We start from the raw sequence: 115,343 nt of genomic DNA, 5'->3' as shown, positions 1-115,343 counted from the left end.
AGCACATCACGGCCACCGACGGTTCACCGGTACCGTTCGGGATCGTGCTGCGCGACAGCGCGAAGTTGCGCCAGGGCGGCTCTCGGGCGCTGAAGCACTCCTCATGGAGTCGACGTACGGCAACCGCCGACACGAGGACGAAGCGGGCGCGCCCGCTTCGCCGGCGTGCCGTCGTACCCGTCTATGTCGACAGCCCCATGGCGTGGCCGCCCTGGACGTCTACCGGGACGCCGTCCCCACCCGGGCCCCGGAACTCCGCCCCGAGCCCTGCCAGGCCGTGCGCTCCGTCCAGGGGGCCATCGACATCAGCCGTGCCGACGGCCCGGCGAGCCTGAGGGGGCTGCCCCGCCCCTTCCGGAGGGCCGTTCAGCCACCGGCACGGACCCATACGGCCCTCCCCACCGGTTCCGCGCCGAGCGATCCTGGGCCTGTCGGTGATCGGCAGGCCGAAGAAGGTGATCGACGTGATGTGGTACGGCGGCTGGGGCGGGGGCGGATGGCTCCTCATGACCGTGATCATGATTCTTTTCTGGGGGCTGCTGATCGCCGGGGGCGTCGCCCTCGTCCACTACTTCAGCGGCGCCCGCAGTCACCAGCCAGGCTGGCCCCCGCCCGGCGAGGGCGGAGGGGCGAGCAGGCGCGCGGAGGATCTGCTCGCAGAGCGATTCGCCCGTGGAGAGATCGACGAGGACGAGTACCAACGCCGCCTCGCGACGCTGCGGGAGCACCGGTGACCACGCGCCGACGCACGCTGTGGCTGGTCGTCGCCGTGGCTGCCGCAGCCGTGGTGCTGGGCATCGCGACGACCGCCTTGCTCGCCACCACTGGCACTTACGGCTCAGCCCCGCCGGGATGGACGGCCCCGGCCGCGCGGTGCGCGGTGCCTGCTCTCCCCGGCCGTACCGTGGACGTGACCGCGGACGACATGGGCCCGGGCATGATGAGCCCCGCTCCTGGCCGGTACCCCTGGTACCCCACGGGCATGATGCGCCTGACCGCTCAGCCGGCGACGGTCCCGGCCGGGACGATCTCACTGCGGGTGAGAAACGTCGGTGCCCTCACCCACGAGGTCCTCGTGCTCCCGCTGCCGACGGGCCAGTTCGCGGGGGAGAGGCTCGTCGGCCCCGACGGACGGATCAGCGAGACGGGCAGCGTGGGCGAAGCCTCCCGCAGCTGCCAAGCGGGCAGCGGCCACGGCATCACCCCGGGCGCGATGGGCTGGACCACACTCACGCTGCAGCCCGGCCGCTACGAACTCCTCTGCAACGTCCCCGGTCACTACGCGGCCGGCATGTACGCCGAGCTCGACGTAACGGGCGGCTGAGAACCGCTCGATGAGGATCACAGCTTGCGCAACCAGTCGTCGGCCTCGCCGCGCGCGGCCGGTCCGGCAGATTGTGGGTGCCGGTCGTCGAAGCGACAGGTGAGGTGGTCGACCACGTCGACCACCCCGTCCAGGCGCCGGGTCAGGGCGACCGCCACCGTGACGTCGCTACGGCGCTCCAACTGCCCGGTGAGGGTGACCACACCGTCGTACACCTCGACCTCGACGACGTGCGGGCCGAGCCACAGCGCGTCGACCAGCACCTCGCTTCGTACTGCCTGCCGGATCTCCTCGTCGGAGCGCAGAAAGACCTGCAGCAGATCGCGCCGGGTGACGATGCCGACGAGCCGGTCCTCCTCGTCGACCACGGGCAGCCGCTCGATGCCGTGCAGCGTCATCAGCCGGGCGGCCTCGCGGAGAGTCGCCTCCGCGGGCACCGTCACGGCGGGCGCCGACATCAGGCACCCGGCCGTACGAGCCCGCGATCTGGCGGCGTCCCGCCGCGCACCGCGCCGCAGCCGTTGTACCCATGCGCCGGGACGGCCGCCCGGCTCCGACGGGCGCGCCTGGCGCCGCATCAGATCGGTCTCGGAGACGACACCCATGACCTTGTCGTCCTCGTCGATCACCGGCAGCCCGCTGATGCGATGTTCGCGCAGGAGGCGGACGACGTCCTTGAACGGAGTGCCGTAGCCGGCCGTGACGACGTCGTCGGTCATGACGGCGCCGATCTTCGTGGGTTGCATGGCGGACCTCCTTCGGGGCTCGGGCTGCGGTCAGCGCAGTCGGCGCAGGTACGGGTCGTGAGCCTGGCGCGGAACGAGCCGGATGCGGGCATCGAGCGTCGTGATCCCGTGCGGCCCGGCCAGCACCGGGTTGAGATCGGCGTCCGCCAGCTGGGGCAGGTCCGAGGCCATCCGGGACAGCCGGTGGAGCAGCTGTTCCAGGGCACCGAGGTCGGCGGCGGGGCTGCCGGCGTACCCGAACAGCAGCGGGGAACAGCGGGGCGAGGTCAGCAGGTCGTGCGCGTCGAGCTCGGTCAGCGGGGCCAGCCGGGCCGCGTGGTCGGCGAGCAGCTCCGTCGCCGTACCGCCGAGCCCGAACACCACCAGCGGTCCGAAGACGTCGTCCTGGACGACGCCGGCGAACAGTTCGGTGCCGCGTTCCGCGAGCGGCTGGACGACCACGCCGGTCATCCGGTCACCGAACCGGGTGACCAGATCCCGGTGAGCGGCTCTGATCTGGGACAGGTTCTGCAGGTCCAGGTGCAGAGCGTGCTGCTCGCTCTTGTGCAGCAACCCTGGCCAGTAGGCCTTCATCACGACCCGCCCGTCAGGTCCCGCGAGCCGCTCCGCCGCGGTGACGGCTTCGTCCTCGTCCCGCGCCCATGCCCAGGGGATCTGCGGGATGGCGTAGCAACCCAGGAGCGTCGCGGTCGCCTGCGGATCGAGCCAGCCACCTTCCGGGTTGCCGTCCAGGTATGCGGCGACGATCTCCCGCGCGCGACCGGTCTCCACGTCCGGCAACTCCGGTACGCGGCTGGGCGGCCGGGAGAGCCAGTGGGCGCGGGCGGTGGCGCGGGCCAGGGCGCGGGCCGCGTCCTCCGCGTCCGAGTAGGCGGGGACGGTGGTCTCGACGGCGGTCGGCAGCAGCTCGACACGGGCCGCCTGAGTGGGAAGGACCGCGAGGACCGGGCGGGGGAGCCGCCCCGGGGGCCGGGTCAGCGCGCGCACCAGGTCCTCGCCGGTGGCCGTGGCGACCGCGGTGGGGACCAGCGTGACCAGGACGGTGTCGACGGCCCCGTGCCGGGCCAGGAGGCCTGTGCACGAACGCAGTTGCTCCTCTCCGACCACCGCGGTCACGTCCACGGGGTTGGTGGCGGTGGCGCCGTCCGGCAACAGGCCGAGAAGCTCGTTCACCAGGTCGGCGCCGAGCGATGGGACGTCGAGTCCGGCTTCCGCGCACGCGTCGGCGGCCAGGACGCCCACTCCGGCCGCGTTGCTGACGACGGCGACCTTGGGGCCCCTGGGGAGAGGTTGTGCGTGGAACAGGGCGGCGGTGTCCAGGAGTTCGCCGATGGTCCGTGTCGCGGTGATGCCGGCCTGGGCGAACAGGACCTGCCGGGTCATGGTCGGTACGGCCGCCGCCGCGGTGTGGGAGGCCGCACCGCGCCGTCCGGCTTCGGACCGGCCCGCGTCGACGGTGAGCACCGGCATCGTGCGGGCCACCCGGCGGGCGGTACGGGAGAAGGCGCGCGGGTTGCCGAACGACTCCAGGTGCAGCAGCGCCAGGTCGGTGTGCCCGTCGCTTTCCCACCACTGGAGCATGTCGTTGCCGCTGACGTCGTACTTGTCGCCGAGTGAGACGAAACTGGACACGCCGATGCCGAGCCGGGCGAGCCCGTCCAGCAGCGCGATGCCGACACCGCCGGACTGTACGGCGACACCGGCGGTGCCGGGCCCGGGACGGTGCGCGGCGAAGGTCGCGTCGAGCCGGACGCCGTCCTCGGTGTTGGCCAGGCCCAGGCAGTTCGGGCCGACGAGCCGCATGCCGTGGCGCCGGCACGCGTCCATGAGGGCACCGGACTGATGCCGGTCCAGGCCCGCGGACACCACCAGCAGAGCGCCCACGCCTGCCTTGCCGCACTGCTCGGCCACTTCGGGAACGGCTGCGGCCGGTACGGCGATCACGGCCAGGTCGGCCACCCGCGGCAGGTCGGCGACGGACCGGTAGGCGTGCACCCCGGCGATCGTGTCGGCCTCCGGGTGTACGGCGAAGACCGGCCCGGTGTAGGCGTCGGCACCGATGTTCCGGAGTATTGCCCGTCCCACCGAACCCGGCCTGCGGCCCGCACCGATCACCACGACGGCCCTCGGCCGCAGCAGCGGCTGCATGCTGACGACGTCGGCGACCCGTCCCCGGGCCTCGACGGCGTTCAAGTAGGCGTCGTCCTCGGTGAGTTCGACCGTGCAGTGCACCTCAGGTCCGTCGAAGTGGCGGGTGACGCGCAGTCCCAGGTCGTGGAAGACCTTCAGCATGTCGTGGTTCTCGGACAGGGCGTCCGCGCTGAACGCCGTCACGCCTGCCGTACGGGCCGCGTCCGCCAGGTGTTCCAGCAGCAGCGTGGCCACACCCCGGTGGTGCCATCCGTCGGCGACGGCCACCGAGATGTCCGCGGTGCCACCGGGCGGCAGGACCTCGTATTCGGCCAGGCCCACCAGATGTCCCTCATACCCGTGTCCCTTGTGCTCGGCGGCCAGCGCCCGATAGCCGGGCCGCTCGCCCGCGGCCACCCGGTCCGCCGCCTCCCGGGCGGAGGCCGGGCTGACGGAGAAGAACCGCAGCCGCAGGTTCTCCGGCGACATCTCCTGGTACAGCCGCAGCACCTCTTCGCGGTCCGCCGGGCCCGCCTGCCGTATCCGCACGGTGGTGCCGTCGCTCAGCAGTGCGTGCACTGGGGCTTCCTGGATGCCGGTCATCGCGAGACCTCCCTCCGGACGCTTCCCCTTCAGCGTCGGGCGCCCGCTCCCTCGGCCACAGGGGCTGAGCGGGTAAGCGGCGGGGCCGAGTGGCCCCGGTGGGCCGCTCACCGGGCCAGCGAGAAGTAGTTCTCCTCCTCCTGCGTGAAGTGAAGACACAGGACGGTGTGCAATCCGTACAGACAGGAGCGCAGATCATCGAGCTGCCCCGCGGCCAGGCCGCCGGCGTCGTGGGCCAGTCGCAGATGCGCGGCGATGCGCCGGGACAGACGCTCGATCTCCACGTGCGCCCGGCTCATGGTGGCCGTGGCCTCAGGGCCGCCGAGCGTGGGGGCGAGGGCAGGGTAGAGCTGGTGCTCCTCGGCGTATTCATGGGGGAGCAGGCGTTCGGTGAGCAGCCGGTACGCCTCCTCGACCGCGGCGAGGGCCCGCGGACCCGGACCGTCGGTGAGGCGGTCGGCGGCACCCCGCACGGCTTCGAGCACCTCCTGCAGGTCGACGTGCTCGGCCGCGAAGCGGCGGACAAGAGCTTCCGCATCGGGGGTGAGGGCCGGCCGCGCGGTCTGGTCGACCCTCAGGGCGCGCAGGGCGTTGAGGATGACCGCGACATCGATGCCCTCCTGGAGCAGGGCTCCGGCCGCGGGAGGGAGCAGACCGGCCGCGGCGACGCCCATCGCGGCGAGGGACAGCACCATCCCGCCCAGGGCGCTCTGCACGGCGATCCGCCGGGCCCGTACGGCGATGGAGACGGCGTCGGCCAGGCGGTCGACGCGGTCGGTGGTCAGGACGATGTCGGCGGCTTCGGAGGACGCGGTGGCGCCTCGGGCACCCATCGCCACGCCGACGTCCGCGGCCGCCAGGGCCGGGGCGTCGTTGACCCCGTCGCCGACCATCACGGTGACCGCGTGGTCGCGTTCCGCGCGTACGGCGGCGACCTTGTCCGCCGGGCCGAGTCCGGCGCGCACCTCGTCGAGGCCGAGAACAGCGCCGACCTCGCGCGCGGGCTCGGCCCGGTCACCCGTGAGCATCACGAGCCGGGAGATACCCGCCGCCCGCAGAAGGCGCAGGGTGCGGTGGGCGTCGTAGCGCAGCGCGTCACGGAGCAGCACGGCACCCGTGACCTGACCGTCCGCGCACACCCAGGCGACGGCCGCGCCGTCGAGGAGCGCCCTGTTGTCCACCGCACGAGCCCAGGACTGCCCGCCGCCGGGCATTTCGAAGCGGCCGACGCGGACTCGGCGTCCCTCCACGGTGCCCGAAACACCCACGCCCGGCTCTTCGGTGACGCTTGCCGGCACCGACAACGTCAGCTTTCTCTCGTGCGCGGCATCGACGATGGCCCGCGCCAGAACGTGGGGCGAGTACTGGTCGAGCGAAGCGGCCAGCCGGAGCACCTCCGCCGGCTGCCAGCCGGGCGCGGCGATCACGTCGACGACACGGGGGCGACCCCGGGTCAGCGTGCCCGTCTTGTCCAGCAGGAGAGTGCGCGCCCGGCCCAGGCTTTCCAGGGCGCCACCGTCCCGGACGACGACACCGACACGGGAGGCACGGGAGAGTCCGGACACCACGGCGACCGGCGCCGCCAGCAGGAGGGGGCACGGGGTGGCGACCACGAGTACGGCGACCGCCCGAATCGCGGAGCCGCTCACCAGCCAGGCAGTCCCGGCCACCGCCAGGGACAGGGGCAGGAACCAGGCCGCGTAGCGGTCGGCCAGCCGTACGACGGGCGCGGACTCGGCGCCGGCCTGCCGGGCCAGCCGTACGATCCCGGCGTACGTACTGTCCTGCTCGGTCGCGGTGGCGCGCAGGTCGAAGGCTCCACCGGCGTTGACCACGCCACTGCGGACCGATTCGCCCCGAGCCCGGCCGACATGCAGCGGTTCCCCCGTGAGCACCGACTCGTCCAGGACCGCGGCGGCGCTTTCCACGCGCCCGTCGACCGGAACCGTCTCGCCCGGCCCCACGACGAGCAGGTCACCGACGGCGACGTCCGCGAGCGGGATCGCGGCCACGCCGGCTTCGGTGCGACGCCGGGCCGATCGCGGCGTGTGTTCCAGCAGGGCCCGCAGGTCGTGGTAGGCACGCCGCCGCGCCGCAGTCTCCAGCGTGCGGCCCGTCGCCAGCATCGACGCGATGAGGGCACCGGCCAGAAACTCGTGGACGGCCAGGGTGCCGCCGAGGGCCAGGACGGCGATCAGATCGACGCCCGCCCGTCCGCGCCGCAGCGCGGCCAGCACCCAGCCCATGGCCGGGAGCACGGCGGACAGGGTTCCCAGGCTCCACAACAGGTCGGCAAGGTCACCGTCGCCGTTGAACCAGGCGCCACCGCCCGCGACCAGCGCAGCCGAGGTGACCGCCAGCAGCACGGGTTCGAGCCGCGGCGGGGCCATCGGCGCCGCTGGGGATGACCGTGCTGGGGATGACCGTGCTGGACGGGAGAATCGATACATGGCACACCTCGTGCCGCCCGCGGCGTTGGCGATCTGCGGGTACTGGCTTCGTCCATCACATCGCCACACCAACGACTGCGGCAGGGGACGCATGGCTCTGCCGGAGGGCCGCAAGGCCTTTGTTGAACCGCTTATTAGGTCCGATCGCCGATTCCGAGGCCGTAAGGCCCCATGACAGGCCGTCGCCGAGGAGTCAGCGTGAAGAGGCACGCGGAGGGGAAACGGGCATCCGGCATGCGGCTTCCCCCGCACGGGCGGAATGCCGGATCAGTTGATCCTGGCTACAGCACAAGGAGGCGGCCGTGATGGAGAACCCGGAGGTGCGGAGTCTGATGAACACCGCGCCGTACTCGGTCGGCGAGGACGAGACGCTGCTGATGGCCTGGGAGGTCCTGGAACGATCGGGACAGCGAGCCCTGCCCGTGGTCCGCGCGGACGGCTGCTGCGCCGGAGTACTGGACCGGGCCGAACTTGCTGTGGCCTGCGCAGGCGATGTGCTGTCCCGGCGAAGGGTGCGCGATCTCGTGCGCTCCCGCCGGACCGCGCGGATCCACCCGGAGGAGTCCGTGTCGCACGCGGCATCCGTCATGACGGAGGAGGACACCGACGCCCTTCCGGTCACAGACCGGCATGGACAGCTGGTGGGGCTGCTCATGTCCCGGGACTATGTGGCCGCCGCCGCAGGACTGCACCATCGCGCGGCCGCGGCCGCGGTCTCGGAGAGGCCCGCACGGGTCACGTTGCCCGGACTACCGCCGCAGCCCGCAGAGCGCGAGCGCGGAATCGTCATTCCCTAGCGGGTGGGTGGTGTTGGCCTGGTCGTGCCCCGGGGCCGGGACGGACGCCCCAGGCTATTGGAATGTTTTCGGGGCATGCTGGTGTCATGAATGCGCGCCCTCCAGTCGTTGTGCTCCCGCCCGCGCAGGACGGCGGACGGCGGGTGACGATCCACGGCGAGGGCGCGGGCACTGCGTACAGCCTGTTCGACGTCCTTGACTTCCTGCACCGCGCGGACCTGCCGACCGCCGGCAAGGCGATCGACGACCCCGAACTGATCGAGTGGCGCGGCGGCGGACCGTACGACTGGCCCAACGGCTAGCGGTTCCGCGCGGAGCACGCTCTCCGAGCTTCGCGGTGCGGTGGCCGCGGACGTACTGGCTGGTGCCGCGGTTGCGGCCGACGATCCCCTTCTCCATCCTCGCCGTGATCACCGCGACGATCGTCGCGCGGGTCGCGGACCGGGACGCGGCCAAGCCGATCGGCGATCTACCGCCCGGGCTGCCCGTTCCCTCGTTGTCCTTCCTCGACCTGGGTTCACTGGGCACCTTGCTCGCCCCGGCGGTGGCCGTCGCGGCCCTCGCGGACTGGAGTCCCTGTTGTCCGCGTCGGTCGCGGACGGCACGACGGTCGGGCAGAAGCACGACCCCGACCGCGAGCTGTTCGGTCAGGACCCGGCCAACATCGCCGCCCCGCTGTTCGGCGACGCCCCGGACCTCGGCGCCATCGCCCACACCGCCGTCCGCGTGCGCACGGGCGCGGGCTGCCGGCCGACCGCGTCCACGCACGCCGTGGTCTTCGCTGTGATCGTCTTCGCTGCGGCACCCCTGGTGGCGAAGATCCCGCTGGCGGCGCTTGCCGGTGTCCTGCCGGCCACCGCGGTCCGCATGGTCGAGGTCGCCCTCGCCCTGCGCGCCGGAGCTGAAGCGGCGTACGCCACCACGCCCGAGGCGATCCGGGGAGCCCGCGACCACCTGGAGGCGCATGGTCGGGTGTTTCGGCGCGGAGGCGCTGTGGCTGCTGGGAGAGTGCTGGGACGGCTGGCGTTCGTACAGCGTGAGGTGATGGTCGTAGCCCGCACGGTATGTGTGGGAGCACGGCCGCCTGATCGTGCGCACCCCTGTCCAGCCGACCTCGCTCCCCGAGGCTGTGACGGTGACTGTCACCGGCCCCGCCGAGGTGATCGCCGATCCCGACGAGGCCGCCCACTATCGCCGCACGCTCGCGGGCTGGACGAACGGCCCGCACGACACGGTCCTGCGTGTGCACCCCAAGACGGTGACCGACCTCCGCCTCGCCCATGGGACGAGGGCCGAAGTGGGCATCGAGCCCGCCCACCTGTCCCTGCAGCTGGCCGTGCTGCGGCGGGCGAACCTGGTCCGGACCCACAAGGAGGGCTCGAACGGTGTACTACTCGCTGACCAGCCCGGACGTGGCGGAACTGCTGCGAGTGGCGCGCACGATCACGGCCCTCGATCGACGGCCGTCTCCCGCGAGCTGGACAGCGCTCTGCGGCAGAGGGAGACGGTCGCCTTCCCCTTCCGCTCCCAGGCTCGTGCCCGTTCGGTCAGGGAGCGCAGTCGAGGCGACAAAAGCTCCTCAAAGTAAGCAAAGTGCCGGAAAAATGCCGTAACTCCAGCCGTAGGAATCCCTGTTTGGCCGCCTGCGGACAGTCCTCACCAGCAATCGGGAGGGTTCATGGGCCTGTTGCGTAAGATCCGGGCCACCGGGCGGGTCGCCGAACCCGCACCGCCAGGCCCGGACGGGGAAGTGCCGGAGAAGGCACGGCAGTTCGGCGGCTCGGTGCAGGTGCGCTGTGTGGACGCGGGCTCGTGCAACGGCTGCGAGATCGAGATCGCCGCGGCCTTCAACCCGGTGTACGACGCCGAGCGGTACGGGGCGCGGCTGGTGGCTTCGCCCCGGCACGCGGACGTGGCGCTGGTGACGGGGCCGGTGACCCGGAACATGGCCGAGCCGCTGCGCCGTACGGTGGCGGCGATGGGCGAGCCGCGGCTGGTGGTGGCGGTGGGGGACTGCGCCCTCGACTGCGGGGAGTTCGCCGGCGGGAACGGCGTCGAGGGCGCGGTCTCCGACGTCGTACCGGTGGATCTGGCGGTGCCGGGGTGCCCGCCGGAGCCGGAGGCGATCGTGGCCGCGCTCAGGACAGTGACCGGGCGGTGAGCGTGATTCCGGTCGCCCTCGCGACGGCCACCGGGCTGGGCGGCGCGGGCGCTTTGGCCGGACTCGGACTGCCGTACCGTGCCCGCATCCCGGTCGTCGGGGTCTTGACGGCCGGGGTGGGGGTGAGCGGTGGCGCGGCGGGTGTGGCCGCGCTGGGCGGAAGCCGGTGGACGGCCGTCTACCCTGGGCTGTTGCCGCTGGCGGGGGCGCATGTGGCGGTGGATGCGCTGGCGGGGCTGTTCATGGCGGTGGCGGGGGCGGTCGTGGCCGCGGTCGCGGTGTACGGCGTCGGCTACGCGGCCGGGCGCGGCGCGCACGGGCTCGGGTCACGGTCGGCGCAGGCGGTGCTGCCGTTGTTCGCGCTCACGCTGCTGCTCGTACCGGTGGCGGCCTCGGTGTCCACGTTCCTGCTGCTGTGGGAGCTGATGGCGCTCGCCTCGCTGCTGCTGGTCCTCGCCGAGCACCGGGAGCGCCCGCCGGTACGGCAGGCCGGTGTCTGGTACACGGTGATGACCCACCTCGGTCTGGTTCTGCTGCTGGTCGGGCTCGCGCTGTTCGCCGCGCAGGCGGGCGGGGAGACCTTCGCCGCGCTCCGCTCGGGCGCGCACGGTATCTCGCCGGCCGTACGCGGGCTGATCTTTGTGCTGGTGGCGCCGGCGTTCACCTCGAAGGCGGGCGCTGTCCCGCTGCACGCCTGGCTGCCGCGGGCCCATCCTGAAGCGCCGAGCCCCGTCTCGGCGCTGATGAGCGCCGCCATGGTCAACCTCGGTGTCTACGGCCTCGTCCGCACCGGGCTCGATCTGCTCGGCGGCGGACCGGCCTGGTGGTGGCTGTGGCTGATCGCGGTCGGCGGGGCCAGCGCCGTGTACGGGATCCTGCAGGCGGCGATGGCCTCCGACCTGAAGCGACTGCTGGCGTACTCGACCAGCGAGAACATGGGTCTGGTCCTCATCGGGGTCGGCGCGTGCGGGCTGTTCGCCGCCTACGGCGACCGTCCGCTGGCCGCGCTGGCGCTCGCGGCGGCCCTGCTGCACGTGGTCAACCATGCCGCGTTCAAGGCCCTGTTGTTCTGCGCGGCCGGATCGGTACTGCGCTCCACCGGTCTGCGGGACCTCGACCGGCTGGGCGGGCTGCGTCCCCGGATGCCGGCCACCGCCGGACTGTTCGCGCTGGCCGCGCTCGGCGCGGTGGCGCTGCCGCCGGGCAACGGTTTCATCAGCGAGTGGCTGCTGCTGCAGTCCCTCATCCATGGGCTCGCGGTGCCCGGAGTCGCGGTCGCCGTCGTCCTGCCCCTTTCGGTGGCGTTGATCGCGCTGTCCGCCGGCATCGCCGCCGCTGTCTTCGTCAAGGCGCTCGGCGTCTGCTTCTTCGCCCGGCCGCGCGACGAACGGGCCGCCTCGGCACGGGAGGCGCCACCGCTCATGCTCGTCGGCATGGCTCTGCTCGCTGTGGGGATCGTGGCGCTGGCGGTGGTGCCCGGCCTGCTGGGCGAGGGCCTCGACCGGGCCGTGGGCGCGGTCGGACTGCCGGGCAGTGGGGCGCTCACGGGCGGCGGGCTGAGAGTGCGGCTCGCGGACATCTCCGCGCAGCTGTCCCCGCTGTGGGTGGTGGCCGCCCTCACTGCCGCGATCCTGCTCGCGACCGTGCTGCCCCGGCTCTACGGCCGCCGCAGGCGCCGCGTGAACGCCCGGCTGTGGGACTGCGGGGGAGGGGCGCCGACGCCGCGCATGACGTACACGGCGACCTCGTTCGCCGAGCCGTTGCAGCGGGTCTTCGACGACGTCCTCGCGCCCGAGCAGGACGTGGACGTCACCCCGGTGCGGGAGTCGGCGTACCTGGTGGAGCGGGTGCGCTTCCAGCACCGGGTGCCCGACCGGATCGAGCACCGGCTGTACGAGCCGGTGCTGCGGGCGCTGGCCGGGACCGGACAGGCGGCGCGGCGGCTGGCGGGCGGCAGCGTCCATCTGTATCTCGGCTACGGCTTCGCCGGCCTGGTCGTCCTTCTGCTGGTACTGGCGGTGGGCTGGTGATGAGCGGGATCGGGTACGTGGCCGTCGCCGGCCAGGTCGTGGTCGTCGCGGCCGGGGCGCCGCTGCTGACCGGGTGGATGCGGCAGGTGCGGGCCCGCCTGGAGGGCCGTGCCGGAGCCGGGGTGTTCCAGCCCTGGCGGGACACGCGCAAACTGCTGCGCAAAGAGCCCATCACGCCGGTGGGTACCGGGCCCGCGTTCCGCGCCGCCCCGGCCCTGCTGGTCGCGACCACCGTGGTGGCCGCCGCGCTGGTGCCGCTGCTGTCCACGGACACTCCGGTGAGCGGGCACGCGGACCTCATCGTGGTGGTCGCGCTGATCGCGCTCGGCACCCTCGCGCTCGCCCTGGCGGGCCTGGACACCGGCACGGCGTTCGGCGGGATGGGCGCCTCCCGGGAGATGACGGTCGCCGCGCTGGTGGAGCCGACTCTGCTGCTGTCGGTGTTCGCCTTGTCGATACCGGCCGGGACCACCAACATCCCGGCGATCGTCTCCGGCGCTGCCCACCAACCGGCCCGCCTCGCCTCCCCGGCCGGGCTGCTGGCCATCGCCGCCCTCGCGGTGGCGGTCCTCGCGGAGACGGGACGGATCCCGGTCGACAACCCCTCCACCCACCTCGAACTGACGATGATCCACGAGGCGATGGTGCTGGAGTACGCCGGACCCGACCTCGCGATGGTCGAACTCGGCGCCCAGATGCGGCTCACCCTGCTGCTCGGTCTGCTGTCCTCGCTGTTCGTGCCCTGGGGCGTGGCCACCGGCATCTCCTGGGCCGCCCTGGCCATGGCCCTGGTGGCGTTCGCGGCGAAGCTCGTGCTCCTGGGCGCGGTGCTCGCGGCGGCCGAGGTGTTCTGGGCCAAGGTCCGGCTGTTCCGCGTGCCCGAACTGCTCGCCGGCTCCTTCCTGCTGGCGCTGCTCGCGGTGACCGTCTCGTACTTCCTGAACGGAGCGTCATGAGCAGCGGCCTGTTCACCCAGCTCCTCGACCTGGCCTGCGGCGCCTTCCTCCTGGCGGCCGTCATCGTGCTGTGGCGGCGCGAACTTGCTGCGATCGTCCGGGACTTCGCTTTTCAGGGCGTAGCCCTCGCCGCCATCGCCGTCCTGCTCGGCGTGCACGAACAACGGTGGGACCTGGTCGCCGTGGGCCTCGGCGTCGGGGTACTGAGGGCGGGCGTCCTGCCCTATCTCATGCGGCGCGCCCTCGCCGCGCTCACCGAGGACCGGCAGCGTTACGGAACCGGAGGCACCGAGACCCGAGAGACCCAGCCGCTGGTCAACGTCGCCGCCTCGCTGCTCACCGCCGCCCTGCTCACCCTGCTCGCCTACGCCGTCGCCCGGCCCCTGACCCAGCTGGACCCCACGCCGGCCACCCGTGCGCTGCCGGTCGGCCTGGCGGTGGTCCTGATCGGCTTCTTCGTGCTGGTGACCCGCAGGCGGGCGCTGGCCCAGGTGGTCGGCTTCCTGCTGCTGGACAACGGCATCACCGCCACCGCCTTCCTGGGCACCTCCGGTGTGCCGCTCATCGTCGAACTCGGCGTCTCCTTCGACGTGTTGCTGGCGGTGCTGGTGCTGCAGATCCTCACCACCCGGATGCGGGCAGCGTTCGGCACCACCGACATCGACGACCTGTGGGAGCTGCACGACTGATGAGCCCGACCGCTTCTGCACTCCTGCTTTGCGCGCCCCCGGCCGTGCCCCTGCTGGCCGCCGGGGCCTATGCGCTGACCGGCCTGCGTACTCGCTCGACCGCCGCAGCGGTGACCACTGCGCTCAGCGAGGCCCAGCAGGCGACGTCCGCGCAGGGCTACGTCGTGGTGGCGGAGACACCTGAGCCTGTCAAGGTGCCCCAGCGGCCTGTGCGGGACTGGGCCGGTCTCGTCTCACCCGCCGCGATCCTTACGTGCGGGAGCCTGCTCGCGACGGACGTGATCGCCGGCGAACCTCGACGGGCGTTCTCGGGCCTCCTGCGCGCGGACGCGCTGACCGCCTGGATGCTGCTGGTCGTCGGAAGCATCGCGTTGATCGCCTGCGGGTCAGCCCCGGCCTATCTGCGAAGCGAACGGGACGCCGGACGGGCCGGTGACCGGAGCGTGTGGCGCTACCACGTCCTCGTCCAGGCGTTCCTGGCCGCGATGTGCCTGGCCGTCGTCACCGCGAACCTCGGCGTGCTGTGGGTGGCTGTCGAGGCCACCACCATCGTCACCGCGTTCCTCGTCGGCCACCGCCACACGCGCGCCTCCGTGGAGGCCGCCTGGAAGTATGTGGTGGTCTGCTCGGCCGGCATCGCGCTCGCCTTCCTCGGCACCGTGCTGCTCTACTACGCGGCCCGGCAGGCCGGCATCGCCGAGGCATGGGCGCTCGACTGGCCCACCCTCGTCGCCCGCGCCGACCGCCTCGACCCGGCGGTGACCCGGCTCGGCATCACCCTGGTCGTGCTCGGCTTCGGCGCCAAGGCCGGTCTGATCCCGCTGCACGCCTGGCTGCCGGACGCCCACAGCCAGGCCCCCGCACCGGTGTCCGCGCTGATGTCCGGTGTCCTGCTGTCCGTCGCCTTCGCCGCGGTCCTGCGCTACCGGGTCATCGCGGACGCAGCGCTCGGTGTTGACTTCACCCGGATCCTGCTGGCCGGGATCGCCCTGCTCACTCTCGCCCTCGCGGCCGGACTGCTGCTCGCCCAGCGCGACTACAAGCGCATGCTCGCCTACTCCAGCATGGAGCACATGAGCCTGATCGCCCTGGCCACGGCGATCGGCAGCCCCCTCGCCCTCTCCGCCGCGCTGCTGCACATCGCCGGCCACGGACTCGCCAAGTCCGTCGCGTTCTGCGCCTCAGGCCGCATCCTCCAACTGACCGGCACCACGAAGATCGGACGGGTGCGCGGGCTCCTCGCCCGCACGCCGGCACCGGCGGGGATGTTCGGGCTCGCGGTGGTGGCGCTGATGGCATTCCCGCCGTCCAGCCTGTTCGCCTCCGAACTCGGCATCGCCCGCGCCGGTTTCCTCGCCGACAGTGGCCTCGCCTGGGCTACGGCGGTCGCCTTCCTGCTCGTGCTCGTCGCCTTCGCCGCGCTCGCCGTGCGCACCGCACGGATACTGCTGGGCCCGGCACCGGCACCGCCCGCGTGCCGGGAGGGTGCCGCCGTCTGGCCCCTCGCTGTGGGCTTGGCCGCCTGTGCCGCCCTGGGTATGTCTCTCGGCCCCCTCACCGACCTGCTGCACGCCGCCGCCAAGGCGATCGGAGGCTGAATCGATGCGTACCACGCACGAGATCGACATCACCGAACTACACAGGCAGGCCCATGAGTTGCTGACCGGCGGGCACCGGCTCGCGCTGGTCGCGGCCCACCTCGACGAGGCCGGGCCGCGCGTGGTGTACCTGTTCGTGGCCGGCCCGCCCGACACCCGTACGGAACTGCACGTCCGCCTCGACCCCGACCGTCCCGAAGTGCCCACGCTGGCTCATCTCTCCTATCCCGCAGGCCGGTTCGAGCGCGAGATGCGTGACCTGTTCGGCATCGTCCCCCTCGACCACCCGCTCCCGCGCCGCCTCGTACGCCACTTCCACTGGCCGCGCGGCTGGTACCCGATGCGCCCTGATGCCGGGCCGCCACCCGCCTTTGGTGAGCAGGAGGGCCCGTACCCCTTCCTGGAGGTGGAAGGCGACGGCGTCTACGAGATCCCGGTCGGGCCGGTGCACGCCGGTCTGATCGAACCCGGCCACTTCCGTTTCTCCGTCGTAGGCGAGACCATCCTGAGGCTCAAGGCCCGCCTCTGGTTCGTCCACAAAGGGGTGGAAAAGCTGTTCCAGGGACGCTCGGTGGCCGCCGGACTCCCGCTCGCCGAACGCGTCAGCGGCGACACGGCCGTCGGCCACGCCCTGGCGTACTGCCTGGCCGTCGAGGAGGCCACCGGCACAGAGGTCCCGGAAGAGGCCCAGCGCGCCCGCGCCTTCCTGCTCGAACTGGAGCGCGTCCACAACCACGTAGCCGACCTCGGCATGCTCTGCAACGACGTCGGCCACGGCATCCTCAACGCCCACGCCCAGCGCGTCCGCGAGAAACTCCTGCGCCTCAACAGGGAAGTCACCGGGCACCGGCTGCTGCGCGGAGGCGTCGTACCTGGCGGGGCGGCCCTGCACGCTGTGCCCGACCCGGCCCGGCTGAGAGCGATGGGCGAGGACATCCGGGAGATCGCCGACCTCGCCCTCGGCCACTCCACTGTCCGCGACCGCTTCACCGGCACCGCCATCCTGCACACCGCCGCGGCCCGGGAGATCGGCTGCCTCGGCTACGTCGCTCGCGCCAGCGGCATCGCCGACGACGCCCGCGTGGCGCACCCGTTCACCGGATACGGTCCGCAACTCGACGTGCCCGTCCACGACAGCGGTGATGTCCTGGCTCGCTTCCTCATCCGCGCCGAGGAGATCGAGACCTCCCTCGCCCTGATCCAGCGGTTCACCGACGGACTGGAGGCTTCCCGGGCGATGCTCGCGCCCCAGCTGCCGCCCGGCTCGGGCCCCGGCACCGGCGTGGGCCTGGTCGAGGGCTGGCGCGGCACCATCGCCACCCGCGTCGAACTCGCCCCCGACGGCACGCTGACCCGGGTCAAGCCGGTCGACCCGTCGTTCTTCAACTGGCCGGCGCTGCCGGTCGCGTTGGCGGACACGATCGTCCCGGACTTCCCGCTGACCAACAAGAGCTTCAACCTGTCGTACGCGGGCAATGATCTCTAACGCGGTTGTCAAGCCACGCAGCTCTCCGGTGGGCAGGGCGCTGGGTTCAGCTCCGGTTCCACGATCGACGACCGTGACGGCCTCCGGGCGACTCCGCCCCGCCCGAACCGTCGCCGCCGGCCTGCGCAGGCCCTGGGAGAAGCCGACCGAGGCGAACAAGCCAACCGATGCCTAGGCGGTCACCCGTCAAGCTGGCGGCCTCAGATGACGTCTCCCCGCACCAGGGCATGCAGGTGCTCGTCATGCCATCCGTCCTCGTGCAGCAGCGCGCTGCGCTGGGTGCCCTCGAAGGAGTAGCCGGCCTTCTCCGCCACGCGGCAGGACGCCGGGTTCGCGGTCGAGTGGCACAGGCGGAGGCGGTGCAGGCCCAGGTCCTGGACGGCCCACCGGCTGAGGCGCTTGGTCGCCTCGACGACGACACCGCCGCCTCGTGCGGCGGGCAGGATCCAGTAGACGATCTCGGCGTTGCCGTCGTCCAGGTCGATGTCCCCCCAGCCGATCAGGCCCAGGGCTTCGCTGCCGTCCGCCCGGGCAATGGCCCATCTCGCGGCCTGCTCGGCCTGCCAGCGCTGGTGCATGCGCTCGATCCTCTGGCGTGCGTGCTCGCGTGACTCCACGACCAGTCGGTTCCACTTCCGGATGGCCGGGTCCTGGCCGGCGGCCACAAGGACATCTGCGTCATCGACGCGCCAAGGCCGCAGCTCCAGACCGCCGGGCAGGCCCAGCACCGGCTGCGGGTGCTCGGCCATCCGGCCTGCGGGAACGACCGGGGGCACGGGCGAGAAAGAGATCATCCACGCATCCTGGCAGGGCGCCGGGAGACGCGAAACCTGTTATCCGGTGCCCAAGCGCGAGCCGGACTCCCATCGCCGGCCGGCCTGCCCACGACCCGCGCGCATCAGGCACGCGCGACTCCGACGAGTCGGGCGGGGTCGGCGCCGCAAGACGCGCGGTGTGGCGTACGGGGTTCTGGCGCGAAGGCGTGTACGAACCGCGATCACGGGATGTTCTCGTGTTGACAGTCCGCGGCTCCGATCCAGGAGTCTGTCCCGGTGGAGTCCGGATGCGGATGCCGCAGGCGGTAGGCACGGCTCAGAGCGCCGGCGCCTCCGCCGAGCTCGATCATGCCGATTTGTCCGAGCCGGCCCACCGCCGATCTTCCCGCAGGCAGGCGCCCCTCTGAACTGCTGCCACCGCCCGTGTACTGCCACTCCTCACCGCAGAGCTCCATGAGCGCGGTGTGTGTCTCGGCTTTCGCGGTCCTGGGACGCCACACCAGCCAGACCGCGCCGATACCCGCGTCGAGGTCGACATCAACCGACACCACGGTCAGCTGGCGGCGAGGCAGCCAACCAGGCTGAGGCGCACGGCCGTTGACCATGCGCCGGACCACGCCCGGCAGGATGATCCCCATCCAGCGGTGAATCCGGCGCATCCGACGCAGCTCCGCGGAAGTGGGCATGCTCAACACGGTACCCAGGACGGGCGAGGCTCATCGCGCCGGCGGAGCCGAAGCGGCGCCGATGACTGTGAGGAACCCCCTGCACGATCCGAGAGCGGGAGACACGACGAGCGGGATCACCGAAAGGCTCTGAGGAACCCCGGTGACCACCTCGTTGATCCATCACGGGCCGCCGAGCTGTGCTAAAGTTTCGGTGTTGCAGTTTTGGTACCCATGAACCTATGTGCGCCTGACGGGAATGTTTCTCCTTCAGGCGCATTATTTGTTTCCGGCGTCTCCGGATGGGGCCTCTGCCTACAGAAGGAGAATGTCATGGCACAGGGAACCGTGAAGTGGTTCAACGCCGAAAAGGGTTTCGGCTTCATCCAGCAGGACGGCGGCGGTCCCGACGTCTTCGCCCACTACTCGAACATCGCGACCCAGGGCTTCCGTGAGCTCCAGGAGGGCCAGCGGGTCTCCTTCGACGTCACGCAGGGCCAGAAGGGCCCGCAGGCGGAGAACATCGTCCCCGCCTGATCCCCGGACGCGTATCCCCTCACCGGGGTCCGCACCGTCACGGTGCGGACCCCGGTTTGTGCTGTTTCCAGGAAGGCAGATAACCGCATGTCCCGCAGGTCCCAGAAGCCGAACCGGCGCGCCTCGTCGTCCCCGCCGTCCGCGTCGTCGCCGAGGGAATTCCGGCTGCCGGAAAGCGCGACACCCGCACTTCCCGCCATCGAGGACTTCGCCGCTCTGGACATGCCCGCGGGGTTGCTGAAGACCCTCGCCACGCAGGGCGTGACCACCCCCTTCCCCATCCAGGCCGCCACCCTGCCCAACTCGCTCGCCGGCCGCGACCTGCTGGGACGGGGACGCACCGGCTCCGGCAAGACCCTCGCGTTCGGGCTGGCGCTCCTGGCTCGCACGGCCGGACTGCGTGCGCAGCCCAAGGCACCCCTCGGCCTCGTGCTGGTGCCCACCCGGGAACTCGCCCAGCAGGTGACGGATGCGCTGACCCCCTACGCGACGGCGGTGAACCTCCGGCTGGCAACCGTGGTCGGCGGGCTGTCCATCACCAAGCAGGCCGCAGTGCTCCGGCGCGGTGCCGAGGTGGTCGTGGCGAGTCCCGGCAGGCTCAACGACCTCGTGGAACGCGGAGACTGCGTGCTCGACCAGGTACGCATCACGGTGCTGGACGAAGCCGACCAGATGACCGACATGGGCTTCCTTCCGCAGATCACCAAGCTGATCCAGCAGGTACGGCCCGACGGACAGCGCATGCTCTTCTCGGCCACCCTGGACCACAACATCGACCGCCTCGTGCAGCGGTTCCTGACCGACCCCGTGGTGCACTCCGTGGACCCGTCCGCGGGAGCGGTGACCACCATGGAGCATCACGTGCTCCACATCCAGGACGAGACCGACAAGAAGGCCGTCACCACGCGCATCGCGGCCCGTGACGGCCGGGTCATCCTCTTCCTCGACACCAAGAGGTCCGCTGACCGGCTCGCCAAGCGGCTCCTGGCCGTCGGGGTCCGCGCGGCGGCACTGCACGGAGGCCGCTCCCAGCCGCAGCGGAACCGCACCCTGGAACAGTTCAAGAACGGCAAGGTCACCGCCCTGGTGGCGACGAACGTCGCAGCCCGGGGCATACACATCGACGACCTCGACCTCGTAGTGAACGTCGATCCCCCCAACGATCACAAGGACTACCTCCACCGGGGCGGCCGCACGGCCCGCGCCGGCGGCTCCGGCAGCGTGGTCACGTTGGTCCTGCCCGAGCAGAAACGGGACGTCACCCGGCTCATGTCGGACGCCGGCATCCGCCCCCGGACGACCCGCGTCACGTCGAGCGACCCCGCGCTGGCCACCATCACCGGCGCCCGCGAGCCTTCCGGCGTGGCCGTCACCATCGAGGTCGCCCAGCCCGCGACGTCGACGGCGTCCCGTCCGGACCGGAAGACCGGCACCCAGCCCGGCAGGCGATCCGGCCGCCGACGCCGAAACGGCGGCGAAGCCAAAGCGGCGACAGGTGCCACCACCAGGACGGGGAGCCGGGGCTCCGACCGCCGGGCCGCGGCCGGGGCGACAGCGTCCGGTGGCACCTCCGCAGCCGGCGGGCGCGGTTCTGCCCGTCGGGCGCGATCCGGCGGAGTCACGGGCGGTGCGGCGGCAGCGGGCGGCCGCAGTTCCGACCGCCCGTACGCGGCTGGTGCGGCGACCGGCACCGCCTCCGGCAAGGCAGCCCGCGGATCCCGCTGACGGGCGGCGGCCGGCGGTGCCACGGGCGGAGCTGACGGGGCCGGCGACCGCACCTCCGGCCGCGGAGGCGGCCGCCGCACCTCTGGCACCTAGGCCGCGCCGGAATCCCTCGCCGGGGTGGTGGCGCACCTGGACATCCGGCGTCGGTGAGGGCTGCGGCGCCCTCACGCGGGCGAACTCCGCGTACGCTTCGTCGAGGAGCATGGTGACGTGTCGGGGGACTTGACGCAGGAACGCCGACAGTGCGTCAACGGTGACGAGGCTTCCGGTGAGGTCGTGCGGATTGCACAGCACCACTACGCGGGTGCGGTGGCCGAGCGCCGCCGTGCCAGCGAACGGCGACGGCACCCGCGAAGTCACCTGCGTGGGCGAATCCCCCGAGCACCATCAGGTCGCCGTCCTCCACCTGCCCGGAGCTGATCGCGCGGTCCAAGGTGATCGGGATCGCCGCCCCGAACAGATTCCCGTATGCGTCGAAGGTGTTCAGGTGCCGTTCGGCCGGCAGTTGCAGCGCCTCCCGCCAGTTCCGCAGGAAGGTGCGGTTGGGCTGGTTGGTGATGAGGACGTCGATGTCGGTGCTCGCCACGCCGAGCCGCCGGCACAGGTCCGTGATCACCTCGGGGACGAGGCGGTTCCCGCGCGCCAGGACCTTGGCGACACTGGCGTCGGTGAACCCGATCCGCAGCTGGGACTCGCCCGGCTCCCAGTACTTGCGACCGTCGTCGACCGCCACGGTCATGTCGCCGGCGTACTCGCCGATGTGCCGGGTCTCCACGTCGAGGACTGGCGACTGCGTCGACGTCGTCACGTACCCCACACCGCACCCGTCGCCCGGGATCGCCGCCTGGGCGAGTTTGCGTACCTCGGACTGGGTGAACCATTGCCCGGCGGCGCTTTGTGCGTTGCATATCAGCGCGGTTTTCGCATCGGTGGACGTGAGGATCTGCCGGGCCAGCTTCAACATGTACACGAAGGACGCGCAGCCCGCGTTGGCCACGTCGACGAGCCACTCCGGGTTCAGGCCCAGCCGACGCGCCACCTCGGTCCCGGCACCCACGAACGGCAGATCCGGCAACTGGCTGTGCACCAACAGCACGTCGACGCCTCGGATCTCCGCTGCGCCGTGCCGTTCGATCAGGGGCTGTACGGCGCGCTCGACCATGTCCGCGTTGGTCTCGTCCCTGGCCACGTGGTGCCGTAACGGCGGGACCTTGAACATGGGGTGGTTGCGGAGCTTGTCCTCGGCTCCGGGGAAGTCCGTGTAGAACTCCGCGGGAACCGGCTCGCCGGGCAGGTAGCTCGCGACGTCGGTGAGGCTGACCGTGGTCACTGCGCCACCGCCCTCGCCGGAGCCGGACTGCCCGGCAGGCCGCCCCGGTGGCGGTGTTCCAGGATGGCCTTGAGGTTGTGCATCTCCACGGTGTGCCCCGCGTAGAACAGGTCCCAGTAGTCGCCCACCCAGGGCCGGTCCGGGCGGGGAGCCAGGTCGGGATGCGGGTTGTCGTCGTAGTAGGGGTGCCGGCAGTTGGTCCAGGTGATCACCGAACCGGGCTTGTCGAGTACCAGCCGGGCCGGAACGACCCGCATCAGGTAGATCATCCACAGCTTCTCGCCCTGGTCCCAGGAGCAGTGGTAGTCGACGGTCATGGCCTCGGGGTTCGCGAGCACCTTGCAGTAGATCCGGGTGTCGTCCTCCAGCCGGTCGTGACCGACCCACAGCCCCGGTGTGCCGGTGGGCGCGAAGTCCCGCAGGCTGCAGGTCCATTCCTCCAGATGGTGTCCTTGGCGCAGGTAGTCGTAGGCCTGCTCCGCGGGGCAGTCGACGTACTCGTGGATGGTGCAGTACTGCCCGTAGACCTGATGGTGGGGGTAGACCGCGTGGGTGAGCTCCATGCAGTGGGCGGTCAGCTCCTCCTTGCCGGCGTTCTCGATCCGGACCAGACCGGGGATGTCAGCCAACGTGGACGACTCCTCGCTCATCTGAACCCTCCTTGCTGTTCGTGGCTTCGGTGAAGGACTGGAAGGGAAGGAACGGAGGGATCTCCCGTGGGTCACAGGCCACGGCGACGAACGACGGGCCCCTGCCCGCGTTGCCGCGCAGCAGTGCCGTGCGCAGTTGTGCCGCGTCGGCCGCTCCCGTGGCCTCCAGGGACGGGAAGGCGGCGGCCACTCCGGCGGCGAGATCGCTCCGGGCGAACAGGTCGTCGCTGCGGACGCCGCCCTGGAGGAACTCCTCCCGCAGCGCGCACATGCCGTGGGCGTTGTTGTTGAAGACCACGAAGGTCACGGGTGCGTCGTACTCCACGGCGGTGTGCACTTCCATCCCGTGCATGAAGAAGGCACCGTCGCCGGCGAGGACGTAGGTGCGTCGGCCGGTGGCGAGCGCGGCGCCGATGCCGGCGCCGAAGGTGTAGCCCATGCCGCCCATGCCGACCGCCACCACGAAGCGGCCGTGGCGCGGCGCCGGCAGGAGATGGATCGCGCTGGCACCTGCGTTGCCGGCGTCCACGAAGACGTGTGCGTCCTGGGGAAGTGCCGCCTCCACCGCGGCGACCGCCTGGGCGTGGGGGACGGTTCGCTCCCGGGTCTGGAAGAGCGGACCCGGCATGGGTGCGGGAAGGGGGCCGGCGTGCGGCGGGCAGGGGCGTGGGTGCGACGGAAGCCGGAGGGTCACCGCGCGCAGCGCGTCCCGTAGGTTCCCACCCAGGGCGGTGGCTGCCACGAACGGTGGTTCGGGGCCGAGGGACACGACTTCGGTGCCGGCGAGGGCCTGGTCGAGGCCGCCGCGTGCCAGGAGCGGCAGCCGGGTACCGACCAGCAGGCACAGGTCGGCCCGTCGCAGACAGTCCTCGACGTTGGCGTGGCCCATCACCCCGGCCACACCCGCGAACCGGGGATCACGGTTGTCGAAGACGTCCTTGGCGTCCGGGGTGACCGCCACCCACGCCCCGAGGCACCGGGCCAGTTCGGCCAGATCCTCACGCGCGTCGGCGGCGGCGACATCCTCACCGGCGATGACGAGGACACGGCCGGCCCGGCGAAGGGCGCCCGACACGGTGCTGACGGCAGCTGTGTCGAGCCGTGCCGCGGACGCCGTCGCGAGGCCGCCCGGTGCCGGGGCCGTGTCGCGGGCGGGCACCTGGATGCGCGCCTGCTGCACGTCCTTGGGCAGCAACAGCACGGCCGGCCCGCGTGGATCGGCCTGTGCCGCCGAGACTGCCCGGGGCAGCAATTCCGTGAGTGAGTCCGCGTCATCGACCCGGGCGCAGAACCGGGAGACGGGTGCGAAGACCTCCCGTGCGTCCAAGGAGCCTGCCTTGCCGCTGGAGTCCTGGAACGCCCCGTGCCCCGCCTGGCCGGTCGGAGGCTGGCCCACCAGGGCCAGTACGGGCACCCGGGAGGCGTACGCCTCCGCCAGACCCGGTACGAGATTCATCGCCCCACCGCCCGAGGTCGCGGCAACGACGCCGAGGCGCCTGGTGGTTCGGGCGTATCCATCGGCCATGGTGACGGCGGAGAACTCGTGTTTGGCGACGACGCCGCGGACGGCGCCGCCGCGGTGCACCGCGTCATACACGTCCTCGATGTTCGCGCCGCCGACGCCGAACACATGGGTGACGCCGGCTCTGGCGAGTTCCCCGGCCAGATAGTCGACCAGGCGTACCGTTTCCGCCGTGCGTAATTCCGAAGTCGTGGTGGTCATGCGGTGCTCCCCTCCCTCTCGTGATGCCTGTCGATGAGGCCGGCCGGCGAGATCACCTGAAAGCGGTGCCGGTATTCCTTGGGGGTGAGACCCAGGGTTCGTCCGAAGGAGCGGAAGAACGTCTCGGTGGCTGCGAATCCGCAGCGGCCTGCTATCTGGCCGATCGTCAGGTCTGTGGTTTCCAGCAGCTCGCGTGCGCGGGCGATACGCGTCCGCTCGACGTACTGGCCGGGTGTCACGCCCACCTCACGCCGGAAGACCCGGGCGAAGTTGCGCTGACTCATGTTGGCCTGCCGCGCGATCTCGGCCACGGGCAGCGGGTTGTCCAGGTTTTTCAGAATCCACTCCTGTGCTGCCCGGATCGGCGGATGGTCGGCCAACTGGGCGTCGAGGACGGCGCTGTACTGGGACTGTCCTCCGTGCCGTTTGAGGAACAGCACCAGAAACCGTGCCGTCTCCAGAGCGAGCGCCGATCCGTGGTCGGCCTCCACCAGAGCCAGCGCCATGTCGATGCCGGTCGATACGCCCGCGGCGGTCACGAAGGGGCCGTCCCAGACGAAGATCGGCTCGGCGTCCACCGTCACCTGCGGATATCGGCACGCCATCGCCTCGCTGTACGCCCAGTGCGTGGTGGCGCGTCTGCCGTCGAGGAGGCCCGCCTCGGCCAGCAGGAAGGATCCGCCGCATACGGAGGCGACTCTGCGTGACCGGGCCGCCGCCCGGCTGATCCAGGACACGAGCGACTGGTCCCCGAGTGCGTCGTTGAGACTCCATCCGCCCGGCACGAGGAGCGTGTCGATCGGGCCTCGCCCCGCCTCCAGTGGCGCGGCCTCCATCACCACCCCCGAACTCATGCGCACCAGTGGTGCGTCGGCGGAGACGAAGTCGGTCCGGTAAGGGGTGCCCGAGGGGCCCAGGAGCCGGTTCGCGGTATCGAACACTTCAATCGGTCCGGTGATGTCCAGGGCCATCGCACCCGCGTACACCACCACAACAACACGTCGCTCCAACACGGTCACAGCCTGTATTGAACGACGTACTGGCTGCAATGACAGATTGCTGACGTATCCGGCCAACAAGCGGCGTCGGACGGGCAGGAGGGGCGCTGTAAAGGCAGTTCATGCGCGGAGCGGGCACCGCTGGGTGAGGCAGCTCACAGGGTGTCGGTGCGGCTGCGCGCTGCGGCGACGATGAACTCATCCAGCAATTCCCGGCCTTGTGACACCTGCAGGTCGTTCGAGAGAGGCGGCACCAGTTGAGTTCCACCCGCATCGCTTGGGGCGAGGAAGCAGGTGAGGTCCGTCCTGCACAAGGTCTGGGATTATTTCGACGCCAACGGGCCGCTGATCGGTGGGTTGCAGTGGCCGATCACCTACCGTTAGCAGGAGGCGGAGCGGGCGGCTCTGCTCCGGCAGTTCGGGGTCCGGGCCTTCACCGCGATGCTCTACCCCACAAGCCCGGCATGACCAGGTGGCTGAACGGGTGGGCCGCCGACTTCGCCCGCCGTACCCCCGATGGGCATGACCGAGTACGAGGAGTTCCTCGACCTCGCCGAAAGATTCATGCCGTTCCCCCGGCAGGCCCTGCCACGGCTCACCGCACTTGGCGACCGCATCCTGCTCGGTTCCGACTTCCCCAATATCCCCTTACCCCTACCCGCACCAGCTCCACGCCGTGGAACGGCTGGGGCTCGGCGATGAGGAGGACGGTGGCGACGACGGTGGCCGTTGCGGCCGAGGCTGTCGGCGGGGAGGCGGCGACCAGTGCGCCGGCCGCGTAGCCCATGTCCGGCCGGCCGTTGAACCGAACCAGGGGCGTGCCGCCTTTCGGTGCCAAGGTGTGAGAGCGGTGCGACGTCATCGAGACGGCGGCTTCGTCCTCAAGGATCAGCCATGCCCCGAGCGTCGCTGCGATGGTTTTGCCCGCGGCCAGGTCTCCGTGCCCCAGCCAGCCACCGCCAGTGCAGGTCGCGGCAAGGGCAGGCGGGCGAGGGCGAGGCGGTGGAGGCCGATTCCGACGAGGACCCCGAGACGGTGGGCGGGCCCATACGGTTGACGCCGTCCGGCCGCTGTGTCGTAGCCCGCGCTCGCCTGTACTGGCCGTAGCACACCAGGCCATGGGCGGCCTCCGGGCAGTCGGCCACCGGGTACGGCAGGACCGCCGCCTCGTGGGAGGCGGCGGCCTCGATGCTGTTTCACCGCTGCGGGTCGGCCTTGTATGAAGCCCGCCCCGAGGTCAGTTCCAGATGCCGGTGATGTCGGAGGCGTTGGCCGCGGCCCCGGCGTGGGTGGTCAGACCGGCCAGGTCCTCAAGGGTGCGCAGCGTGTCGTAGTGGTTGTAGTGCGTCGAGGTGGAGCTGCCCGGCGCGACGTGCGCACCGTAGAACACGGTGGCGATGTGGTTGCCGTGCGAGCTGTCGTCCTCGTCGAAGGTGACGGCCAGGATGCTGTTGTGCGTCTGGGCCCAGGTGGCGTAGGCGCCTAGGTTGTTCTTCAGCCAGTTGTCGCCCGTCGTGATGGAGCAGTCGTGCATGTCGTCGCACAGGTTCGGGACGACGAACGAGACCTTGGGCAGGGTCGTGTAGTCCGTCGGGAACTGCGTGAAGGTGTACGCCGTGTTCAGCGGGACGTTGCTGAAGGCGAACCACGGGTTGTGCTTCTGGGCGTACTTGGTGGCGGAGTTGGTGCACACCGTGGAGCCCTGGGAGGGCAGGCCCTCGTTGTAACTGCCCCACGTCTTGCCGGCGGCGATGAGCTCGGAGCCGAGGTTCGCGGCGCTGCTGAACTGCGGTGTGTAGCAGTTGTCGTTGGTGATGCCTTGGTTGTTGCCGGAGAACAGGTCCAGGTAGTTCGGCTGGCTGGGGTGGGTGATGGCGTACGACTGGGTGAGGTTGCCGCCACCGGCCACCAGGGTGTTGTTGAGGTACGGGGCGCTGGAGCTGCCGATGACCTGCTCGTAGGAGTGGTTCTCGAACACCACCACGATCACGTGGTCGGGGGCGGGAAGAGCGGCGGCCTGAGCGGCCGGGGCGGCGACCCACACCCCGACCAGGGCGGCGGGGAGGGCGGTGACGAGGGAGAGCGCCCGGCGCGAGCGCTTGATGCGGGACAGCAAGGACACGGTGGACCTCCTGTGTGTGCGGAGAGCGGGAGGTTGTCCACTGATCAGGTCCTTTCTGATCAGGCGGTAGGAGACTAGAGCGGCGCAGCCGGGGCCTTCAGGTGACTGGCAATGAAAACCGTTCAAACAGCTATCGGCTGACGGGGGCTCATCCATCTCCCGTATTCACCTTCCGGAGGGTTGCCCCGGACATCCGGGCCCCGCACCGGAGCCCGTCCCCGCGGCGCGGATGGAGCTTGGACCCCCTGCTGGAGCCGGCTGCCACCCAAGAGCAACAAACGGTGTGGCCGGTGGCCTGACTCCAGCACGTTCAGACCGTCGCTGACGCCGCAGGCGACATCGACTGGAACATCAACGTCAACTCGACGTCCATCCGTGCACACCAGCACGTCGCCGGGCCCCCAAGAATCCGCCGCCAGCACTGCGCGGTCCCTCAAAAGGGGCCGCACAAAGATCAGTTCACACGCGCGCATGTGCGCTGGTGCCCGTTCCGGGAGGATCACGTGGAGGGCGGCCTCCTGGTTTCGACCGTCGCACAGCCAAGAAACGGCGTTGCCTCAGCCCGCGCTGATCACTAAGGTCAGTCGGGTGACTGCCGGGTCGGCCATGGGCCATGCACGAGTGAGGTTCCCGGCCTCGGCGTGAGCGCGAGGCGGGCAAGAGGCCCGCCCCCCTTCTCCGCGTCTTTGCTCCCGGCGCCCCCGCGCGGCGCCCCATTCCAGCAGATCGCAAGACCGGAGACACACCACTGATGTCCTATGACCGGCAGTACCCGCACACATCCGAGCTGCCGGCCGCCGCCGTCCAGCTGAACCACACCGCCGTCTACGCCAGCGACCGACACCTGTCTGCCGAGTTCCTCGCCGCGATCCTGGGTCTTGAGGTCGGCGCCCCGTTCGGGCCATTCCTGCCCGTCGACCTCGGCAACGGCGTGACGCTCGACTACTACGAGAAGCGCGACGAGCCGATCCAGTCGCAGCACTACGCCTTCCTCGTACCTGACGAGCAGTTCGACGCCGTGATCGCACGCTTGGAGGCGGTTGGTGTCACGTACTACGCCGACCCCAGCCACACCGAACCCGGCCAGATCAACCGTCTATTCGGCGGTCGGGGCGCCTACTTCGACGATCCGGACGGCCACAACCTGGAGATCATGACCCGGCCCTACGCCCGCCCTTAGCAGACCGCCTGGCAGTGGTCCGTCGGGCCCTCCCGCCGAGCGGCTCTCGAACTTCCTGGCCCAGGCCAGACGAGTGAGCCGCTAGGCGGCGCGGGCGTTGAACGCATGACGATGACGGTCGGCTACCTGATCGAAGAGACACTGCCCAGTCGCCGAAGCGGGTTCGCTCGCGCTAGGGAATGCCGGAGTTGCGCTGCGTGATGGTGCCAACCAAGTGATGGCGCGGGTGGTGAACCACGACTCGTCGGCCGTCTCGGTCAGCTGCCGCCTGGCCTCTCGCTGGGCCCGGCGATGGCGGTGGACGACCGCCGCGACCACGACGAAGGCCGCGGTGGCGGCTCCGATCAGGGCACCGGCGCCGACCGGCCGGTCGGCGCGCGGGGCGGTGGCCACCGCGGTCATCTCCAGCGCCGTCAGCAGCAGGACACCGAGCACGGCGGTGCCCTCGCCGGTGTGCGGGTGGGGCAAGCGCCTCATCGCCGTCTCCCCCTGTTCCGTCTTCCATCGTGGTCGGCGCACGGGCCGCATGCCGTTGGGCCGACCGTCCTCTTACGGGATTCGTATGCGCCCTCGCAGTGTGGGTTCAGGCCAGCACCCGGGGCCGGTCGTGCTCGGTTTCCTCGTCCTCCAGGTGCCAGTGCAGGTCACGCACCCCCGGTTCCAGCGACAGACGGGCGATGACCTGTTCCAGCGCCGGGGCCACCTGACCGCCGATGGCGACGGTGGCACGCAGGCTGGTGGCCTGGCCCTCGTCCTCGCGGCGGGCCCGCAGCCCGGTCGGGGCCAGCGCGCCAGCGGTGAGGGCCTGCAGCAGCTGGGCCCGGACATGGGTCTCGACCTGGCGCTCGCACACCACGTGCACGGTCGCCCGCGCGGTGGAGTCGGGGTCTGAACCCGAGGCCGGTGCGCGGTCCAGCAGCCGTCCGGCCGGCCGCAGGACCAGGTGCACGGCGAGGACCGAGAGGGTGCCGAGCACGGCCAGTTCGAGGCGGCCGGAAGCGGCCAGGACCCCGGCGGCGGCCGAGCACCACAGGGTGGCGGCGGTGTTCAGGCCGCGCACTCCGGCGCCGTCGCGTAGGATCACGCCGCCGCCCAGGAATCCGATCCCGGACACGACGTAGGAGGCGACTCTGGTGGGGCTGCCGGCGTCGCCGACAGTGACGCTGTAGAGAACGAACAGGGTGGCGCCGGTGGCGACCAGGGCGTTGGTGCGCAGCCCGGCCATCCGGGCCCGCCACTGGCGCTCGACGCCGATCAGGGCCCCGCAGGCCACACCGGTGGCGAGCCGGATCAGGAAGTCGAAGGTGGTCAGGGTGTGCACGGGGCACCTCCTTCACGGTCAAGGGGCCGGTAACGGGCTGGCTGCCGGCGGGATCAGGTGAGGGTGAGGGGTTGGAGGAACTCCAGTCGGTTGCCGACCGGGTCGGCGCTGTAGAAGCGGCGGTGGCCGGGCAGGTGGTCGTCCCACACGACCGGCGCGCCGTGCGCGGCGAGACGGCCGGCGAGGGCGTCGATGTCGGTCACGCGCAGTCCGGGGTGGGCCTTTTGCGCGGGTCGGAAGGGGTCTTCGATGCCCAGGTGAAGCTGGACGGTGCCATCGGGGGTGGCGAACCAGCAGCCGCCGCGGGCACCCAGCACGGGCGGTTTGGGGATTTCGGTCATACCGAGCGGGCCGGTGTAGAAGGCGCGCAGCGTCTCCTCGCTGGCAGGTGGGGCGGCGAGCTGGACGTGGTCGAGTGCGGCGAGCACGACGGTGTGGCCCTCCTGTCCGAGTCGTGACAGTGGATGGCGGTGGATGTCTTCGGGTCGTCCGGGGCGCTGAAGGTGAGCACCCCGGACGCCGGTGGGCTCAGCGGCCGAGGGCCACTTCGACGATCTTGATGACGACGAGGATCATCGCGATGAGCAGGTAGGTGCGCAGGGCGCCCATGCCGATCTTGCGGGCGGTGGACATGGTGGGCCTGCTCAGGGTGGCCAGTGCGGGCATGCGCCAGGTGTCGCGGCCGGTGCGGTCGATCGGGTCTTCCTTGGTGCCGGTGCGGCGGCGGGTGAAGGCGTATCCGGCGGCCAGCACGCCGACGATGCCGCAGGCGGCCATGATGTCGAGAATCGCCCCGGAGGAGATGTCCGGGAAGAGCACCGAGGCGGTCAGGATGATCGACAGGGTGACCAGCACGCCGACGACGGCGGAGGTGAACGCGTTGGTCTTGGGGCCGTTCACCCACGGGCCGAGCACGGCCTTGTCGTTGCACAGCAGGAGCAGGAATACGCTGGCCGAGGGCAGCAGGACACCCGCGAGGGTCTGGACGCCCTCAGTGAGCAGGCCCAGCGGGGAGCCGGGGATCAGCACGATGGCGGCGGCGGTGGCGACCAGGCCGGCGTAGACGGCGTAGAAGCCCTTGGCTCCCTTGACGCCCCGGTGGAGCGAGTGCCGGATGCCGAAGACGTCGCCGATCGCGTAGGCGGTGGACAGCGAGACGGCGAAGGCGCCGATGATCGAGGCGTCCAGCAGCGCGATCGCGAACAGCACCCCGGCGAGCCTCCCCGCCTTGGCTTGAAGGCCGGTGGCGATGTCACCGGCGTCGGTGAACTGCCCGAAGCCGTGCGTGCCGGCGAACGCGGCGGCGGTGAAGCCCATCATGGCCGCGGCCCCGATGACGACCACGACGATGCCGATCCACAGGTCGGCCTTCTCGTACTTCATGAAGCGCGGGGTGATCCGCTTGTCGATCACGTAGGACTGCTGGAAGAACAGCTGCCAGGGGGCGACCGTGGTGCCGACGATGCCGATGATCAGCAACATCACCGTGGACAGCTGGCCGGTACCGCCGGGCATGTTCGGCACGACGAAGTCGCGGGCCATCTGCGAGACGTGCGGGTGGACCATGAAGTAGATCGGCACCAGCAGCAGCGAGGCCGCGCACAGGGCGATGGCGACCCGCTCGAAGCGGCGGAAAGATCCGGTGAACGCCGAGGCGATGATGATCGCGGCGGCGAGCACGACGGAGGCGGCCTTGGGCAGGCCCAGGTAGCCGGTGGCCAGCGTGATGCCGATGAACTCCGTCACCAGGGTGAGAGCGTTGAGCAAGAACAAGTCGATGACGGAGAACGCGCCCCAGAACTTGCCGAACCGCTCCAGGATGAGGCGGGCGTGGCCGACGCCGGTGACGGCGCCCAGGCGCAGCACCATCTCCTGGTTGACGTACAGGACGGGGACGAGCAGGAGGAGGGTCCACAGCAGGTGGGTGCCGTAGTTCTGGCCGGCCTGGCCGTAGGTGGCGAAGGCGCCGGCGTCGTTGTCGCCGACCATGACGATCAGGCCGGGCCCGACGATGGCCAGCAGCGTCTTCAGCTTGGCCGACAGGCCGGTGCGGGGCGCGGTGTCGTCGAGCTTGATGGTGCCGAGCGCGCCCTGGATGTCACCGATGTGGGCGTCGTCCAGGACCGCCGCGCGGGGTGCGCCGGCGGTGGTGTCGATGGTGGTGTTGGTCATGAGGTACCTCCCAAATCCCCCCAGTGGGGGAGGTATTGGGGGCACGTGGCCGTCATCCCCCCTGCGCGGGCGCGCAGGACGGCGGCCCGTCACGGCGCATGGCCGTGCGGGGGCGCAGGACGCGGAGAAAATCCGCGCAGGGAAGGTGGTTACCGCGTGCCGGAAGAATGCGAGGACAAGCGGGGGTGGGGCCGACTATGGCCCGGACTACTGCTACTGCAGTCCATGTCTCTCGCCTCCTTCCGGCCGGGGACGCGTACGGTGCGCGTCGTCGTCGACTCGGCAGGGAGCGGACCGGCCCGCAGAATGCGGCCGGTACACCCCAACTCGTCAGAGCTTTGGCACTCCACGGCGTAATCCCCTTACCGGGGAAGCCACTTGGCCTCACCCCTTAGGCCGGGGAGAGGTGTCCTGACCCTGGGCGTCTCTCGACGTCGTGGGGTCAGTGGCCTGTGTCCGTGAAGACGCCTCACCGAACGAGGTGCCTTCTTTCAAACCCTTAAGAGTGTAGACCCATGCTTGCGCAATCCCGCAACTTTTTGAGGGGTCCTTGACTCCGCCGTGATGTGATGTCGGTCATAGTCGGCAGCGGCGTCATGCAGTCCTTGGCGGCCGCAACTGCTGTGCGTCTGCTCAGCCGGGCTGGATCGCCTGGACCAGCAGCAACAGTGCGGCGATGACGAGGTAGCCGCGCAGCAGGCTCATTCCGAGTTTCAGGCCGGGCGACCATACGACCGGTTCCAGCAGGGCGAGGGGCGGCATGCGCCAGCTCTCGCGTCCGGCGCGGGGCACCTCCGGGGCCCGGGGCGCGGTCGGTGGCCGACGGGCGCGGACGATGCGCAGCCATGCTCCGGCGGCCAGAAGTCCGACGACCAGGACCCCGGCGAGCCACACTGTGACCCGGGTGGTGTTCAGCGACGGAAGCAGAGTGGTCGCGACGAGGATCCCGGACAGGATAAGGAGCACCGCGATGATGACCGCGGCCAGGCTGTTGAGCCACCGCGGATTGACCCAGGGGCCGAGCACCGCCCAAGGCCCTCACTGTGGCCGCCAGTTGCTCGGCGAGCTGCGGGCCCTGCTCGCCGAAGGCGTGGACGACCCACTCCCATTCCTTGTCGGCTTGGCTGTCACCGTGCCGGGTCTGGACGTGGAGGAGGTAGGCCAGCGAGGCGTCGCCGAGGATGGCTGGAACGCCTCCTCCAACCCCTCCGTGCGGGCGGCGTCGCCGTTGTCGAAACGGAGCTGAAGCTCACCACCGAGGAGGTCGAGGACCGGCGTGGTGCGGACGTCCTGCCCCTGGTCGCGGACGAACCCGCAGTGCGTGAACTTCTGGGCGTGCAAGGCGTCACCGCCCCGTTCGAAGGCGATGGCCCGCGTGTGGCCGCCGATCTCCAACGGCAGGACCAGGCATACGCCTCGGCGAGCTGTTCGCGCCAAGCCGGGCCGATGTCCCAGGAGTTGTAGGCGATTACGCTTGCGTCGAATCCGCCCGGGGGGCGAGCTGGGCGGGCGCGCCGCAGGCTGCGTCGCCCTGGAAGACGGTGACACTTCCGCTGCCGACCTCCGTGGTGAACCGGTGGGTCCGGCGTACGACATGCGGGCCGATGTCGCCGATGACGACCCGCCCGGTGGGGCCGGTGACCGGGCGATCAGCGCGGCGTTGTAGCCGCCGGATCCCGGAAGCCGACGGGTTCCCGGAATCTCAAGGGGCAACTCGCCGGAGCCCAAGGGACCCCCAGTCCATCATCGCCTCAGACATGCGGGTTCGCTGCTGGATCACGGGACTGTGACGGCACAAGTCGGGACTCGCAGAGACTGCCCGTGCCACGTTTGGCCATCGCCGTTCCGGTTGAGCCCTCAGGGCCGGTTGAGCTTCTCAGGACGGAGAAGTCGGACCCTTTGGCGAACGCGCACCACGGGACCCTGGGCTTTGTCGGCGTACGCGGCCCGCAGGAGGCCCACCGCTCCGACGGTCGACTACCGAGGTCCTGCACTCCCTGCTTCAAGAGGCCCGCTTCCGCAACATCGTCCACTGGACGCGGTGACGAGGCGTACGTCCAGCGGTCGGGCCTCCCATCCACTGGCGCAATCGCTTGTCCCACATGGCCGGATCCTCACCCCGCCCCGACCGCGTCATCCGGCATGAGGACCGGCCGCCACGCCCGCGAAATCTTCGGCGAACACACGTCGGACCACTGCGAACGCACCTGTGCGGCAGCCGGAAAAGAACCCGAGTCCATCCGGACCTCACCCCGCGCCCGTCGGAATCCCCGTTGGCCTGAACATCTCTGCCGACTCAAGCCATGGCGCACTAGACTCAGAACGAATGATCACGGGGAGGCCGCAACGGGGAGGCCGCAGTTGTTGCATGTCGCTTTAGTGAACATGCCATTCGCCGACTGGAATCGTCCGTCATTCGCCCTGGGACAGTTATCGACTCTCGTTCACCGGGAGTTCGACGACCGGGCGCGAGCGCACGTGTGCTACCTCAACCAGGACATGGCCGAGTTCTTCGGGACACGTCTTTACGAGGCCCTCTCCGTGAGTCACGATCATGTGGACACAGGGATCGGGGACTGGCTGTTCCGGCACATCGCCTTTCCCGGCGAGGCCGACACTGCCGCCGAGTACTTTCAGCGCTACTACCGGGGTGCCCGGTGGGCCGACTTCCGTGAGCAGATCCTGTCGGCGCGGGACGGACTGTGGGAGTTCTGCGGGGAACTGATTGACCGCTACCGGCTTGACGAGGCCGACATCGTGGGGTTCAGTTCGATGTTCGCCCAGCATGTGCCGAGTATCGCCCTGGCGCGGCTGATCAAGGAGCGCAGCCCGCAGACGCTCGTCGTGCTCGGTGGGGCGAACTGCGAGGCGCCCATGGGCTCGGTGGTCGCCGAGCATGTGCCGGCCGTCGACTTCGTCTTCTCCGGGCCCGCGCTGAACACCTTCGGCGAGTTCCTGCGGTGTGTCCTCGACGAGGATCTGGAGCGCGCCGATGCCATTCCGGGAATCGTTTCCGAGCGGAACTGCCGAGACCTGCGCTTCCGCAAGGCCATCGGTGCGGAACGCGATATCGACGACTTCTTCCTGCCCGACTACGACAGTTTCTTCGAGGCGCTGGAGAGCCATCCGGAACTGCGGCGCACGGGTACCAGCAAACCCATGCTGTTCTTCGAGACGTCCCGCGGCTGCTGGTGGGGACAGCGTTCGCACTGCACATTCTGCGGGCTGAACGGCGAAAGCATGGCCTTTCGGGCCATGGCTCCGGACCTGGCAGTCCAGCAGTTCGAGTGGCTATTCGGCTTCGCGCCCACCTACACCTCGCTCTTCTGCACGGACAATGTCATGCCACGCAATTACTCGCGTGAGGTATTCCCTCGACTCGACCCGCCGCCGGGGGCCGAGATCTTCTACGAGGTCAAGCTCCCCCTGAGCCGTCAGGACCTGCGCGCCATGACGGACGCGGGCGTCACCGTCGTCCAGCCCGGCATCGAGGCGTTGTCCTCCTCGACGCTCAGACTGATGGGCAAGGGCACGACCGCGTTCCAGAACCTGCAGTTCCTCAAGAACTGTGAGGAGTTCGGGATCAAGCCCGAGTGGAACCTGCTGATCGGCTTCCCCGGCGAGGACCCGACGGTCTACCGCAAGTACGCCGAGGAACTCCGCGACTTCGTCCACCTGGTGCCGCCGCACGGCGTGTACATGGTGCGCTTCGACCGCTTCAGTCCCTACTTCAAGCGGAGCGACCAGTACGGGCTCGTCCTGAAGCCAGTGGACTATTACTCCCTCACGTATCCCTTCGACGAGTCAGTGCTGGCCGATCTCGCGTACTTCTTCGCCGACCAGAACCTGGCGCCGTACATGCTCGACGCGGTCGAGTGGCACGACGAGTTGAGCGGGCTGGTCACCCAGTGGCGTGCAGCCTGGTACGAGGAGGACGGAGCGGCCCGTCGCGAGCTGCGGCTGGTCGCCGATGACGACGGCCGGCTCACGGTCCGTGACTCCCGTTCCGGGACTCTCCGGACGCACCCGGTCGACTCGGTGACCGGCCGGCTGCTGCGTCGACTGTCCTCGCCGGCCAAGCCCGAGCAGCTGGCCCGGGACTGGCCGGAGGGACCGGACGATCTGCGGCAACGCCTGGACACACTCACCGAACAGCGGTTCCTCTTCGCGGAGAACGGCCGGGTGATGAGCCTGGTGCTGACCGGAGCGGACGGCGAGATCGAGGGACCCGCCCGGGAAGAGCCCGCCACGGTCGGCGCCCGGCGGCTGCTGCCGCTGTTGTCGGAAGCACCGCGATGACGGTCGAGACCACCCCGATGCTCCCGCTGGTCGTCGAGGGGCACGGCGAGTCGGCCGTCGAACGGCTGCGCGCCCGGCGGGAGGAACTCCGGGCCGCGCTGCGTGAACGCGGTGCGCTGCTGCTGCGCGGCTTCGACGTCGGGGGCGCCGACGGCTTCGCGGACATCGTCCGCGCGCTCTCCGGCGAGCCGCTGCCGTACACCGAGCGTTCCTCCCCCCGGAGCGTCATCAAGGGGAACGTCTACACGTCCACCGACTACCCGCCCGGTGAAGAGATCTTCCTGCACAACGAGAACTCGTACCAGGCGAGTTGGCCGCTGACCCTGTACTTCCACTGTGTGCGCCCGCCGCTGACCCGGGGCGCCACCCCGCTGGCCGACACCCGGCGGGTGCTGGCCGCCATCGACGACGAGGTGCGCCGGGAGTTCGCCCGGCGCGGCTGGACGGTCGTACGCAACTACGGCGATCTGGTCGGCCTGCCGTGGCAGGAGGTGTTCGCCACCGAGGACCGCGCGGAGGTCGAGCGGTACTGCCGGGAGCGGGACATCGAGGCACGGTGGCTGCCCGGCGGCGGGCTGCGCACCCGGGCGGTACGGGAGGTCGTGCACCGGCATCCGGTGACCGGCGAGCCGGTGTGGTTCAACCACGCGACAGTCTTCCACGTCACCACGCTGCCGGAGTCAGTCCGGCTCGGGTTGCTGGAGATGCTGGGCGAGGAGAACCTCCCCAGCCAGACCTACTACGGCGACGGCGGACCGATCCCGTACGCCGTCATGGACCATCTCCGGGCCTGCTACCGAGCCGCGGCGACCCGCTTCGACTACCGTGCGGACGACGTCCTGGTGATCGACAACATGCTGGTCTCGCACGGCCGAGAGCCGTTCACGGGGCCCCGCCGGATCGCGGTCGCCATGGCGGAGCCGTACAGCCCCGACCGCTAGCCCCAGGACGGAAGACCCTCGTATGTTCGCGCGTTCGCTCTGGTCCAACCGGGACTTCTCCGTCTTCTGGGCGGTCCAGGCGCTGTCTGAGGTCGGCAACGCCTTCTCGCTGGTGGCGCTTCCGCTGCTGGTGCTGCACACCACCGGGTCGGCGGCACAGATGGGGTTGCTCACGGCCGTCGCCGGCGCCACCTCGCTGCTCACCGGTCTGGTCGGCGGCGCCTGGGCCGACCGCTTCGACCGGAGGCGCCTGCTGATGCTGTGCGACGCCGCCCGGCTGGTGCTGTACGGCGCGATCCCGGTCTGCTGGGCCCTGAGCCCGCAGATCTGGCTTCTGTACGTGGTCATGGCGCTGGCCTCGGTGTTCGAGATGCTGTTCAAGATCACATATGTCACCGCCGTGGCGAACCTCGTCGACAAGGAGCAGATCGTCGCGGCGAACGGCCGGCTGGAGGCGACGAACGCGATCGCGTACATCGCCGGCCCGGCCCTGGCCGGTGTGGTGGCCGGGTTCTTCGGGCCGACGGCAGCCGTCGCCATCAATGCGGGCAGCTTCGGGATCTCTCTGGTGGGCCTGGCGTTCATCAGGTTCAGGCCCATCGCGCGGCCGTCGACCGACGAGGCCGAGAGCAAGGAGGCCCGGGCCCAGGACCTGCGCTCCGGCTTCCGGGTCGGCGCCGCGTTTCTGTGGCGCACGCCGGTGCTGCGGGCGCTCACCATGCTGCTGACCGTCACCACCTTCCTCAGCCTGGGCATGACCGACGTGTTCATCTACCACCTGCGGCACGGTCTTGGGCAGGACGAACGCACGGTGGGCTACGTCCTCGGGCTGGCCGGGCTCGGCACCTGTGCGGCCGCCGCCGTGACCGCCAGGCTGCGCCGCTCCTGGGGGTTCGGCCCCTGCTGGCTCGGGGCGATGAGTCTGTGCTCGGTGTCGGTGCTGGTGCTGGGCGGCACCGGGCAGGTGTCCGTGGCGGCCGTGACGATCTGTCTGTACTCCTTTGGCATGGCACTGGCGGGCGTCTGCTCGATGTCCCTGCGGCAGCAGGTCACGCCGGACCATCTGCTCGGCCGGGTCACCTCCGCGTTCTGGACGATCCACGGCAGCCTCGCGCCCCTCGGCGCGGCCCTGCTCACCGCCCTGGTCGGCCGACTGGGGACACGTGGGCCGCTGACCGCGGTGGCGGTCGTCTTCCTGGCCGTAGTGGCGGCCGCCGCCTTCACTCCCATTCGACAGCGCCACCCGGAGCAGACCGCCGTACCGCTCCCGCAGACGCGGCCCACTGACGCGCCGCTACCACGAGAGGAGAGTCACGGGGATGACGCCGAAGCCCGACGATGACGACCGGCTGTACAAGGTCGTGGTCAACCATGAGGAGCAGTACTCCGTCTGGCCCGCCGACCGGGACAATCCGGCCGGATGGTCGGACGCGGGCAGGACCGGCCCGAAGTCCGACTGCCTCGCTCATATCGAGGACGTGTGGACCGACATGCGTCCGCTGAGCCTGCGCCGTCGCCTGCGGGCGGGCGAACAGGACGCACCGGACGGACGGAACGGATAGGACGGACCGGTGGCGGAGGGCGCCGACCGGGCGGGCTGGCTCCCGGTCCGTCACCGCACCCGCCGAACCGCGAACCAGGGAAGGCCATCGTGCACGACGACCTGGAAACACGACCGACGGCCCGCTCGGCAGGGGCGCCCCGGCTGCCGCTCTCCCACGGCCAGAAGAGACTTTGGTACCTGGAGCAGATCGCCGTCGCTGCCCCGGTCCACCACGTGTCCGCCGCCACTCTCATCGAGGGCCCGCTGGACGCCGGTCGACTGGCGTCCGCCCTGCGGGACTGCGTCTCCCGCCATGAGCTGCTCCGCAGTTCCTTCGACGATCGCGGGGACGGACCGCGCCGTACCGTCCGTGCGACGGCCGACGTGCCGCTGCGGCAACTGGACCTCAAGGCGGGATCCGCGCCGGGGACGGACGCCCGGGACGGATCCGTGCCCGAGGCGGAGCTGCGCGGTGTACTCGCCGAGGAGAGCGGTCGGCCCTTCGACCTCGGCAGCGGGCCCGTACTGCGTGCCACCCTGGTGCACACCGGCGAGGAGCGGCACGTGCTGCTGCTCACAGCGCACCGCATCGTCGCCGACCGGGCCTCGCTCACTGTGCTGGAGCATGAACTGGCCTGCCATCACGCGGCATTGAGCGAGGGCCCGGCGCAGCTCCCGTTCTCGTACGCGGACCGGATGCCCGTGGAGCGGGCGGTCCTGGAGCGGGAAATCCGGGACGAGGGGTTGTCGTACTGGAAGCGGCGGCTGGCGGGTCTCCCGCCGCTCGACCTGCCGGTCGACCGGATTCGGCCGAGGACACCGACCTACCGGGCGACGGGTCGCGGCCTGCTCCTCGACGCCCGGCACGCCGAGGCCCTGCGGCGGCTCGCCCGCGAGGAAGGCGTACCGGCGTGGACGGTGCCCGCGGTCGCCTTCGCCGTGCTGCTGGCGCGCTGGACGGGTCGGCACGACGTGGTGTTCGGTACCCCCGTGGACCGTCGTCCGCCGGAGTCCGCGCGGACAGCGTTCGGGCCGTACGAGGATCTGCTCCTGCTGCGGGTCGACCTGACGGGCCGTCCCTCCTTACGAGAAGCGGTGCGTCGCGTCGCACGCACCCGGGACGAGGCGGAGCGGCACGCCGACGTCTCCTTCGGGCGGCTCGTTCAACTCTTCGGCCAGGACCGGGACTTGAGCCGCCACCCGCTCTGCCAGGCGGTCTTCGCCGTGACGGGGGCGCGGCGTACGGGCTTCACCGCGGCGGGGCTCACCACGTCCGCACTCACCCTGGACGACGCGACCGTCCCCTACGACCTGCAGTGCACGGTGACCAATGGCGACGACGCCGGGCGGGGCGACCTCGGGGCCGAGCTGTGTCTCGCGTCCGACCTGTGGCTGCCGGAGTCGGCCGACCGCATGGCGACCGCCTTCCGCGCACTGCTCACCGCCCTCGCCGAGACCCCCGACCGGCGGATCGGGGAGATTCCGGTGCTGTCGCCCGAGGACCGGGCCCGGGTCGACGCCTGGAACGCCACCGACCGTCCCCTGCCCGAACCGGCCACCGTGGACGGCCTGTTCCTCGCGTGGGCGGAGCGCACCCCGCAAGCTCTCGCCCTCACCGACCGCACCGGAACCTGGACGTACGCGCGGTTGCGGGGGCGGGCCGAGCGTGTCGGACGGACCCTGATCGCGGCTGGCGTCACCCCGGACTCCGTCGTCGCCCTGCACATGCGACGCTCCGCCGACCTGGTCACGGGCATGCTCGGCGTGCTCCTGGCCGGCGGCGCCCCCCTCGTCCTCGACCCCGGCCACCCCGAGGAACGACTGCGGTTCATGGCCGACGACGCCGAGATCTCGGCTGTCCTCAGCCGCGCCGAACCCCCCGCCTGGCTGCACGGCCTGGGCGTACCCGTACTGCGACTCACCGACGCGGAGCACGACAGCGCCGATACGTCCGCCCCGCAGCGACAGGGGCCCTTGGCAGCTGGGCCGGCACACGACAAGCCTGTGGCAGCCGGCCCGGAGCACGTCAGGCATTGCCCCGTCGGCTCGCTTCCGCGGTCCCGCTCCCACCCCGTCGGGCTGGCCGCGGTGGTGCACACCTCTGGGTCTACCGGGCGGCCCAAGGCTGTCGGGATACCCCATCGGGCCGTCGTGCGGCTGATCACCGCGACCGACTACATATCCATCGGCCCCGGCGACGTCCTGCTGCATCTCGGCGACCCTGCCTTCGACATCACCGCCTTCGAGGTGTGGGGGGCGCTGTGCAACGGCGCCCGGGTGGACGTGCTGCCCGGCGACGAACCCCTCGGGCCCGACGAGGTGCTGGCCGCGCTGCGTGAGCTGCGGCCGACGATCGCCGCCCTCACCGGCACCCTCTTCAACCGGGTGGCCGACATCGACCCGAGGGCCTTCGGCGGACTGCGCCATCTGTTCGTCGTCGGAGAGGTGATGGACCCCCGTCGCACGCGCGCGGTGCTGCACGGCGGCGCGCCGCCCGGGCACCTGCACAATGGGTACGGCCCGAGCGAGAACGCGACGTTCTCCACGACCCACCTGGTGGACCGGCTGTCCGAGGACACCCTGAGCGTGCCCATCGGCTCCGCCCTCACCAACACCACACTGCACGTGCTGGACCAGGATCTGGGCCCCGTGCCGATCGGGGTGACCGGCGAGTTGTATGTCGGTGGGCTGGGGGTCGCCCGGGGTTATCTGGGCCGCCCGGGCCACACCGCGGAGCGCTTCCTGCCGGATCCGTTCGCCTCCGGGCCAGGGGCGCTGATGTACCGAACCGGAGACCTGGTGCGCAGGCTCCCGGACGGTGCGTTGGACTTCCTCGGCCGGGCCGACCAGCAGGTGAAGATCCGTGGCTACCGCATCGAGCCGGGGGAGGTCGAGGCGGCGCTGCTGGACCGCGACGACGTGCGCGAATGCGTCGTGCGGGCGGTCGACATCGCCGGGGACCGGCGGCTCGTCGCCTACGTCGTCCCCGGACCGGGGCTCCGACCGTCCCCGCCGGAGTTGCTGGGCAGGCTGCGGGACCGGCTGCCGTCGCACATGGTGCCCGGCCATGTCGTCATGCTCGACGAGCTGCCCACGACACCCAGCGGGAAGATCGACGGACGGGCACTGCCCGGCATCGCCGAGGGTGCGGCTGGTCCGTCGGACGCCGACACCGTGCCGCCGAGAACGGCGACGGAGCGCGCTCTGTGGGAGATCTGGGCGGATGCCCTGCGCGTGCGGTCCTTCGGGGTGCACGACAGCTTCTTCCTCGTCGGCGGTCACTCGCTGCTGGCCTCGATGGTGCGCACCTCGGTCCGTGAACGACTCGGGGTGGCTCTGCCGTTGCGCACCCTGTTCGACGTGCCGACCCTGGCCGGCCTCGCCGTCGAGGTCGAGCGGGCCGCCGGCGAGGCGGCGGCCGTACCGGCGTCCGCGCGAGCGGACGACGACTCGGAACAACTCGACGGCCTGGTGGCCGAACTGGAGCGGCTCGCCGAGTCCCGGCGCGCCGAGAAACGAGCGGGGGGAGCCGCATGACGCGCACCACGAACACGGCCGACGCGATCGACGCGGATCTGCGGGGCAGGATCGAACGCCTCCCTGCCGGGCAGCGGGCCCTGCTGCGACAGCGTCTATGGGAGAAGGGCGCCCCGACCGGGCTGCCTGCCCTGGACGACGACGGGGAGGCCCCCGCATCCTTCACCCAGCGACGGATGGCGTTCTTGTCCGGGCTGGATCCGGACAGCCCGGCCTACCACAGCCCCGTCGTGTACCGCCTCACCGGACCACTGGACGACACCGCCCTCGAAGCCGCCCTCAACGACCTGCTGCGCCACCACGCCGTCCTGCGCACCGTCCTTCCGGTCCGGGACGGCCGTACCGTGCAGCGGGTCCTGCCGCACCGGCATCGCGCGCTACCCGTCGTCGATCTGTCCGCGCTGCCCGGGCACGACCGGCAGGCGGAGGCCGAGCGACTCGCGCGGGCGGACGCCGAGGAACGGTTCGACCTGGCCGAGGGACCGCTGATGCGGTTCCGGCTGCTCCGCCTCGCCGCCGACGACGCGGTCCTGGTACTCACCTTCCACCACGCTGTCGTCGACGGCTGGTCGCTGGGTGTCCTCCTGAGCGATCTGGGCACCGCGTACGGGGCGCGCCTGGACGGGCAGACGCCCGAACTGCCCGCCCACACGGTGCAGTACGCCGAGTACGCCCGCTGGCAGCACGAGTGGGCCGAAGGCGCCGAGGCCGCCGGCCAGTTGGACTACTGGGAACGCCGGCTGGCCGGTGCCCCTGACCCGATGCCGCTGCCCGCCGACCGTCCCCGGCCCGAGCGCCCCCAGGGGCGCGCCGAGTCCACGGTGTTCACCGTTCCCGCGCCCGTGACCGACGAGTTGCGGAAGATCTCCGCGCGCACCGGGAGCACCCTGTTCATGGTGCTGCTCGCGGCGTTCCAGATCGTGCTCGCCCGGTACGGTGGCCACGACGATGTGGTGGTCGGCACCCCCGTTGCCAACCGGCGCTACCGCGGCTTCCACGATCTGGTCGGCTTTTTCGCCAACTCGGTCCCGCTGCGCTCGCGGGTCGCACCGGAGGCGTCCTTCGAGGACTTCCTCGCCGAAGTCCGCACGACGTGCCTGGAGGCGTACGAGAACCAGGACGTGCCCCTCGACCTGATCGCCCGGCGGCTGCACCCGGAGCGCAGCCCCGGCCGGAACCCGATCTACCAGGTCAACTTCACCCTGCACAACACGCCGCCGCGTCCCATTCGTACCCTGCCGGGCGGGATCGGTCTCATTCCACTGGACCACCTGGACCACGACGCCGCCCGCTTCGACCTCGACCTGAACATCTGGGAGACCGACGCCGGACTGGAGGGCCGGCTCATCCACGCCACTGACCTGTTCGACACGGCGACCGGTGAGCGGCTCACCCGATCGCTGGGTGTCCTGCTCGACGCCGTGACCGCCACACCCTGCACACGGATCGATGAACTGCCGCTGCTGACGGCCGTGGAGAGCGAGCAGGTCCTGCGCGAGGGCCACGGCGCACCTGCCGACCGCCCTGAGGACACGCGCGTGGACCGGCTCTTCGCCGAGCGGGCGCGCACCGCCCCCGACGCGGTGGCCGTGTCGGCGCCGGGTCGCACCGACCTGACCTTCCGAGACCTCGACCGCCGCGCCAACGGCCTCGCCCACCGGCTGCGTGGCCTCGGCGCCGGTCCCGGCCGCGTGGTCGCGGTGCTGCTGCCCCGCACGCCCGAGGCGCTGGTCGCGCTGCTCGCCGTGCTGAAGAGCGGCGCCGCGTACGTAGCGCTCGACCCGGCTTATCCGAAGGCCCGGCGCGATCACATGCTGCAAGACAGCGGGGCCGTGCTGCTGGTCACCGACGCACGACCGGGGCACCCGGCGGTCCCTGCCGTCCCGGACATCCCGACCGTCGTGGTGGACCCGGACCGGGTGGCCGAGGAGGCGACCGGGGCCCCGCCGGAAGGGGACGGCGGGCCCGACGACCTGATGTACCTGATGTACACCTCCGGCTCGACCGGCGGGCCCAAGGGCGCCATGCTCTCCCACCGTCAGGTCGCCAACTACCTGCTGTGGGCGGTGGAGACGTACCTGCCGCCCGGGGCGGACGGCGCTGTCCCCGTGCACTCCTCGCTTTCCTTCGACCTGACCGTGACGAGCCTCTTCGCCCCGCTGCTGGCCGGTCGGCGCCTGCTGCTCGCCGACGAGTCCGGCAGACCCGGCGAGGCCCTGCGCGCCTCGGCCGAGGCGGACACCGGCCTCGCCTTCGTCAAGCTCACCCCCTCGCACCTGAAGATGCTGGAGGGCTCCACGGCCCCCGCCCGTGCCGGGGCGTGGACCCACACCCTGGTCCTCGGCGGCGAGGAGCTGCACGAGGAGCAGCTCGCGGCCTGGCGCAGGGCGGCCGGAGCGCCCCGGATCATCAACGAGTACGGCCCGACGGAGACCGCCGTGGCCTGCGCCGCGTACGACAGCGCGCACCCGGCAGGCGGCTTCGGCCGCGTGCCGATCGGCAGGCCGGTGCACCATGCGCGGCTGTACGTGCTCGACGAGGCGATGAACCCGGTGCCACCGGGCGCGCCCGGAGAGCTGTACGTCGGCGGGGCGGGCGTCTGCCACGGCTACTGGAACCGCCCCGGCCTGACGGCGGAGCGTTTTGTCCCCGACCCCTTCGGCGGCGAGCCAGGCGGACGTCTGTACCGGACCGGTGACCGGGTGCGCCGGACGGCCGGCGGAGACCTCGAATACCTGGGCCGCCTCGACGACCAGGTGAAGGTACGCGGCCACCGGGTCGAGCCGCAGGAAGTGGCCGCCGAACTGGCCCGGGATCCGGCGGTCCGGGAGGCCGCCGTGATCGCGCACGGCTCCACCCCCGAGTCCCGGCAGCTGATCGCCTTCGTCAGCCCCGACACCAACGCCGGCGCACCGCCGGACGCGGCGGCCGAGACGGACTGGGTGAGCCGCTGGCAGACGCTGTACGAGGACACCTACGGCTGCGCGGAGCGCCCCGCCGACCCGTCATTCGACCTGGTCGGCTGGAACAGCAGCTACACCGGCGACCCGATCAAGGCCGACGCGATGCGCGAGTGGCTCGACACCACGGTCGACCGCATACGCACGCTGCGGCCGAACCGGGCCCTGGAGATCGGCTGCGGCACCGGCCTGATCCTCGCCCGGGTCGCCCCCGACTGCGACTTCTACCAGGGCGTCGACCTGTCAGAGCAGGTCATCGAACGGCTGAGGCATGAGATCGGCACCACCGTCGCCACCGAGCGGATCGGGCTGCGGGCCGGCCCCGCCCATCTCGCGATCCGCCCGGGAGAGACGTACGACACTGTGATCCTGAACTCCGTCGTCCAGTACTTCCCCTCCCTGGACTACCTGTTGGCGGTCCTGGAGCGGGCGATCGACGCGCTGCCCGCCGGTGGTCAGGTGTTCCTCGGCGACCTGCGCAACCTCGCCCTCCTAGATGCCTTCCACGCCTCCGTCGCCGCCCACCGGGCGAAGCCGGGCACGCCCGACGCCGTCCTGCGCGCCGAGACCACCTGGCGCGTGGAGACCGAGAACGAACTCTGCCTCGACCCCCGGTTCTTCGGCGGACTGACCGCACGGTGGCCGCGGGTCGGCTCGGTAAGGGTCCTGCTGAAGCGGGGAACGGCCGACAACGAACTGACCCGGTACCGCTACGACGTCGTCCTGACCGTCACTGGCGAGCACACGGCGGACGAAGGCCCCGGGGCCGGGTCGGCCGGGTCACCGCCGGAGCGGGACTGGCAGGCGGAGGGCCTGGACGCCGACGGCCTGGACACGCTGCTCGGCGCCGAACGCGCCGACCGGCTCGTGCTGCGCGGCATCCCCAACGCCCGGCTGGCGGGGGACCTGCGGCTGCTGGCCCGGCTCTCCGGCGCGGCGCCGGACGCTGTACGGCCGGGCGTCGACCCGGAGGAGCTGTGCCGCCTGGCCGGGCGCCACGGGTACGAAGCCGAACCGAGCTGGGCCGAGGGACGGCCCGACGGCTCCTACGACCTGCTGCTGCACCGCCGAGGAACGCCGCCGACGGCGCTGCCGCCGGTCGTCACCGCCACGGAGCCGCACCGGCTCGCCACCGCACCGCTGTGGCGCCCCGCGGCTCTCGCCGCACTGTCCGGGATCGAGTCCCGGCTCGCCGAACGCCTGCCCGGTCCGCTTCTCCCCGCCCGGTACGTCGTGCTGCGCCGGATCCCGCTCAACGCCAACGGAAAGGTCGACCGCGCCGCGCTCATGGACCTGCCGCTGACAACCTCGGACGACGACACCGGGGACCACGCGGTGCGGCCGGAGGTTGAACTCACGTCCACGCAACGGCGGATGGCCGCCATCTGGAGCGAACTGCTCGGCCGCGACGGTATCCGTGCCGAGGACGACTTCTTCGACCTCGGCGGGCACTCCCTGCTCACCTTCCGCCTCGTGTTCCAACTGCGGGAGGAGTTCGAGGTGGAGGTGCCGATCCGCGGGCCGTTCGACGCCTCGACACTCGGCGCACTGGCCGCTCTCGTCGACGGCCTGGTCGCCGAGAAAAACCGGCCCGTGCTGCCCGCGCTGGCCCCCGCCGAACGGGACGGGACCGTACCGGCCTCCTTCGCCCAGGAACGCCTGTGGTTCCTCCACCAGATGGACCCGGACACCGCCCAGTACAACTTCCCGGTCCTCGTCAGGCTGACAGGCGAACTCGACGTCGGCCTGCTGCGCCGGGCGGTGGCGGAGATCGTACGGCGGCACGAGGTACTCAGGACCGTGATCACCGCCCGCGACGGGCAGCCGTTCCAGACCGTACTGCCCGCCGAGCCTCCCGTGCTCCCGCTCACCGACCTGACCTCCTACCCGCCGGAGCGACGGGAACCGGAGGCGCGGCGGCTGGCCAGGGAGCAGTACGCCGAGCCCTTCGACCTGGCCACCGGGCCCGTACTGCGGGCCGGGCTGCTCCGGCTGGGCGCGGCGGACCATGTTCTGCTGCTGACGGCCCATCATGTGACGGTGGACGGCTGGTCCGCCGCCGTCCTGCTGGACGAGCTGGCCGAGCTGTACACGGCGGGCCGCGAGAACCGAGCGCCCCGCCTGCCCGAACTGCCTGTGCAGTACGCGGACTACGCGGTCTGGCAGCGCCGGCTCGCCGAGGCCGGCCACTTCGACCGTCTGGTGGATCACTGGACGGCACGCCTGAGGGGCATCCTCGACCTGCCGGGGTTGCCCTTGGACCGGCCGCGCCCGGCGCACCCCGAAAACCGGGGCGAGAGCCTGCGCTTCCGGATCCCGGCCGCGACCACGGACGGGATACGCGCGCTGTGCCGGGAGGAGGACATCACCCTGTTCATGGCGCTGCTAGCCGCCTTGTACGCGGTGGTGAACCGGCGGACCGGGGAGACCGATCTCGTGGTGGGCTCGGACGTAGCCGGCCGCTCCGACAGCAGGACCGAACCGCTGATCGGCTTCTTCGTCAACCAGATCGTGCTGCGCGCCGACCTCACCGGCGCCCCGACCTGGCGCGAACTGCTTGGCCGCACCAAGGACGTGGCGCTGGACGCCTACGCGCACCAGGACTTGCCGTTCGAGGAGGTCGTCAAGGCCCTCAGCCCGCCCCGCACCCGCAACCAGAGCCCGCTGTTCCAGATCAAGCTGGTGCTCAACAGCAACCGGCGGGCTGCCGACGCCATGGCCGGCCTGCGGCTGAGCCCGTTCACGGTGGACCTCATCGACACCAGCCGCTTCGATGTCACCCTCGTCCTGGAAGAGGACGACGACGGGGTCGCCGGGTTCCTCAACTACGACCCCGACCTCTTCGACGCGTCGACCATGGAGGAACTGCGCGAGCAGTACGTCGCGCTGGTCGCGGACATGGCCGCCCGACCGGACGCCTCGATCGCCGAAGCACCCCTGCCCACGACGGCTCCCACGGCCCGTTCCGCGTCGGGCCGGGCCAGGCGGCGCGGCCCCGCGGCCCTGCGTGGGATCAAGCCCACCAAGGTCGCCGTGGCCACGGACGACGTGGTCGTACGGGAGCCGCTGCGGGACGGCGCCGACCTGCCGCTCGTGCTGCGCCCGGCCCGCCCGGACGTCGACCTGGTGGTCTGGGCCCGCTCGCACCGCACCCGGCTCGACACCGATCTGGAACGGCACGGCGCCCTGCTGTTCCGGGGCTTCACCGTCACCGACCCGGACGCCCTGGAACGCTTCGCCTCCGTGTTTGTCGACGACCTCTTCGGCGAGAACGGCGAGCACCCGCGCGCCGCACTGAGCGGCAACGTCTACACGCCGGTGTTCTTCCCGCCGGAGGAGAAGCTGCTCTGGCACAACGAGAACTCCTTCAACGACGAGGGCCCGACCCGCATCTGGTTCTGCTGCGCTCGCCCGGCCGACTCCGGCGGCGAGACACCCCTGGTCGACAGCCGCGCCGTCCACCGAAGGCTGGACCCGGCGGTGCGAGAGGAGTTCACCGCCAAGGGGGTCATGTACGTCCGCAACTACGGCACCGGACTCGGCCTCGACTGGCGGGACGTCTTCCGGACCGGGGACCGGGCCGAGGCCGAGGCCCGCTGCGCCCGACAGGGACTGCGCTACGAGTGGCACGGCGACCGGTTGCGCACCACCGCCGTACGGCCCGCCGTGCTGCGCCATCCGCGCACCGGCGAGTGGTCCTGGTTCAACCAAGCACAGCACTGGCACACGGCCTGCCTCTCCGCGGAGGTACGGGAGTCGCTGCTGTCCACCATGGCCCCGGAGGAACTCCCGCGCAGCTGCCGGTTCGGAGACGGCACCGAGATACCCGACGAGGCGATGCACGAGATCCTGCGGGTCTACCAGGAGCTGGAGGTCTCCTTCCCCTGGGAGCGCGGTGACGTGATGCTGCTGGACAACATCCTCACCGCCCATGCCCGTAATCCCTTCCGCGGCGAGCGCGAACTCCTCGTCGCCATGGGCGACATGGTGAGGTACCAGTGACGGCGGAGGCGGAGCAGGTTCGGCAGGTGGAGGGGTTCCGGCTGTCGTTCCGGCAGCGGCGGCTGTGGGAGCTCGCGGAACGCGGCGTGCTGTCCTGGGCGCAGGTGCTCGTCACCGTCGACGGCGAGCTGGACACGGACCGGCTCACGGCCGCGCTGCACGACACGGTGGCCCGGCACGAGATTCTCCGCTCGGTCTACCGGCGGGTGCCGGGCGCCCGCAACGCGCTGCTCGTCGTCCACGACGCGGACCGTACGGGCCCATGCTGGTCCCACGCAGAGCTGGGCCACCTGGACGAGACGACGCGCCGCCGCAGGATCGACGAGGAGGTCCGCGCCCGGCGGAAGCAGCCGCACGGCGGGCTGGAGGACCCGGTGCTGCGGGCCGCCCTCTTCGCCCTCGGCCCCCGTCGGCACGCGCTGCTGCTCACCACCACCGCCTTGGCCGCAGACGGTCACACGCTGCGGCTGCTCGTCGACGAGCTGGCCGAGCGGTACGCGGGCACACCGCCCACCGACGAGGTGCTGCAGTACAGCCAGTTCGCCGAGTGGCAGCACCAGGAGTTCGGCGAGGAACCACCGCACCCGGCACTGGGCGGACCCACCTCACGGCTGTCCTTGCCGCTGCGTCGGCCTCCCGGCTCCGGCCGGCCGGAGCGCCGTACCGTCACCGCGCCCCTGCCGGACGCCGTCACGACGGCCGTCCACGACTACGCGCGGCGGCGCCGCGTGCGGCCGGGGGCTGTGCTGCTCGCCTGCTGGCAGACGCTGCTGGCCAGGACCGGCGGACAGCGCGACATCACCGTCGACGCGCTGCTCAGCGGCCGGGAGTTCGAGGAGACGGCCACCGTCTTCGGCCACTTCGCCCAGTGGGCGGAGATCACCGCGCGGATCGACCCCGGTCTGGTCCTCGACGCCCTCGCCGCCCGCGCGGAACGCGCCCTGTCCGACGCCGAGGAGGCCCAGCAGGACACCCCGTCCTCCGGTGCCGCGGAGCAGGCGGGGCGCGACATCGGCTTCGTCTGCGCGGACACCCCGGAACCGCGGTGCGCGGGCGGCGTCACCTTCGCCGTGGCCTGGGACGACGTCGAGACCGAGTCCCACGCCCTACGGCTGACCTGCGCCCTGGGCACGACGGAAGGCCGCACGACCTGGCACTACGACAGCCAGCAGTTCGACGACGCCTATGTCCGGGTGCTCGCCGACCAGTACGCCATACTGCTCGCCGAGCTGCTGGCCGCGCCCGCCACCCCCGTGCGCGAGGCGAGCCTGCCTCCCGCTGCCGGCGCCGCCCAGCTGCGGGCCCACCTCCCGGAGCAGGCGGATGGCCGGTGTCTGCACGGCCTCGTCGAGCGGCAGGCCCGACGGTCCCCGGACGCCCTCGCCGTCGTGGCCGGAACCGATCGGCTGACCTTCCGGGAACTCGACACGCGGGCGGACCGGTGGAGCGGCGTGCTGCGCGCCCGGGGCGTCCGCGTCGAAACCCCGGTGGCGGTGCGGGCGGCCCCCTCGGCCGCGCTGGTCGTCGCCCTGCTGGCCGTGCTCAAGGCTGGAGGGACGTATGTGCCGCTCGATCCGCTGCTCCCGCCCCTGCGGACCCGGGAACTGCTGGAGCGGGCCGGATGCCGCACGCTGCTCACCGACCGCCCGGACGAGGCGGTGGCGGCCGAGGGCGTCGCGTGCCTCGATCTGCGCAACCTGCCACCCGCCGGTGCGGACGCGGGAGTCGAACCCGGACGGTCGTGCGAGGCAGGCCCGGACCACCTCGCGTACATCATGTTCACTTCCGGCTCCTCCGGGACACCGAAGGGGGTGATGTTGCCGCACCGGGCTGTGTGCGACTACCTGCTGTGGAGCGCTCGAACGTACGTCGCCGCAGGCGCCGTTCGCGACGACGGAGAGGGCGACAACCAGGGCGACGGCGCGGACGGCCGGGGCGGCGAGGGCGGAGCGATGGCGCACTCCTCGATCGGCTTCGACCTCACCGTGACGAGTCTGTTCCTGCCGCTGATCACAGGTCGTCCCGTCCTCCTCGACCCCGCCTGGCGGGACGCCCTCGCCCTCTCCGCGGACCTGGCCGACCGGACCGGCCTGGATCTGCTCAAGCTGACCCCGTCGCACCTGAAGGTCGTCAACCAGTCCGTGGAACCACGGGACTTCACCGGCACCACCGGCTCCCTCGTCCTCGGCGGCGAGGCCCTCGACAGGAGTGCGATCGACACCTGGACGACGTACGCACCGGGGACGAGGATCTTCAACGAGTACGGGCCGACCGAGACCGCCGTCGGCGTGTGCGTGCACGAGGTGGGCGCCCACGACGGCCCCGGCCCCGTCCCTATCGGTCGCCCCATGGACCACGCCGAGGTCCTCGTCCTGAACGAGGACCTCACCCCCGTGCCGGTGGGCGTGCCGGGTGAGATCTACATCGGCGGCACGAGCCTCGCCCGCGGATATCTGGGCGCCCCAGCCGCCACCGCCGAACGGTTCGTACCGCATCCCTTCTCACCGGAACCCGGCCGCCGTCTGTATCGCTCGGGCGACCTCGCCTGCGTCGGCCCGGACGGCCTGATCCGGTACCTGGGGCGGGTGGACGACCAGATCAAGGTCAACGGGGTACGGGCGGAGCCCGAGGAGATCCGGGCCGCGCTGCTGCGGCACCCTGGTGTGCGGGACGCCGCCGTCGTCCTGGTCGCGGACGAGGAGTACGGCGACCACCTGGCCGCCTGTGTCGTCGCCGACGACGTCCACACCACGACGACGCAGGCCCTGCGCGCCCACCTGGCCGAGCGGCTGCCGGCCCAACTGGTGCCGACCACGTATGCCAGGACCGAGGCGATACCCCTCACTTCGAACGGCAAGGTGGACCAGGCCGCGGTGCGATCCCTCGTCCAGGCCGACGGCACCGGGTCCCCGGTCTCGTCGGCGGGCGGTGCCGGCACATCGCCGGCCGACCCGGTGGAGGCCGCCGTGGCCCGGGTCTTCGAGGAGCTGCTCGGCGTCGCCCCCGTCGGCGCGGACGAGGACTTCTTCACGCTCGGCGGTCACTCCCTGCTGGCCGTACGGCTGATCGCACGGCTGAACGGGGAGTTCCACGCCGAGCTCCCGGTCCCCGTGCTCTTCTCAGAACCCGAGGCGGGGCCGGGGCCGGGTCGTGAGGTGCGGCGGCCCGGACGGGCGGCCACGCCGAAGCACCTGGCCCGGCTGCTCAAGGCGCGCGACGCCGTCCCGCACGCCCTTCCGGACGACATCGTGGCACTGAGGCCACAGGGCGAGGGCACTCCGCTGTTCTGCGTCCACCCGGCAGGCGGCGAGGCCACCGGCTTCCGCCATCTCGCCGCCTGCCCCGAGCTGCGCGGCCCGCTGTACGCCCTCCAGACATCGGCGGACGGTGCCGACCACGAGGACCGGAGCGTCAAGGCGCTGGCCGCCCGCTATCTGGCGGCCGTACGCGCGGTGGCGCCGACCGGTCCGTATCTGCTGCTGGGCTGGTCCATGGGCGGGCTGGTGGCCTTCGAAATGGCCCGGCTGCTCGAACTGCGGGGTGAGCGCGCGGAGATGGTCTTCCTCGTCGAGAGCTACCTCTCCGCACAACTCCCGGAGTCCGACGAGGACGACGAGCGGGAGAAGCCGCGCCCCGTAGCGGCGGAGGAGGATGTGAGCGCCGCCGAGCTGCTCCGGCTGGACCTTAGACGGCGCACCAACCGCGCCCATCTGCGGGCCGCCCGAGACTACCGCCCCTCGCTGTACGCCGGCCCGGTCGCACTCGTCCAGGCCGACAAACAGGATGCGGACTTCCGGCGCACCGCGATCCGCTCCTGGTCCTGTGTCTGTGCCCCCGCCCGGATGACCCACCACCTCCTGGAAGGAGACCACCTAACCCTGTTCGAGCCACCGTACGTCACCGAACTCGCCCGCCTGATCGACCGGATGACGCGGTAGTCCACCGGACGCAGGAGCATGGTTCTCATCAGCGCCGACCCAGTGGCCGTCGGCTTCCGGTCCACCGACGTCACACCCCTGGAGTGACTGGCGGCGTTCGGGCCGGCAGCGCTGAGCAGGAGCCATCGTGACCTCGGAAGCCAACTGCCGGGCGGAGCGGACCTACGGTGCGATGGGGTCGGAGGGGAACGTGCGGCGGCAGTCGTGGGCTCGAAAACCATCGCCGGCGACAATGGCTCCGGACGTCGGTTCGTGACGGCTGTCGTGGGCCGCGCTATGCCGGGAGGGGCTCGCCGTGAGCAAGTCCGGCTCGCAGCCGCTGGCTTGATCGAAGCGGGGGCCAGTGTCCGGGAGATGGCCCGGATGTCGGCGAACCGCTGGCGGCGGGCGTTGGCTTCGAGGGGCGGCAGGTCCTGGCCTCCAAGGGTCCAGGCGGCGCCCGCTGCAAGCTCGACGCCTGACAACTCGTTCTTCTGGATGCGGTGTTGGATGCGGGCCCGGCCGCCTCCGGCTGGAGTGACCAGTGCCGGACGCTGGCGCGGATGGCCGACATCGTGCGCCGCCGGTTCGGTGCCGAGTACACCCTGGCCGGGCTGGACCTGCTGCTGCACCGCATCGGCTGGAGTGTGCAGGTCCCCTCCCGCCAGGCCACCGAGCGGGACGAGGCGAAGATCGCCGCTCGGAAGGGCGAGCAGTGGCCCGTCATAAAGAGAGGACGGCGGACTTGGGCGCCTGGCTGTGCTTCGAGGGCGAAGCCGGCCAGGGTCTGAGGCCGTCCAAGGGCCGTACCTGGGGCCGCCGGGGCCATACCCCGGTGGTGCGGGTCACCGCCGCAGCCGTATGCTCCCGAGCTCAACCCCGTCGTGGGCGTGTGGTCGCACCTGAAGAGGTCGCTGGCCAACCTCACCAGGGGCTCGACCTCCAACCCCCGAAGTCCCCAGGGGCGGGCCTCGGGATGAGGGCGACTCAGTTGGGCCTTTGGGCGGTGTCGTGGTGAGCGAGCGCCTCTTCGGCGGTCACCGGGGTGAAGGGTTCCAGGGCGGTGGTGTGGAAGCGCTTCAGGTGCAGGTAGCGCTCGCCGGTGTCGGTGAGGGTCCAGTCGTGGCGGGTGAGGGCGGTCATCGGCTGGCCGGTGCGGGTGATGCCTTCCCGGGCGAAGTCGACGGTGATGCGGTGGTCGCCGTCCTCGCCGGGGGTGATCACGAGGTCGATCAGGTGGTGGGTGCTGAGGTCGACTCGTTCGCCTGTCTGTGCATGCTGGGCGGCGACTTCGTCGAAGGCGTGCAGGACCCGGCCGTCGGGGAGGGGCATGGCCAGCTCGGGGTGATCCTGTTCTGGGGTGGTTCAGCGGACCCAGGTGCGGGTGAGGTCCTGGACGGCGGAGCCGTCGAGGTCGGCGAGCGTGGTGGCGACGAAGTCGCGGGCCCACTGCGAGGTCTGGATGCGGAAGGGCGGGCGGTCGCCGGTCAGGGCGTCGATGATCGGGGCGGCGGCCTCGGCGGGGGTCTGGGCGTTGCCGAAAGAGTCCCGGGTGCGGGCGATGTACGCCTGGAGGGCCGGGGCGTAGGGCCCGGCCGCGGCGAGCAGGGCGGGAACGTCCAGGCTGAGGTTGGCGACGAACTCGCTCGCGACCGCGCCGGGTTCGACCACGGTGACGTCGACGCCGACGGTGGCGGCGACGGGGGCGAGCGACTCCATGAAGCCCTCGACGGCGAACTTGGCCGCGCAGTACGCCTCGTTGAAGGGCTGGCCGACGACGCCGCCGACGCTGGTGACGGTGATCACCCGGCCCTGGGCGGCGCGCAGGTGGGGCAGGGCGGCGCGGGTGGTGGCCACCACGCCGAAGAAGTTGACCTCCATGGCGGCGCGGAACTCATCGAGGCTGCTCTGTTCGATGGTGCCGACCTGGGCGGCGCCGGCATTGTTGACCAGTGCATCGAGGTGGCTGTGCTCGGCGATCACCTCATCCAGACAGGCGGCGATGCTCTCGGGGTCGACCACGTCCAGGCGCTTGACCTGGACACGGTGGGCGACGTCGTTCTCGGTGGCAGCCTTGAGCAGGACCTCGGCCTTGCCCATGTCGCGCATGGTGGCGATGGTCGTCCAGCCGGCCCGGGCGGCGCCGATGGCGGCGGCCAGGCCGATACCGGAGGACGTGCCGGTGATCAGAACCGTCTTTTCGCTGGTCATCAAGGGTTCTCCCTCGTCAGGAGTAGTGGACGTCGACTGTAATCGGGGAACTCCCCGGTTAGCTGTGACGGTAACCGGAGAACTCTCCGGTTGTCCAGTTAGACTGGTCTCATGACGAAGGGAGCAGCCTTGACCACCCAGCCGAGCCCGCTGCGCGCCGATGCCCGCCGCAACCGGGAGCGCATCCTTGAAGCGGCCGTGCGCGCCTTCTCCGAGAAGGGCGCGGACGTCCCGATCGACACGATCGCCAAGACTGCGGGCGTCGGCTCGGCCACGCTCTACCGCCACTTCCCCACGCGCGAGGCGCTGGTCGAGGCGGCCTACCGCAACGAGCTGGCCCGGGTCTGCGACAGCGCCCCTGAATTGCTGGCCGACTTCCCGCCGGACCGGGCAATGCGCCTGTGGATGGACCGGTTCATCGACTACCTGGCCGCCAAGCAGGGCATGGCGGACGCCCTGCGGGCTGCGGTCGCTTCCGGCGCGGACCCCTTCGCCGAGACCCTCGACAAGCTCAGCACCGCGGTCGGCACCCTGCTGCACGCCGGCTCCGAAGCGGGGCTCCTGCGCTCGGACATCGAGCCCATCGACGTCGGCCTCAGCCTCAGTGGCGTCGCACTGATCGCCAGCGCTCCGGCCCAACGTGAACGGGCCGGCCGCCTCCTCGACCTGCTCCTCGACGGGCTCCGCTACGGAGCAGACCGATAGCTCACCCCTTGGGCGCGCGGCACGGGCCCGGCGACGGGCAGCAGCCCCGACACCGTGGAGACCGTCCTGCCGCTGGGGCCCATGCCCGGCCCATAGAGCTCACGCGGCCCGACCGCTCGAAACCAACGCCCGCTGCCGGCAATTCCTCGGCCGTCAGCATCTCGGTGCCTCCGATCGCGACCGACACGGCGGCGACCGCCGCAACACCCTTCCTCGCACATCGCCGATGATCCTCCGCACACCGAACGGCGTCTCCTGCACCGCGAAGAAATGACCGCCGATCCGCGCCTCGGCCTGCGCCGCCTATACCCCGCGGCCACGGCCGGCGGCCCGACCTTCCGCGGCGGCTCCGGGATCAGAGCCGACACGCCGATCAAGCCCTTCTCGTAACGCTTCGAGATGACCTGCAAGACCGGGTTCGCCTCGGCTCGTTCGAGGGGCTGGTGGCCGACCTCACGACACGGACCGCGAGTTCCTCGGACAGCACCAGGTCGAGCAAGTCGAGACAGCCGAGCTTGCCCTCCTCGGCCCGGCGGGCCAACTGGTCCAGCCCGTCGGCGAGATGGGGCAGGCCGAGCTTGGCGGCCGTGGTGCGGATGCGGTTGGCGGTCAGCTCGCTCAAGGCGATTCCTTGCTCTGGGGGCGGGAGTTGAAGGGCCGGGTGCCGCTGCGCATGGCGCGACTTGGGCGCGGACACGGAAGTACGTCCTGACCCGCACAGAGCTTGCCTCCGGCTTGGCCAAGCGGCCCTACGATTTCCGGCACGCTGGGATCTCGTTCTGGTTGTACTCCGGTGTGGACCCAGCCGAATGCGCTCGCCACGCGGGCCAGAGCATCGAGGTCCTCTTCCGTCACTACGCCAAGTTCCTGGACGGCGTCCGGGAGCAGGCGAACCACCTCATCGAGCAGTCCCTGCAGGAGTGGGACCCCGTCAGCCAGGACGCTGCACCTGCTGGGTAAGCCGGGGCTGTGGTCCGGGAATGGTCCGGATCTTAGGGAGGAAGGGGGCACGCCTCGGAGATGCGGGCCGTCTCCTCCCGGCCGAGGACGATGTCGGCCGCGGCGGCGTTCTCGCCGGCCCGGGCGGGCGTGGCGGTCTTCGGGATGGCGAAAGTGCCGCAGGTCCGGGTGAGGAAGGCGAGGGCGATCTGGTGGCGCGTGGCACCGTGGGCGCGGGCGGTCTCGTCCAGGACGGTGGCAGCCCGTGGGGAGGGCGGGAACGATCCCAGCCCGAAGGGGCTGTAGCCGACGACGGCAGTGCCCGCGGCCAGGCACGCGGGGGCCGTGCGGCGCTCGATGGAGCGGTCTCCGAGGTGGTAGATGACCTGGTTGCAAGCCAACTCGCCCGGTTCGGTACGGGTGAACAGCTTGTCCAGGAGCTCGTCGTGGAAGTTGCTGACGCCGTAGTGGCGGATCTTTCCGGCCTGGCGGAGCGTGCGCAGGGCCGCGAGGGTTTCGTCCAGAGGGTGGTCACTGGGCCAGTGCAGGAGGTAGAGGTCCAGGTGGTCGGTGCCCAGGCGGCGGAGGCTGCGTTCACAGGCGGCCACGGTGCCGCGTGCGTCGGCGTGGGCGGGGCGGACCTTGGAGGCGAGGAAGACGTCCTGGCGGCGGTGCCGTACGGCTCGGCCGACGATTTCTTCCACCCTGCCGCCCCCGTACGACTCGGCGGTGTCGATGTGGGTCATTCCGGCGTCGATACCGGCGTTGAGCGTACGGATGGCGGTGCGTTGATCGGCGCGCTCGAGCTGCCAGGTGCCCTGCCCGATGACCGCGACGGCGGCTCCGGTCGGTCCGAAGGGGCGGGTGCGCATGGGGCGGGACCTCCTCACCAGGTCACGGGCAGGGTTCTGGGTGCCCGGGTCTTGAGGCCCGTTTTCCAGACCGGCGAGGCCGCGGCACGCAGGGCCGGGAAGCGGCGGCAGAGCCCGGCCAGGGCTTCCTGGAGCTGGACGCGTGCGAGCTGTGCCCCGACGCAGTGGTGGACGCCGTGTCCGAAGGCGAGGTGGGGGTTGCGGGTGCGGTCGAGGAGCAGCTGGTCGGGGGCGTCGAAGACGGTTTCGTCGTGATTGGCGGAGGAGTTGATCGCCATGACCGCGTCGCCCGCGCGGAGGGTGACTCCGGCGAGCTCCAGGTCCTCGGTGACGACGCGCAGGTTCGCCTGGACGTTGGTCTGGGCGTAGCGCAGGAGTTCCTCGACGGACCTGGGAATGGTGTCCGGGGCATTGCGCAGGCGCTGGTAGCGGGCGGGTTCGTCGAGCAGGAGGTGGAGCATGCCGGCGAGGCGGTCCGCCGTGGTGCCGTAGCCGCCGGCGAGGAGCACCAGGCTGAAGGAGATCAGCTCGTCGTGGGTGAGCCGGTCGGCGTCGTCGCGAGCGGAGATCAGGACGCTCAGCACGTCGTTTCCGGGGTGGCGGCGCTTGGCGGCGATGAGCCCGGCGAGGTAGTCGGTCATCTCCTCGACGGCCTCGGAGACCGCCGCGTCGGGAACCGCCGTGAGATTGCGGAGCGCGTCGCACCACGCGTCCAGTTGATCGCCGTGGTCGCGCGGGGTGCCGAGCAGGTCGCAGATGACGGCCAGGGGCAGAGGCCGGGTGAAGAGGGGCACCAGGTCGGCGGGCTGCTCGGCGGCGGCGAGTCCGTCGAGAAGGCTTTCCACCAGCCGGGCCACATCCTGCCGCAAGGCCTCCGCGCGGCGGACGGTGAAGGCCGGGGCGACGAGCCTGCGGAGTCGGGTGTGGATCGGGGGGTCGGCGGCCAGGATCGAGTCGGGCAGCGTGGTGACGCGGGCCATCCGCGGGCTCTGCTTCCCGCGGGTGGCGCGCTCCCGGCTGAAACGGGGGTCGGCCAGCACGGTACGCACGTCCGCGTACCGGGTCACCAGCCAGGCGGGGTCTCCGCTGGGAAGGCGGATACGGGCGCAGGGCAGCTCCCGGCGCAGGAAGGCGAATTCCGGGAGGGGACCGAGTCCGTCGCGGTGCGGGAAGGGGAATGCCGTCTCGGGGCTGGGCGGGTTCGTGCCTGTCACGATCACTCACTCCGGGAGGGTGTTCGGCCATGGGGCTCGGGAGAGGGGGCAGGCCACGTGCGGTGCTTGACGGCGGAGGCGCCGTGGACCGGAGACGGAAGGGAAGGCGCCGTCAGCGAGGTGTGTAGACGGAGACGTGGTAGGTGCTGTGCCGGGTGTACGGCGCCCCGCTCCAGGATCCGTGACGCCGCATCAGAATGAGTCCGGCGCGTTCGGCCATGTAGTCGAGTTCGCCGGGGGACACGTAGTGGAAGCGCACCCGGAAGTGATGGGTCCGGTCTGCCTCGTGGACGAGGTAGTGGGAGTGGTAGGTCTGGGCCGATGGGTCGATCAGCCGTCGGCAGAGGATGAGGTGGTCGTCGCAGTCCGCGATGGTCTCCGGCACGCCGGAGGCAGCGGCGACGGCGAGCGCTTCGGGAACGTGTGCATCGACGACGAACGTCCCACCGGGGGCCAGGTGGTCGGCGACCGAGGCGAGACAGCGTTCCTTGGCCTTCCGGTCGGGGAGCTCGAAGAACGTGCCGCCGACGGCGTAGACCAAGGAGTAGGTCCCGGAGACCGGTACCTCGGCGAAGTCGCCGAGCGTGACGGGCACCCGGGACCCGCCCGGCTTCGCGTGCAGCCGCCGGACCATGGCCTCGGACGCGTCGACACCGTGGACTTCGAGACCGCGCTCGGCCAGGGGCAGAGCCACCCTGCCGGTGCCTATGCCGAGCTCGAGCACCGGCCCCGGACCGGCGAGCCCGGCGAGCGTGTCGACCGTCGCGCCGGTGACGCCCGGTTTGGCGAACCACCGGTCGTAGTCGGCCGCATACCGGGCCGTGTATCCGGCTTCCGTGACCGCCGGGTCGGGACTGCCGTTCCCGTACGGTGCAGTGCCGCGTTCGGCGGCCGCTGTCGCGGAGGGGAGGTCATGGCGCGGGGGCATGGTCCGGTTCTCCTCGTTCGCGGGCGTGGTCGATCGACGGAGCGTGGCATCAGCCGAAGGGGTGCGGGCCACGGGCGGCCGGCGGGCCGCGCTCGTCGTCCGGGCGCGTCGGCAGGGGCGATGCCGAGGGGGCCACGACCCGTACGACGTTCGTGCCGAGCTCACGGATCGGCGCAGGGGTCGTCTCCACGACGATGACCTGAGCGCCGGTGTGCGCGGACAACGCCTCCTGGCCGCTCCGTGCCGGCGCGACCACCGGGGGAACGGCCCGGCCGGCACACCGCACGGCAGCCGTGCCGGTGCCCGCGTCGGTCCATGCCCGCAGGCTGTCCTGCCGGTGGTACGCCCACAGCGCGTGCCGGACGGCCGAATCCGGCGCGCTGCGGCCCTGCCACCGGGCCCAGGTGTCGCGGCCCACGGGGGAGTGCATGCTCCAGCGCACCATCAGGGCCTCGTAGGCGGCCCTTTCCACCAGCGGGCCGATGTCGCCGGCGGGCCCGCACCGGGCGCCGAACGACTGCCGGGTGCGGTCGGGCGCGTGCAGGCAGACGGCCACGCACCGGGACCCTTCGGGCGCGGGGACGTCGAGGACGGTGACCTCGAGCCCGAGGCCGTCGAGCAGCTCCGCGAGCGGTCGGGGCAGAGCGGGAGAGCGCAGGAGGGCAGGGGCGGGGGACAGCCCGTACCAGCTTCTGCGGATGAGGTCGCGTTCGAGGACTTCCCAGGCCGCGTGTTCGGCAGCGGCCCGGAGATCGGGGTGTGAGGCGACACCGGTGGACCCGGCACCGGGGCGGGGGTCGCAGCCGGGCGGGGGCCGGTGGTGGAGGAACACGGCGCCGGCGGGTACGTGCATCGGGGTGCCGCCCGGGACGACGTGCCCGAGCACCCACAGCCGCCGGGCGCCGCGCGCCGCGTCCGGCGGCCCGTCCCGCTCGTCGCGGGCCAGTTCGGCCGGGTCGAGGGCGGGTACGCCTTTGCGGCGCAGCTCGTCGTGGCTGGCCACGATCGCGCCCCCGGCTTCCGCGGCGCGGCCCGCCAGGATGTTGCCGACCCGTTCGAGGAGTTCGCCGCGCGCGCTCGCGACGACGCGGTCCTTTCGGTGCCCGGCCGCGCTCCCGATGACGACGGGCCGGTCGCCCGCCGCGCACACGGGATCGAACTGCGGTGAGTGGGCGGCGACACGCGCGAAGACGACATCGGGCCAGTCGGGGTAGGGGGCGAACACCTCGGGTTCCCAAGGGCGCGCGGCCATCAGGCCCGGATCCCAGCCACGCGGGCGGCGTCCTCCAGGACGGACACCCCGTGGTCGGTGAGCGCGTCGCGGTGGTCCATCAGCGTCCGCACCCCCGCGAGGGCGTCGGCGGCCAGCTCGTCCCGGCGCAACCGTACGGCCGCCGACGCCGAGGCCTCGGTACCCGAGTCCAGAACCCGTTCGTACAGCATCACGCTCCGGGCCAGCACGACCACCTGCTGGAACAGACCGGTCAGTGGACGCGGGTCGATCCGCAGCGGGGTGGCGACCAGCTGCGCCTCGCCCTGTGCCGGCCGCAGAAAGGGCGCGGCGGCGACGGACGCGGCGTTGCAGCGGGTGTGCGCGCCCTCGTGGACCAGTGCTTCGGCCAGGCGGACCGTGCCCGGCAGGGCACCGGGGCCGGGCCCCAGGCGGTCCCGGTGGATGAACACCGCACCGTGGACCCCGAAGTCGGTGAACCCGTCGATGGCCGACCCGTCCAGCAGGGCTACCTGGAACAGGACCTCCTCCAGCTCCGCCCAGGCCTCGGGCCAGGCCGCCGTCAGCAGCGCGATGGTCTCGCGGAGCCTCTCGCGGTCGTGCTCGCGCCACGCGACAAGGGCGGATTCCCGTGGCTTTCCCGCGCCATCGTCCCGGGCCGGCAGGCTGTTACGGGCGCGGGCGACGCTGCGTTCGAGGTGCGGGGCGGGCGCTGCCGGCTCGACAGGCCGGGTGGCGGCGGGCGGCGGCGGGCCGGTGATGCCGGCGCGCGCCCAGTCGAGCATGCGGCCGAGCCGGCCGATGCGCTCGGGGTCCGCAGTACCGACGTGCACCCCCCGCTGCGCGAGATGCGCGATCTCGACGACGGCAGGGTGTGCGGCCTCGGCCGGGGTCACCGCCAGTCCGGCCCGGGCCAGGGCAGACCGGGTCATGCGGACCAGGACCGTACGTTCCTCAGCGCTCTGCCGTGCGTCGGGTGCGACACGCACCGCGGACACCTCCAGGTCCCTGGACGGACGAGCGGTGGGCCGGACGCGGTGTCCCGGCCTACCGCCCGCAACGACGTGAAGCCGCGTCAGCTGCTCGGTATGTCGACCATCAACGCGAGCTCGGGCAGCTCGTCCTCGGGGATCTGCTCGATGTCTTCCATCCCGATCTCCCTTCGAATTACCGGCTCCACCGGCTGTCGGGGACGTCCGGCAACGTCACGCTAGGCAGGCCGGCAACCCCTCACAAGCGGTAATCGCGACATCACGCACACGCTGCCACCGGCGGGGACGCCCCGATCCGCGGCGTGCCCCGCCTGCCCGGACATGAATGCCGGATCCTGTGGAGCGGTCAGCAAATGCCTTCCGAATCAGACCTCTTGACGCCTCGTCAATTCATGCTGTCGAGTGAGACATGCCGTGAACCGGGCTCCGGGGACCCCGGGCGCCTCGTCCGATCGCGGCCCACGAGGAGGAGAAGCCGGGGAGATGCGCCTCGCCTACCTGCATGCCGGAAGCATCCCTTCCGTCTTCGCCAACGGCGTCCACGTCATGCGCATGTGCGACGCTTTCACCGCCGCCGGCCACGAGGTCACCTTGTACACCCTCCCCGGCTCCCATCCCGCCGAAGACCCGTACGCCTATTACGGTGTGCGCCACCGGTTCCCTATCCGCACGGTCCCCGTTGCGGACTACACGCCCTCCGGCTATTGGAAACGTGCCGAACGCGTACGGGGCCTGCTGGAACGCGACGGAGTGCCGGAGCTCGTCTACGGACGGGACCCGTACGGCCTCTGCGCCGCGGCGGACCTGGCCCCGTTCGTCTACGAGGCCCATCAGCTGCGCAGGGACCTCGAACCGGCCGGAACCGAACGCGATCTGCTGGCCCGACCACGGCTCACGCGCCTCGTCACCATCACCCACGCCCTCGCCCACGACCTGCGGAGCACGTACGCCGACCTGGGTGCCCTGCCCATCCTCGTGGCCCCCGACTGCGCCGATCCGGTCGATCCCACTCCCGACCGGCCGCTCCGACAGCTCCCCGGCCGCCCGGACGTGCCGCGGATCGGCTACGTCGGTCATCTCTACGAAGGGCGCGGCATCGGCCTCATCCTCCGCCTCGCCCGCCGCTTCCCGGGCCTCGACTTCCACCTCGTCGGCGGCACCCCCGAGTACCGCGAACGCTGGGAAACGAGCTGCGACCTGTCCAACGTGCACTTCCACGGGCACCGCCCGCCGACGGAACTCCCCTCCTACTACCGCAACTTCGACCTACTCCTGTCCCCCCATGAGAGCAAGGTCTACACCTGGGGCAAGCTCGACGAGATCGGCCGCTGGACCTCTCCCATGAAGGTGTTCGAGTACATGGCCCACGGACTCCCCATGATCGTCTCGGACCTTCCCGTACTGCGCGAGGTCCTGCAGGACCGGGTCAACTGCCTGCTGCGCCCGCCCGACGACACCGACGCATGGGCTGACGCGCTGACCGAACTGCTCGCGGACGGGCCACTGCGCCGCAGGCTCGGCGACGAGGCACGCCGGCAACTCCTGGAGCGCTACACCTGGCGCCGTCGCGCAGACTCGGTCCTCGCAGGCCTGCCCCCGGCGGCGGCGCCGGCGGTCACCGGGCCCGAGGGTCGCTGATGCGGGCGGTGGTGACCGGCGCGGCCGCCTTCTGCACCGCGATACCGGCCGCCTCGTGCGGGCCAGGGTGCCGCGCGGCGCGCGTCCCCGGTCCAGGGTCCAGCCCTCGACGAGCTCCGTGATCAGGTAGAGCCGACCGTGATCCGAGTCGAAGTCGTACACGCTCACGGGTGACCGAGGGCCTGGTCAGTGGTGCGCCACGCCTCGGCCACGGAGCCGCGACGTAGCGCCTTGCCCAAGCGGTAAAACGAACCGCGGGCACCCCAGCTGCCTGGAACGGAGGGACCCGCCGTCGCATTCTCCGTGGCTTCGATCGGAGTGTGCGGTTGCACGCGGGGCTGCACAGTCGCACGCGCCCTCGTACAGCCTGCGCCGGGCGGCCGTCGTCCCCGGGACCTGGGCGGGACGGCCCGCACGGCTCCGTAGACTGCCGGTGTGGCTGAGCAGAGGATGAGCGGTGCGAAGAGCGGTGGCGATGCGGAGCGCCCGGGCCTCCCGGCGACCAGTTGGGCGGTGCTCGGACTGCTCTCCTTCGGTGAGGAGCTGTCCGGGTACGACCTGAAGAAGTGGGCGGACTGGTCGCTGCGCTTCTTCTACTGGAGCCCTTCGTTCAGCCAGATCTACGGTGAGCTCAAGCGCCTGGAGAACGCCGGCTACGTCACCTCGCGGATGGTCGCGCAGGAGACCGGCAACCGCGACAAACGGGTCTACCGGATCACCGACGAGGGGATGGAGGCGGTCCGCACCTGGGCGCGCGAGGCACCGGTGGAGCCACCGGTGCTCAAGCACGGCGTCATGCTACGACTGTGGCTCGGCCACCTGCTGGAACCGGAGCAGATGCGCGAAGTGCTCGCCCGGCACCGGGAGTACGCCGAGACCATGCGGCAGCGTGCCGAGGCCGACGCCGAGGGCGGCCGTGCCGAGGAGGCGTGGGCCTACCCCGTGCTCACCCTCAAGTGGGCGGAGCGGTACTACGCCTCGGAGCGGGACCTGGCCGACGCGATGCTGGCCGACCTGGAAGAGCTGGAACGCAGGCGCCCGTAGGTCCTGCGGAAGTACAGGAGCGGGTCGGTGTCCCGGATCCCGTCCGCGGACGCCGGCGCGGTGACCCTGCCCAGCGCGATCACGTGGTCGCCGCCGGGAAAGGTCCCCGCCAGGTCGCACTCGATTGTCGCGAGCGCCCCGTCGAGCAGCGGTGCGCCGTTCAGGCCGGGCTGCCAGTCGACCCCGGCGAACTTGTCCCCGCCGGTCACGGCGAACCGCCGGCACAGCTGCTGCTGGTCCGCCGAGAGGATGTTGACGGCGAAGCGCCCGGCCGCGCGGATCTTCGGCCAGGTGGACGAGGTCTGTGCCGGGCAGAAGCACACCAGGGGCGGGTCCAGCGACACCGAGGAGAACGATTGGACGGCCATTCCGGCGGGTCGCCCGCCGGGCTGCGTCGCGGTGATCACCGCGACCCCGGTGCAGAAGCTGCTGAGTACTTCCCGCATCGCCGCTTCGTCGACCTGCGAGGTCCGCAGGGGAACGGCCTTGGGGGTGAGTGTGGACATTACTTCCTCTCTTATTCCTAGTAGGAATATTTCTAATCGGAATATCTTGATTGGATACCGGCCGGGTTCGTGCGTCAAGTGCCCCGTTCGGTCAGGCCGGGGTGAGGCCCAGGCCGGCGGCCAGCCGGCTGCGGTGCCAGGCTGGTGAGCCGAACAGCTGGCCCGATCCGTGGGCGCGTTTGAAGTAGCGGTGGGCGGCGTGCTCCCAGGTGATGGCTATGCCGCCGTGCAGCTGGATCATCTCGCCCGCGACTGCGGAAAACGCCTCCGAACAGGCGGACTTGGCGACGGCCGCATAGCGGGGCAGTGCCGGTGAGTCGTCGGCGGCTGCGAACGCCGCGCCGAGCGCCGCCGAACGCGCCGACTCCACCAGCACGTACGCGTCTGCCAGCCGGTGCTTCACCGCCTGGAAGGAGCCGACGGTGCGGCCGAACTGGACGCGCTCCCGGGCGTAGGCGACCGTCAGCTCGAGGCAGCGCTCGGCCGCGCCTACCTGCTCGGCGGCCAGTGCCGTGCAGGCGACGTCCAGGACGTGTGCCAGCACCCTGCTGCCCTGGCCGTCCGTACCGATCAGCCGTCCCTCGGCGCCGTCGAGGATGACCCGGGCCTGGGCCCGGGTCTGGTCCATCGTCACGGCCGCCTCGCGTCGTACACCCGTGCCGTCCACGGCCACTTCGAAGAGCGAGACGCCGGCAGCCGTACGGGCGGCGACCAGCAGCACATCGGCCTCCGTGCCGTTCAGCACGTGATGCTTCGCTCCGGTGATCCGCCATGTTCCGCCGGGTCCGGGTGTCGCGGCGGCCCGGATCGCCGAGGCGTCCCAGGAACTCTGCTCGGCCCAGGCCAGCCCGCCCACCGTGCGGCCGTCCGCGAGGGACGGGAGCAGTCGTGCGCAGGCCGCCCGGTCACCGGACGCGAGCAGCGCCTGCACCGTGAGCACCGCGGAGCCGAGGTAGGGCGCGGGGATCAGCTCACGCCCCAACTCCTCCATGACCACGTGGACTTCCCGGGCCCCGCAGCCCGCGCCGCCGTAGTCCTCCGGGACGGCGAGTCCCGCCACGCCGATCTGCTCGGTCAGGGGCCGCCAGGCCGCCGCGCCGTCGTGGCGTGCGAGCAGCGACCGCACAGCGGCCCGCAGCTCTTCCTGCTCCTCCGTCAGTCTCACTCAGCTGCTCCTTTCGTATGGCTCCGTGTGGTGTGCCGCAGCTCGGCTCCGGGTTTCTCCTCGTCCTGGGGACGACTCCCGAGGAGGAGAGCGGCCTGTCGGCGAACGGCAGCGGGGGCCCGATCTCAGGGGGCGAGGACGCGGTCGCGGCAGGCAGCGGGGGTGCCCCATGCGTCCCGGAGAGGGCGCGCTTTGCGGATCCACAGGGAGAGGTCCAGCTCCTCGGTGTATCCGACGGCCCCGTGAAGCTGCAGGGCCGTACGGGCCGCCGCGTACGCCGCCTCGCCGGCGGAGACTTTCGCCGCTGCGATCTCCCGGCCTGCGGCCGGATCTGCCGTGGCCAGCGCGAGAGCCGCGGCGTGCAGAAGAGGCTCGGCGAACTCCAGGGCGATGAGCGTGTCGGCGAGCCGGTGCTTGACCGACTGGAAGGAGCCGATGGCGACCCCGAACTGGGTGCGCTGCCCGACGTAGCCGACGGTGCGGGCGAGGAGGGCTCGGCCCAGCCCGAGGGCCTGGGCGGCCGTGGCCAGGGCCGCGACATCGGCGGCGTGCGCGGCCGCCGCGATCACCTGGGGCCCGTGGGCCAGGACGGTTCCGCCGTGTGGCCGGGCCAGTCGCCGGGCCGGGTCGAGGGACGGCTGGACCGGCCCGTGCCCGTCGGCCACCCGCAGCGTGTCGCCGTCGATGACGAACACGGCGTCGGACGCGTCCGCGTCCAGGGCGTAGGGGCTGCTCGCTCCCGGTCCGCACAGCGAGACGACGGCCTTGCCGGAGGCGATCTGCGGCAGCCACGTCCGCGTCACGTCACCGTCGCCCAGGCGGTCGAGGAGGGCGGCCGCGGCCACCGTCTCCACCAGCGGCCCCGGCACCGCGTGGCGGCCCAGCTCGCCGAAGGCGACGGCGAGTTCGACGGGGAGCGGGCCGAGCCCGTCGTGCTGCTCCGGCACGGCGAGGGCGAACACGCCGGCCTCGGCCAGGCGGGCCCACAGGGCGCGGCCGGGTGCGGTGTCCCCGGCCGCCCAGGCCCGTACGACCGCCGGTGTGCCGGCCGCCTCCAGCAGGCCGTCCAGGGTGCGGCCGAACTCCCGCTGCTCGTCGTCGAGGAGGAATCGCATCACCGGCGTCCCTTCGGCAGGCCGAGCAGCCGCTCGGCGATGATGTCGCGCTGGATCTCATTGGTCCCGGCGTAGAGGGGACCGGCGAGGGAGAAGGTGTGACCCTCGGCCCAGCTGCCGTGGGAGGGGGCCTCCTGGGCGCCGTCGGCGAGTTCTCCGTACGGGCCGAGCAGGTCGAGGGCGGTCTCGTGGAGCGCGATGTCCAGCTCCGACCAGAAGACCTTGTTCAGGCTGGACTCCGCGCCGATCCGGCTCCCCGCGGCCAGGCGGGAGGCGCCTGCGTAGGTGAACAGCTGGTAGGCGCGGGCGCCGATCACCGCGTCGGCCACCCGGTCGCGCAGCGCGGTGTCGGAGGGGTCGGCCTGGCCGCGCCACAGGGCGGTGAGGCGGACGGCGGCCGCGGTGAACCGGCCGGGGCTGCGCAGGGTGAGCCCGCGCTCGTTGCCCGCTGTGCTCATCGCCACCCGCCAGCCCTGTCCGGGCTCGCCGATGACGTCCTCGTCGGGCACGAAGACCCCGTCGAGGAACAGCTCGGCGAAGGCGGGCTTGCCGTCCAGCCGCCCGATGGGCCGTACGGTCACTCCTTCGGCGTCCAGCGGGAACATCAGATACGTCAGTCCCTGGTGGGGCTTCGGGGCGTCCGGGTCGCTGCGGAAGAGGCCGAAGGCCCGGTCGGCGAACGCGGCCCGCGACGACCAGGTCTTCTGGCCGCTCAAGCGCCAGCCGCCGTCGGTCCGTACGGCGGTGGAGCGCAGCGAGGCGAGGTCCGAGCCTGCTTCCGGTTCGGACCAGGCCTGGGCCCAGATCGCCTCGCCGCTCGCCATGGGCGGCAGGATCCGGGCGCGCTGCTCGGCCGTGCCGTGCTCGAAGAGGGTGGGGGCGAGGAGGCTGATGCCGTTCTGGCTGACGCGTCCAGGCGCGCCGGCGGCGTAGTACTCCTCCTCGAAGATCAGCCATTGCAGGATCGAGGCGCCCCGGCCGCCGTAGTCCTCGGGCCAGGAGACCACCGACCAGCGGTCGGCGAACAGCGTGCGCTCCCACTGCCGGTGGGCCGCGAAGCCCTCCGCTGTCTCCAGGGAGGGCAGCGGGGTGTCCGGGACGTGGGCGGCGAGCCAGGCGCGGGCCTCGGCCCGGAAGGCGTCCTCCGCGGCGGAGAATTCCAGGTCCATCAGGCCTCCTTCGTTCCGGCCGCCTTCATGGCGCGGATGTCCATGCCGCCGAGGGAGTCCTCGGCGGTCTCGGCGTTGTGGGCGTGGGCGAGGTGGTGCAGTCCGAACACGGAGTCCAGCCCGGCGTGCAGCCCCTGCAGGTCCTCGGCCTGGTTGACCGCGCGCTTGGTCAGCGCCAGGCCCATCCGCGGCATGTCGGCGATCTGCTCCGCCAACTCCATGGTCCGGTCGGCCAGTTCCTCGCGTGGCACCACCCGGTTGACCATGCCGATCTCGTACGCCCGCCGGGCGCTCATCCGGTCACCGGTGTAGAGGAACTCCTTGGCGATCCGCGGGGGCATCACCCACGGGTGGGCGAAGAACTCGACACCGGGGATGCCCATCCGCACCACGGGGTCGGCGAAGAACGCGTCGTCGGAGGCGACGATCAGGTCACAGACCCAGGCGAGCATCAGCCCGCCCGCGACGCATGCGCCCTGCACCGAGGCGATCACGGGCTTGGGCAGCTCGCGCCAGCGGCGGCACATGCCCAGGTAGACCTCGGACTCGCGGGCGAAGCGGCCTTCGGCGCCCGCCTTGTCCGAGTGGTCCCACCACAGTCCGGCCTTGCGGGCGAACGGCAGGTGGGCGTCACGCTCGGGGCTGCCGATGTCGTGCCCGGCGGAGAAGTGCTTTCCCGTGCCGGCGAGGACCATGACCTTGACCTCGTCGTCGTCGGCAGCGCGGTAGAAGGCGCGGTCCAGGGCGTAGGTCATCGCGGAGTTCTGGGCGTTGCGGTAGTCGGGCCGGTTCATGGTGACGGTAGCGACCGGGCCCCGCTTCTCGTAGAGCACCGGGCCGTCGGGCATCGCCCGGGCCTCGTCGTGGGCAGCGGACATCAGCCCCTCCTTCCCTAACAAGTGTTTGGTAGGTTAACGTACCGCCATGAGCAGCGTCGAGGAGTTCCGCACGGAGATCCGCGCCTGGCTGCGGGCCAACCTCACCGGTGAGTTCGCGGACCTGCGCGGGCGCGGCGGGCCGGGACGGGAACACGAGGCCTTCGCCGAACGCCTGGCCTGGGAGCGGCACTTGGCGGCCGCTGGGTGGACCTGCGTCGGATGGCCGAAGGAGTACGGCGGCCGGGGCGCGACCCTGGAGCAACAGGTCGCCTTCCATGAGGAGTACGCGCTCGCGGACGCCCCCGCCCGCGTGAACCACATCGGCGAGCAGCTCCTCGGACCCACCCTGATCGCTTTCGGCACACCCGAGCAGCGCGAGCGGTTCCTCCCGCCGATCGTGGCGGTGGAGGAGCTGTGGTGCCAGGGCTACAGCGAGCCGGACGCCGGGTCGGACCTGGCGAACGTACGGACCCGGGCCGAGCGGCAGGGGACGCAGTGGGTGGTGACCGGGCAGAAGACCTGGACCTCGCTCGCGCACGAGTCCCACTGGTGCTTCGTCCTCGCCCGCACCGAGCCCGGCTCCACCCGGCATCAGGGGCTGTCCTACCTGCTGGTGCCGCTGGACCAGCCGGGTGTCGAGATCCGGCCGATCACCCAGCTGACCGGCACCTCCGAGTTCAACGAGGTGTTCTTCGACGGGGTCCGCGCGGAGGCGTCGCACATCGTCGGGGCGCCGGGAGAGGGGTGGCAGGTCGCCATGGCCACCCTCGGCTTCGAACGCGGGGTGTCCACCCTGGGCCAGCAGGTCGGCTTCCGCCGCGAGCTGGAGGCGGTCATCGAGCTGGCGAAGCGCAACGGCGCGGCCGCGGACCCGCTGATCCGCGACCGTATCGCCCGGGCCTGGACGGGTCTGGAGACGATCCGGTTCAACGCCCTGCGCATGCTGAAGGGCGTCGCGGCCGGGGCCCCCGGCCCCGAAGCCTCGATCGGGAAGATCTTCTGGGCCACCTGGCACCGGGAGCTGGGCGAACTCGCCATGGACGTCTGCGGTGCCGGCGGCATGCTCGCGGCCGGCGAGCCGTACGACCTGACCGACTGGCAGCGGCTGTTCCTCTTCTCCCGCTCCGACACCCTCTACGCCGGGTCGAACGAGATCCAGCGGAACATCATCGCCGAGCGCGTCCTCGGCCTGCCCAAGGAGGCCCGCCCATGACCGCTGCGCACACGCGGCCGCCGTACGTCCCCGGCCACGGTCTGCTCACCGGCCGCACCGCCGTCATCACCGCCGCCGCGGGCGCGGGCATCGGCGGGGCGACGGCACGGCGGCTGCTGGAGGAAGGCGCCACCGTCGTCGTCTCCGACGCCCACGCCCGCAGGCTCAAGGAGTCCGAGGCCGAGCTGGCCGCCGAGTTCGGCACGGACCGGGTGTCGGCGCTGCCCTGCGACGTGACCGACGAGGCACAGGTCGCCGCGCTGTTCGACCTCGCCGAGGAACGCCACGGCCGGCTCGACATCGTGGTGAACAACGCCGGCCTCGGCGGCACCGCCGACCTGGTCGAGATGAGCGACGATCAGTGGGGGAGGGTCCTCGACGTCACCTTGAACGGCACCTTCCGATGTACCCGCGCCGCCCTGCGCCGGATGAGGGCGGTGGGCGGCGGGGGCGTCATCGTCAACAACGCCTCCGTGGTCGGCTGGCGCGCACAGAAGGGCCAGGCGCACTACGCCGCAGCCAAGGCCGGGGTCATGGCCCTGACCCGCTGCGCCGCGCTGGAGGCCGCCGAGTACGGCGTACGCGTCAACGCCGTCTCGCCGAGCCTGGCCATGCACCCGCACCTGGCCAAGGTCACCACCCCCGAGCTGCTGGCGGAGTTGACCGACCGCGAGGCGTTCGGGCGTTACGCCGAGCCGTGGGAGGTGGCCAATGTCATCGTCTTCCTCGCCAGCGGCTACTCCTCGTACCTGACCGGGGAAGTCCTGTCGGTCAGCAGCCAGCACCCGTGAGGCGAGAATGGCTGGGTGCCGAAGAACAGCGAGAAGACCACGGTGAGCCCGTCGCCCGAGCGGCGCGAAGAACTGCTGGCGACCGCCGCCGAGGTGTTCGCCGCGCAGGGATACAACGCCACCACCGTCCGCAAGATCGCCGACGCCGCCGGGATGCTTGCAGGCAGCCTCTACTACCACTTCGACTCCAAGGAGTCGATGCTCGACGAAATCCTCTCCACCTTCCTGGACGAGCTGTGGGCCCGCTACGACGCCGTGCTCGCTTCCGGGCTCGGCCCCCGGGAGACGCTCGAGGCGCTCGTGACGGAATCCTTCCGGGAGATCGACCGGCACCGTGCCGCCGTCGCCATCTACCAGAAGGAGTCCAAGCACCTGCTGGACCAGCCGCGATTCCGCTACCTCACCGACTCGCAAGCCAGGTTCGAGAAGGCGTGGCTGGGCACGCTGGAGCGCGGGGTGGCCGCTCAGGTCTTCCGCGCCGACCTGGACATCCGGCTCACCTACCGCTTCCTGCGCGACACCGTCTGGGTCGCCGCGTCCTGGTACCGGCCGGGCGGACAGCACAGCCCCGAGGAGATCGCCCGCCAGTACCTGTCCATGGTGCTGGAGGGCATCGCCGTCCGCGAATGACACTGGAAACCTCACAGAAGGAGCAGCAGGCATGCCCGAGGCATACATCGTCGAAGCCGTACGCACCCCGGTCGGCAGGCGCAGCGGCGGGCTCGCCGCCGTCCACCCCGCCGACCTCGGCGCCCATGTGCTGAAGGCGCTGATGGAGCGCTCGGGCGTCGACCCGGCCGCCGTCGAGGACGTCGTCCTCGGCTGCCTGGACACCGTCGGTCCGCAGGCCGGCGACATCGCCCGCACCTGCTGGCTCGCCGCGGGACTGCCCGAGGAGGTCCCCGGTGTGACCGTCGACCGCCAGTGCGGCTCCTCCCAGCAGGCCCTGCACTTCGCCGCCCAAGGTGTCCTCTCCGGCACCCAGGATCTGGTGGTCGCGGGCGGTGTGCAGAACATGTCGCAGATCCCCATCGCCTTCGCCAGCCGCCAGGCGGCCGAGCCGCTGGGGCTGACCGAGGGCCCGTACGCCGGCTCCGCGGGCTGGCGCGCCCGCTACGGCGACCAGCCGGTCAACCAGTTCCACGGCGCCGAACTCATCGCCGAGAAGTGGCACATATCCCGCCGCGACATGGAGGAGTTCGCCCTGCGCTCCCACCAGCGGGCCCTCCGCGCCATCGACGAGGGCCGCTTCGACCGCGAACTCGTCCCCTACGGCGACGTCACCACCGACGAAGGCCCCCGCCGCGACACCAGCCTGGAGAAGATGGCGGCCCTGAAGCCGCTGATCGACGGCGGCCGCCTCACCGCCGCCGTCTCCTCCCAGGTCTCCGACGGCGCCTCGGCGATGCTGCTCGCCTCCGAGCGGGCCGTACGCGAGCACGGGCTCACCCCGCGCGCCCGCATCCACCACCTGTCCGTACGCGGCGAGGACCCGATCCGGATGCTGTCCGCGCCGATACCGGCCACGGCCCACGCGCTGAAGAAGGCCGGGATGACGCTCGACGACATCGACCTGGTCGAGATCAACGAGGCCTTCGCGTCTGTGGTGCTGGCATGGCTGAAGGAGACCGGCGCCGACCCGGAGAAGGTCAACGTCAACGGCGGCGCCATAGCCCTCGGACACCCCCTGGGCGCCACCGGCACCAAGCTCATGACCACGCTGCTGCACGAACTGGAGCGCACCGGCGGCCGCTACGGCCTGCAGACCATGTGCGAGGGCGGCGGCCAGGCCAACGTCACCATCATCGAACGCCTCTGACGTACGACCGCCGCACACCTGCTTCCTGATGGCGCTTCAGGAAGACGACGCCGCAGCCACCCCGCAACCTGGTCGCCTGCGAGGACGACGGTGTCGATGACCTGGACCTCGCGAGCCCGTCTGGCCGTCCGCGCCCCGGATACGGGGGATGACGAGGCGGGTCGCACCCGGCTCGGTGAAGCCGCGCACCCAGGACGGGTCGGACTCGCGGGCGCGGTCGAAGGAGCCGGGCCACACCGTGATCTCCACGGCGTTCTCGGTCCGCCCCGCCTCGCGTGCGGCATCGCGCAGCAGGTCGGCCTGACGGGAGAAGTCCTCAGGGCGAAGGAGACGTGCCGCCCCTGGTGCGAGGCGGGGCCGCCGGCCCACAACGCGCGCATCGCGCCCATGCACTCCTCCAGCCGGCGCCCCTGTCCCGGTAGCGCAGGGGCGCCGGCTGCGTACTCCTCCTTCAGCCGGCCGATGCCGAGTCCCAGCAGCCGCCGGCCGCCGCAGTGCCGGAACTCCCGGAACCGCCCGGTATCCGCCCGAGGTGATCAGGCTGTCGCTGAACGGCGTCATCCCGGTTTCAGGATGCGGGGTGATCTCTCATCTCAGCAGTCCGGCGCGGAGCTTCGCCAGGGTCGGGGTGTCGAGGCCGAGGCCTTGCGTCAGATAGCCGTAGAGGCCGCCGTAGTCGTGCTCGGCCTGGTCCAGGGCCGCCGCGAGATAGTCCTCTCGGACTTCCTGGAGCGGGATGAGCAGGTCCGGGTCCTCCATCAGGCCGGCCTTCTTCAGGCCCTCGCGGGTCCTGCGGTCGGTCTCCGCACGGAAGCCGTTGGAGAGCAGGTAGTCCTTTTCAGCGGTCTCGGACGGGACACCGACGGCACGCAGCAGGAGGTAGCTCATCCAGCCGGTGCGGTCCTTGCCCGCGGTGCAGTGGTACAGCAGCGGAGACCGCTTGTGGTCCGCGATGTCCCGCAGGGTCTCGGCGAACTGACGGCGGTCGTCCGCGTCGGTGACGAAGGCGCGGTAGACGGAGCGCATCAGCTGCTCCGCCTTCCCGTCGCCCAGCATCTCCCGCTGCCTGACCGGGTCCTTGGAGCCGATGACCTCCAGGATCCTGGCGGACAATCCGAGGTCGTCCACGGGCCGGGAGGTCACGGTGAGGCCGTCCGGAAGGTGGTCGGCGCCGTCGCGCCGGACCTCGTCCGGGATGCGGAAGTCCACGACGGTGTGCAGGTGCAGCGTGGACAGTTTCGCGATGTCCGCGTCGGTCAGTTTCCCGAGGGCGTCGGCGCGGAAGACCTGACCGTAGCGCACCTCGCGGCCCGTCACCGTACGGTAGCCACCGAGGTCGCGGACGTTGACCGCCCCGTCGAGGACGATGTGGCGGACCGTCTCCACGCCGTTCTCACGAGGCGCGGTGGCGGTGGCCGCGGGCGGTGCCGGAGAAGCACCGGCCGCGGCGTGAGCGGTGAGACAGCCGACGACCACGGCGGAGACCACCGCTCCGGTCGTACGGCGGATGCCTGCAGCACGCATGAGATCAACTCCAGGAGTGGGGATTCAATCCGCCGGCGGCAGGGCGCGGAGGGTGGCCTGGGCCTCGGCCATGATGCGGTCGACGAGGTCGGTGCAGGACGGCAGGTCGTCGATCAGCCCCGCGACCTGGCCGGAGGCCATCACGCCGAGGTCGGTGCGGCCCTTGACCATGGATGCCTTGAGCAGCATGGGGGTGTTGGCGGCCAGCAGCACCTGACTCCAGGTCAGTTCCTTGCCGTGCTTCATGGCCAGGCCGTCGCGCACCATCCGGGACCAGCTCATACCGGTGTGCTTCTTGAACGCCGCCGCGTGGCGGATCGCCCGGAGCAGTGCGGCGGTTTGTCCCGAGTTCTCCAGGGCATCAACCAGTTCGCTGCGCAGCATCCGGTGCGGCAGGCCGTCGACCTTGGTGGTGACGGTGACGTCCTGGACCGACGCGGCCAGGTAACGGGACTTGACCGCGTCGGGGACGGTGCTGTCGGAGGTGAGCAGGAACCGGGTGCCCATGGCGATTCCGGCGGCGCCGTAGGCCAGTGCGGCGACCAGGCCGCGGCCGTCGTGGAAGCCGCCGGCCGCGACGACCGGGATGTCCACGGCGTCCACGATCTGCGGGAGCAGGACGGTGGTGGCGACGTCGCCGGTGTGGCCGCCGCCCTCGCCGCCCTGCACCACCACCGCGTCGGCGCCCCACGCGGCGACCTTCTCGGCGTGCCGCCGGGCGCCGATGGAGGGAACGACGACCACCCCGGCGTCCTTGAGCCGTGCGATCAGCTCCCGGGAGGGCGCGAGTGCGAACGAGGCGACCTTCACGCCCTCCTCGATGATGATGCGTACGCGTTCGGCCGCGTCCCCGGCGTCCGCCCGCAGATTGACTCCGAAGGGCGCGTCCGTGCGGGACTTCACCTCGCGGACGGCGGAGCGGAGCTGTGCGGTGGTCATGGTGGCGGACGCGAGGATACCGAGCGCTCCGGCGCCCGCGGCTGCCGAGACCAGGCGAGGTCCGGCCACCCACCCCATGCCGGTCTGCACGATGGGGTGCCGGATACCGACGAGCTTGGTCAGGGGGGTCTCGATCCTGATCTCCGTCATGCCGGGGGCACCTCGCGCTCGCGCGTCCCCTTGGGGTCGATGACTTCACGGATCAGGCGCAGTTCCGCGTCGGTGGGCTCGCGGGTGTACGGCACCTCGTCGGGGATCGTGAGCGGGAAACCGGTGGCCTCGGCGACCTGCTCGACGGTGACCCCGGGGTGCAGCGAGCGCAGCCGCATCGTCCGGTCCGGGGTCTCGAAGTCGAAGGCGCCCAGGTCGGTGACGACGTGCGCGATGCGGTGGTAGCGGGTTGCGGAGGGCCCGGCCGCGGCGGCACGGTCGTAGCCGACCCCGCAGACCATGTCGACGTGCTCCACGAACACCCGCCGCGAATGCCGCGGCACCCAGTAACTGGTCGGGTTGTTGAGGGTGTTGACCGGAGCGCCGCGCACGCCCAGCAGCTGGCGGACGGGCCGGGTCCAGTCGCCGATGCAGGAGATGTTCTGGTTGCCGTGCCGGTCGAGCTGGCTCGCGCCCATCATCACGTGCCGCCGCCCGGTGGCGACCAGTGCCAGGTGCTGGCGGTACGGCAGCCAGCCCTCGACCACCTCCGCCTTGGCGCCGATGGCAGGGACGTCGCCGATGAGCAGCGCCTCGCCGTCGGTCAGCAGCAGGTCGGGGGAGAAGGTGAGCTTCGCCAGCCGGGCTCCGATCGCCGGGATCGTGCCCATCGGGCTGGCCAGGACCTCGCCCGCGCCCCGCCAGGCCTCGGCGCACGCCAGAACGCACGTCTCGGCCCGCGTCGCCTTCGTCGTGATCACGCTTCCTCCTTGTGGAACGCCGCCACCGCGGCCTGGTAGGCGTCCTCGTCGCCGGACAGGAACCGGTCGGCGAAGGCCCGCCAGGCCTCCGGGTCGCGGGCGGCCTGGGCGTAGGCGCGCTGGAACGCCTCGTCGCGGTCGTAGTCCGGGGCGCAGGAGGTGAAGTGCGCGCCGTTCGGCGTCTCGACGACACCGTCCATGAACGCGCGCTTGACCAACAGCGTCTGTGGGCCGGCCTCCTTGAGGAGGTCGGCGGTGTCCACGATCCGCTCGCAGGAGACGTACGCGGCGTCGGCGGCCTCGCAGAACAGGTCGTCGAAGTACGGGTCGGGGCCGAGGTACTGGCCGTTGCCGTGGACATCGGCCCGGTTGAGGTGGACGAGCGCGGCGTCCAGGCGCAGGGCGGGGACGGCGGCCAGCTCCTCGCCGTCGTCGTACGGTGATCTCACCGTCCGCAGCTGCGGGTTGACCCGCATCACGTCCGAGGCCAGGCCGGCCCGGATCGGCATGAACGGCAGCCGGTGCACGGCGGCCGTCAGTCCCCACATGAACATCGCCTCGTCCAGCTCCACCAGCTCGAACGCGCCCCGCTGCCGGGCAGCGGTGAAGTGCGGTTCCAGCGGGATCGAGTCGAGGGTCGCGAACGCCGAGACCAGCTTGCGGACCTTCCCGGCGGCCGCCAGCAACCCGACGTCCGGGCCGCCGTAGGAGACCACGGTCAGGTCGGTGATGTCCGAGCGGAGAAGCGCCCGTACCAGCGCCATCGGCTTGCGCCGCGCACCCCAGCCGCCGATGCCGATCGTCATGCCGCTGCGAAGACGGCCGACGGCCTCCTCGGGGGTCATCGTCTTGTCCCTCAACTCCGGTCCTCCTTGGCCGATACGAACGCGTCGCGGTGTTTGTCTGCGATGCCGCTGAGGTTGGCTTCGAAGGTGAAGCCCTGCTCGTAGCGGTAGCTGCGGCGGACGTCGACCGGGTCGATGCCGTTGATCGCGGCCTTGGCGAGGCGGATGAGATGTCCGTCCTTCGCTGCGATCTCCCGGGCCAACCCCATGGCCGCGTCCATGAGTTGTGCGCGCGGGACCACCTGCCAGACCGAGCCGTGCCGGTGCAGCTCCCCGGCGGTGACGGTGCGTGAGGTGTAGTACAGCGTGCGCATCAGGTGCTGGGGGACCAGCCGGGCGAGATGGGTGGCGGCTCCCAGCGCGCCGCGGTCCAGCTCGGGCAGCCCGAAGGTGGCGTCCTCGCTCGCCACGATCGCGTCGGCGTTCCCCACCAGGCCGATGCCGCCGCCCAGGCAGAAGCCGTGCACGGCGGCGACCACCGGGACCTCGCAGTCGTAGACCGCGGAGAACGCCTCGAAGCAGCCGCGGTTGGCGCCGATGAGCGCCTCATGACCCGCGGTGCGCTGCATCTCCTTGATGTCGACGCCGGCGTTGAAGCCGCGGCCCGCGGCGGTGAGCACGACGCAGCGCACCTTCGGGTCGCACCCGGCGGTGCGTACCGCGGCGGCCAGGTCGTACCAGCCCTGCACAGGCAGGGCGTTGACCGGCTGGAAGTCCACGGTGACGACGGCGAGGCCCGCTTCCGGGGCGGAGGTGGAGACACCCATGAGCAGATCAGCTACCTTTCCACCAAACATTTGTTAGGTCGCAAGGTAGCAGCGGTTCGCCCGCTGCGGGAGGTGCCCATTGGCGACGATCATTGATCTGTCCGGACGTGTGGCAGTCGTCACCGGCGGAACACGGGGGGTCGGCGCGGGGATCACCCGGGCCCTGCTCGCCGCGGGCGCGGAGGTCGTGACCTGCGCGCGCCGCCCCCCGGACGAACCGGTCGGGGCGGCGGGGCGGATCGCCGAGTTCCACCCCGTCGACCTGCGTGACCCCGAGGCGGTCCACGCCTTCTTCGAGCGAGTGCGGGCGGCCTACGGGCGGTTGGACACCCTCGTCAACAATGCCGGGGGGACCCCCTTCCGGCTGCTCGGCGAGGGCGGAGCCGAACGGCACGCCCGGGTGGTCGAACTGAACCTCCTCGCGCCCCTGAACGCCTCACTCGCCGCGTACGAGCTGATGCGGAGTCAGGAGTCGGGCGGTTCCATCACCATGATCGGCAGCGTCAGCGGTACCCGCCCGTCACCGGGAACCGCCGCGTACGGAGCGGCCAAGGCGGGCCTGGAGAACCTCGCCCGCTCCATGGCCGTGGAGTGGGCGCCGGCGATACGGGTCAACACGGTGGTCCTCGGCATGGTCCGCACCGAGCTGTCCGAGCTGCACTACGGCGACGAGGCGGGCATCGACGCAGTCGGCCGCACCGTGCCGCTCGGCAGGCTCGCGGAGCCCTCGGACGTCGGCGACGCCTGCGTCTTCCTCGCCTCCGACCGTGCCGCGTACGTCAGCGGCGCCGGCCTGCTCGTCCACGGCGGAGGGGAGCGCCCCGCCTTCCTCGATGCCGCCACCGCCAACCACTGACCGTCCTGAAAGGCAGGAAACACCCATGACCACCGGAATCTGCACCGGACGCGTCGCCGTCGTCACCGGCGCCGGGCGCGGGCTCGGCCGCGCGCACGCCCTCGCTCTCGCCGCCGAGGGCGCCAAGGTCGTCGTCAACGACCTCGGCGTCGGCCTCGACGGCACCGGAGGGGCGGCCGGACCCGCTCAGCAGGTCGTCGAGGAGATCCGGGCGCTCGGCGGGGAGGCCGTCGCCCACGGCGGCGACATCGCCACCGGTGACGGCGCGGCCTCGCTCATCGCCACCGCCCTGGACGCCTTCGGCCGCCTCGACACACTCGTCAACAACGCCGGGTTCCTGCGCGACCGCATGCTCGTCAACCTCGACGAGGACGACTGGGACGCCGTCGTACGCGTCCACCTCAAGGGCCACTTCCTGCCGCTGAAGCACGCCGCCGCACACTGGCGCTCCGAGGCGAAGGCCGGCCGTACGCCCGCGGCGCGCGTCGTCAACACCAGCTCGGGAGCCGGGTTGCTGGGCAGCGTCGGCCAGGGCAACTACTCCGCGGCGAAGGCGGGGATCGTCGGCCTGACCCTCGTCGCCGCCGCCGAAATGGCCCGCTACGGCGTCCAGGTCAACGCCATCGCCCCCGCCGCCCGTACCCGGATGACCGAGCAGACCTTCGCCGACACCATGGCGGCCCCCGAGGAGGGCGGCTTCGACGCCATGGCCCCGGAGAACGTCTCACCCCTCGTCGTCTGGCTGGGCTCCGCCGCGTGTGCCGGGGTGACCGGCCGGGTCTTCGAGGCGGAGGCAGGCCGGATCACCGTGATGGAGGGATGGCGCCCGGGCCCCACCGCCGACAAGGGCGCCCGCTGGACCCCGGCCGAAGCCGGCGAGACAGCGCTGAAACTGCTCGCCGACTCCGAGCCCCCGCAGCCGGTGTACGGGGCCCGGTGACCGTGAGGGACTGAGGGCCGGGCGTCCGCAGCGGACGCCCGGCCGTCGCCGAACGCCGTACAGCCGAAGCCGGAAAGGTTTCCCGGTCAGCGGGAATTCCCGCTCCCCGCTCGCAGGGCACCCCGCCTAACCTCCCGGGACAGCCCAACGCCCCGCAGAGGACCCCATGCTCACGGACCCCCAGAGGCAGCGCGCGGCGGAGATCCTGCGCTCCGCCGAGCACAGCCGGACGCCGGTCGCCCCGCTGACCGAGATCTTCCCGGAGATCGACACCGAGGACGCGTACCAGATCCAGCTCGTCAACATCCGGCACCGCGTTGCCGCCGGAGCCGAGGTGCGCGGCCACAAGGTCGGACTGTCGTCCCCCGTCATGCAGCAGATGATGGGGGTGGACGAGCCGGACTATGGCCACCTGCTCGCCGACATGGAGCTGAGCCCGGACCGCCCGGTGCCCGTCTCCCGCTACTGCTGCCCGCGCATCGAGGTCGAGGTCGGCTTCGTCCTCGGCGACGACCTGCCCGGCGAGGGCTGCACCGAGACGGATGTGCTCGCCGCCACCGAACGCGTCGTGCCCGCCCTGGAGCTGATCGACAGCCGGATCCGCGACTGGCGGATCGCCATCGCCGACACCATCGCGGACAACGCCTCCTCCGCCGGATACGTCATCGGCGAGGGCCGCGCCCCCGGCGAACTGGATCTGAAGGCGATCGACGCCCGGCTGACCAGCGGCGGTGAGCTGCTGGCCGAGGGCCGCAGTGACGCCGTGCTCGGTGACCCGGCCGTCTCCGTCGCCTGGCTCGCCCGCACCGTGGCTCGCTTCGGCGTGCCTCTGAAGAAGGGGCACGTGGTGCTGCCCGGCTCCTGCACCCGCGCCGTCGACGTGGCGGCGGGACAGACCTTCACCGCCGAGTTCACCGGGCTGGGCTCGGTCTCCCTCTCGTTCATCCGAGGTGATTCACCGTCATGACTGCCGCCAAGACCAAGGCGACCGCCGCGATCGTCGGATCCGGCAACATCGGCACGGACCTGCTCCACAAGCTGCAGCGCTCCCCACTCGTCGAACCGCGCTGGATGATCGGCGTCGATCCCGGCAGCGAGGGCCTCGCCCGCGCCCGTGATGCAGGTCTGGAGACCAGCCACGAGGGTGTCGACTGGCTGCTCGCCCAGGACGAACTCCCCGACCTCGTCTTCGAGGCCACCTCCGCCTACGTCCACCGGGCCAACGCCCCGCGCTACGCAGAACACGGCATCCGGGCCGTCGACTTGACCCCGGCGGCCGTCGGTCCCGCCGTCGTACCGCCCGCCAATCTGCGCGAGCACCTCGACAAGCCCAACGTCAACATGATCACCTGCGGCGGGCAGGCCACCATCCCCATGGTGTACGCGGTCTCCCGCGTCGTGCCGGTGCCGTACGCGGAGATCGTCGCCTCGGTGGCCTCCGTCTCCGCCGGGCCCGGGACCCGCGCCAACATCGACGAGTTCACCCGCACCACCGCCCGCGGCATCGAGACCATCGGCGGCGCCGAGCGCGGCAAGGCGATCATCATCCTCAACCCCGCCGAGCCACCTGTCATCATGCGCGACACCGTCTTCTGCGCGATCCCCGAGGACGCCGACCGGGCGGCGATCACCCAGTCCGTCAAGGAGATCGCCGAACAGGTCGCCTCCTACGTGCCCGGCTACCGGCTGCGCAGCGAACCGCAGTTCGACGAGCCGCGCCCGGAGAACGGCCGGATGGCGCGCGTCGCGATCTTCCTGGAGGTGGAGGGCGCGGGCGACTACCTGCCGCCCTACGCCGGAAACCTCGACATCATGACCGCCGCCGCCACCAAGGTCGGTGAGGAGCTCGCCAAGGCGCTCCTCGCCCCGGGCGCGTAAGGAGCTCCCCGCATGCCCTACTCGGAAACCCTCGACATCCGGATCACCGACTCCTCGCTGCGCGACGGCTCGCACGCCAAGCGGCACCAGTTCACGGGCGAGGACGTACGGTCCGTCGTCGCGGCCCTCGACGGCGCCGGTGTCCCGGTGATCGAGGTGACGCACGGCGACGGGCTCGGCGGCTCGTCCTTCACCTACGGCTTCTCCAAGACCCCCGAGCAGGAGCTGATCAAGATCGCGGTGGACACCGCGCGGCAGGCGAAGGTCGCCTTCCTGATGCTCCCCGGACTCGGCGTCAAGGACGACATCCGGGCCGCCCACGGGAACGGCGCGAGCGTGTGCCGTATCGCCACTCACTGCACCGAGGCCGACATCTCGATCCAGCACTTCGGGCTCGCCCGCAAGGTGGGTCTGGAGACCGTGGGCTTCCTGATGATGGCCCACGCGACGACACCCGAGAAACTGGCGCAGCAGGGCCGCATCATGGCCGACGCGGGCTGCCAGTGCGTGTATGTGGTCGACTCGGCCGGGGCCATGGTGATGGACGACGTCACCGCCCGGGTCCAGGCCCTGGTGGCCGAGCTCGGCGACGACGCCCAGGTCGGCTTCCACGGACACGAGAACCTGGCGCTGGGCACCGGCAACTCCATCGCGGCTGTCAAGGCCGGCGCCCTGCAGATCGACGGCTCCACCCGCCGCCTAGGCGCGGGTGCGGGCAACACCGCCGTCGAAGCCCTGGTCGCGGTCTGCGCCAAGATGGGCATCCGCACCGGCGTCGACGTCCTGAAGATCATCGATGCGGCGGAGGAGGTGGTCCGCCCGGTGATGGACGACGAGTGCCGACTCGACCGGCTCGCCCTGCTGATGGGCCACGCCGGGGTGTACTCCAGCTTCCTCAAGCACGCCTACCGGCAGGCCGAACGCTACGGCGTCCCGGGCGCCGAGATCCTCCTGCGCGCGGGCGAGCGCCGCCTCGTCGGCGGCCAGGAGGACCAGCTCATCGACATCGCCGTGGAACTCGCCGCCCAGCGGTGAGCCGCACCCGCACACAGCCGCACTGCACAGGAGGTACAGATGACCGCACTCAACGAAGAGGTCCGGGTCATCGAGGCCGGTACGCCGCCCGCCCGCTTCGCCCGGGGCTGGCACTGCCTGGGCCTCGCCGGCAGCTTCAAGGACGGCAATCCGCACGAGGTCGAGGCGTTCGGCACCAAGCTGGTGGTCTTTCAGGGCCAGGACGACGGCGAGCTGCACGTCCTGAACGCCTACTGCCCGCACATGGGCGGCAACCTCGCCCACGGCAGCGTCAAGGGCGACACCGTCGCCTGCCCCTTCCACGACTGGCGCTGGTCGGGTAACGGCCGCTGCGCGGACGTCCCCTACGCGCGCCGCGTGCCGCCGCGCGCCCGCACCCGCGCGTGGACCACCCTCGAGGAGAACAAGCAGCTCTTCGTCTGGCACGACCCGCAGGGCAACCCCCCGCCGGCCGAGGCGACCATCCCGCGGATCGAGGGCGCCTTCAGCGACGAGTGGAGCGACTGGACCTGGAAGACCCTGCGGGTCGAAGGCTCCCACTGCCGCGAGATCGTGGACAACGTCGTGGACATGGCGCACTTCTACTACGTCCACTACGGCTTCCCGACGTATTTCAAGAACGTCTTCGACGGGCACATCGCCACCCAGTACATGGAGAGCACCCCGCGTCAGGACGTGGACCTGGGCACCCTCAGCACCCCGCTGCGCTCCGACGCCTCGTACTACGGCCCCTCGTACATGATCGACTACCTCTTCTCGCCGGTGGCCGAGGGCGTCGAGATGGAGATGGTGCTGATCAACTGCCACTACCCGATCGACGAGAACAGCTTCCTGCTCCAGTACGGGGCGATCGTCAAGAAGCTGCCCGGGATGTCGGACGAGGAGGCCGCGGAGGCGGCCCGACTCGCCGCCGCGGGCCTGGAGACCGGTTTCGAGCAGGACGTGGAGATCTGGAAGAACAAGACCCGGATCGACAACCCGCTGCTGACCGAGGAGGACGGCCCGGTCTACCAACTGCGCCGCTGGTACGAGCAGTTCTACGTGGATGTCGAGGACGTGAAGGACGAGATGACACGCCGCTTCGAGTTCGAGCTCGACACCAGCCGGGCGGGCGAGTCCTGGAAGGCGGAGGTCGCCGCGAACCTCGCCCGGCTCCAGGCGGAACGGACGGCGGCGCCGGAGACCGGAGCCTGACATGCAGCCGGTGGAGTGCGCGACCTGCGGCAACCAGGTCCTGTGCGAGAAGTTCAGCGTGGCCCACACCTCCGTGCAGTGGACCGCAGAAGCGGCGGTCGTCTGCGCGGAGTTCCGCGGCCGGGTGGCCGAGGTCGGGAACACCGCCCGCATCCGGACCTGCCGGGGGCTGCGCGACAGCATCGACCGCGCGGTCGAGAAGGGCACCCTGGAGGTCGCCGATGCCTGAGCCGATATCCGGACCCGCGGCCGGGCCGTCGTCCCGGCCGTCGTCCGGGTCGCGTACGCACCGGCTGCGCGTCACCGAGGTGATCGCCGAGACGGCCGACGCGCACTCGCTGGTACTACAGGCGCCGCCGGAGAGCGCGTACCGCTTCGCCTACCGTCCCGGGCAGTTCCTCACCCTGAAGCTGCCCGGGGCGGACGGAAGGGCGGTCGCCCGCTGCTACTCCCTCGCCAGCTCACCGCACACCGGTGAGCCGATGAAGGTCACCGTCAAGCGGGTGGCCGGCGGGTACGGCTCCAACTGGGTGTGCGACCACCTGGCGGCGGGGGACGAGCTGGAGGTGCTGCCGCCGACCGGCACCTTCACACCGGACTCCCTCGACCGCGACCTGCTGCTCGTCGCTGGGGGAAGCGGCATCACCCCGGTGCTGTCGATCGCCAAGTCGGCCCTGGCGAGGGGGCAGGGCCGACTCGCGCTCCTCTACGCCAACCGCGACGAGTCCTCGGTCATCTTCCGCGACGAACTGAGGGAGCTGGCCGAGGACTTCCCGGACCGGCTGCTGGTGATCCACTGGCTGGAGTCGCTCCAGGGCCTGCCCGTCGCGCACCGGCTGACCGCCGCGCTCGCGCCGTATGCCGACCGTGAGGCCTTCGTCTGCGGCCCGGAGCCGATGATGGACGCGGTCGAGCAGGCGCTGCGCGCGCTCGGCGCGCCCGGCGACCGGATCCACCGGGAGCGGTTCTTCTCCCTGGGCGCAGACGTCTTCGACGCACCGGCCGTGGCGGAGATCGTGTCCGCGGAGGGCGGCAGCACGGCGCGGGTGGAACTCGACGGCGAGACCCACACGGTCGACTGGCCGTCGCGGACACCGCTGCTCGACGTCCTGCTGGCCGCCGGGGTGGACGCCCCGTACTCCTGCCGGGAGGGCGCCTGCAGCGCCTGCACCTGCCGGGTCGTGGCCGGCGAGGTGAAGATGCTCCGCAACGACGTCCTGGACGAGCAGGACACCGCCGAGGGCTACGTCCTGGCGTGCCAGGCCGTGCCGCTCACCGACCAGGTCGAGATCACCTACTCCTGAGGCCGAAGGAGAACTCCCGTCCCGCCGTCACCGAAGGAACAGACCATGTCCCGTACGTACCTGATCACCGGAGCGGCCTCCGGCATCGGCAGGGCCACCGCCGAACTCCTGTGTGCGCAGGGGCACACTGTCATCGGGGCCGACCTCAAGGACAGCGACATCTCGGCCGACCTGGCCACCGCCGAAGGCCGGGCCGAACTCGTCACGCGGGCCCGGGAGTTGGCCGGCGGCCGTCTCGACGCCGTCGTCGCCTGCGCGGGCCTTGCCCATGCCGACCCGCTCACCATCAAGGTCAACCACTTCGGCGCCGTGGCCACGTTCGAAGGCCTGCACCCGCTGCTGGCCTCCGGCACCGACCCGCGAGCCCTGGTCATCGGCTCGGTCGACGCCGTGCACCCGACCGACTCCGCGATCGTGGACGCCGCGCTCGCCGGCGACGAGGAGGCGGCGGTGGCCGCGTCCCGGCTGGCCGTCGACCGCGGCGAAGGGCACCTCGTCTACTCCTCGTCCAAGGCGGCCATCTCGCGCTGGATCCGCCGTACGGCGGTCAAGGACGACTGGGCCGGTGCCGGCATCCCGCTGAACGCAGTCGGCCCCGGCGTGATCCTCACGCCCCTGACCCGGCCCCTGCTGGACGACCCCGAGACGCGCCGACTCGTCGAACAGGCAGTGCCGATGCCGCTGCACGGCCACGCCCGCCCCGAGCAACTCGCCCCGCTGATCGCGTGGCTGACCTCGCCCGAGAACACCCACGTGACCGGCCAGGTCGTCTTCGCCGACGGTGGCGCGGACGCCGTCCTGCGGGGCGACCGCATCTGATGGTCCGGCCTGCCGGGCAGACGTAGTCCCCAGTGCCGTAAGAGTCTTCGCCGTCGACGGCCATCTCGTCGTCCGCGAGTGCCTGCTGGACCGCGACTCGCACGCCCACCGGTACCGCTACGTCCTCCTGGACCCGGTCGTGCCGCCCGTCAGCGGCTACGTGGTGACGCTCGCCGTACACCCCCACGCCGACGGCGTCGAGTTCCGGTGGTCGGCCGTCCGCCAGAGTGCGGCCGAGGTGATGCCACAGGTGGAGTCCCTTTTCGGTGACGGCACCTACGGTGGCGGCCTCGACGCCCTGCGGGCGCGCTTCGCCCGGGGCTGATCCGGCTGCACCGGCACTCCGGGGTGTGTACGCGCCCGCTGCGGGCCCTGCTCACACCCCGGTGGCCGTTTCTCCCGGCGTCCGGCAGCCGTCCGCAGGCGTCCTCACATCCACTGGATGAAGCGCAGCCAGGACACCATGTTGTCCATCACGGGCTGCGGAACACCTGCCGCGGGCACGCCCTCGTCCGTCGGCGCCTGCCGCGCGGCCTTGTCGGTGTGCCGCCCAGGCCCGAACATCGACTGCCACACCGACCGCGTGCAGGAGAGCACGGCGGGGGCGATCCGCTCGAGCTCCCGGTGGGCGCCGTTGCCGCACACCGAGACCGAGGCGACGGCCCGGCCCGCACCGCGCAGCGGAGCGGCCACGCAGGACACCCCCCGGTACCCCTCCTCGCGGTCGAACGCGACCCCGCGCTCCCGCACCATCGCCAACTCCCCGCGGAACGACTCGGCATGGGTGATGGTGCGCGGTGTACGCGGGCGCAGCCCCTGCCGGATCACCTGCTCCACCACCGCGCTGTCACTGAAGGCCAGGATCGCCTTGCCCGCAGCCGTGCAGTACGCCGGCTGCCGCCCGCCCACCCGGGACGGCACGCCGGAGTCGTCCGATCCGCCGATCCGCTCCAGGTAGACCACCTCGGCGCCGTCGAGCACCGTGAGGTGCACCAGGTGGCCGGTGGACTCGTGCAGCGCGTGCAGATGGGGCAGCGCCGCCCGCCGCAGCCGGTTGTGGTGCGCGGCCAGGGCCCCCAGCTCCAGCATGCCCATGCCCAGCCGATAGTCGCGGCCCTCACGCTCCAGCCAGCGCAGCTGCACCAGTTGATCCAGGATGCGGTGCGCGGAGGACCGAGCGAGACCGGAGCGTTCCACGACCTCGGTCAGGGTGAGCCGTGGCTGGGCGCTCTGGAAGGCGACGAGCACCTTCGCCGCCTTCTCCAGCAGGGACAGTGGCGGATACCCGGACTCGACAGTCTGCGTCGTCAAGGCGCCTCACCTCCTACTCGGACAGCCGACGAACCCCGGGCCGCGGCCGTGAATCAGGTGTTGCGGGGAGGTTGCCAGCGGATCCCATCTGCTGGGAAGAGGTATTCCTTTTCGAAACAGTAACGCGTAGGTTCCGTCCCGTCACCCGGACGACCCGAGCACCTGAGAGGGATGCGCATGCGTGACGACGACGTGCTCGCAGCGGTCCGCGACCTCGCCCCCGCCCTGCGCGAGCGTGCCGCCGAGACCGAGGTGCTGCGCCGCCTGCCCGACGACACCGTGAAGGAACTCGGCGAGACGGGCTTCTTCCGGCTGCTCCAGCCGCGGGCGTACGGCGGACTCGCCGCCGATCCGGCTGTGTTCTACGCGGCCGTCCAGGAGATCGCCCGGGCGTGCGGCTCCACGGGCTGGGTCGCCTCGGTGATGGGCGTCCACCCGTGGCACGTGGCCCTGTTCGGCCCGCGGGCGCAGCAGGAGGTGTGGGGGCGGGATCCGAAGACCCGTATCGCCTCCTCGTACGCCCCGACCGGAGAGGTGACCGCGGTCGACGGCGGGTTCAGGATCTCCGGCCGCTGGCATTTCTCCGCCGGCTGTCACCATGCCCAGTGGGTGCTGCTCGGCGGCCTCGTCACGGACGACGAGGGCCGGCCGGTGGACATGCGGACCTTCCTCATTCCCCGCTCCGACTACCGCATCGACGAAGTGTGGGACACCGTCGGCCTGCGCGGCACCGGCAGCAACGACGTCGTCGTCGAGCGTGCCTTCGTGCCCGAGCACCGCACCCTCGGCTACGGCCCCATGGCCGCGCTGGCGTGCCCGGGCCACGAGGTCAACGCCGAACCGCTGTACCGGATGCCGTACGCCGCCGTGTTCACCACCTCGATCTCGACCGCGATCGTCGGTATCGCCGAAGGTGCTTACGCGTCATACATCGAGGCCACGAGGCAGCGGTTCCGTGTCTCGTACGGGCAGAAGGTCGCCGAGGATCCGTTCGCGCAGGTGCGCATCGCCCGTGCCGCCAGTGACATCGACGCCTGCCGGCTGCAGCTGACCCGCAACATCGCGGACCTGTTCGCGGTCGCCCGCCGGGGCGAGGGGATCCCCATGTCCCTGCGCGCCCGGGCCCGCCGGGACCAGGTGCTCGCCACCGAGCGCGCGATCAACGCCGTTGACCTGCTGATGGAGAACGCCGGCGGCACCCCCATGCGCAGGGACGGCAGCGTCCTGCAGCGCGCCTGGCGGGACATGCACGCCGGCCGCGGCCAGGCGGCCAACGACGTGGAGCGGGCCCTGGTCCTCTTCGGCAAGGACGCGCTCGGCATCGGCATCCAGGACCCCATGTTGTGAACGTCGGGTGCGTGTCCGCGCCCCACGCACCCCGAAAGTGTTCCAGGCCGCCGCCCGCCCTCGCTCCCGTCGCCGCCGTCGCTCCCTCCGCGGATGGGGGGTACCTCCCAGCGGTGGCTGGGGGAGGACCGGCCGCGCCCGCGGGAAGCGCGCTGCCTGCCCGGCGCCACCTCACGCAGCCACCTCCGACCAAGGAGCGGAAAGACCCATGACCAGCGTGTTCAACGACCGGGCTGGGGCGGACACCCCCGAGACCCACGAGACCCCCAAGACCCCCGAGCCCTCTGGAACCTCTGAAATCCCCGCCCCTGCCACCCTCGCACAGCTCGCCGACCACGCCGCGGACGTGTACGGCCCGCAGGAGGCCCTCGTCGACGGTGAGGTCCGCTGGACCTTCTCCCGGTTGCGCGACGAGGTGCACGCGGCCGCGCGCGCTGCCCTCGCACAGGGCGTGTGCCCCGGCGACCGGGTGGCCGTCTGGGCGCCCAACACCCGGTACTGGATCGCCGCCGTGCTCGGTGCCGTGTCCGTCGGAGCCGTCCTCGTACCCCTCAACACCCGGTACAAGGCCGCCGAGGCCGCCGACCTCATCCGGCGCAGCGGCGCCCGGCTGCTGTTCACCGAGCGGGGCTTCCTCGGCCTCGACTACGTCGAGATGCTGCGCGAGTCGGGCGAGGACCTCGGCAGGCTGAGCGGCACCGTGGTGCTGCGCGGAGAGCCCGCGGAACGGACGCTGGGCTGGGTGGACTACCTGGCGGCGGGCCAGCGCGTGCCGGATGCCGAACGAGCCGCCCGCACCGCAGCCGTCCGCCCCGACGACCTGGCGGACATCCTCTTCACCTCGGGCACCACCGGACGCTCGAAGGGCGTGATGGCCACGCACCGTCAGACGCTTCGCGTCTTCCGCGCGTGGTCGCGCGTGGTCACCCTGCGCGCTGGTGACCGCTATCTGCTCGTCAACCCCTTCTTCCATGTCTTCGGGTACAAGGCCGGCGTCGTCTCCTGCCTGCTGCGGGGTGTCACCATGCTGCCCGAGCAGGTCTTCGACCTGGAGCGGATCCTGCCCCTGCTGGCGAAGGAGCGGGTGAGCGTGCTGATGGCCACACCCACCGTCCTGCACGGCCTGCTGGACCACCCGCGGCGTGCCGAACACGACCTGGCGGGGCTGCGCCTCGTCGGCCTGGGAGGAAGCGCGGTCGGTCCGCAGCTGATCGAGCGGATCCGCGAAGAGCTCGGCATTCCGGACGTGTTCAGTGCCTACGGTCTCACCGAGTCGACCGGGGTGGTCTCCGTCTGCCCGCCGGACGCGGACGCCACGTCCGTGGCGACCACCGCCGGTCCGGCGCTGCCCGGCACCGAGATCCGGGTGGTCGACGCCGACGGTGCCCCCTTGCCGTCGGGCGAACCCGGCGAGGTGCTGGTGCGCGGCTACCACGTGATGCGCGGCTACCTGGACGACCCGGAGGCAACCGCCCGGACCATCGACGTGGACGGGTGGCTGCACACCGGAGACGTCGGCGTGCTCGACGAGCGCGGCTACCTGTCCATCACCGACCGGCTCAAGGACATGTACATCGTCGGCGGCTTCAACGCCTATCCGGCGGAGGTGGAGAACGTCCTGCGCGGCCACGCTCAGATCGCCGACGTCGCCGTCGTCGGCGCCCCCGACGAGCGCCTCGGCGAGGTCGGCGTCGCCTTCTACACCCCTGCGCCGGGAGCGGAGCCCGACCCGGCGGAGCTGACCGCCTGGGCCCGCGAACGCCTGGCCAACTTCAAGGTCCCGCGCCGCTTCCACGCCGTCGCGGCCCTGCCGCGCAACGCCGGCGGAAAGATCCTCAAGGGGGAGCTGCGGCGGGCCGCTCGCGAGGATGGAGCGCTCTGAAGATCCCGGGTGGCCGGCTGCTGACGCAACTCCGGCGGGGGGAATCCCGCTCATCGGGAAACCGCGATGGCCGCCGTCCCCCCGCCCCGCGAATACTTCCCGCGTTCCTGACACGCATGACCCACCGTCAACCCACCACATCCGAGGACGAGATGGCGAACACGCACAACAGCTGGGACCAGGAGTGCGACGTGCTGGTCGTGGGCTCCGGCGGCGGCGCACTCACCGGCGCGTACGGCGCGGCGGCCCGCGGGCTGGACACCCTGGTCATCGAGAAGACCGCGTACTTCGGCGGCACCACCGCCTACGCCGGCGCCGGCCTGTGGCTGCCGGGCAACCCCGCCCAGGAACGCGGCGGGCTGACCGACTCCGCCGACCTCGGCCGCGCCTACTTCCGCGCGGTGGTCGGCGACGCCACCCCGCACGAGCTGCAGGACGCTTACATCGACAACGCGGGGGAGACGGTCGCCTTCCTCGAGGACAACCCGCACGTCCGCTTCGAGTACCGGCCCTTCCCCGACTACTTCGCCGCCCCCGGCCGGTTCGACGCCGGACGCGCCGTCTTCCCCGTGGACCTGCCCGCCCCCGTCGCGGCGCACCCGCTGCTGGACGCGATCCGTCTCCCGGCCTGGGCCGAGCGGCTCGGCCTGCCGATTCCCGACGGGCCGCTCACCGACGGCCGCGCCCTGATCGGCCGGCTGCTCCTCGCCCTGGAGTCCACCGGACGCGGCCGCACCCTGCTGAACACCGCCCTGACCCGGCTGCTCACCGAGGCCGGCCGAGTGGTCGGCGCCGAGGCCGGACACACGGGCCGCACCCTGCGGATCCGCGCCCGCCGTGGCGTCCTGCTCGCGGCCGGCGGCTTCGAGGCCAACGCCGAGCTGCGCCGCGAGTGGCAGGGCCTGCCCGGCGCCGACTGGACGATGGGCGCACCCGGCGGCAACACCGGCCAGGCGCTGCTCGCCGCTGTCGAGGCCGGAGCCGCCACCGCGCTGCTCGACGAGGCCTGGTGGTGCCCCTCGCTGCGCTTCCCCGACGGCTCGGCCGCCTTCACGCTGGGCCTGCACGGCGGCATCTTCGTCGACGGCTCCGGCCGCCGGTTCGCCAACGAGTCACTGCCGTACGACCGGATGGGCCGCCGGCTGCTCGCCGCCAAGGCCGGCACCACGCCCGACAACCCGGTCTGGTGGATCTTCGACGGCCGTTTCGGCGACCAACTGCCCGGCATCACCGTGGTCCCCGCCGACCGTACGGCCTTCACCGAGGCGGGACTGTGGCACACCGCCGACACCCTCGGTGGCCTCGCCGAGCGCATCGGCGTCGACAGCGCGGCGCTTCGCTCGACCGTGCAGGCGTTCAACGGCTACGCGGCCGACGGCGTCGACGCCGACTTCCACCGGGGCGAGGACCCGTACGACCTCTTCTTCGCCCAGGGCGGGGGCGCCAACCCCTGCCTGGTGCCGATCGAGCAGGGCCCGTACCACGCCGTGCAGATCGTCCTCGGCGACCTGGGCACCAAGGGCGGGGTCCGGATCGACGCCCGGGCCCGGGTGCTGCGCGAGGACGGCACCCCGATCCCCGGACTGTACGCGGCGGGCAACACCAGCGCCTCGGTGTCCGGCCCCACCTACCCGGGCCCGGGCGCGCCGATCGGCTCGGCCATGGTCTTCGGGCACCTCGCCGCCCTCGACCTGGCCGGCCAGGGCTGAGGAGCGGCCGTGGAATTCGCCCTCGTACTGCCCGTCGGGCTCGGTGTCACGGCCGAGCCCGACGAGGTGGGCCGGATCGCCCGGCACGCCGAGGAACTCGGCTTTGAATCCGTGAGCGCGGTCGAGCACGCCGTGGTCATCAGCGACACCGAGAGCCGCTACCCGTACGCCCCCGACGGCAGGCTGCCGCTGCCGGACGACTGTCCCTATCCCGATCCGCTGGAGCTGCTCGCCTACCTGGCGGCCGTGACCGGCCGCATCGGCCTGTCCACCGGCGTCCTGGTGCTGCCCAACCACAACCCGGTGGTCCTCGCCAAGCGGCTCGCGACCCTGGACCGGCTCAGCCGCGGCAGGCTGCGCATCTGCCTGGGCCTGGGCTGGATGCGCGAGGAGATCGAGGCCTGCGGCGGTGACTTCCGTCGCCGCGGCCGGATCGCCGACGAGGCGATCGACCTGATGCGCGCGCTGTGGCGCGGCCAGGACCCGCAAGGCGTCGCATTCGACGGGGAGTTCTTCACCCTGCGCGGTGCCCACAGCCATCCCAAACCGCACCGCGCCTCCGGCGTCCCGCTGCACATCGGCGGACACTCGGCCGCCGCGGCCCGCCGCGCGGGGCGGCGCGGAGACGGGTTCCAGCCCCTGGGCCTGGCCGGCGAGGAGCTGGAGGCTGCCGTCTTGCTGATGCGGAGGGAGGCGCAGGAGGCCGGGCGCGATCCGGCCCAGATCGAGCTGACCCTCGGAGCCACCCTGCCGCGCGCCGCGGACAAGGTCGAATGGGCCGGGCGGCTCGGCGCCGACCGGCTGTTGCTGTCCGGCTCCCAGCACGCCACCACCGTCGACGCGCTGCTGGAGGAGATGTCCGAGGCCGCGCGGAAGCTGGAGCTGAAGCCGTGACGTCCTTCCCGTTCGAGGGGCTGCCGGTCCCGCCCGAGCCGCCCGCTCCCTCCGCGCTGCCGCGCGTCGTCGGCCGGCCCTTGTTCGCGGGTCGCACGGCCGTCGTCACCGGCGGCGGCGCCGGCATCGGGGCGGGCATCGTCCGCGCACTCGCCTGGCACGGGGCGCAGGTGGTGCTGGCCGACATCGACGCCGAGGCGGCCCGCCGCACCGCCGGGCAGGCCGCCGAGGAGAGCGGCGTCGAACCGGTCGTGGTGGTCGGTGACATCCGAGACCCGGCCCGCATCGCCGAGTTGACCGAGGCGGCCGGGCCGGCGGACTTCCTGGTGAACAACGTAGGCGACCACCGTCCCGCCGGTCCGTTCCTCACCAGCGCCGAAGCCGACTGGCAGCAGACCTACGAGCTGAACCTGCTGCACGTCTTGCGGGTGACCCGGGCGTTCCTGCCCAAGATGGCGGAGCGCGGAAGCGGCGGCATCGTCAACCTCACCTCGGTCGAGGGGATGCGCGGCATTCCGGGCAACGCCGTGTACGGGGCCTTCAAGGCCGCTGTCATCAACTTCACCGCGTCCCTGGCGGCAGAGGTCGGCCAGTACGGCATCCGCGTCAACGCCGTCGCGCCCGACCTGACGGACACACCGCAGACCCCGATGTGGGCCGGCACGCCGGCGAAGTACGCCGACCAGGTGGGGCGTTGGGTGCCGGCCGGGCGCTACGGCCACCCGGCCGACCACGGCGACGCGGTGGTGTTCCTGCTGTCGGAGCAGTCCAGGTTCGTCACCGGTACGACCCTGCGGGTGGATGGCGGAACCCTCGCAGCACCGGGCTGGTTCCGCCGTGACGAGCGGCGCTTCACCAACATGCCCCGCCCGCTGCGCTGACCGCTGGGAGGCCGGGGCGCGGGCGTGCGTGCCCCGGCCGAGCAGCCACCTACGAGCGCCATATGCGCGGCCCGCCCGCGCTCACCGCTTCCGCGCGGCCGCGCGGCCCGCCCTGCGGCCGAAGAAACTGCCGTCGCCGAGCGAGATCCCGCTGGCGTACCCCCAGGCGGCGATGCCCGCCGTGGCCCGGCCGGCCGCGTAGAGCCCGGGGATCGGCGACCCGTCGACGTGCAGCACCTCGCCGTCCGCGCCGGTGGCCAGACCGCCGAGGGCGAAGCCCGCGGTCATGCCCCGAAGGTCCACGGCTCCCAGCGGGCCGCGCAACGGCCGTACCCAGCGTGCGGCCTTGTGCAGCAGCGGATCCCGGCCGTTCTCGGCATGCCGGTTGTAGACGTCGAGCGTCGCCTCCAGCGCACCGGGCGGCAGCCCCATCTCGGCCGCCAGCCCGGACGCGGACGCGCACACCCACGCCGGCCGCGGCTGCAGGAACTCCGGCGCGGCGGAGACCCGCCGGGCCTCTTCGAAGCCCTCCTCGTCGAGGACGAGGAACGTCTGGTCGTCCTGCTGGAAGAGGGCGGCCTGGCCGATCCGCCCGGGGTAGGTGTCCTCGTTGATGAACCGCTGACCCTGGTCGTTGACCACCATCCCGCGGATCAGGTACTGGGGGTCCATGGGGAGGGCGACCTCGCAGGCGTCCATGTGCGCGACGCCCGCGCCGAGCGCCTGCGCCAGCTTCACCGCGATGCCGTCGTGCTCCTCCACCGCCGCGCCCGCGCGGCCGAGCAGTCGCGGGGCGTGGGCCGCCAGCATCTCCTCGTCATAGGTGAAGCCGCCGGTGGCGAGCACCACGCCGCGTCGGGCCCGTACGGTGACCCGCTCCCCGTAGGTGCGCGCGACCACCCCGCACACCGTGCCGTCCCGCTCCACCACCAGCCGCTCGATCCGCATGCCGTAGCGGGCCTCGACGCCGAGCCGTTCGGCGGTGTCCACCAAGGGCTTCATGAGCATGTATCCGCCGCCGCGCTCGCCGGTTCGCTTGTTCTCCATCTGCGGCAGGTGGCCGCGGGGCGCGGGCGGAGCGATCTCGTCGAACGGGTGGGCGTTCTCGCCGCCCGAGTACATCAGGCCTTCGTCGGCGGCGGGTTCCCAGGCGGGCTCGCCGTAGAAGACGGGCTTGAACGGCACTCCGCACTCGACCAGCCAATCGTAGTGTGCGACGCTGCCCTCGCAGTAGGCGGAGACCTTGGCCTGGTCGGCCCCCGGTCCCATGGCAGCCATCAGGAAGGCGGCCATCGCCTCCGGCGAGTCGTCGAACCCGCAGGCGCGCTGCAGGGCGGTTCCGCCGCCCAGGTAGACGAACCCGCCGGCCAGAGCCGCGGCCCCGCCCCACCCGCCGGCCCGCTCCAGGACCAGCACCTCGGCTCCGGCCCGGGCGGCCTCCACGGCGGCCGCGGCTCCGGCCACCCCGTACCCGGCGATCACCACGTCCGCGGTGAGGTCCCAGGCCTCGATGTCCGCTGCTGTGTACGGTCGCACGCCGTCCTCCTTCCTCGCGGGAATGCCGGCCGGAGCGTACGGCGGCCGTGCCGCGGACCACACGCTGCGGTTCCCGCTGACCGGGAATCCGCCGCGCAGCCGCTCCTTCCCGCTCAGTGGGAGCGGTGTATTTCGTTCCGGAACAGTGCCGCGTACGGTCCTGCCACTTCCGCCACCACGACCACCCGAAAGGGGATGTTCATGGCCGAAGATGTGCTGGCAGCGATCCGCGACCTCGCCCCCGCCCTGCGCGAGCGCGCGGCCGAGGCCGAGACGCAGCGCCGCGTGCCCGACACGTCCATCAAGGAGCTGGAGGACACCGGCTTCTTCCAGCTTCTGCAGCCCAAGGTCTTCGGCGGCCGCGCGGCCGACCCGCTGGAGTTCTACGCGGCCGTCAAGGAGATCGCCAAGGCGTGCGGCTCCACCGGCTGGGTCGCCTCGGTGGTCGGTGTCCACCCGTGGCACGTGGCCCTGTTCGACCCGCGGGCGCAGCAGGAGGTGTGGAGCCAGGACCCCAAGACCCGTATCGCCTCCTCGTACGCCCCGACCGGCAAGGTGACCGCGGTCGACGGCGGGTTCAGGATCTCCGGCCGGTGGCACTTCTCCTCCGGCTGCGACCACGCCCGGTGGGCTCTGCTCGGCGGCCTCGTCACGGACGACGAGGGCCGGCCGGTGGACATGCGGACCTTCCTCATTCCCCGCTCCGACTACCGCATCGACGACGTGTGGGACACCGTCGGCCTGCGCGGCACCGGCAGCAACGACATCGTGGTCGAGGACGTCTTCGTCCCCGAGCAACGCGCCCTGAGCTTCGGCCCGGTCACCGCCCTGAAGGTGCCCGGCCACGAGATCAACCCCGATCCGCTGTACCGGTTGCCGTACGCCGGCGTGTTCACCACCACCATCTCCACCCCGATCGTCGGCATCGCCGAGGGCGCCATGGAGTCCTACGTCGAGACCACCCGGGAGCGGTTCCGTGTCTCGTACGGGCAGAAGGTCGCCGAGGATCCGTTCGCGCAGGTGCGTATCGCCCGCGCCGCCGGTGACATCGACGCGAGCTGGCTCCAACTGAGCCGCAACATCGGCGAGATGTACGCCCTGGCCCAGCGGGGCGAGGAGATCCCGATGGCCCTGCGCACCCGTACCCGCCGGGACCAGGTGCTCGCCACCGAACGCGCCGTCTCCGCGCTCGACCTGCTGATGGAGAACGCAGGCGGCAACGCGATGCGCACCGGCCCGCACACCGTCCAGCGCGCCTGGCGCGACGCACACACCGGCCGCGGCCACGCCGCCAACGACCCGGAGCGGGCGCTGGTGATGTTCGGGCAGTGCGTGCTCGGCATGGACATCCATGACTCCATGGCTTGATGAGGGAGCGTCAGATGATGACAATCACCTACGAGTCGACCTCCCGCACCGCGAAGGCGGCGGGGCTCACCCTGCACTACCACGAGGCGGGCCCCGAGAACCGGCCGGTCGTGATCATGCTGCACGGCGGCGGCCCCGGCGCCTCCGCCTGGTCCAACTTCGGCCGCAACCTGCACGTCTTCGCCGGTCGCTTCCGTACCCTGCTGGTGGACCAGCCCTGTTTCGGCCGCTCCGACAAACCGGAGCTCGACAAGGACTACTTCAGCTACAGCGCCGACGCCGTCGCCGCGCTGATGGACGAACTCGGCATCACCCGGGCGCACTTCATCGGCAACTCGCTCGGCGGCGGCACCGCCGTCCGCATGGCCCTGAACCACCCGGACAAGGTCGCCAAGCTGCTGCTGATGGGCCCCGGCGGAGTCTCCGTCAACCTCTTCGCTCCGGACCCGACCGAAGGCATCAAACGGCTCTTCGAGTTCAACACGGCGCCAGAGCGGTCCAAGGAGCAACTGCGCGCCTTTCTCGGTGTGATGGCGTACGACCAGTCCCTCGTCACCGACGAACTGGTCGAGGAACGCTGGGCCTCGGCCACCGACCCCGACACCAGGACGGGCAGCGCCCGGATGGCGGCCTCCTTCGCCAACCCAGCCTTTGCCACCGACGTCATGCTCTGGCGCGAGGCCCACCGGATCACCCACCCGGTGCTGCTCACCTGGGGCCGTGAGGACCGGGTCAACCCGCTCGACGGCGCGCTGGTCGCCCTCAAGACCATCCCGAACGCAACGCTGCACGTCTTCCCGCACTGCGGCCACTGGGCCCAGACCGAGCGGGCCGACGAGTTCAACCGCCTCGCCATCGACTTCTTCTCCCACTGACCGCCCCGCCCACCGACTGAGAGGTGTTCCGCCATGGACATCCGTGCTCTCGGCTACCTGCGCCTGGAGACCACCAAGCTCGCCGAGTGGCGGCATTACGCACTCGACGTCCTCGGCATGGTGGAGGCCTCCGGCACCACCGAGGACACCCTCTGCCTGCGCATGGACGACCGCTCGTACCGCATCACCGTCCAGGCGGGCGGGAGCGACCGGCTGCTGGCGGCCGGCTGGGAGGTGGCGAACGCCGCAGCACTTACCCGGGCCACCGGGGAGCTGGAGGCGGCGGGCTGCGCCGTCAAGCCCGCCGACGCCGCCGAACTCTCCGAGCGCCGTGTCCAGGGCCTGATCCATGTGACGGACCCCTGTGGCAACCCGCTGGAGATCTACTGGGGCCAGGCACAGGACCACACCCCGCTCGGCACCCCTTACGGCAACCGCTTCGTCACCGGCGACCTCGGCCTCGGCCATGTCGTGCTGCCGGCGCCGGACATCGAAGCCGCGCTGGACTTCTACGAGAACCTGCTCGGTTTCCAGCTGCGCGACTCGATGAAGCTGCTGCCGCAGGCCGTCCCGACCGCCGAGGAACAGCGGGAGTTCCACTGGATGCACTTCCTGAGCCCCAACCGCCGCCACCACAGCCTGGGCCTGTACCCCGGCGCACTGCCGCCCGGCATCGTGCACTTCATGGTGGAGCTGGAGACCCTCGACGACGTGGGCCGCGGCCTGGACCGCATGAACGCCGCGGGCATCCCGATCGCCTCCACCCTCGGCCGCCACACCAACGACCGTATGGTGTCGTTCTACGCCCAGGCCCCCGGCGGCTTCCAGGTCGAGTACGGCTGGGACGGACTGGTCGTCGACCCCGCCACCTGGGTGGCCAAGGAGATCACCGCCGACAGCTTCTGGGGTCACCGGTGGAACGGCTGAACGGCCCTCGGATAGACCCCGCTGTCTTCCGGGACGTCCTCGGCCGCTTCGCCAGCGGCATCACCGTGGTGGCGGCACTCGACGGCGAAGAGCCCGTCGGGTTCGCCTGCCAGTCCTTCGCCTCCCTCTCCCTCGACCCTCCGCTGGTCATGCTGAGCGTCGGCCGGACCTCCACCAGCTGGCCGAGGATCGAACGCGCGGGCCGCTTCTGCGTCAACATCCTCGCCGAGGAGCAGCAGGAGATCTGCGCGGCGCTCGGCGCCCGCGGCGGGCGGAAGTTCGCCGCCGTGCCCTGGCACACCTCGCCGCACGGCACCGTGCTGATCGACGGCGCCCTGGCCACCGTGGACTGCCGCCTGGCGGACGTCCACGAGGCAGGCGACCACTACATCGTCACCGGCGAAGTCGCCGACCTCGCCGCCCGGGAGAACGGGCGGCCGCTGCTCTACTTCCGCAGCCGCTACGCCACCGGCTCGTTCGCGACCTGAGGACAGCCGCGAACCGAGCACAGCCTCGAACCGACCGCGAAGGAACCCGCACCCCATGCCGATCGACGTCGAGAAGGTGACCTCCGCCCCGCCCGTACGCGCCGCAGCGGTCTGGGACGACCGCGAGGTGCGGCTGTACCACCTGGCGCTGGGCGCCGGTGTCCCCGAGACCGACCCCGGTGAACTGCGCTATGCCTTCGAAGGACACGAGCAGGGCCTGCAGGTGCTGCCCACCTTCGGGGTGGTGGCCGGCGGCACCGGGGGAGTGGGGTTCCAGGTCTTCGAGATGCCGGGAGTGGACATCGACCTGGCCGCGGTGCTGCACGGCGGCCAGGAGATCGCCGTCCACCGCCCGCTGCCGGCCGCCGCACGGGCGACCACCGTCACCCGGGTGCCCGCGGTGTACGACAAGGGCAAAGCCGCCGTCATCGTCCAGGAGGCGACCCTTGTCGGTGAGGACGGCGAGCCGCTCCTCACCCAGCGCAACCAGATCTACGTCCACGGCGAGGGCGGATTCGGCGGGGACCGCGGTCCCTCCGAGCGCTTCCCCGCTCCGGACCGTGAGCCCGACCTGGTGCTGGAGGTCCCGACGCTCCGTCAGCAGGCGCTGCTCTACCGGCTCGCCGGGGACTGGAACCCGCTGCACGCCGACCCCGCCACCGCCCGCCGCGCGGGCTACGACCGGCCCATCCTGCACGGGCTGTGCTCCTTCGGCATGGCCGTCAAGGCCGTCACCGACCGACTGCTGGGCGGGGACGCCACCCGCATCACGGGGTGCCGCACGCGCTTCGCGGGGGTGTTCTTCCCCGGTGAGACCCTGCGGCTGCGCATCTGGGCCGCTTCCGAAGAGGGCGACGGCAACGGGGGCCACGACACGTACCAGTTGACGGCCACGGCCGCCGAGCGCGGCGACGCGCCGGTCCTCACCGACGCCCGAGTCACCGCCCGAACGACACGACGAGGTAGCACGCGATGAACGACACGAACCGGTGGGACCACACGTATGACGTCGTGGTGGTGGGTTCCGGGGCCGCCGGGATGGCCGCGGCCCTCACCGCCCGGCTGCGCGGACTGACCGCCCTCGTAGTCGAGAAGACCGACGTCTACGGCGGCACGACCGCCCTGTCCGGCGGCGCGATCTGGGTGCCGAACAACTTCCACCTGGACGCCGCCGGGCTCGGCGACACCCCAGAGAAGGCGCGCGCCTACCTGCAGGCGACCGTCGGCGACCGCGTCCCCGCCGCCCGCAGAGACGCCTACATCGAGCACGGACCACGGATGGTGCGGGAGTTCCACGACCGCACGGACGTGAAGTTCGTCTACACCCCCGGCTACTCCGACTACTTCCCGGAAGAGCTCGGCGGCTGTCCGCAGGGCCGCTCGATCGAACCGCAGATCTTCGATCTCAAGAAGCTACCGCCCGAGCAGCGCGCCACCATGCGCCGGGCCGGACTGCCCACCTACGGGCTCACCATCACCTCCCACGACTTCCGTCATCTGAACATGGTCGGCCGCACCTGGGCCGGCAAGCGGACCTCGGCCAAGGTCGGCGCCCGCGCGGTCAAGGCCCTGCTCTCCGGCCAGAAGCTGCTCTCCCTCGGCGAGGCGCTGATCGCCCGGATGCGGCACTCGCTGGACGCCCGCGGAGGCGAACTGTGGCTGTCTACGCCACTGACCGAGCTGGTGGAGGACGGTGGCCGGATCGTCGGCGTCCGGGTCCATCGCGACGGCCGGGAACTCGCGATCCGGGCGACCGGCGGTGTGGTCCTCGCCGCCGGCGGCTTCTCGCACAACCAGCGACTGCGGGAGAAGTACCTGCCGTCACCGACCTCCGCCGAGTGGAGCGCCACCCCCGAAGGCCAGACCGGCGACGCCCTGGAGCTGGGCACGGCCGCCGGCGCCGCCGTCGACCTGATGGACAAGGTGTGGGGCGCGCCGTCCGCGGTGCCGCCCGGAGGAAAGCCGTTCTTCCTCGTCGCCGACCGCGGCATCCCCGGCATGGTGATCGTCGACTCGGCGGGCGAGCGCTACGCCAACGAGGCCGCGCCGTATCACCAGTTCGTCGACGCGATGTACGCCCACCACAGGCCGGGGGCGACCACCGTGCCGTCCTGGCTGATCCTCGACGCCACCTCCAAGGCCCGCTACATCTTCATGGGCCTCTTCCCGGGCCAGGCCTTCCCCAAGCCGTGGCTGGAGAGCGGCTTCGTCAAGAAGGCGAGCTCCATCGAGGAACTGGCCACGCAGATCGGTGCCCCGCCGAAACGCCTGCGCGCCACCGTGAGCCGCTTCAACGGCTTCGCCCGCGCCGGCCGCGACGAGGACTACCACCGCGGCGACAGCGTCTACGACCGCTACTACGGCGACCCGACGCTGCCCAACCCCAACCTGGCGCCGCTGGAGAAGGGCCCCTACTACGCCGTCCCGGTGCACCCGGGCGACATCGGCACCAAGGGCGGCCTGGTCACCGACGCCATGGGCCGGGTGCTGCGGGAGGACGGGACGGCGATCGAGGGCCTGTACGCCTCCGGCAACGTCTCGGCCGCGGTCATGGGCGAGACCTACCCGGGGCCCGGCGCGACCATCGGACCCGCCATGACCTTCAGCTGGCTCGCCGTCAACCACATCGCACGAGCGTGACGCCGCGACACGTCACAGTCCGAGAAGGTCCATGAGAGGGAGAAGACCCATGCAGCGCTTCGAGGGACGGCGGGTTCTGGTCACTGGCGGCGGGTCCGGCATCGGCCGGGCGACCGTCCTGCGCATCCTGCGGGAGGGCGGCACGGTGGTGGCCGTCGACGTCTTGGAACCCGGGCTGAAGGAGACGGCCGCCCTGGCCGCCGGCCACGCGGACCGGCTGCACACCCGGGCCGTGGACGTGGCCGACGAGACCTCGGTGCGGGCGGGCGTCGCCGCCGCGGTGACGGATCTCGGCGGGCTGGACGTGCTGGTCAACTCGGCGGGCATCCTGCGCTCCTCGCACACCCACGAGACCACGCTGGAATTCTGGAACCGGATCGTCGCGGTGAACCTCACCGGCACCTTCCTGGTGACCCGCGAGGCGCTGCCCGCGCTGCTGGACACCGGCAAGGGCGTGGTGGTCAACTTCAGCTCCACGTCCGCGTCCTTCGCCCACCCCTACATGGCGGCGTACGCGGCCACGAAGGGCGGCATCCAGTCCTTCACGCACGCCATCGCCCTGGAGTACAGCAAGCAGGGGCTGCGGGCGGTGTGCGTGGCGCCGGGCAGCATCTCCAGCGGGATGACCGACGGCTCCGCCGCCGGCGGTCAGAACCGCGGCCCCGGCCTGCCCGAGGACACCGACTGGGACCTGTTGACCAAACTGCGGCCGGCCCTGGTGGGGGAGGGCTTCGCCGATCCGCGGACGGGTTTCGCCGACGCGGCGGCCGTGGCGGGCGTCGTAGCGATGCTGGCCTCCGAGGACGGCGCCTTCATCACCGGTACCGAGATCCGCATCGACGGTGGCACTCACATGTGACCTCCGCGGACGCACAAGGGTCCCGGTCAGGCGCCCAGCCGGACCGGGACCTTCGTCTCTCCAGCTCACCCGAGCGCGACTCGAAGGCCGCGTGCCGCCTCGGTGAGCGCCTGGTCGGCCTCCGGCAGCAGCCCACCGAGGCCGAGGAAGCCGTGGAACATGCCGGGCCACAGCCGCAACCGTACCGCGGTGCCCGCCGCTTCGAGGCGCCGTGCGTAGCGGAGCCCGTCGTCGCGCAGCGGATCGCACTCGGGCAGCAGCATGACCGCCGGTGGCAGGCCGGCCAGATCGGGAGCGAGGCCGGGGGAGACGTACGGGTGCGAGCCGTCCCTCGCAGGACCCAGGTACTGCTCCCAGTACCAGCGCATGTGCGCCGTCGTGTGGAAGAAGCCCGTGCCGTACGTCGCGTACGAGGGGGTCTCCATCCGGTGGTCGAGGACGGGGTAGGCCAGCAGCTGCGCCGCGATGCGCGGGCCGCCGCGGTCCCGTGCCATGAGGGCCACGGCCACCGCGAGGTTGCCTCCGCTGCTGTCGCCCGCGACAGCCAGTCGGCCGGGATCGCAGCCCAGCCGGGCCGCGTGCGCGGACGCCCAGGCGGTGACGGCGTAGGCGTCCTCGACCGCCGACGGGAAGCGGTGCTCCGGAGCGAGGCGGTAGTCCACCGAGACCACCACTGCGCCGGTGCGGAAGGCCAGTTCGCGGCAGATGCCGTCATGGGTGTTCAGACCGCACAGCACCCAGCCGCCGCCATGGAAGAAGACCACCACCGGCAGCGGGGAACCAGGGTCCGCCACCGGCTCGTAGATCCGCACCGGCACGTCGGGCGCACCCGCCGGCCCGGGCACGGACCGGTCGGTGACCCGGGGGAGTTCACGTACCGGCCGTGACCTGGCGCCGGCCTGTGCGGCCTGCCGGATCGCGGCCGGCTCGATCGGACCGAGGGCGGGATCGGGGAAGCCCGCCGACATGGCGTCGGCGAGCTTCCGGGCACGTGGGGTGAGGGGGTCGTTCACTTGGCCGTCAGTCCGCCGTCGACGGTGAACTCGGCGCCGGTGACGTAGGCCGAGGCGTCCGAGACCAGGTACAGCACCAGCTCCGCCACCTCCTCGGGGCGGCCCATCCGGCGCAGCGGCACGTTCGGCCAGTCGCGCTCCCCGGCGTCCGCCCCGAGCGCGTCCGCGACCATGGGGGTGTCGATCGCGCCGGGGTGGACGGAGTTGACCCGGATGCGGTACCGAGCCAGGTCCATGGCCGCGGACTTGGTCAGCCCGCGCAGGCCGAACTTCGTCGCGCCGTAGGAGGCGTGGCCGGGGATGCCGACGAGGCCGGCGGTGGAGGAGATGTTGACGATCGAACCGCCCTCGCCGGTGGCGCGCAGGGCCGGGACGACGGCCTGGATGCCGAGGAACGGGCCGACGAGGTTCACTTGGAGCAGCCGCCGCAGGTTGTCCTCGGTGTCCTCCTCGATGGGGGCGGTGCGCCACAGCGCCGCGTTGTTGACCAGGGCGTCGATCCGGCCGAACGCCTCCAGCCCGGCCCGGACGACCTGCCGCCAGCCCGCCGCGTCGGTCACGTCGTGGACGACGAACACCCCTTGTTCACCGAGATCCTTGACGACCGCGCGGCCCTCGTCCTCCCGCACGTCGGTGAGCACGACCCGTGCACCGTGCTCCGCGAACAGCCGCGCCTCGGCTGCCCCTTGTCCGCGGCCCGCTCCCGTGACGATGACGGTCCTGCCGTCGAGGCGCTGGGACATCACTCGCCTTCCTTCTCGAGGGCCCGGAAGTGGGGGATGACCTTCTCGCCCCACTGCCGGATGGTCTCCATGCAGGCTTCCTGCGGCACGGTGCCCATCTGGATCAGGCACATGACCTCGTCGACGCCGATCTGGCGCAGCTGCTCGACATAGGCGATGGCGGTCTCGGCGGTGCCGTAGGCGTGCTTGGCGTTGAACTGTCCGGTGTCGGCCGGCCGCACAGGGATGTCCGCCTCGTGCAGCTTGGCGACCAGGACCTCGCGGTCCCGCTCCAGGGCGGCCACGTGAGCTGCTGCCTCGACGTCTTCGCCGTACCCGGTGGGAGCGGGCCCGTTGCCGTACCAGTGGGCGATGGACTCGGCGAAGAACCGCTGTCCGCGGGTGCCGATCCGGTACGCCGTCTCGGCGTCGTCCAGCACGATCGTCGGGCACAGGGCGGAGAAGTGGTTGTTGACCTCGGTGGAGACGAACCGGTCGTCGCTTCGGGTGGCGATGGACTCGTCGTAGATCTTGCGCATGTCACGCACGTCATCGGCCCCGGCGAAGCCCAGCACCAGGGCGCCGACGCCCAGTTCGGCGGCGAGCTTGAGGGTGTCGTGCTTGCTGCAGGCCATGAACAGGGGCGGGTGCGGGTCCTGGACCGGGCGGGGCAGCACCGCGCCCGGACCGATGTCGATCGAACCGTGCCACTCGAACTGCTCCTTGCGCCAGGCGTTGCTGAAGATCCGCAGCGCCTCCTCCATCTGCGGGTAGGTGTCCTCGGACCGGACCCCGTACATGGACATCTCCTGTTTGGTGGCGCCGCGGCCGGCCCCGATGTCGACGCGGCCGCCGGACAACACGTCGAGCATGGCGGCGCGTTCGGCGACCCGGACGGGGTGTTGGTAGCCGAAGGGCATGGTGACCACGCCATGGCCGATGCGGATGCGGGAGGTCTTCGCCGCCACCCAGGTGAGGAAGACCTCCGAGGCGCTCATGTGCGCGTACTGGGTCAGCGCGTGGTGCTCCACTGCCCAGATCCGGTCGAATCCCATCTCCTCGGCGAGGACAGCCTGTTCGACGCAGTCGTGGAGTATTCGGCGCTCGTGCTCGGGGGTCGGGTCGGCGATCTGCGCCTCGAAGATCATTGAAAACTTCACGGCAGGCTCCCTGCTCGATATTTCGGTTAGAAATACTTCTAGCAGGAATACCTAGGGGAGGAAAGGCCGTCTGCGGGCGGGCCGGCGAGGTGCGTCGACGGGCCTTGTCGCTCCCGCTCAGTGGGAGAACGGCGTTCCGTTCCGGGGCGGGAAAACGTACGGTCCCCCCGCCGACGCGCGCCCGTGGCTCAGCAGCTTCAGGGGAAGGGAAGGGGACGTCCATGACGGATCTTCAGGGCAGGACGGTGCTCATCACCGGTGGGGCGCAGGGGCTCGGTGCGGAGGCCGGCCGGGTGGCCGTCGAAGCCGGCGCCCGGGTGGTGCTCACCGATGTGCTGGAGGACGAAGGCCGGCTCACCGTCGAGAAGCTCGGGGAAGCCGCCCGGTTCGTCCGGCACGACGTCACCTCCGAGCAGGACTGGCGACGGGTGGTGGCCTTCGCCGTCGCCGAGTTCGGCGGAGTCGACGGGCTGGTCAACAACGCGGGCGTCTCAGGCGGTTCCCACCTGCTCGAAGAGCAGTCTGTCGACGAATTCCGCCGGGTGATCGACACCAACCTCACCGGTGTCTTCCTCGGCATGCGGACCGTGATCCCGCTGATGAGGGAGCGCGGCGGTGGCTCGATCGTCAATGTCTCCTCGGCGGCGGGCCTGATGGGTCTGGCCATGACCGCCGGGTACGGGGCGGCCAAGTGGGGAGTGCGCGGGCTCACCAAGGTCGGTGCGGTGGAGCTGGGCACGGCGAGGATCCGCGTCAACTCCGTGCATCCGGGCATGATCTATACCCCGATGACCGCCCGCGTCGGCATCGAGCGGGGCGAGGGCAAGTACCCGAACACGCCCATGGGCCGGGTCGGCGAGGCCCCGGAGATCGCGGAAGCGGTCGCCTTTCTGCTCTCGGACGCCGCCTCGTACATCACCGGCGCCGAGCTGGCCGTCGACGGCGGATGGACCACCGGCCCGACGGTCCCGCGGCTCCTCGGCCGCTGACCGGCACGCGCTGCCAGGCGCTGTCCGATGGCGCGTGCGACCAGCTGACCGCGCGCATCGTTCAGGCTTGCCCGGGACGGGGCGGACGGTGGGAGAGCCACACCGCAAGATGATCAACGGCACAGCCTTCCGGCAGCGGTCGTGTCCGCAAAGTCAGGACAGCCGGAGCCTTGGGCGGGCGGCTGCGGGGAAGCGGCCCAGCTCTTCGGCGAGTAGGACACCAGAGGATTCTCGGTCTGTTGGTGGTACACCGGCTACAAGGGGTTGACCTGCGAAATCGTCGGCGCTACGGGTCGGGTGAGCACCGAGGATAAGTCTCCCGCCTCGGCGTCGACGGGCAGGTGGTTGCCCTCGTCCAGAGTGTCGGTGATGCCGCGGAAGTCGTTGATTCTCGCTCCGAGTTCGTAGGCGTCACACACCATCCGCCACTGGATGGTGTTGTTCGCCTGGACCTCGGGTTTGCGGCTGGTGGAGGCGCCGTAGAAGTGCCAGACGATGTTCCAGGACGGAGGAGGCTCCACCAGTGTCTTCGGTCTCCTCGGCGGCGACTGGGCGCCGGATGCCATCCTGTCCGGTGACGAGTCCATACTCGCGCCAGCCCGGCCCCATCCATCCACAACTGGACGTCGGACGCCGAAGCCTGCTCTCCGATGGGAGGCCCATGCGGCCATCTGGCGGGCCAGCCGCATGAACTCAGCCCGCTCTGCCTGCGGTCCGGGCCCGGCGCGGTCGAGGACTTCCTGACTCGGCGTGTCCCGGGAGGACGTTCGGTCAGAGCGTGGAGGCAGTCCGATAGGTCAGCCGGCTGGCGCGGGTCGTGGACGATCTCGCCGACCGGGTGGAGAGACTCCCGGTGGAGGCCCTGTGCCGGTGCGGTGACCGGGCGACGCACAACGCCCCTACGGGGGCGGCGAGCTGGTGCCCGAAAGGGCTCAGGTGGTCGTCGGCGACGTCAACCGCCCGGCGGAGGAGGTCGGTTACAAGGTGCTGTGCCGCCGCCATCACCTCCGCCGGACGACCGCTGCCGCGGGCCGCGCGGGCGCGCTGTCCCCCGACGTCCTGCCGGTCACATCCGCTTGACGCACGGATTCTCCCGCGGATTCGGGTCTCTGCGGGCCCATCGTGCCCTACGCTCGGCTTACGACCTGAGCGTTGGAAGCGGTGGAGGCCCACGTGGACCAGATTGCACCTGAACTGCTCATGGCCCTGGCCGGAGGAACCGCGGGTGCGGCGGGAGAGCAGATCTGGACGTCCCTGCGGGATCTGGTCAGACGACGGCACTCGGGCGGAGAACCGGGCGACGAAGGCGAGTTGACCGCCCTCGCCGAGGCGCCCGGCAACGAGCAGCGTGCCACTGAGCTGGCCGAGGCGCTGGCTCGCCACGCCCGGCAGGATCCCGCATTCGCCCAGGCGCTCGCGGCATGGCGGCGGGAGGCCGAAGCCCTGGAAGACACCCGGACCGGCGCGGGCGATGTGCGCAACGTCGTCTCCGGCGGCACCCAGACCACCGTCGTCCAGGCCCGGGACGTTCACGGTTCCATCAACCTCGGTGGCTGACGCGGTCGTACGTTGTCGGGTGACGCCCGGGAGGACAAGGCGTCGGCGGGGCGACGCGCCTGTTCCGGCCCGGCAGACGGTCGTGACAGTCCCCGCTGACGCGTCGTGCCCCTGTGGTCTACTGTGATCGACGTGTCGGAACCAGTCGAACCCTGCGCGCTCGCAAGCGAGTTCACCGCGGCGCTCGCTCGTCAGCAACAGCTCGCCGAGCGCCGCGAGGAGGTCGTGACAAGGCTGCACGACGAGGTCGAGCGGCTGCGCCGGGGCGAGATGGAAACGGCGCTCGATCTCGTGCGCCACTCCCTGATCCGGCTCCACGACCAGATCCTGCGCCAGGCCGAACACGTCACCGCCCCGCTCGGCGTCGACGAGTTGCGTGACCTGCTGACCGCGCTGGCCGACGAAGCGGCGGACACCGTGGCCAGGACCGGCGTGGAGCGGTACGTCCCCAGGCCCGGCGAGGAATTCGACATGGTGTTGCACCGTCCGGTGGGCCGTGTCGCCGCCGAAGGTCCTGAGACGGACCGGACGGTGGCGCGCGTCGTGGCGGCCGGATTCGTTCAGGGGGAACGGGTCGTGCGCAAGGCTGACGTGGTGGTTTCCCGGTGGGAACCGGATACCCCGTGAACGTCTCCTTCTCCGGCGGGCTCACAGGGCACGACTTACCAGGACATGTGACGGACAACAGACGGGACGGGCGCAGGCGCGGGCGTCCCGGTGGCGGGAGACCGTATGGCCGTGTACGGCATCGACCTTGGAACCACCTACTCCTGCATCGCACGGATCGACGACGTCGGCAGACCGACCGTGCTGCGCAACATCGAAGGGGCGGACACCACGCCCTCCGTCGTCTACTTCGAGAGCGCCGACAGCGTCGTCGTGGGCCAGAGCGCCAAGGACGCCACCGTCCTCGACCCCGACCACGTCGTACAGCTCATCAAGCGGGACATGGGTGATGTGGTGCCGCGCGAGTTCCACGGCCGCACCTACACACCCGAGGAGATCTCCGCTCGCATCCTGCGCAAACTCGTCGACGACGCGAAGGCCACCGCCGGCGAAGAGGCACGCGACGTCGTGATCAGCGTGCCCGCCTACTTCGGGCTCGCGGAGCGGGACGCCACCCGCAAGGCCGGCGAGATCGCCGGCCTGCGCGTCCTGGACGTGGTTGCCGAGCCCATCGCGGCCGCACTCGATTACGGGGCCCTGGAAGGAGACGAGGAGCGCGGGGACCGGGCCGTGCTCGTGTACGACCTGGGCGGTGGCACCTTCGACACCACCGTGCTCACCCTGCGCGGACGCGAGCTGACCGTGCTGTGCACGGACGGTGCGAAGGAGCTGGGCGGCAGCGACTTCGACGACCGTATCGTGGCGCACTTGGTGGAGCGGTTCCGCGAGCGCTTCCCGGATGCCGACGACCCGCTGTCCGACCCCCAGTCCGAGACACAGCTGCGCAAGGACGCCGAGGAGGCGAAGAAGGCGCTGTCCTTCCGCGAGCGCTACACCGTCCGCGTCATGCACCAGGGCAGGGTCGAAGCGGTGGAGCTGACCCGGGGCCTGATCGAGGAGTTGACCCGCGACCTGCTCGACCGCACCGTCGACATCACCCGCCGCACCGTCGAACTGGCCGCCGAGCGGGGAGTGCCGTCATTCGACGATGTGCTGCTCGTCGGTGGCGCCACCAAGATGCCCGCCGTCGCCGCCGCCCTGCGCACCCAGTTCGGCTTCGAGCCCAGGCTGCACAACCCCGACCTCGCGGTGGCCCGCGGCGCCGCGTTCTACGCCCTCGACAGGGCCGCGTACATGGTCTCCAGCGGCGAACTCTCCGACGAGCAGGCACCGGACGTACCGGAGACCGGCCTCACTCACCGCCCCTACGAGATCTCCACCGTCGCCTCGCGCGGTTACGGCATCAGGGTCACGGACATCGACACCGGCCGGGAGTACGTGACCCACCTCGTGCACGCCAACGACGGCCTCCCGGCGTCGGTGACCGACGACTTCTTCACCCTTCGCGACGGCCAGCGGCAGGTCCGGATCCAGGTGATGGAACAGGCAGGCGCGGTGGAGTCGGAGGAGCTGGCACACAACACCGCTGTCGCGCAGGGGACGCTGAAGATCCCACCCGGCAAACCCGCGCGCTGGCCCTTCCAGTGCGTGTTCACACTCGACGCCTCCGGGCTCCTCACCGTCGTCGCCACGGAGCGGGAGTCCGGCGAGCAGATCGAGATCTCCATCCAGATCGGAGGCCTGTCACAGGAGGCGGTCGACGAGGCGCGGGTCGCGATGAGCCGCCAGCGGATCGGCTGAGCGCCGGCAGGACGGGGGATCACGCTCGTGGCTTTCGACGAGTCGCGCTACCGGCGCGAGGTGCTCGACGCCGGGTTGCCCGTGACCGAGGACCTGCGCACGCGCTACCAGTTGCCGCAGAACCTCGACGGGACCGCGGTCGCCGAGACGGTCACCGCGGTCCGCGCCTGCTGGCGCCGGAGTCGGGCCCGGCTCAAGTACCGTGCGGTGATCGAGCAGTTGGAGGCCGGGTACCTCTCTCACCGGCCGCTGCTGGACGCGGTCGCCGCCGGGGATCCGGGGCCACTGCGGGCCGCCCTCGCAGCGCACGGCCGACGCGCCCAATCCGAGCGGGCCCGGCTGCGCGCGGCCTTGGAGGAGGCCACAGGCGGGCTCGGCATGCTTGCCGAGAGCACGGTCGTGCGGATCGCCGCCGCCCACCGGGTCCGCGAGGACGAGGTACGGGAGCTGCTGCCCGCCCTCGGGCTGCGGATCGCCGAACCCGAACCGCTGCCGCGGTCCGTGCCGCACCCCGCATATGCGCGCTGCGCGGGCCACCTGGAGGTGCTGGGGCTGCGGCATCTCGGTGACTTCCTCGCGACGGGCACACCCGGCGGACGGTCCGAGCAGCCCGTGCACGTCTTCGACGCGCTCCCGGCCGATCCGCCGAGCGTCGAGGCGGCGGCCCGCCGCTGGGCCCGGCTGCCGCACGGCGCCGCGCACACAGCGGCCCAGGCCGTGATCGCCGCCGTCCGCGGTGTGCTGACCGAGCAGGGCCCGGAGGGAGTCGCCCGGATCCTCCTGTATGAACTGGCGATGCCGCTGCGGACGCGGTGTGCCGCCCGCGCGACTCCGGCCACGCTCCTCGCGTACGCGGTGGGAGAGTTGTCCGTCGCCGAGGACGACGCGCGGCGACTGGTGTTCGCAGTGCTGCACGAGGCAGCCGGGGATCCGGTGTCGGAGCGGCTGCGCCGCCTGGTCGCGGACGGGCGGCTCGCCGAGGCGGCGGCCGTGGCGGACCGGCTGCCGCCGGGCTCGCTCGCCGAGGACGTACGCGCGCTGGCCGAGCATGTGCACGGGAAACTCGCCGAGGCGCGCGCCATGCTGGATCGCGCGCGCCGACTGTCGCCGGCGGAGGCGGACCGGGCCTGGGACCTGCTGGAACAGGCAGAGGCGGCGGTGCGCGATCTGCCGGGAACCGACGCCGTGCGCCGCGGCCTCGCCGTTCACCCGGTGTCCGGGCTCACCGCGACCCGGGACGGCGCGGGCGTCACGGTCCGGTGGCGGCCCTCGCCGTCCACGGCCGGTGAGCCCGAGTACGTGCTGCTGCGCACCGAGCGGCGCCCACCACGCGACGCGGCCGACGGCACGGTGCTGGCGCTGGCCTCGCCGCGCGCCACGTCGTACGTGGACGGCGCACCCCCGGCCTGCGTCCCCTTGTACTACGCGGTCGCCGTACGCCGGGCCGCCGAACCCGGCAGCGCGCCCTCGCCGCTCATGGTGAGCGGACCCCTCGTGCACTGGCCCGAGGTCACCGACGCCCGCCTGCGCCCCGCGGACCGCCAGATCTCCGCCGACTGGACATGCCCGGACCGTGCCCGGTCCGTCGAGGTCGTCCGCACCGCGCCCGATGGCGAGGAGGTGCACGTCGCCGCCCGTCGCGACGGCTTCACGGACGGCGGCCTCGCCAACGGCACGACGTACGGCTATCGCATCCGCGTCGTCTACCGCACCGACGACGGAACGACCGTACGTACGGCCGGCATCCGGCGCACCGCCAGGCCGCTCGCGCCGCCCGAGCCGGTCACCGGCCTGGACATCCGCCTCGTGGACGGCTGCCTCTCGGCGCGCCTCGACCCGCTGCCGGACGGCGAGGTGCGTCTGTACGGCTTCGACGACCTACCCCCGTGGCCTGTCGGCACCTGGCTGCGCACGGCCGAGCTGCCCGGGCGTCCGATCGCGGCGCAACCCGCACCGGAAGGCCTGAGGTTCGCGCCGCCGGGCCGGCCCACTCTGGTGGTCGCGGTCACGGTCGTCGGGGAACGCGCCGTCATCGGCGCACACGCCGCGACCGCCCCGCCGGCGCTCGGCACGCCCACGCTCACCCGGCACGGCGGCACGGGCGTGACCGTCGTCTTCGACTGGCCGCCGGACAGCGGCGACGAGGCCGAGGTCACCTGGCGGACCCCGGGTGAAGCGGGCGGGCAACGGCGCACCGTCACCCGCTCCGCCTACCGGCACGAGGCGGGCGTACGGCTGCCGGTCGTGGACGGCGCCGGGGTGGAGGTCGAGGTGCGGCCGATCACCGAACTCGGCGGGCTGCCCGTGTACGGCCCCCCGAGCACGGCGGTACTGCCACCACGCGCCGACGCCGGCTATCGGCTGGAGCGGCGCGGTCTGCCCGGACGTCGCACGGTCACCGCCGTGTTCACGGCGCACACCGTCGTACGGGCCGAGCGATTGCTGCTGGTGCGGTCGCCCGGACCGGTCTGGCCACTGGAACCCGCCGACGGGGACGTCCTCGCGGAAACCGCCGACGTGACGCTCGGCCCGGGGAACGACGTGAGGCTGTCGGCGCGCCTTGGCCGTGGCCCGAGCGGCTGGCTGCGCTGCTTCGCCGTCGGCGAGTCACTCGTGCTGCGCGACCCGCCGCAGCACACGCTCAAGGTCACCTGAAGGGAGTGGACGTGAGAATGCCGTGGCGCCGCACCTGGGTGTGCCCGCACTGCTTCCGGAGCATCTCCCGAGCGCAGATCGCGTATGTCTGCGCGAGCGGCGGCGCCTGCGCCGAGGACCGGAGCCTCGCGTCCGCCGACCCCCGGGCCGGTTCGGCGGTGTGCGGCACCTGCGGCCGCACCACCACCCGGCTGCGCTGCACCGCCTGCGCAGGGCGGCTGCCGGAGGGCTATCTGCGCACTCCCGGCAAGCTGGTCGCGCTCGCCGGACCGGTCAGTTCCGGCAAGAGCACCTACATCGGCGTCCTCGTCCACGAACTGCTGCATCGCCTCGGTGCCGAACTCGACGCCGCGCTGCTCCCCTGCGACGACGACACGATGGCCGACTACCACGAACGGTACGAACGGCACCTGTACGAGGACCGGCACACCGTCCCCAAGACCGCCGAGCACGACGCCGGCCGGCCCCTGGTGCACCGCCTCAGCCGCACCCGGCGGGGCCGCTTCGGACACACCCGCGAGCAGGTGCTGACCCTGGTATTCCTCGACACCGCCGGCGAGCACTTCGCCTCGCGGGACCGCATGGAGACCCAGCTGCGCTACTTCGGCGCGGCCGACGCCGTCGTCGTCCTCGTCGACCCGCAGGACCTGCCCGGAGCACCTGTGAAGGACGGCGACGGGGTGCCGGGCCGGTCAGGTGACGTACTCGCCCGGGTGCTGGGCCACCTGGGCGGTGGCGGGAAGGTGACCGTGCCGGTCGCGGTCGCCCTCACCAAGGCCGACCTCCTGTGGCCGCACCTGCCGGACAACTTGGCGCTGCACCGCACCCGCCGCCCCGGCCCTGTCTTCGACGCCGACGACCGGGCCGCCGTCCACGCCGAGCTGCGGGCTCTGCTGCGGCGCTGGCAGGAACACCAACTCGACGCGCGCCTTGAGCAGTTCTGCACCGACTACCAGCTGTTCGCCCTGTCCACGCTCGGAACCGCGCCCCGGCAGGGCGGCGGCCTGGGACTCGGCGGCGTCGTCCGCCCGCACCGGGTCGAGGACCCCCTGATATGGCTGCTGCACCGCTTCGGTGCCCTCGACCGGGGACGGGGATGACGCGTATGGCAGGACAGGCGCACTACACCTCCGCCCCGCCCTCGGCCGCCGCACCCCACGGGGGCTTCCGCTTCACCGCGGTCTCCCCGACGGCACGCCCCGCACTCGACGTCCTGCGCCCGCTGACGGGATACGAGCGGCCCCCGGGCACGGGCCGCGATCACCACTTCCCCGTGGCCTTCGCCTACGACCGACCCGACGACGACGCGGCCGTGCTGACCCGCACCATATTCACCGGCCACGACTACAGCGGCCGCTGGGGCAACCACTTCTGCCACGCCTGGTACGCCACCCCCGACGAACTGGCCGGCCT

General features: G+C 71.6%; 95 protein-coding genes, 6 pseudogenes and 1 riboswitch. Of the genes and pseudogenes, 62 read left to right on the top strand and 39 right to left on the bottom strand.

Going from position 1 to position 115,343, the window contains the following annotated elements:
* The first annotated feature begins 467 nt into the window (after positions 1-467).
* Together M878_RS51980 and M878_RS51975 are read left to right on the top strand one after the other, a co-directional pair.
* Positions 468-734, top strand: coding sequence for an SHOCT domain-containing protein (locus tag M878_RS51980; protein ID WP_031223686.1), 267 nt, complete (start codon positions 468-470; stop codon positions 732-734).
* The gene (locus M878_RS51975) at positions 731-1,324 is read left to right on the top strand and encodes a sulfocyanin-like copper-binding protein (protein ID WP_023544357.1); all 594 of its coding nucleotides are present in this window, start codon (positions 731-733) and stop codon (positions 1,322-1,324) included. The genes M878_RS51980 and M878_RS51975 overlap by 4 nt, the downstream gene beginning before the upstream one ends.
* Before the next feature lie 17 nt (positions 1,325-1,341).
* On the opposite strand, the gene M878_RS51970 is transcribed toward M878_RS51975, so the two are convergent.
* The 3 genes from M878_RS51970 to M878_RS51960 all read right to left on the bottom strand — a co-directional run bounded on the left by M878_RS51970 (position 1,342) and on the right by M878_RS51960 (position 7,193).
* A complete protein-coding gene (locus M878_RS51970; RefSeq protein ID WP_023544356.1) occupies positions 1,342-2,070 on the bottom strand; it encodes a CBS domain-containing protein in 729 nt (242 codons plus the stop codon).
* Between the two features lie 30 nt (positions 2,071-2,100).
* Positions 2,101-4,803: a bifunctional acetate--CoA ligase family protein/GNAT family N-acetyltransferase gene (locus M878_RS51965; RefSeq protein WP_023544355.1), complete on the bottom strand. Its 2,703-nt coding sequence runs from the start codon at positions 4,801-4,803 to the stop codon at positions 2,101-2,103.
* 107 nt (positions 4,804-4,910) lie between these two features.
* Complete coding sequence (locus M878_RS51960; RefSeq protein WP_023544354.1) at positions 4,911-7,193, bottom strand: heavy metal translocating P-type ATPase; 2,283 nt, start codon at positions 7,191-7,193, stop codon at positions 4,911-4,913.
* A 365-nt stretch (positions 7,194-7,558) separates the two neighbouring features.
* Here M878_RS51960 and M878_RS51955 point away from each other — a divergent pair, with 365 nt between their 5' ends.
* The 10 genes and pseudogenes from M878_RS51955 to M878_RS51915 all read left to right on the top strand — a co-directional run bounded on the left by M878_RS51955 (position 7,559) and on the right by M878_RS51915 (position 16,970).
* The gene (locus M878_RS51955) at positions 7,559-8,050 is read left to right on the top strand and encodes a CBS domain-containing protein (RefSeq protein ID WP_023544353.1); all 492 of its coding nucleotides are present in this window, start codon (positions 7,559-7,561) and stop codon (positions 8,048-8,050) included.
* 86 nt (positions 8,051-8,136) lie between these two features.
* Positions 8,137-8,352: a hypothetical protein gene (locus tag M878_RS51950; protein WP_031223680.1), complete on the top strand. Its 216-nt coding sequence runs from the start codon at positions 8,137-8,139 to the stop codon at positions 8,350-8,352.
* A gap of 34 nt (positions 8,353-8,386) precedes the next feature.
* Positions 8,387-8,959 (top strand): annotated as a pseudogene (locus M878_RS93405) (SulP family inorganic anion transporter); the annotation flags it as partial.
* Positions 8,960-9,344: 385 nt separating this feature from the next.
* Positions 9,345-9,495, top strand: a pseudogene (locus M878_RS95970) (transcriptional regulator); the annotation flags it as partial.
* 233 nt (positions 9,496-9,728) lie between these two features.
* A complete protein-coding gene (locus M878_RS51940; RefSeq protein WP_023544349.1) occupies positions 9,729-10,211 on the top strand; it encodes an NADH-quinone oxidoreductase subunit B family protein in 483 nt (160 codons plus the stop codon).
* Complete coding sequence (locus M878_RS51935; protein ID WP_023544348.1) at positions 10,208-12,241, top strand: proton-conducting transporter transmembrane domain-containing protein; 2,034 nt, start codon at positions 10,208-10,210, stop codon at positions 12,239-12,241. Before M878_RS51940 ends, M878_RS51935 begins: the two co-directional genes overlap by 4 nt.
* The gene (locus M878_RS51930) at positions 12,241-13,197 is read left to right on the top strand and encodes a respiratory chain complex I subunit 1 family protein (RefSeq protein ID WP_023544347.1); all 957 of its coding nucleotides are present in this window, start codon (positions 12,241-12,243) and stop codon (positions 13,195-13,197) included. Before M878_RS51935 ends, M878_RS51930 begins: the two co-directional genes overlap by 1 nt.
* Positions 13,194-13,886 carry a hypothetical protein gene (locus M878_RS51925; protein ID WP_023544346.1) on the top strand — a complete coding sequence of 231 codons (693 nt, stop codon included), beginning with the start codon at positions 13,194-13,196 and terminating at the stop codon, positions 13,884-13,886. The genes M878_RS51930 and M878_RS51925 overlap by 4 nt, the downstream gene beginning before the upstream one ends.
* The gene (locus tag M878_RS51920; protein WP_023544345.1) at positions 13,886-15,484 is read left to right on the top strand and encodes a proton-conducting transporter transmembrane domain-containing protein; all 1,599 of its coding nucleotides are present in this window, start codon (positions 13,886-13,888) and stop codon (positions 15,482-15,484) included. The genes M878_RS51925 and M878_RS51920 overlap by 1 nt, the downstream gene beginning before the upstream one ends.
* 4 nt (positions 15,485-15,488) lie before the next feature.
* The gene (locus tag M878_RS51915; RefSeq protein ID WP_023544344.1) at positions 15,489-16,970 is read left to right on the top strand and encodes a hydrogenase large subunit; all 1,482 of its coding nucleotides are present in this window, start codon (positions 15,489-15,491) and stop codon (positions 16,968-16,970) included.
* Between the two features lie 200 nt (positions 16,971-17,170).
* On the opposite strand, the gene M878_RS51910 is transcribed toward M878_RS51915, so the two are convergent.
* Together M878_RS51910 and M878_RS92040 are read right to left on the bottom strand one after the other, a co-directional pair.
* Positions 17,171-17,764 (bottom strand): GNAT family N-acetyltransferase, encoded by a 594-nt coding sequence (locus M878_RS51910; protein ID WP_023544343.1) that lies wholly within the window; start codon positions 17,762-17,764, stop codon positions 17,171-17,173.
* Between the two features lie 203 nt (positions 17,765-17,967).
* A complete protein-coding gene (locus M878_RS92040) occupies positions 17,968-18,384 on the bottom strand; it encodes a hypothetical protein (protein WP_158692619.1) in 417 nt (138 codons plus the stop codon).
* A gap of 360 nt (positions 18,385-18,744) precedes the next feature.
* Between M878_RS92040 and M878_RS51900 the strand changes: the two genes are divergently transcribed.
* Together M878_RS51900 and M878_RS51895 are read left to right on the top strand one after the other, a co-directional pair.
* Positions 18,745-18,948, top strand: coding sequence for a cold-shock protein (locus tag M878_RS51900; RefSeq protein WP_023544341.1), 204 nt, complete (start codon positions 18,745-18,747; stop codon positions 18,946-18,948).
* An 87-nt stretch (positions 18,949-19,035) separates the two neighbouring features.
* A complete protein-coding gene (locus tag M878_RS51895) occupies positions 19,036-20,673 on the top strand; it encodes a DEAD/DEAH box helicase (protein ID WP_023544340.1) in 1,638 nt (545 codons plus the stop codon).
* 247 nt (positions 20,674-20,920) lie between these two features.
* On the opposite strand, the gene M878_RS51890 is transcribed toward M878_RS51895, so the two are convergent.
* Genes M878_RS51890 through M878_RS51875 form a run of 4 tightly spaced genes read right to left on the bottom strand, consistent with a single transcriptional unit; the run spans position 20,921 to position 25,452 of the window.
* The gene (locus M878_RS51890) at positions 20,921-22,003 is read right to left on the bottom strand and encodes a 3-oxoacyl-ACP synthase III family protein (RefSeq protein WP_023544339.1); all 1,083 of its coding nucleotides are present in this window, start codon (positions 22,001-22,003) and stop codon (positions 20,921-20,923) included.
* Positions 22,000-22,653, bottom strand: a complete 654-nt coding sequence (locus tag M878_RS51885) for a hypothetical protein (RefSeq protein WP_023544338.1) — start codon at positions 22,651-22,653, stop codon at positions 22,000-22,002. The genes M878_RS51890 and M878_RS51885 overlap by 4 nt, the downstream gene beginning before the upstream one ends.
* Positions 22,625-24,376 (bottom strand): thiamine pyrophosphate-binding protein, encoded by a 1,752-nt coding sequence (locus M878_RS51880; RefSeq protein WP_023544337.1) that lies wholly within the window; start codon positions 24,374-24,376, stop codon positions 22,625-22,627. Before M878_RS51880 ends, M878_RS51885 begins: the two co-directional genes overlap by 29 nt.
* Positions 24,373-25,452, bottom strand: a complete 1,080-nt coding sequence (locus tag M878_RS51875) for a GlxA family transcriptional regulator (protein WP_209445484.1) — start codon at positions 25,450-25,452, stop codon at positions 24,373-24,375. Before M878_RS51875 ends, M878_RS51880 begins: the two co-directional genes overlap by 4 nt.
* A gap of 225 nt (positions 25,453-25,677) precedes the next feature.
* On the opposite strand from M878_RS51875, the pseudogene M878_RS99350 reads away from it, so the two are divergent.
* Positions 25,678-26,077: pseudogene (locus tag M878_RS99350) on the top strand (hypothetical protein); the annotation flags it as partial.
* Between the two features lie 534 nt (positions 26,078-26,611).
* On the opposite strand, the gene M878_RS51865 reads toward M878_RS99350, so the two are convergent.
* Positions 26,612-27,496: an alkaline phosphatase family protein gene (locus M878_RS51865; protein WP_023544333.1), complete on the bottom strand. Its 885-nt coding sequence runs from the start codon at positions 27,494-27,496 to the stop codon at positions 26,612-26,614.
* A gap of 751 nt (positions 27,497-28,247) precedes the next feature.
* On the opposite strand from M878_RS51865, the gene M878_RS51860 reads away from it, so the two are divergent.
* On the top strand, positions 28,248-28,676 hold the full coding sequence (locus tag M878_RS51860) for a VOC family protein (protein WP_023544332.1): 429 nt from the start codon (positions 28,248-28,250) through the stop codon (positions 28,674-28,676).
* Positions 28,677-28,757: 81 nt separating this feature from the next.
* On the opposite strand, the gene M878_RS51855 is transcribed toward M878_RS51860, so the two are convergent.
* The 5 genes from M878_RS51855 to M878_RS92035 all read right to left on the bottom strand — a co-directional run bounded on the left by M878_RS51855 (position 28,758) and on the right by M878_RS92035 (position 33,195).
* The gene (locus M878_RS51855; protein ID WP_023544331.1) at positions 28,758-29,153 is read right to left on the bottom strand and encodes a hypothetical protein; all 396 of its coding nucleotides are present in this window, start codon (positions 29,151-29,153) and stop codon (positions 28,758-28,760) included.
* 106 nt (positions 29,154-29,259) lie between these two features.
* A complete protein-coding gene (locus tag M878_RS51850; RefSeq protein WP_023544330.1) occupies positions 29,260-29,997 on the bottom strand; it encodes an MgtC/SapB family protein in 738 nt (245 codons plus the stop codon).
* A 53-nt stretch (positions 29,998-30,050) separates the two neighbouring features.
* Positions 30,051-30,425: a VOC family protein gene (locus M878_RS51845; RefSeq protein ID WP_023544329.1), complete on the bottom strand. Its 375-nt coding sequence runs from the start codon at positions 30,423-30,425 to the stop codon at positions 30,051-30,053.
* 100 nt (positions 30,426-30,525) lie between these two features.
* Complete coding sequence (locus M878_RS51840; RefSeq protein ID WP_023544328.1) at positions 30,526-32,169, bottom strand: NRAMP family divalent metal transporter; 1,644 nt, start codon at positions 32,167-32,169, stop codon at positions 30,526-30,528.
* A gap of 314 nt (positions 32,170-32,483) precedes the next feature.
* Positions 32,484-32,657: riboswitch (M-box (ykoK) riboswitch) on the bottom strand.
* A gap of 145 nt (positions 32,658-32,802) precedes the next feature.
* A complete protein-coding gene (locus tag M878_RS92035) occupies positions 32,803-33,195 on the bottom strand; it encodes a hypothetical protein (RefSeq protein WP_023544327.1) in 393 nt (130 codons plus the stop codon).
* A gap of 1,353 nt (positions 33,196-34,548) precedes the next feature.
* Here M878_RS92035 and M878_RS51830 point away from each other — a divergent pair.
* From M878_RS51830 to M878_RS000000101675, 8 genes and pseudogenes are all read left to right on the top strand, one after another.
* Positions 34,549-36,468 carry a RiPP maturation radical SAM C-methyltransferase gene (locus tag M878_RS51830; RefSeq protein ID WP_280923682.1) on the top strand — a complete coding sequence of 640 codons (1,920 nt, stop codon included), beginning with the start codon at positions 34,549-34,551 and terminating at the stop codon, positions 36,466-36,468.
* On the top strand, positions 36,465-37,409 hold the full coding sequence (locus tag M878_RS51825) for a TauD/TfdA family dioxygenase (protein WP_023544324.1): 945 nt from the start codon (positions 36,465-36,467) through the stop codon (positions 37,407-37,409). The genes M878_RS51830 and M878_RS51825 overlap by 4 nt, the downstream gene beginning before the upstream one ends.
* A 22-nt stretch (positions 37,410-37,431) precedes the next feature.
* Positions 37,432-38,751 (top strand): MFS transporter, encoded by a 1,320-nt coding sequence (locus M878_RS51820; protein ID WP_023544323.1) that lies wholly within the window; start codon positions 37,432-37,434, stop codon positions 38,749-38,751.
* Complete coding sequence (locus tag M878_RS51815) at positions 38,729-38,971, top strand: MbtH family protein (RefSeq protein ID WP_023544322.1); 243 nt, start codon at positions 38,729-38,731, stop codon at positions 38,969-38,971. The genes M878_RS51820 and M878_RS51815 overlap by 23 nt, the downstream gene beginning before the upstream one ends.
* An 89-nt stretch (positions 38,972-39,060) precedes the next feature.
* Positions 39,061-42,489, top strand: coding sequence for a non-ribosomal peptide synthetase (locus M878_RS51810; protein ID WP_023544321.1), 3,429 nt, complete (start codon positions 39,061-39,063; stop codon positions 42,487-42,489).
* Positions 42,486-49,451 carry a non-ribosomal peptide synthetase gene (locus M878_RS51805; protein WP_023544320.1) on the top strand — a complete coding sequence of 2,322 codons (6,966 nt, stop codon included), beginning with the start codon at positions 42,486-42,488 and terminating at the stop codon, positions 49,449-49,451. Before M878_RS51810 ends, M878_RS51805 begins: the two co-directional genes overlap by 4 nt.
* A complete protein-coding gene (locus M878_RS51800) occupies positions 49,448-53,389 on the top strand; it encodes a non-ribosomal peptide synthetase (protein WP_023544319.1) in 3,942 nt (1,313 codons plus the stop codon). The genes M878_RS51805 and M878_RS51800 overlap by 4 nt, the downstream gene beginning before the upstream one ends.
* Before the next feature lie 276 nt (positions 53,390-53,665).
* Positions 53,666-54,224, top strand: a pseudogene (locus M878_RS000000101675) (winged helix-turn-helix domain-containing protein); the annotation flags it as partial.
* Between the two features lie 131 nt (positions 54,225-54,355).
* On the opposite strand, the gene M878_RS51790 reads toward M878_RS000000101675, so the two are convergent.
* Together M878_RS51790 and M878_RS51785 are read right to left on the bottom strand one after the other, a co-directional pair.
* Positions 54,356-54,700, bottom strand: a complete 345-nt coding sequence (locus M878_RS51790; RefSeq protein ID WP_023544317.1) for a hypothetical protein — start codon at positions 54,698-54,700, stop codon at positions 54,356-54,358.
* Between the two features lie 33 nt (positions 54,701-54,733).
* On the bottom strand, positions 54,734-55,579 hold the full coding sequence (locus M878_RS51785; RefSeq protein ID WP_023544316.1) for an SDR family NAD(P)-dependent oxidoreductase: 846 nt from the start codon (positions 55,577-55,579) through the stop codon (positions 54,734-54,736).
* Between the two features lie 111 nt (positions 55,580-55,690).
* On the opposite strand from M878_RS51785, the gene M878_RS51780 reads away from it, so the two are divergent.
* Positions 55,691-56,284, top strand: a complete 594-nt coding sequence (locus tag M878_RS51780) for a TetR/AcrR family transcriptional regulator (protein WP_051430054.1) — start codon at positions 55,691-55,693, stop codon at positions 56,282-56,284.
* Positions 56,285-56,657: 373 nt separating this feature from the next.
* Here the strand turns inward: M878_RS51780 and M878_RS92025 are convergent, their stop codons facing one another.
* Positions 56,658-56,906, bottom strand: coding sequence for an ATP-binding protein (locus M878_RS92025; protein ID WP_023544313.1), 249 nt, complete (start codon positions 56,904-56,906; stop codon positions 56,658-56,660).
* Between the two features lie 173 nt (positions 56,907-57,079).
* Between M878_RS92025 and M878_RS99330 the strand changes: the two genes are divergently transcribed.
* The gene (locus M878_RS99330) at positions 57,080-57,244 is read left to right on the top strand and encodes an integrase (protein ID WP_245238006.1); all 165 of its coding nucleotides are present in this window, start codon (positions 57,080-57,082) and stop codon (positions 57,242-57,244) included.
* 32 nt (positions 57,245-57,276) lie between these two features.
* Here the strand turns inward: M878_RS99330 and M878_RS51770 are convergent, their stop codons facing one another.
* From M878_RS51770 to M878_RS51750, 5 genes are all read right to left on the bottom strand, one after another.
* Positions 57,277-58,095 (bottom strand): aldo/keto reductase, encoded by an 819-nt coding sequence (locus M878_RS51770; protein WP_023544311.1) that lies wholly within the window; start codon positions 58,093-58,095, stop codon positions 57,277-57,279.
* Between the two features lie 14 nt (positions 58,096-58,109).
* Positions 58,110-59,309, bottom strand: a complete 1,200-nt coding sequence (locus M878_RS51765; RefSeq protein ID WP_031223641.1) for a cytochrome P450 — start codon at positions 59,307-59,309, stop codon at positions 58,110-58,112.
* Positions 59,310-59,421: 112 nt separating this feature from the next.
* A complete protein-coding gene (locus tag M878_RS51760) occupies positions 59,422-60,237 on the bottom strand; it encodes a class I SAM-dependent methyltransferase (protein ID WP_023544309.1) in 816 nt (271 codons plus the stop codon).
* A 49-nt stretch (positions 60,238-60,286) separates the two neighbouring features.
* Positions 60,287-61,489, bottom strand: a complete 1,203-nt coding sequence (locus M878_RS51755; RefSeq protein ID WP_023544308.1) for a YcaO-like family protein — start codon at positions 61,487-61,489, stop codon at positions 60,287-60,289.
* Positions 61,489-62,457 (bottom strand): aKG-HExxH-type peptide beta-hydroxylase, encoded by a 969-nt coding sequence (locus M878_RS51750; RefSeq protein ID WP_158692617.1) that lies wholly within the window; start codon positions 62,455-62,457, stop codon positions 61,489-61,491. Before M878_RS51750 ends, M878_RS51755 begins: the two co-directional genes overlap by 1 nt.
* A gap of 486 nt (positions 62,458-62,943) precedes the next feature.
* Between M878_RS51750 and M878_RS51745 the strand changes: the two genes are divergently transcribed.
* Both M878_RS51745 and M878_RS51740 read left to right on the top strand, forming a co-directional pair.
* Complete coding sequence (locus tag M878_RS51745) at positions 62,944-64,098, top strand: glycosyltransferase family 4 protein (protein ID WP_023544305.1); 1,155 nt, start codon at positions 62,944-62,946, stop codon at positions 64,096-64,098.
* Positions 64,099-64,548: 450 nt separating this feature from the next.
* Positions 64,549-65,142 (top strand): PadR family transcriptional regulator, encoded by a 594-nt coding sequence (locus tag M878_RS51740; protein ID WP_023544304.1) that lies wholly within the window; start codon positions 64,549-64,551, stop codon positions 65,140-65,142.
* Here M878_RS51740 and M878_RS51735 read toward each other — a convergent pair.
* From M878_RS51735 to M878_RS51715, 5 genes are all read right to left on the bottom strand, one after another.
* Positions 65,070-65,648, bottom strand: coding sequence for a flavin reductase family protein (locus M878_RS51735; RefSeq protein ID WP_023544303.1), 579 nt, complete (start codon positions 65,646-65,648; stop codon positions 65,070-65,072). The two genes, M878_RS51740 and M878_RS51735, sit on opposite strands and share 73 nt — an antisense overlap.
* A gap of 91 nt (positions 65,649-65,739) precedes the next feature.
* Positions 65,740-66,813, bottom strand: a complete 1,074-nt coding sequence (locus tag M878_RS51730; RefSeq protein WP_023544302.1) for an acyl-CoA dehydrogenase family protein — start codon at positions 66,811-66,813, stop codon at positions 65,740-65,742.
* 125 nt (positions 66,814-66,938) lie between these two features.
* Positions 66,939-67,928, bottom strand: coding sequence for an acyl-CoA dehydrogenase family protein (locus tag M878_RS51725; protein ID WP_023544301.1), 990 nt, complete (start codon positions 67,926-67,928; stop codon positions 66,939-66,941).
* Positions 67,928-69,097, bottom strand: a complete 1,170-nt coding sequence (locus M878_RS51720) for an acyl-CoA dehydrogenase family protein (protein WP_023544300.1) — start codon at positions 69,095-69,097, stop codon at positions 67,928-67,930. The genes M878_RS51725 and M878_RS51720 overlap by 1 nt, the downstream gene beginning before the upstream one ends.
* Positions 69,097-69,975, bottom strand: a complete 879-nt coding sequence (locus M878_RS51715; protein WP_023544299.1) for an enoyl-CoA hydratase — start codon at positions 69,973-69,975, stop codon at positions 69,097-69,099. The genes M878_RS51720 and M878_RS51715 overlap by 1 nt, the downstream gene beginning before the upstream one ends.
* Before the next feature lie 46 nt (positions 69,976-70,021).
* On the opposite strand from M878_RS51715, the gene M878_RS51710 reads away from it, so the two are divergent.
* The 4 genes from M878_RS51710 to M878_RS51695 are packed head-to-tail and all read left to right on the top strand — an operon-like array spanning position 70,022 to position 73,798.
* On the top strand, positions 70,022-71,188 hold the full coding sequence (locus tag M878_RS51710; protein ID WP_023544298.1) for an acyl-CoA dehydrogenase family protein: 1,167 nt from the start codon (positions 70,022-70,024) through the stop codon (positions 71,186-71,188).
* Positions 71,185-71,979: an SDR family oxidoreductase gene (locus M878_RS51705; RefSeq protein WP_023544297.1), complete on the top strand. Its 795-nt coding sequence runs from the start codon at positions 71,185-71,187 to the stop codon at positions 71,977-71,979. The genes M878_RS51710 and M878_RS51705 overlap by 4 nt, the downstream gene beginning before the upstream one ends.
* A 15-nt stretch (positions 71,980-71,994) precedes the next feature.
* A complete protein-coding gene (locus tag M878_RS51700; protein ID WP_023544296.1) occupies positions 71,995-72,609 on the top strand; it encodes a TetR/AcrR family transcriptional regulator in 615 nt (204 codons plus the stop codon).
* A gap of 31 nt (positions 72,610-72,640) precedes the next feature.
* Positions 72,641-73,798: an acetyl-CoA C-acetyltransferase gene (locus M878_RS51695; protein WP_023544295.1), complete on the top strand. Its 1,158-nt coding sequence runs from the start codon at positions 72,641-72,643 to the stop codon at positions 73,796-73,798.
* Between the two features lie 588 nt (positions 73,799-74,386).
* Here M878_RS51695 and M878_RS51690 read toward each other — a convergent pair.
* Genes M878_RS51690 through M878_RS51670 form a run of 5 tightly spaced genes read right to left on the bottom strand, consistent with a single transcriptional unit; the run spans position 74,387 to position 78,784 of the window.
* A complete protein-coding gene (locus M878_RS51690; protein ID WP_023544294.1) occupies positions 74,387-75,322 on the bottom strand; it encodes a tyrosine-protein phosphatase in 936 nt (311 codons plus the stop codon).
* A gap of 24 nt (positions 75,323-75,346) precedes the next feature.
* Positions 75,347-76,411 (bottom strand): NAD(P)H-dependent flavin oxidoreductase, encoded by a 1,065-nt coding sequence (locus M878_RS51685; RefSeq protein ID WP_023544293.1) that lies wholly within the window; start codon positions 76,409-76,411, stop codon positions 75,347-75,349.
* Positions 76,408-77,169 (bottom strand): CoA-transferase subunit beta, encoded by a 762-nt coding sequence (locus tag M878_RS51680; RefSeq protein WP_031223635.1) that lies wholly within the window; start codon positions 77,167-77,169, stop codon positions 76,408-76,410. Before M878_RS51680 ends, M878_RS51685 begins: the two co-directional genes overlap by 4 nt.
* Positions 77,169-78,032, bottom strand: a complete 864-nt coding sequence (locus M878_RS51675; protein WP_342452704.1) for a CoA transferase subunit A — start codon at positions 78,030-78,032, stop codon at positions 77,169-77,171. Before M878_RS51675 ends, M878_RS51680 begins: the two co-directional genes overlap by 1 nt.
* The gene (locus M878_RS51670) at positions 78,029-78,784 is read right to left on the bottom strand and encodes an enoyl-CoA hydratase family protein (protein WP_023544290.1); all 756 of its coding nucleotides are present in this window, start codon (positions 78,782-78,784) and stop codon (positions 78,029-78,031) included. Before M878_RS51670 ends, M878_RS51675 begins: the two co-directional genes overlap by 4 nt.
* 79 nt (positions 78,785-78,863) lie before the next feature.
* Here M878_RS51670 and M878_RS51665 point away from each other — a divergent pair, with 79 nt between their 5' ends.
* From M878_RS51665 to M878_RS51620, 10 genes are all read left to right on the top strand, one after another.
* Positions 78,864-79,640 (top strand): SDR family oxidoreductase, encoded by a 777-nt coding sequence (locus tag M878_RS51665; RefSeq protein ID WP_023544289.1) that lies wholly within the window; start codon positions 78,864-78,866, stop codon positions 79,638-79,640.
* Positions 79,641-79,665: 25 nt separating this feature from the next.
* Complete coding sequence (locus tag M878_RS51660) at positions 79,666-80,580, top strand: SDR family oxidoreductase (protein WP_023544288.1); 915 nt, start codon at positions 79,666-79,668, stop codon at positions 80,578-80,580.
* Positions 80,581-80,746: 166 nt separating this feature from the next.
* Positions 80,747-81,547, top strand: a complete 801-nt coding sequence (locus M878_RS51655; RefSeq protein ID WP_023544287.1) for a 2-keto-4-pentenoate hydratase — start codon at positions 80,747-80,749, stop codon at positions 81,545-81,547.
* Positions 81,544-82,458 carry an acetaldehyde dehydrogenase (acetylating) gene (locus M878_RS51650; RefSeq protein WP_023544286.1) on the top strand — a complete coding sequence of 305 codons (915 nt, stop codon included), beginning with the start codon at positions 81,544-81,546 and terminating at the stop codon, positions 82,456-82,458. The genes M878_RS51655 and M878_RS51650 overlap by 4 nt, the downstream gene beginning before the upstream one ends.
* A gap of 12 nt (positions 82,459-82,470) precedes the next feature.
* The gene (gene dmpG / locus M878_RS51645; RefSeq protein WP_023544285.1) at positions 82,471-83,493 is read left to right on the top strand and encodes a 4-hydroxy-2-oxovalerate aldolase; all 1,023 of its coding nucleotides are present in this window, start codon (positions 82,471-82,473) and stop codon (positions 83,491-83,493) included.
* Positions 83,494-83,532: 39 nt separating this feature from the next.
* Positions 83,533-84,687 (top strand): 3-ketosteroid-9-alpha-monooxygenase, oxygenase component, encoded by a 1,155-nt coding sequence (locus tag M878_RS51640; protein ID WP_023544284.1) that lies wholly within the window; start codon positions 83,533-83,535, stop codon positions 84,685-84,687.
* A 1-nt stretch (position 84,688) separates the two neighbouring features.
* Positions 84,689-84,916, top strand: coding sequence for a hypothetical protein (locus tag M878_RS51635; RefSeq protein ID WP_023544283.1), 228 nt, complete (start codon positions 84,689-84,691; stop codon positions 84,914-84,916).
* Positions 84,909-85,991 (top strand): ferredoxin--NADP reductase, encoded by a 1,083-nt coding sequence (locus tag M878_RS51630; RefSeq protein WP_023544282.1) that lies wholly within the window; start codon positions 84,909-84,911, stop codon positions 85,989-85,991. Before M878_RS51635 ends, M878_RS51630 begins: the two co-directional genes overlap by 8 nt.
* 45 nt (positions 85,992-86,036) lie before the next feature.
* On the top strand, positions 86,037-86,810 hold the full coding sequence (locus M878_RS51625; protein ID WP_023544281.1) for an SDR family oxidoreductase: 774 nt from the start codon (positions 86,037-86,039) through the stop codon (positions 86,808-86,810).
* A complete protein-coding gene (locus M878_RS51620; RefSeq protein ID WP_023544280.1) occupies positions 86,773-87,135 on the top strand; it encodes an SRPBCC family protein in 363 nt (120 codons plus the stop codon). Before M878_RS51625 ends, M878_RS51620 begins: the two co-directional genes overlap by 38 nt.
* 104 nt (positions 87,136-87,239) lie before the next feature.
* Here M878_RS51620 and M878_RS51615 read toward each other — a convergent pair whose 3' ends face one another.
* A complete protein-coding gene (locus M878_RS51615) occupies positions 87,240-88,121 on the bottom strand; it encodes an IclR family transcriptional regulator (RefSeq protein WP_023544279.1) in 882 nt (293 codons plus the stop codon).
* A gap of 177 nt (positions 88,122-88,298) precedes the next feature.
* Here M878_RS51615 and hsaA (M878_RS51610) point away from each other — a divergent pair, with 177 nt between their 5' ends.
* From hsaA (M878_RS51610) to M878_RS51590, 5 genes are all read left to right on the top strand, one after another.
* Positions 88,299-89,468: a 3-hydroxy-9,10-secoandrosta-1,3,5(10)-triene-9,17-dione monooxygenase oxygenase subunit gene (gene hsaA, locus M878_RS51610; RefSeq protein ID WP_031223623.1), complete on the top strand. Its 1,170-nt coding sequence runs from the start codon at positions 88,299-88,301 to the stop codon at positions 89,466-89,468.
* Between the two features lie 208 nt (positions 89,469-89,676).
* Entirely contained in the window at positions 89,677-91,350 is a 1,674-nt protein-coding gene (locus M878_RS51605; RefSeq protein ID WP_023544277.1) for a FadD3 family acyl-CoA ligase, read from the top strand.
* Between the two features lie 116 nt (positions 91,351-91,466).
* Entirely contained in the window at positions 91,467-93,059 is a 1,593-nt protein-coding gene (locus tag M878_RS51600; RefSeq protein WP_023544276.1) for an FAD-dependent oxidoreductase, read from the top strand.
* Between the two features lie 9 nt (positions 93,060-93,068).
* Positions 93,069-93,953 (top strand): LLM class F420-dependent oxidoreductase, encoded by an 885-nt coding sequence (locus M878_RS51595; protein ID WP_023544275.1) that lies wholly within the window; start codon positions 93,069-93,071, stop codon positions 93,951-93,953.
* Positions 93,950-94,834: an SDR family NAD(P)-dependent oxidoreductase gene (locus M878_RS51590; protein ID WP_023544274.1), complete on the top strand. Its 885-nt coding sequence runs from the start codon at positions 93,950-93,952 to the stop codon at positions 94,832-94,834. Before M878_RS51595 ends, M878_RS51590 begins: the two co-directional genes overlap by 4 nt.
* An 81-nt stretch (positions 94,835-94,915) precedes the next feature.
* Here the strand turns inward: M878_RS51590 and M878_RS51585 are convergent, their stop codons facing one another.
* Positions 94,916-96,370 carry an FAD-dependent oxidoreductase gene (locus M878_RS51585; protein WP_023544273.1) on the bottom strand — a complete coding sequence of 485 codons (1,455 nt, stop codon included), beginning with the start codon at positions 96,368-96,370 and terminating at the stop codon, positions 94,916-94,918.
* A 201-nt stretch (positions 96,371-96,571) separates the two neighbouring features.
* On the opposite strand from M878_RS51585, the gene hsaA (M878_RS51580) reads away from it, so the two are divergent.
* Genes hsaA (M878_RS51580) through M878_RS51550 form a run of 7 tightly spaced genes read left to right on the top strand, consistent with a single transcriptional unit; the run spans position 96,572 to position 103,527 of the window.
* Positions 96,572-97,738: a 3-hydroxy-9,10-secoandrosta-1,3,5(10)-triene-9,17-dione monooxygenase oxygenase subunit gene (gene hsaA, locus M878_RS51580; protein ID WP_031223617.1), complete on the top strand. Its 1,167-nt coding sequence runs from the start codon at positions 96,572-96,574 to the stop codon at positions 97,736-97,738.
* A gap of 14 nt (positions 97,739-97,752) precedes the next feature.
* A complete protein-coding gene (hsaD, locus tag M878_RS51575; protein ID WP_023544271.1) occupies positions 97,753-98,613 on the top strand; it encodes a 4,5:9,10-diseco-3-hydroxy-5,9,17-trioxoandrosta-1(10),2-diene-4-oate hydrolase in 861 nt (286 codons plus the stop codon).
* Positions 98,614-98,646: 33 nt separating this feature from the next.
* Positions 98,647-99,540 (top strand): VOC family protein, encoded by an 894-nt coding sequence (locus M878_RS51570; protein ID WP_023544270.1) that lies wholly within the window; start codon positions 98,647-98,649, stop codon positions 99,538-99,540.
* On the top strand, positions 99,528-100,028 hold the full coding sequence (locus M878_RS51565; RefSeq protein ID WP_023544269.1) for a flavin reductase family protein: 501 nt from the start codon (positions 99,528-99,530) through the stop codon (positions 100,026-100,028). The genes M878_RS51570 and M878_RS51565 overlap by 13 nt, the downstream gene beginning before the upstream one ends.
* A 55-nt stretch (positions 100,029-100,083) precedes the next feature.
* On the top strand, positions 100,084-101,004 hold the full coding sequence (locus M878_RS51560) for a MaoC/PaaZ C-terminal domain-containing protein (protein ID WP_023544268.1): 921 nt from the start codon (positions 100,084-100,086) through the stop codon (positions 101,002-101,004).
* The gene (locus M878_RS51555; protein WP_023544267.1) at positions 101,001-102,668 is read left to right on the top strand and encodes an FAD-dependent oxidoreductase; all 1,668 of its coding nucleotides are present in this window, start codon (positions 101,001-101,003) and stop codon (positions 102,666-102,668) included. Before M878_RS51560 ends, M878_RS51555 begins: the two co-directional genes overlap by 4 nt.
* A gap of 49 nt (positions 102,669-102,717) precedes the next feature.
* Entirely contained in the window at positions 102,718-103,527 is an 810-nt protein-coding gene (locus M878_RS51550) for an SDR family NAD(P)-dependent oxidoreductase (protein WP_023544266.1), read from the top strand.
* Positions 103,528-103,592: 65 nt separating this feature from the next.
* Here M878_RS51550 and M878_RS51545 read toward each other — a convergent pair whose 3' ends face one another.
* From M878_RS51545 to M878_RS51535, 3 genes are read right to left on the bottom strand one after another with little or no spacing between them, the layout of a single operon-like run.
* Positions 103,593-104,540: an alpha/beta hydrolase gene (locus M878_RS51545; protein ID WP_023544265.1), complete on the bottom strand. Its 948-nt coding sequence runs from the start codon at positions 104,538-104,540 to the stop codon at positions 103,593-103,595.
* A complete protein-coding gene (locus M878_RS51540) occupies positions 104,537-105,283 on the bottom strand; it encodes a glucose 1-dehydrogenase (RefSeq protein WP_023544264.1) in 747 nt (248 codons plus the stop codon). Before M878_RS51540 ends, M878_RS51545 begins: the two co-directional genes overlap by 4 nt.
* Positions 105,283-106,422: an LLM class flavin-dependent oxidoreductase gene (locus M878_RS51535; RefSeq protein ID WP_031223616.1), complete on the bottom strand. Its 1,140-nt coding sequence runs from the start codon at positions 106,420-106,422 to the stop codon at positions 105,283-105,285. Before M878_RS51535 ends, M878_RS51540 begins: the two co-directional genes overlap by 1 nt.
* Before the next feature lie 221 nt (positions 106,423-106,643).
* Between M878_RS51535 and M878_RS51530 the strand changes: the two genes are divergently transcribed.
* Complete coding sequence (locus tag M878_RS51530) at positions 106,644-107,411, top strand: glucose 1-dehydrogenase (RefSeq protein WP_023544262.1); 768 nt, start codon at positions 106,644-106,646, stop codon at positions 107,409-107,411.
* Positions 107,412-107,749: 338 nt separating this feature from the next.
* Here the strand turns inward: M878_RS51530 and M878_RS93360 are convergent.
* Positions 107,750-107,905, bottom strand: a pseudogene (locus tag M878_RS93360) (peptidoglycan bridge formation protein FemAB); the annotation flags it as partial.
* A gap of 329 nt (positions 107,906-108,234) precedes the next feature.
* On the opposite strand from M878_RS93360, the pseudogene M878_RS51520 reads away from it, so the two are divergent.
* From M878_RS51520 to M878_RS46615, 7 genes and pseudogenes are all read left to right on the top strand, one after another.
* Positions 108,235-108,491, top strand: a pseudogene (locus tag M878_RS51520) (thymidine kinase); the annotation flags it as partial.
* A gap of 93 nt (positions 108,492-108,584) precedes the next feature.
* Complete coding sequence (locus M878_RS51515; RefSeq protein WP_031223615.1) at positions 108,585-108,968, top strand: hypothetical protein; 384 nt, start codon at positions 108,585-108,587, stop codon at positions 108,966-108,968.
* Between the two features lie 132 nt (positions 108,969-109,100).
* Positions 109,101-109,595, top strand: coding sequence for a nucleotide exchange factor GrpE (locus M878_RS51510; protein WP_245238004.1), 495 nt, complete (start codon positions 109,101-109,103; stop codon positions 109,593-109,595).
* 105 nt (positions 109,596-109,700) lie between these two features.
* Positions 109,701-111,275 (top strand): Hsp70 family protein, encoded by a 1,575-nt coding sequence (locus M878_RS51505; protein WP_023544257.1) that lies wholly within the window; start codon positions 109,701-109,703, stop codon positions 111,273-111,275.
* Between the two features lie 27 nt (positions 111,276-111,302).
* Positions 111,303-113,930, top strand: a complete 2,628-nt coding sequence (locus M878_RS51500; protein WP_023544256.1) for a hypothetical protein — start codon at positions 111,303-111,305, stop codon at positions 113,928-113,930.
* Between the two features lie 17 nt (positions 113,931-113,947).
* A complete protein-coding gene (locus tag M878_RS51495; protein WP_023544255.1) occupies positions 113,948-115,030 on the top strand; it encodes a TRAFAC clade GTPase domain-containing protein in 1,083 nt (360 codons plus the stop codon).
* Between the two features lie 5 nt (positions 115,031-115,035).
* The coding region (locus M878_RS46615) for a GAP1-N2 domain-containing protein (protein ID WP_037730041.1) at positions 115,036-115,343 on the top strand (308 nt) is incomplete at its 3' end.

The organism is Streptomyces roseochromogenus subsp. oscitans DS 12.976 (assembly GCF_000497445.1).
GTDB classification, from domain to species: Bacteria; Actinomycetota; Actinomycetes; order Streptomycetales; family Streptomycetaceae; genus Streptomyces; species Streptomyces oscitans.
Note: the sequence above shows the minus strand (reverse complement) of the source record. Positions and strands in the feature narration are given on the sequence as shown.

What these genes read in the sequence shown, in the direction of transcription:
- M878_RS51885 (WP_023544338.1), bottom strand. Translation starts at nt 22,653, where the DNA reads ATGAGCGAGGAGTCGTCCACGTTGGCTGACATCCCCGGTCTGGTCCGG.
- M878_RS51960 (WP_023544354.1), bottom strand. Translation starts at nt 7,193, where the DNA reads ATGGCCCCGCCGCGGCTCGAACCCGTGCTGCTGGCGGTCACCTCGGCT.
- hsaD (WP_023544271.1), top strand. Translation starts at nt 97,753, where the DNA reads ATGATGACAATCACCTACGAGTCGACCTCCCGCACCGCGAAGGCGGCG.
- M878_RS51955 (WP_023544353.1), top strand. Translation starts at nt 7,559, where the DNA reads ATGGAGAACCCGGAGGTGCGGAGTCTGATGAACACCGCGCCGTACTCG.
- M878_RS51915 (WP_023544344.1), top strand. Translation starts at nt 15,489, where the DNA reads ATGCGTACCACGCACGAGATCGACATCACCGAACTACACAGGCAGGCC.
- M878_RS51910 (WP_023544343.1), bottom strand. Translation starts at nt 17,764, where the DNA reads ATGATCTCTTTCTCGCCCGTGCCCCCGGTCGTTCCCGCAGGCCGGATG.
- hsaA (WP_031223623.1), top strand. Translation starts at nt 88,299, where the DNA reads ATGCGTGACGACGACGTGCTCGCAGCGGTCCGCGACCTCGCCCCCGCC.
- M878_RS51505 (WP_023544257.1), top strand. Translation starts at nt 109,701, where the DNA reads ATGGCCGTGTACGGCATCGACCTTGGAACCACCTACTCCTGCATCGCA.
- M878_RS51860 (WP_023544332.1), top strand. Translation starts at nt 28,248, where the DNA reads ATGTCCTATGACCGGCAGTACCCGCACACATCCGAGCTGCCGGCCGCC.
- M878_RS51720 (WP_023544300.1), bottom strand. Translation starts at nt 69,097, where the DNA reads ATGGACCTGGAATTCTCCGCCGCGGAGGACGCCTTCCGGGCCGAGGCC.
- M878_RS51630 (WP_023544282.1), top strand. Translation starts at nt 84,909, where the DNA reads ATGCCTGAGCCGATATCCGGACCCGCGGCCGGGCCGTCGTCCCGGCCG.
- M878_RS51815 (WP_023544322.1), top strand. Translation starts at nt 38,729, where the DNA reads ATGACGCCGAAGCCCGACGATGACGACCGGCTGTACAAGGTCGTGGTC.
- M878_RS51940 (WP_023544349.1), top strand. Translation starts at nt 9,729, where the DNA reads ATGGGCCTGTTGCGTAAGATCCGGGCCACCGGGCGGGTCGCCGAACCC.
- M878_RS51770 (WP_023544311.1), bottom strand. Translation starts at nt 58,095, where the DNA reads ATGCGCACCCGCCCCTTCGGACCGACCGGAGCCGCCGTCGCGGTCATC.
- M878_RS51530 (WP_023544262.1), top strand. Translation starts at nt 106,644, where the DNA reads ATGACGGATCTTCAGGGCAGGACGGTGCTCATCACCGGTGGGGCGCAG.
- M878_RS51745 (WP_023544305.1), top strand. Translation starts at nt 62,944, where the DNA reads ATGCGCCTCGCCTACCTGCATGCCGGAAGCATCCCTTCCGTCTTCGCC.
- M878_RS51735 (WP_023544303.1), bottom strand. Translation starts at nt 65,648, where the DNA reads ATGTCCACACTCACCCCCAAGGCCGTTCCCCTGCGGACCTCGCAGGTC.
- M878_RS51855 (WP_023544331.1), bottom strand. Translation starts at nt 29,153, where the DNA reads ATGAGGCGCTTGCCCCACCCGCACACCGGCGAGGGCACCGCCGTGCTC.
- M878_RS51900 (WP_023544341.1), top strand. Translation starts at nt 18,745, where the DNA reads ATGGCACAGGGAACCGTGAAGTGGTTCAACGCCGAAAAGGGTTTCGGC.
- M878_RS51820 (WP_023544323.1), top strand. Translation starts at nt 37,432, where the DNA reads ATGTTCGCGCGTTCGCTCTGGTCCAACCGGGACTTCTCCGTCTTCTGG.
- M878_RS51840 (WP_023544328.1), bottom strand. Translation starts at nt 32,169, where the DNA reads ATGACCAACACCACCATCGACACCACCGCCGGCGCACCCCGCGCGGCG.
- M878_RS51740 (WP_023544304.1), top strand. Translation starts at nt 64,549, where the DNA reads ATGAGCGGTGCGAAGAGCGGTGGCGATGCGGAGCGCCCGGGCCTCCCG.
- M878_RS51570 (WP_023544270.1), top strand. Translation starts at nt 98,647, where the DNA reads ATGGACATCCGTGCTCTCGGCTACCTGCGCCTGGAGACCACCAAGCTC.
- M878_RS51780 (WP_051430054.1), top strand. Translation starts at nt 55,691, where the DNA reads ATGACGAAGGGAGCAGCCTTGACCACCCAGCCGAGCCCGCTGCGCGCC.
- M878_RS51560 (WP_023544268.1), top strand. Translation starts at nt 100,084, where the DNA reads ATGCCGATCGACGTCGAGAAGGTGACCTCCGCCCCGCCCGTACGCGCC.
- M878_RS51690 (WP_023544294.1), bottom strand. Translation starts at nt 75,322, where the DNA reads ATGCGTGCTGCAGGCATCCGCCGTACGACCGGAGCGGTGGTCTCCGCC.
- M878_RS51540 (WP_023544264.1), bottom strand. Translation starts at nt 105,283, where the DNA reads ATGTCCCAGCGCCTCGACGGCAGGACCGTCATCGTCACGGGAGCGGGC.
- M878_RS51635 (WP_023544283.1), top strand. Translation starts at nt 84,689, where the DNA reads ATGCAGCCGGTGGAGTGCGCGACCTGCGGCAACCAGGTCCTGTGCGAG.
- M878_RS51715 (WP_023544299.1), bottom strand. Translation starts at nt 69,975, where the DNA reads ATGTCCGCTGCCCACGACGAGGCCCGGGCGATGCCCGACGGCCCGGTG.
- M878_RS51725 (WP_023544301.1), bottom strand. Translation starts at nt 67,928, where the DNA reads ATGCGATTCCTCCTCGACGACGAGCAGCGGGAGTTCGGCCGCACCCTG.
- M878_RS51550 (WP_023544266.1), top strand. Translation starts at nt 102,718, where the DNA reads ATGCAGCGCTTCGAGGGACGGCGGGTTCTGGTCACTGGCGGCGGGTCC.
- M878_RS51650 (WP_023544286.1), top strand. Translation starts at nt 81,544, where the DNA reads ATGACTGCCGCCAAGACCAAGGCGACCGCCGCGATCGTCGGATCCGGC.
- M878_RS51895 (WP_023544340.1), top strand. Translation starts at nt 19,036, where the DNA reads ATGTCCCGCAGGTCCCAGAAGCCGAACCGGCGCGCCTCGTCGTCCCCG.
- M878_RS51785 (WP_023544316.1), bottom strand. Translation starts at nt 55,579, where the DNA reads ATGACCAGCGAAAAGACGGTTCTGATCACCGGCACGTCCTCCGGTATC.
- M878_RS51965 (WP_023544355.1), bottom strand. Translation starts at nt 4,803, where the DNA reads ATGACCGGCATCCAGGAAGCCCCAGTGCACGCACTGCTGAGCGACGGC.
- M878_RS51925 (WP_023544346.1), top strand. Translation starts at nt 13,194, where the DNA reads ATGAGCAGCGGCCTGTTCACCCAGCTCCTCGACCTGGCCTGCGGCGCC.
- M878_RS51970 (WP_023544356.1), bottom strand. Translation starts at nt 2,070, where the DNA reads ATGCAACCCACGAAGATCGGCGCCGTCATGACCGACGACGTCGTCACG.
- M878_RS51920 (WP_023544345.1), top strand. Translation starts at nt 13,886, where the DNA reads ATGAGCCCGACCGCTTCTGCACTCCTGCTTTGCGCGCCCCCGGCCGTG.
- M878_RS51950 (WP_031223680.1), top strand. Translation starts at nt 8,137, where the DNA reads ATGAATGCGCGCCCTCCAGTCGTTGTGCTCCCGCCCGCGCAGGACGGC.
- M878_RS51625 (WP_023544281.1), top strand. Translation starts at nt 86,037, where the DNA reads ATGTCCCGTACGTACCTGATCACCGGAGCGGCCTCCGGCATCGGCAGG.
- M878_RS51685 (WP_023544293.1), bottom strand. Translation starts at nt 76,411, where the DNA reads ATGACGGAGATCAGGATCGAGACCCCCCTGACCAAGCTCGTCGGTATC.
- M878_RS51495 (WP_023544255.1), top strand. Translation starts at nt 113,948, where the DNA reads ATGCCGTGGCGCCGCACCTGGGTGTGCCCGCACTGCTTCCGGAGCATC.
- dmpG (WP_023544285.1), top strand. Translation starts at nt 82,471, where the DNA reads ATGCCCTACTCGGAAACCCTCGACATCCGGATCACCGACTCCTCGCTG.
- M878_RS51640 (WP_023544284.1), top strand. Translation starts at nt 83,533, where the DNA reads ATGACCGCACTCAACGAAGAGGTCCGGGTCATCGAGGCCGGTACGCCG.
- M878_RS51790 (WP_023544317.1), bottom strand. Translation starts at nt 54,700, where the DNA reads ATGCCCCTCCCCGACGGCCGGGTCCTGCACGCCTTCGACGAAGTCGCC.
- M878_RS51980 (WP_031223686.1), top strand. Translation starts at nt 468, where the DNA reads ATGTGGTACGGCGGCTGGGGCGGGGGCGGATGGCTCCTCATGACCGTG.
- M878_RS51930 (WP_023544347.1), top strand. Translation starts at nt 12,241, where the DNA reads ATGAGCGGGATCGGGTACGTGGCCGTCGCCGGCCAGGTCGTGGTCGTC.
- M878_RS92040 (WP_158692619.1), bottom strand. Translation starts at nt 18,384, where the DNA reads ATGGGGATCATCCTGCCGGGCGTGGTCCGGCGCATGGTCAACGGCCGT.
- M878_RS51710 (WP_023544298.1), top strand. Translation starts at nt 70,022, where the DNA reads ATGAGCAGCGTCGAGGAGTTCCGCACGGAGATCCGCGCCTGGCTGCGG.
- M878_RS51600 (WP_023544276.1), top strand. Translation starts at nt 91,467, where the DNA reads ATGACCCACCGTCAACCCACCACATCCGAGGACGAGATGGCGAACACG.
- M878_RS51825 (WP_023544324.1), top strand. Translation starts at nt 36,465, where the DNA reads ATGACGGTCGAGACCACCCCGATGCTCCCGCTGGTCGTCGAGGGGCAC.
- M878_RS51655 (WP_023544287.1), top strand. Translation starts at nt 80,747, where the DNA reads ATGCTCACGGACCCCCAGAGGCAGCGCGCGGCGGAGATCCTGCGCTCC.
- M878_RS51805 (WP_023544320.1), top strand. Translation starts at nt 42,486, where the DNA reads ATGACGCGCACCACGAACACGGCCGACGCGATCGACGCGGATCTGCGG.
- M878_RS51605 (WP_023544277.1), top strand. Translation starts at nt 89,677, where the DNA reads ATGACCAGCGTGTTCAACGACCGGGCTGGGGCGGACACCCCCGAGACC.
- hsaA (WP_031223617.1), top strand. Translation starts at nt 96,572, where the DNA reads ATGGCCGAAGATGTGCTGGCAGCGATCCGCGACCTCGCCCCCGCCCTG.
- M878_RS51555 (WP_023544267.1), top strand. Translation starts at nt 101,001, where the DNA reads ATGAACGACACGAACCGGTGGGACCACACGTATGACGTCGTGGTGGTG.
- M878_RS51705 (WP_023544297.1), top strand. Translation starts at nt 71,185, where the DNA reads ATGACCGCTGCGCACACGCGGCCGCCGTACGTCCCCGGCCACGGTCTG.
- M878_RS51660 (WP_023544288.1), top strand. Translation starts at nt 79,666, where the DNA reads ATGACCACCGGAATCTGCACCGGACGCGTCGCCGTCGTCACCGGCGCC.
- M878_RS51695 (WP_023544295.1), top strand. Translation starts at nt 72,641, where the DNA reads ATGCCCGAGGCATACATCGTCGAAGCCGTACGCACCCCGGTCGGCAGG.
- M878_RS51755 (WP_023544308.1), bottom strand. Translation starts at nt 61,489, where the DNA reads ATGGCCGCGCGCCCTTGGGAACCCGAGGTGTTCGCCCCCTACCCCGAC.
- M878_RS51880 (WP_023544337.1), bottom strand. Translation starts at nt 24,376, where the DNA reads ATGACCACCACGACTTCGGAATTACGCACGGCGGAAACGGTACGCCTG.
- M878_RS51760 (WP_023544309.1), bottom strand. Translation starts at nt 60,237, where the DNA reads ATGCCCCCGCGCCATGACCTCCCCTCCGCGACAGCGGCCGCCGAACGC.
- M878_RS51670 (WP_023544290.1), bottom strand. Translation starts at nt 78,784, where the DNA reads ATGGGTGTCTCCACCTCCGCCCCGGAAGCGGGCCTCGCCGTCGTCACC.